The organism is Azohydromonas lata (assembly GCF_034427735.1).
Taxonomy (GTDB): domain Bacteria; phylum Pseudomonadota; class Gammaproteobacteria; order Burkholderiales; family Burkholderiaceae_C; genus Azohydromonas; species Azohydromonas lata.
The window spans coordinates 114088-228334 of sequence record NZ_JAXOJX010000001.1 but is presented as its reverse complement, the minus strand read 5'-3'; the positions used below and the strand labels follow the sequence as shown (position 1 = coordinate 228334).

Here is a 114247-nt window from a genome sequence, read left to right as displayed (position 1 = left end):
GGCGAAGGTGGCGACCTCGTGATCGTCGAGCTTGTGGCCCTCGTACTCGGCGTTGATGAGCCGGCTGATGAGGTCGTCACCCTTGGCGCCCTCGGCGCGGCGTTGCTTGACCTGCACCATCAGTGCGTCGTACAGGCTCTTGACCGACTGGGCGGCGATCTTGCGGCCTTCCTCGGCCTTGGCCTTGTCAAGCTGGTTGGCAGCCAGCATCGACAGCGCCCAGGCGGCGTACTGGTTGTACTCGTCGGCGTCGTTCTCGGGGAAGCCGACGAGCGCATACATCACCCGCACCGGAAAGTGCAGGCCCATGTCCATGAGGTCGGCCTTCTTCTTCGGCAGCATCGGCAGCACGAAATCCTCGCGCACCACGCGATCGATCTTGGGACGCCACTTGTTCACGTTGTCCGGCATGAAGGCCGGCTGCAGCAGCGCACGCACGTGGCGGTGCGCCTCGCCGTCCATGCCCAGGATCATCAGCCCGTCCCAGACCTTGCCCATGCCCTCGAGGATGAAGCTGCTGGTGAAGCGCTTGGCGTCCTTGAGCACGTTCATCACGTCCTGGTACTTGAACACCGCGTAGGTCGGCCTGGTGCCGGCCTGCAACCCGGCGTTGGTCGGCACGCCAAGGAACTTGGCGATGTAGTCGCCTTCGTAGACGGGCGTTGTCTCGCGCATCTGGCGGCACGCGCCGTAGAGGTCTTCGGTCAAGCCGCGGTAGGTGTCGGACACGCTGGCGTAGGCCTGCTCCAGCTTTTCAGCGTTCGATACGTTGCTCATGATGGTCTCCAGTGGTTGTCTCAGGGTAAGAACTCAAGTGGCCCGCACGGGCGTGCCGGCGGCGCAAGGCTCGTCCACGGCGGTGTCGAACCGCGGGTAGCGGCCCAGTGCCAGCAGCAGCAAGGGACCGAAGAGGAAGCAGGCGATGCACACCAGCAGCAACGGTCCGTAGCCGCCGCCCGAGCGCAGCAGCGCCGCAAACAGGAACGGCGCCGCAGCCGAGCCGACCGTGGCCACGCCCAGGTGCACGCCGAAGACCTTGCCGTAGTCGCGCATCCCGAAGTAGCGCGCCACCAGGTAGGCCGCGATGTCGAACTCCGCACCCGAGCCTGCGCCTACCAAGGCGGTGCCCAGCATGAGCAGCGCCAGAGGTGTGCTGGCGTCGGCGTGCAGGAAAATGGCACAGCCCAGTGCCGGCAGGCTCAGCGTGACGGCCGCCACGCCCGGCGCCCACAGGCGGTCCAACAGCACGCCCACCAGCAGCCGCCCGGCGATGAGCGCCGCGCCGAAGACACTGAAGACGGCACCGGCCGCAGTCGCCGACAGACCCAGGTCACGCAGCAGCGGCACGGTGTTGGCCACCATGCCCACCACGCCTGCCACCACCAGCGCCAGCGCGACGTTGCACAACCAGAACCGATGGCTGCGCACCGCCTGCGCAAAGCGCATCCCCGCCAGGGGCAACGCAGCCGCGGCGCCTGCCTGTGCCTGGGACCGGGTTGGCAGCGCACGCAGGGCCCAGGGCAGCGTCAGCAGCAAGGGCAGCAGGGCCAGCACCACGTAGCCGGCGCGCCAGTCCCACCGACCCACGGCCCAGGTCATGGCCGGGGGCAGCACAGCCGCAGCCACGCCGGTGCCGCACAGCGCCAATGACAGCGCAAACCCGCGGTGGCGTTCGAACCAAAGGTTGACCCACTGGGTCCAGGTCACCGGCGTGGTCCCCAGGCCCAGGAAGGGCAGGAGAAAGTAGCCCAGGTAGAGCCAGCCAATGGAGCCTTGCAGCTGCGTCATGGCCAGCAGCCCCAGCGACAGCGCCAGCAGCGACACGGCGCTGATGCGGCGCATCCCATGGTGTGCATTGAGCCAGCCCACGGCGTTGACGGACAACGCCCCTCCTGCGGCAATGAAGCTGGAGGTGAGCTGCAGCTCGGCGCGTGTCCAGCCAAAGGCTTCCTGCAGTGGGACCACCAGCGCACCGAAGCTGTAGAGCAGCAGCGCGCTGACGCTGGTGCTCACACCGGCGAGGGCCATGAACAGCACGGGCCAGCCGCGCCGGATCTCGCCGTGCGGGCCGGCCGGCAGACCAGCTTGGCTGTGAGACGAGGCCACGGGCTTCAAAGCTGGTCCTCGATGCCCGCGATGGGCGCCATCGTCGCGCCGCCGTCCACCAACAGCGACGTGCCGGTGATGTAGGCCGCATCACTGGAGGCCAGGAACAGTACCGCCGCCGCGATCTCCGAGGGCAGGCCCGGGCGGGGCACGGGGAAGGGCCGGGCAATGCGGGCGCTGAAGTCGTCGCTCAGGTGCTCGCGCATGCGGTCGGAGGCAATCAACCCGGGCTCCACCACGTTGACCAGCACCCCTTGGTGGCCCACCTCGTTGGCCAGGCCGCGCGCGAAGGCGTTCATGTAGGCCTTGCTGGCCATGTAGGGGATCAGCCCCGGCGTGAAGCTGCGGTTGGCCGCGCCCGAGGAGATGTAGATCAGCCGCCCCTTGTCGCTTGCGCGCGAGAGCGCCGGCAGCGCATCACGGGCCAACCAGAACAGCGAGTGGATGTTGGCGTGCACCTGGCGGTCGAACGCAGACTCGTCCATGTCGGCCATCCGCCCCATCGCTGCATCGGCCGCACAGTGCACGGCGATGTCCAGGCCGCCAAAGGCCTCCACGGCTGCAGCCACCGTGGCACGCATGTCCTCGCGCACGCCGATGTCGCCCACCGCAAGCACGGCCTCGCCACCGCGCTCCTGGATGGCCGCAACCACGGCCTCGCCATGAGCGCGGGTACGCGCCGACACCAGCACACGCGCTCCTTCGGCGGCCAGCGCCTGTGCAATGGCGCGGCCGATGCCACGGCCGGCACCAGTGACCAGCGCCGACTTGCCTTCGAATCGTTTCACGTTCGCTGCCTCCATGGAATCAATGAAAGAACCGCGCGTGCGGCGCGCCGGCACGCAAGCTGTGGAGCTCGATGCCAATGGAAAAGGTTTGCGGCCCTGGCCAGCGGCTGCGCAGGCAGCGTGCGGCCTCGGAGCCATTGACCAGACACTCCACCATCTGCAGTTGCGGCTGCCGGTTGCAGGTGTCCGACCGCGGCTCCACGGCAGCCCAGGCCCCATCGCCGCTGGCCTGGTGCTTGCCGACGGACTCCAGCGTCCTCCCCGCGTGGGCCATGCGGCGATACAGGCCCATGAACGCCTGCCTGCGGCCCGTTTTCCAGTGCAAGACCTGGTCGAAAAGGGGGCTGCGGATACGCGATGCCTCGGGCATGGGCTGGCTTGGTGGCTGGGTCACCTCGGTCACCTCGGAATGGACGGCTCAGTAGGAGGAGCGCGCCTGCGGCGCACCGTCGCGCGCAGCGTCCTGCACGGTCCTGGAAGCGACAGCCTTGGGCGCCTTGGCCAGGTAGCGCTGGACGCGGCCGGCGGCGATGCGGCCCGGCAGCCCGTTGATGCCCCCACCCGGGTGGATACCGGCCCCACCGAGGAAAAGCCCCGCCACCGGCAGCGTATCGCCGCCCAGTCCTGCGGCCGGGCGCATCAGCGACGAGCGGGTGGTGGCGGTGTCGATGTGCACCACGCAGCCGTTGTGTACGTTGAGCCGGTGGGCCAGGTCAGGCGCCGCCTCCACACGGCGGCCGATCTCAAGCGTCTTGATGCCGTGCATGTACGCGTCGGCCTGGTCGATGACCATCTGGCCCACGCGCTGGCGAATCGCGTCCCAGCCTTCGTTGGGGTTCACGGGCATCGCCACCGGGTACAGGTACACCACGTCCTGGCCCTCGGGTGCCTGCGACGGATCCACCGCGCTGGGCGCCGTGACCCACAGGTACGGCAGCTTGGGGACCTCGCCGCGAGCGCTGGAGCGGAAGTTCTCGAGCACGGCCTCCACCGTGCCAACGAGCAGCACGCACTTGCGCAGGTCCACGCCGTCGGTGCGCATCGCCTGGTGCTTGCCCACCTGCACTTGGCCGCGCAGAGCCACATCCACCTTCAGCGGCGAGGCACCATGCGCGTTGGCCGGCGCCAGTGCCATGCGGGTGAGCAGCCTGCGCTCGATGGCCCCGGGCGTGACGAGCTCGAAGGCAACCTTCGGGTGGATGGAAGCGATCACGGCGCTGGCATGCACCATGCTGCCATCGACCAGGCGCACGCCCTGCGCGCGCCCGTTGCGCGCGACGATCTCCGCCACCGGCGAGGACACACGGATCTCGCCGCCGAGTTCCCGCAAGCGCGAGGCCAGGGCGTCGGAGATGCTTTGCATGCCGCCGATGACACGGCCCACGCCGAAACGCTGGATGAAGCCCAGCAGCGCGAAGTAGATGCCCGTGGCTTCGTTGGTGATCGGACCGGCCGCGCCCAGCAGGCTGCACAGCGCCGACTGGGTCACAGGATGCTCGAAGCGCTCCATGATCGACGTGTAGGCCGGGGAGCCTACCAGCGCCATGATCTCGGGCTTCAGGTGCCTGTTGCGCAGCACGGCCTTGAGCGCCTCCCACTTGGCTCCCAGGTTGCGCTGCGACGGGTCCACCCGCATCATCGGAATCGCCATGTCGATGAAGGCGTTGACCAGTTGCATCAGTGCCAGGAACTCCTTGGCGTCGGACTCGGAGAAGCGGCGGAATTCGGCCGCCGTCTTCTCGATGTCGCGCCAGAACACCAGCGAGCTGCCGTCCGGATGCAGGTAGGCGTAGGCGGGCGTCATCTCCACGTGGCGGAAACCATGGCGGTCGAGTTCAAGCTCCTGCGGCATCATGGGATGCACTCGCAACGACATCAGGTCCAGGGCGCAGGGATGCACCAGGTGCTGCGGTGCCTCCGGTATCAAGTAGCCCGAGGACGCCATGCCGCCGACCTTGTGGAAGGCCTCGATGACGACGACCTTGCGGCCTTCCGCGGCGAGGTAGCAGGCTGCGGCCAGCCCGTTGTGGCCACCGCCGACAATGGCGGTGTCGTAGATCGTGCTTGAAGGCATACGTTTCCTTGCGAGGATGCGCCGAGTTGAAATTCAGGCCGGGCTCACCGGCTTCCACCAGGACAGCGTGGCCGACTCGTCAACCAGCCGCTGCCACGCCTGGCTCACAGCACGGTCTGCGGCCAGCGGTGAGACACCCAGGCCGCGCAGCACCATGCCTGCAAGTTCCCGGATGTAGCCACCGTCGAGCGTGCGCGTGCGCACGATGCGTCGTGCACCTTCGACAGTGGTGCCCACGACCAGGTCCATGGCGGCCTGTATCGAGTCGAAGGTCACCGCACCATGCAAGCGCCCCTCGTGCAGGCTCATCGCGACCAGGCTGGCACGAGGCTCATCACTGGCCAGGAACTCGATGAAGTCCACGCGCGCGATGAAGGCGCCGTGGCGGGGCTCCATCGCGGCGCGCACCAGCGCCATGAGCGGGCCCAGGGCCATGCGTGCGGCGCCGTCCTGCAAGGACGCGGTCAGGCGTCCATAGGTCTGCAGCATCTCGCGGGCCATGCGCCGGCCGATCTCGGCAAAGACCTCGTCGATGGCCTCGAAATGCTTGTAGAAGCTCCCGCGAGAGACCTCGGCGATGCGGATCACGTCGTCGACCACCGGGTGGTGGCCGGGCTCGCACTCGAGATACGCCGCCATGGTGGCCTCGATCAGGCGCTCGCGCATGCGCTCGCGCTTGATCTCGGCGACGCGCACGCGGTGGTCCTGAGGAGGCGATGCATCGGCGTTGGTGTGCTCCTGTGGCAGCGGCTCGCCTGCGGCCGCGACGGCGTGCTTTTTCATGCCGGTGCCCCGATGTCGGCCAGCAGTGCCAGATTCGACGGCTGCCCCAGCAGCGCGCGGCCATAGAGCTCGCAGCCCAGCATCGCGTTGAGCGCGGTGTGGCGGCTGCCCAGGCTCAAGTCACGCCACAGGCGCTGCAGCGCGCTGGAGGTGGCAAAGGCCCCCGGGCCGGCGATGTCCATGAGCCGATCAGCCGCTCGGCGCAGCTGCCGCATCGCGTAGCCGCAGTCGGCCTGGATGCGTGCCTTTTCCCGGCCGGACAGCGGACGCAGCTGCGCGGTGTCGTCAATCATCGTCACTGCGCGACGGATGTGCAGCCAGGCGGAGTCAACTTCCAGCGCCGCCTCGCCAAGCTGCCCCACCAGCGTCTGGGAATCGGCCTGGGTCGGGTAGTTCCAGCCCACCGTCGTGCGCCGCGCCAGGTTGGCCTTGACCTGCTCGAGCAACTCCTCGGCCGCTCCGAGCATGGGCGCAAGAACACCCAGCGGGAACAACGGCTCGACCGGCCAGCGGTCACGCGGCTCCAGCGCCGAGGCTGGTGCGCCGGCCGCTGCTGCGCGCAGCTGCGAGAAGCGCAGCACCATCACGTTCGGCACAAAAGTGTCCCTGGCCTGTACCGTGTGGCTGCCCGAAGCTGCCAGCCCGGCGACATGCCAGGTGTCCAGCACGGACACGGTGGCATCGGCATGCGGCCCGTGCGGCAGGGGCAGGAAAGCGAAACCGGAATCCACCACGCTGCCCGCGTCGTCAAGGATGCGCACGCCATTGAGTGCCCACGCCGCGTGCATGCAACCGGAGGCGTAGCCCCAGGTGCCGTTGATGATGTAACCGTCTTTGGCAGGCCGGGCGGTACCGGCTTGACCCGCCACGCTGCACACCAGTTCGTCTCCACGGCTGAACACGCGCTGGCCCACTGCCGGCGGCATGGACGCGGCCGAGGCGGTGACCCCCGAAAGCAGCCCGAACGCCCACGCCGTGCCCGGGCAGCCACGGGCCAGCGCGGCCACCGTCTCCACATGTGTGATGAGCTTGTGGCCAGTGCCCCCTGCGCGACGCGGGAACATCATCCCCAACAGGCCCGCCTCGCGCAGCGCCGCAATGGCCCCATCCGTGGGGCGGCGCAACGCCTGGGCCTCCTCGGCGTGCCGTGCCAGCAACGGTGCCAGGGACTTGGCCACCGCCACGGGATCGGCAGGCACTTCAGGGGCGGCAGGAAGAGTGCGGCTCATGACGGACTTGAAAATGAACAGATGTGTGCAGTATGTTCATCTTTAGTCATGGTGACACTGGTGTTTACTCTGAGATCTGCAATGCGTTCCCAAGGTCACTGAAACGCAGCAGGCTCGTGCCAAAGCGCGAATGGCAGGGTCGATTGCAAGCGGGGTGGCCAGTCCGGGCTGGCCTGTCGAGCACAGCGGCGCCAGAGCAGGGATGAGGAGGAAGTTCGTCGCCCGCACACGCTGCAAACTGCAACTTGCACGCCGCGCTGCCGCGCAGCGTGATGCCGCGCATGGCGCAGGACCTTGGGATATGCGGGCTGGGGCCGTGGGCCGGGAAGCGGGGCCCGACAAAGCGTGTGCCGGAACCCGTGAAGCGCCAATCAGGCCTGCGCGGCGGGCAGGCGCACGACGATACCGTCAAGTTCCGCGCTCATCGTAAGGCAGCACGAAAGACGGCTGCCCGGCTGGCGCGGCTCCGCGGTGCAGTCAAGCAAGGCGTCTTCCATGTCTTCCATCGGGGGCAACTTGGATGTCCAGGCTGCGTCCACGTAGACATGGCAGGTGGCGCACTGGCAGGCGCCGCCGCAGTCGGCGTTGATGCCGGGCAGGCCACGCATGAGGGCGGCCTGCATGATGCTCACACCGGCATCGGCCTGGAGTTCGGTGCGGCTGCCATCGGCAGTGACATAGTGGATGTGGGGCATGGCGTTTCCTTGCTAGCAGCTCAAAGTCGGGTTGGATCGGCGCACGGGCCTTGTGACGAGAGATGCCACGGCCGCGGTCACGGAAGCGCGCTACGCGCAGGGCCACGGCGGGTACGCATGGACATGCGGCGAAGTCGCTGTGCGTATCGATGATAGAACAATATGTGAACAGATTCCAAGAATCTGTTTATTTACACAGGAAGTCGTCGGAGTAGACCGGACCCGCCTGATGGGGCTGTTGCCAACTGGCACCTGACCTCACTCTGCAGCACAACGCCAAGGCTCTTGCCGACCTGCAGGAGTGGCGCCCTCACCAGAATCCGGCACTAGCCTGCTGTGCGCCGTACTGCATCGCTGGCTCAGAGAGCCTGCCGAGCAGTTCCGTGCCTGCACGTTCGCTTGCAACAGGCTTGCCTGCCTGGGACAAACCCGGGTTGCATTGCTAAGTGAATGGATTCCTTCCTGGTGGCAGCAGCCAGGCAAGCGCAAGGTTGCAGAGCAGACGTTGCGGAGTTGTATAGGTACAAACTCTGAGCATCTGTTCAAATTCTATTCTTAGAATTCCCATCGCAATGCAGAATTGCGGCAGTCGCCGGGCCCAGGGGCCTTGATCCTGCGCACATGCATCGCAGCCCTTCCTGGCCTCAGAGGGCCGGGCTGTCGTACCCGACAAAGTTAACCAGGCGATGGAGACAAGGCACATGAAAAAGTTCACGCGGACCAAGAGGGATGAGCGCCGGCTGCGTGCCGTGGCCGCAGTGCTGGCGGTCTGGGGCACCCACGCCTCGGCAATGGAGCTGGACTTCGGCAATCCGGACCTGAAGGCCCGATGGGACAACACCTTGCGCTACAACCTTGGCACCCGCATGGAGAAGCAGGATCCGCGGATCCTGGCCAGCGCGCCCTACGACGAGTCGGACGCCAAGTTCGGCAAGCACGACATCGTCACCAACCGCCTTGACCTGCTCAGCGAATTCGACCTCAACTACAAAGGGCAGTTCGGCGCACGCATCAGCGCCACCGCTTGGTACGACGATGCCTATTCCGACCGCACGGTGACGTCGCCCGCCGGTGGCGTGACCAGCTACTTCAACAACACCTACAACAACCACGTCAAGCGCTACATCAACGGACCGTCGGGCGAGTTGCTGGATGCCTTCGTCTGGACCAACTTCAACGTGGGCGAGGTGCCCGTCAACGTGAGGCTGGGGCGGCACTCCCTCGTGTGGGGCGAGGGCCTGCTCATCGGTGCCCATGCGATCTCTTATTCCCAGGCGCCGCTGGATGGCCAGAAGGCAGTGGCGAGCCCCGGCATCGAGACCAAGGAACTGTTCCTGCCGCTGAACCAGGTCTCGTTCAAGGTGCAGGCCACCAGCGACTTGACGCTGGCAGGCCAGTACTTCTTCGAGTGGGAGGAAACCCGTGCTCCCAACGGGGGCACCTACCTGTCGGGCTCCGATACCTCGCCCAACGTCGACCGCCTGAGCATCGTGGGGCCGAACGCGGCCTTCCCCAACGGCATCGCTGCCACCAACGTCGAGGCGCGCAAGCCCCGGCAACGTGGCAACTGGGGCCTGAGCGCGCGCATGAACGTCGAGCCCATCAATTCGACGATCGGCCTGTACTACCGGGAGTTCGACGACTACAACCCGGAGAACGGTATCCAGTTCCGAAGCTTCGCCGGACCGTTGCCGACGACCTTCCGCTTCGTCTACCCGCAGAACACCAAGCTGATTGGCCTGAGCCTGGCGCGTCCGATCGGCCCGGTGAGCTTCGGCGCGGATCTCTCGTACCGCAAGAACGCTGCGCTCAACACCGTCGGCAGCTACGCGGCCCCGACCCTGGACACTGGCGCGCGCGGCAACACCTGGCATGCCGTGGCCAACGGCACGTACCTGCTGCCCAAGACCGCGTTGTTCGAAACCGGCAGCGTGGCGGCCGAGATTGCCTACAGCCGCCTGGACAAGGTCACTACCAACGAGCAGCTGTACAAGGGCGTGGGCTATGCCGGCTGCGTGCGCACGGGCACCGGCTCGGGCGGCGTGCCGGCAGTGCCCGGCGACGAGTCCGACGCGTGCTCGAGCCGCAATTTCTGGCAGGTCGCGTTCAACTTCACGCCGCAGTACCTGGGCATCCTGCCGTCGTGGGACCTGTCGGTGCCCATTACCGTCAACTACGGTATCAAGGGCGTGGCGCCCTCGGGCAGCGGCGGCTTCGAGAAGCTGTTGACCTGGTCGATCGGCGCCAACATGACGTATCAGTCCAAGCACGAATTCTCACTGCGGTACGCCGACATCAGCGCGCCGCGCAAATACAACGCCGCAGGGACCGCGCTCATCGGCGGGGGCGCATCGGGAGGCAGCATCGGCGCAACCGACCGCGGCTGGCTCGTCTTTACCTATCGCACCGCGTTCTGAACACACATTACGGAGACCGACACATGAACTTGCACAAAACCCTGGGCGCCGTGGCGCTCGTCGCCCTGGCGGCACCCGCGCTGGCCGCAGTCTCGGCGGACGAGGCCAAACAGCTGGGCAACACGCTGACCGAGTTTGGCGCGACCAAGGCCGGCAACGCCGACGGCTCCATCCCTGCCTACACCGGTGGCGTCACCACGGCGCCGGCGGGCTTCAAGCCCGGCACCGGCAAGTGGGTTGACCCGTTCAAGGACGACAAGCCCCTGTTCCGGATCGACTCGAAGAACTGGGAAAAGTACGCCGACAAGCTCAGCGACGGCCAGAAGCACCTGCTCAAGAACAATCCCGAGTACTACCTCGACATCTATCCGAGCCGCCGCTCTGCGGCCTATCCGGAAAAGATGCTCAAGGCCACGGTGCGCAATGCGACCAGCTGCAAGACGCTGCGCGACGGCATCGCCGTCGATACGGCCTGCCGCGGCGGCCTGCCGTTCCCCATCCCCAAGAACGGCCTGGAGGCAATGTGGAACCAGATCCTGCACTACCAGGGCGACACCGCGATCACGACCTCGGCGTCGCGCTCCTGGGTCGTTGACACGTCGGGCAAGCCGACCATGACGTCCGAGCAGAGCACGTACACCGACCCGGTGTGGTACCAGGCCGACCTGACCGACCGCGATCCCAACATGGCGTGGCGCGTGTTCTCGGTGACCAAGCAACCGGCCCGCCTGGCCGGCGCGGCCACCGGCCTCACGGACTTCATCGACCCGGTGGCCACGCCGCGCAAGGCCTGGAGCTACACGCCGGGGCAACGCCGCGTGCGCCAGTCACCCGAGTTCTCCTACGACACCCCGGTGGCCAGTCAGGGTGGCCTCACGCTGTTCGATGAGCTGTTCATCGTTTCGGGCAAGCTCGACCGCTTCGACTACAAGCTCGTGGGCAAGAAGGAGATGTACATCCCCTACAACGAGTACAAGGGCTCGTTCGAATGCCCCACGGTCGAGATGGCGCTCAAGCCGAAGTACGTCAATCCGGACTGCCACCGCTGGGAACTGCACCGCGTCTGGGTCGTCGAGGCGACCCTCAAGTCCGGCATGCGCCACGCGTACTCCAAGCGCAACTACTACCTGGACGAGGACATGACCGGCGCCGGCCTGTACGACGCATTCGACCAGAACGGCCAGCTCTACCGCTCCATCTTCAACGGCATGGTCCAGCTGTACGACCACAAGTTGCCCTGGGCGGTGCGCAACGTCATCTTCGACTTCAACAAGAACATGTACGGCTACTTCAACGACGTGAACGTGGGCGGACACACGATCGCGGCGAAGGCAGCGCCCGAGCGTGAGCTCAACCCCGAGTCGATCGTGACGCGCGAGACGGCGCGCTGACAGAAAACAGTCTCAGCACAATGCCTTCCTTGCATCGTCTCGTCTCGGCAGCGGGGCTGGTTGTGGCCATGGCGGCGGTCATGGCCGCCGGCCCTGCAACCCCGCCGGCGCCCCTACAGGATGTGCTCGACACGCCGTCGGCGCCGTCGGCGCGCGCACAACGCACCATGGTCAGCAGCCTTGCCCGGCGCGGTGACCGCCTGGTCGGTGTCGGTCCCCGGGGCCTGGTGCTGCTGTCCGTCGACGGCGGTGGCAGCTGGAAGCAGGTGCCCGCGCCCGTCAGCGCCGACCTCGTGTCGGTGAAGTTCGCCGCCGGCGATACCGTCTGGGCCGTTGGTCACGATGCCGTGGCGCTGCGCTCGGTGGACGCCGGTGCGACTTGGGAGCGCGTGCTCGACGGCCGCTCGGTGCTCAAGCTGCTGCGGTCCACCTATGGCTCCGCCGCTCAGGCGGGAGATGCCCGGGCCAAGGGCATGCTGGACGAGTTTGATCGGGCGATGGAGCAGTCGGCCACGCCCGGCGTGCTGCCTGCGCCCTTCCTCGACGTCTGGTTCGGGGCCAACGGCGAGGGCTACCTCGTGGGCGCGTTCGGCCTGATCCTGCGCACGGCCGACCACGGCAAGACCTGGGCGCCGTGGATCGAGCATGTGGACAACGACAGCCGCTTCCACCTCTACGGTGTGTCGGGTACGGCCGAGCGCCTGTACGTCGCCGGCGAGCAGGGGCTGCTGCTGCGGCTGGACCGTCAGCAGGGCCGCTTCGTCAAGGTGGACACGCCGTACAAGGGCACGTATTTCGGCATCGACGTGCAGCCCGGCCGCCTGCTGGCCTACGGACTGCGCGGCAATGTCTACCTCAGCCGCAACGACGGCCAGCAGTGGGACAAGGTCGACACCGGCATCGATGCCCATATCGTCGCCGCCGTGAATGCCGGCGACGACCGCGTGCTGCTGGTGTCGCAAGCCGGACATGTGCTCGCCCTCAAGCCCGGGAGCCTGAAGGTACAGCCGCTGCAGGTGCCCTTCACGAGCGAGGTTCTCTCTGCTGTGGCTGCCGGCAGCAAGAGCTTGGTCTTCGGGCAGATCAACGGCATCCGCGTCGTCGAATTGATGGGCTACTCCCTGCAATGACCTGGCGCGCGCGCACCACGATTCAAGGACTCACGCCATGAGCGGCCATACCGAAAACACCGGCGGCATGCCGGTGATCGCCGACCCGCGGGACTTCGACGTCCATTCCGGCAACCGGGCCGAACGCCTGATCTTCAACCACCGTGCCCTGGTGCTGGCGCTGTGCCTGCTGGCCACGGTCGTCTTCGGTTTCTTTGCGCTGAAGCTCGACGTCAATGCGAGCTTCGACCGGATGATTCCGACGTCGAGCCCGTACATCAAGAACTACCTCGACAACCGCAAGGAGCTGCCCGGTCTGGGCAACACCATCCGCATCGTCGTCGAGAACAAGACCGGCAACATCTACGATCCCGAGTACCTCGAGACGCTGCGCAAGGTCAACGACACGCTCTACCTCATCCCGGGCGTCGACCGCTCGTGGATGAAGTCGCTGTGGATGCCCATCGTGCGCTGGCGTCAGGTGACGGAGGAGGGCATCAGCGGCGGGCCGGTGATGCCGCAGGACTACAGCGGATCGCCCGAGTCGATCGAGCAGCTCAAGCTCAACATCACGCGTGCGGGCATCGTGGGAAGCCTGGTCGCCAACGACCTGAAGTCCACGATGATCGTCGCGCCGCTGCTGGAGCTCGATCCCAACACCCGCAAGCCGCTGAACTACGGTGCCTTCTCGCGTGCGCTGGAACAGAAGATCCGCTCCTTTGAAAGCGACAAGGTCGGCGTCCACATCGTGGGCTTCGGCAAGATCGTGGGTGACCTGATCGCCGGCCTGCACGAGGTCATGCTGTTCTTCGGCGCGTCGGTGCTGGTGGCGGCGGTATTCGTGCTGGCCTACACGCGCTGTGTGCGCTCCACCGTGCTGCTGGTGACGGTGGCCACGGCCGGCGTGATCTGGCTGCTGGGGCTGATGCAGCTGCTCGGCTACGAGCTCGACCCGTACTCCATCCTAGTGCCGTTCCTGATCTTCGCCATCGGGCTGTCGCATGGCGCACAGAAGATGAATGGCATCCTGCAGGACGTGGGCCGGGGCACGCACAAGTACGTGGCAGCGCGCTACACGTTCCGTCGGCTGTTCATGGCCGGTCTCACGGCGCTGCTGACCAACATCGTCGGCTTCGCGGTGCTGATGATCATCGACATCCCCGTCATCCGTGACCTTGCGTTGACCACCAGCGTTGGCGTTTCGGTGCTGGTCTTCACCAAGCTCGTGCTGATTCCGGTTTCGCTGTCGTACATCGGTGTGAGCCCCGCGGCGGCTAAGCGCGCGCTGGCCGAGGACCACGACACAAGCAAGGGCAAAGGATTGATGGCCCGGCTGTGGCTGGGACTGGACCGCCTCACCGAGCGCCGTTACGCATCGCTGACCATTGGCGCCGCCTTCGTGGTCACCGCCATCAGCTCGGTGGTGATGATGCAACTGCGCATCGGCGACCTCGATCCCGGCGCACCCGAGTTGCGCGCCGACTCCCGCTACAACCTCGACAACGCCTACGTCACGGAGCACTACGGCCTGTCCAGTGACCAGTTCGTCGTCATCATGAAGACGGGCGCCGACGGCTGCCGCCTGTACGAGTCGCTGCAGCTCATGGACAACCTGGCGCAGTCGCTGCGCTCGACCGCGGGTGTGCAGACCACGGCCTCGGTCGCCGAGACGACCCGCTTCTTCACCGCCGGCCTGTCCGAAGGCAGTGGAAAGTGGCTCACCATCAGCCGCGACCAGGCCATCACGAACGCCGCGGTCGGTGCCGCGATGATCGCCACGCCCGACATCACCAACCAGGACTGCTCGGTTTCCCCGCTGGTGGCGTACCTGAGCGACCACAAGGCCGACACGCTCGCACGCGTGCTGAAGGTAAGCGAGGACTTCGCGCAGCGCCACAACACCGCGCCCGACGCCAGGACCCCCACGCAGTTCCTGCTGGCCGCGGGTAGCGCAGGCATCGAGGCCGCCACCAACATCGAGGTCGAGCGCGGCATCGTCAAGATGTACCTGGCGGTCTACGGTGCCACCGCGCTGCTGTGCCTGCTGACCTTCCGCAGCATCGCCGCCACGGTGGTCGCGATGATCCCGCTGATCATCACCTCCATCCTGTGCAAGGCGCTGATGGTGTGGCTGGGCATCGGGCTGAAGGTGGCCACGCTGCCCGTTATCGCGGTGGGCGTGGGCGTCGGCGTGGACTATGCGCTGTACCTGCTGAGCGTGCAGATCGCCATGCAGCGCCGCGGCGCCACGCTGGCACAGGCCTACCGTCGCTCGCTGGACTTCACCGGGCGCGTGGTGGCTCTGGTCGGCCTGACGATGGCCGCCGGCGTGATCACCTGGGCTTGGTCACCCATCAAGTTCCAGGCCGACATGGGCATCCTGCTGACCTTCATGTTCCTGTGGAACATGCTCGGCGCGCTCGTGCTGATTCCTGCGCTGTCCCACTTCCTGCTCAATCCCAGGCGTCGTGAGCCCGTGGCCCACGTGCAGCCGCGTCCGGCCGCCTGAACCAACTCTTCGACAACAAGGAGTCGCAAATGTTCGACCTGCTGCTGAGCGCTGACATGATGGTGTCGGATCCCGATGCCATGGCCGACCTGCTGGCCGCCAAGCTGGGCATCCACAAGCACGAGCGGTGGCGCCAAGCCTTCGATGACCACCCGTACATCGCGCATTTCCTGCGCGTGCACAAGTCGCTGGCCGTCTCGCCCACGCGCGTGGAGCCGCAGGGACACCTGGACAAGCCCAATCTGGGCGACCCGATGTTCCACGAGTTCCTGGAAAGCCTCAAGGACTACCAGGGCCGCCATCGCCCGATGCTGACCCACTCCATCGTGCTGGCGCTGCAGGGTGCGCGGTTCGATGCGCTGGTGGAAAAGCTCATGCGGCGACGGCTGCGCTTCCGCATGGCACAACGCACCCCCGACATGCCCTTCGACCGGTTGTGGCTCGGTGCCACGCCTGAGGATCCCCGCTACGACCCCTCGGTCGACGGTGGCCTGTGCATCGAGATCATGCCCACCGAGCCGCTGCAACTGCCGGCCGACACCTTCGCCACGCCCGCACCCAAGCCCCGCAGCCCGGAGCCTGGCGAGATGGTGCGCGTATCGGCGCGCGGCTTCCTCGTGCGCAACCTCGACGAGACGCTGCGCCGCTGCTCCGCGAACCTGGACTGGGAACCCCACGGGGCGGTCGAGTTGCTGGAGCGCGAGGGCTACCGTCGCGCGACCATGGAGTTCGCGCTGCCCAACAGTGCCTCCTTGGACGTGATCGAGGCCACGCGCTGGAACGGCGAGGCGGGCCTGTACCTCAACAGTTGGGGGCCGGGTCCGTACTACATCCGCATTGCCGTCAACGGCCTGGCGGCCAAGGCCGAGGACTTGCGCCGGCGCGGCACGCGCTTCACCTGGATTGACGAGTGCGAGGCCGTCGGTGGCAAGCCGCTGATCCGTGTCGAACCGGCTGACCTGAAGGGCCAGCTCGTCGAGTTCGAGGAGGTCTGAGATGGCCATGACGATGGTTTCCAAGGAGGCCGCCATGGCCGGCGATGCGGCGGTGGAGAACGCCGTGCGCGTGCAGCGCGAAGCCGGTGTGGGCTGGATCGTGCTCAACCGCCCGGGCCAGATCAACGCCATCAACGACGACATCCGCCGCGGCGTGCCCGCGGCGCTGGCCGAGATCGAGGCCGACCCAGCGATCCGTGTGATCGTGATCCGCGGCGAGGGCCCGCGCGGCTTCTGCGCCGGCGCTGACATCAAGGAGCAGCGCCAGGCCGAGAACTCCCTGCAGGTGCGCCGCCGCATGGAAAAGGCACGCTGGATCGAGGCGCTGGACCGCGTCGAGAAGCCCGTCATCGCTGCTATCCACGGCTTTTGCATGGGCGGCGGGCTGGAGCTCGCGCTGGCCTGCGACATCCGCTTCGCAGCACCGGACGCCGTGCTGGCGCTGCCGGAGACGGGGCTGGGCCTCATCCCGGGCGGTGGTGGCACGCAGCGGCTGCCGCGCGTTGTGGGCCCGGGCCGTGCCCTGGACATCCTGCTCACCGGCGCACGCATGAGCGCGCAGGAGGCCAGCGCCATCGGGTTGGTCACGCGCGTGGCATCCAGCAAGGAAGCATTGCTGGCCGAGGTGACCGCACTGGCGCAGTCAATCGCCGCCAAGCCACCGATGGCCACCGCCTATGTCAAGCAGGCTGCGCGCGCGGCACAACAGCTTGACCTCAAGAGCGGACTTGATCTGGAGCTCGACCTCTTTGCGATGCTGGCGCCGATGCAGGATGTCAAGGAAGCGGCGCTGGCGTTCCGCGAGAAGCGCGCGCCACAGTTCACCGGCCATTGAGGAGAAGCGATGACAGCAAGACTGGAAGGCAAGGTGGCGATCGTCACCGGCTCGGGCCACGGTATCGGCGCGGAGACCGCTCGCGTGCTGGCGGCGCAGGGCGCGCGCGTGGCCGTGGTGGACATCGAACTGGCCGCCGCGCAAGGCGTGGCAGCGCAGATCGATGCTGCGGGCGGACAGGCGCTGGCAGTGCAGGTCGATGTCACCTCGGAAGAATCGATCCGCGCCATGGTGAGCGCCGTCGTCGAGCGCTTCGGGCGCATCGACGTGCTGCACAACAACGCCGCGGCGCTGGACACTGCCCAACGGCAGTCCGACCGCGACGTGTGCAATGTCGACGTCGCTGCCTGGGACAAGGCGCTCGATGTCAACGCGCGCGGCGCGATGCTGTGTTGCAAGCATGTCGTGCCGCACATGCTGGAGGCGGGCGGCGGATCCATCATCTTCGCCACCTCCGGCTTCGGCCAGCTCGGCGACGTGACGCTCACCGCCTACGCCGCGTCCAAGGCGGCCTTGATGGCGCTGGCGCGCTCGGTAGCGGCGCAGTATGGCAAGCAGGGCATCCGCTCCAATGCCATCATGATCGGTTTTGTCATCAACGATCATGCCCAGAAAACAGTGCCTGAGGAGATCAAGCAGATCCTGCTCGAGCAGCACCTCACGCCTGAGCTGGGCCGTCCGCGCCAGATCGCCGACGTGGTGGCCTTCCTCGCCAGCGAGGAATCCTCGTTCATCACCGGCGCCGTGATCCCCGTGGACGGCGGCTTCACCAGCCACTCGCCGGCCATGGTGCCGCTGCGCCAGTACTTCGAGCGGCAAGGCTCCAACAAGCTCTGAGGGAGAGAACGCACCATGACGATGTCCATGTACGGGGCCAGCGTGCCCGTGTTCGAGCGCATGCTGGACAACCTGCTGACCTGGCTTGCCAAGGCCCAGGCCCATGCCGAGTCCCGGCGCTTTGACAGCGCCAACTACCTCGGACTGCGGCTGGCGCCAGACATGCTCACCTTTGCCTCGCAGGTGCGCATCGCCGCCGACGTGGCCAAGCTCGCCGTGGCACGCCTGGCGGGTGTGGACGCACCGAGGTTCCCCGATGACGAGACGACGCTGGAGGCGCTGGCGCAACGCGTGCGCAACACGCTGGCGTTCGTGCGCTCTATCGATCCCCGGAGCATCGACGGTTCCGATGCGCGCGAGATCGTGCTGCCTCAGCGCAGCGGAGAGTCGCTGCACTTCACTGGCGAGACTTTCCTGCAGCGCTGGGCACTGCCCAACTTCTTCTTCCACGCCACCACCACTTACGCGCTGCTGCGCCACGCCGGCGTGGACCTGGGCAAGGCCGACTTCCTCGGCCTGTGACCTTGGCTACACCACGCCGGGCTCGCCACCAGGCGGCCCGGCGTGCCATGGGCTCCTTTGGAGCCTGCACGCGCCTTGGATAGGGGGCAGTGCTTGCCGCTTCACTGGTGCACCAGCCGTGGCTCTCCTGCAGGCCGCTGAGCCTGTTCCCGGTACGGAACTCCTTGTCCCAGGTTGGCCTTGTCGCTGCGTTGCCATGCATGCCGCCAAAGCGGCACGCCGCCTTGCTCGGCTTTTGAACGACGCCTCGACCCAGGCGTGCCGCCGTCAGGGGTGCTCGCGCGTGGCCAGTTCGTAGGCCTTGAGGTCGAACCCCGGCTCGGCAGCCTGCGCCGGCGTGAGGGTCACGGCGCGCCCGAGAATCTTGCGCGAGCTCATGTGGTCCACCGGACGGTTGACCGACTCGACAGCGATCAGGCGTCCCTGGCGGAAGCACAGCACGCTCATCTGCCGGCTTTCGGGCGAGCCCAGCAGCACGGTCTCGTCGTGGCCGTCGGACAGACCGGCGATCTGCAGCTTGAGCTCGCCCTGGTCGGTCCAGAACCAGGGCAGGGCGGCATAGGGCACGGGTTTGCCCATCAGCCTTGCGGCCACCGAGCGGGCCTGGTCTACCGCGTTCTGCACCGACTCCAGTCGTATAGGGGTGTTCGCGTACGGGCTGGTGAAACTGGCCACGTCGCCGATGGCCGAGATGGCCGGGTCGCTTGTCTGAAGCAGCTCGTTGACACGAATGCCATTGGCGACGTCCAGACCTGCTGCCACGGCCAGCTCGGCGTTGGGCAGGACGCCGATGCCATAGACCACCAGGTCAGCCTGCAGGTGACGCCCATCGGACGTCTCCACGCCCGTGACCTTGCCGCTCTTGCCGACGATGCGCACCAGGCCCTGCTGCAGGTCCAGTGTCACGCCCCAGCCGCGGTGGGCCTGCGCGAACAGCTCGGACATCGGCCGCGAGAGCGCGCGCGCCATCGGCCGGTCAGCAATCTCCAGCACGTGCACCTTGATGCCCTTGGCCGCAGCCACCGCCGCGAACTCCAGCCCAATGAAGCCGGCACCGACCACCACAGCGTTTTCGATGCTCCCCAGGCGCGGCGACAGCGCATCGGTGTCGGCCAATGTACGCAGCCCGAACACGCCGTCGAGCTCCACCCCGGGCACGGCTGGCACGCGGTTGCGCGCTCCCATGGCCAGTACCAGATGGTCATACTCGACACTCGTTCCCGAGGTCAAACGCACGCAGCGATGGGCGCGGTCGATGGCAATGACGCTGTCGTGGAGACGGTCGATGCGGTGCTCGTCGAAGTACTCCGGCGGCCTGAAACGCAGCGCGTGCGCGCCGATCTTGCCCAGCAGGTAGGCCTTGGACAGGGGCGGACGCTGGTAGGGCACGCCCGGCTCATCACCGACGATGGTAATGCGCCCGGCGTAGCCGTCCTGGCGCAGCGAGCTCGCCACCTGGAAGCCGGCCTGGCCAGCGCCGACGATCACCACGGAGTTTAAAGACATGGAGGCATCCTTTTTCAATGCGGGCGCGGGTGGCGCCCTCGCAAGTCAATCCTTCACGAGCAGCAGGCTGCCGCCCAACGGCCCGCCGCCGGCCGCCGCTACCGCCACCTGGTGCGGTGCAATCTGACGCTCCCCGGCGCGGCCCCACAGTTGTGTGCAGGCCTCGTGGACGTAGCCCAACCCGTGGGTGCGTCCGCCCGAGAGCTGGCCACCGTTGGTGTTGATGGGCAGCATGCCGTCGCGCGCAATGCGGCTGCCGCCCTCGACGAAGCGCCCGCTCTCGCCGCGAGGGCACAGCCCCAGGCCCTCGAGCCAGATCATGGTCAGGATGGAGAAACCGTCGTAGAGCTGTGCACTGCGCACGTCCGAGGGCTTGTAGTCCGTGCGCGACCACATCATGCGGCCGACGTCGAAGGCAGCCATCTCGGTGAACGAGATCTGGTCCCATGACCACGGCTGGTGCAGCGCGGCGCCGATGGCCTCAATGCGAATGGGCGTGTTGCGGCCATCAAGCGCAGCGTCGGCGCGCGAGAGCACGATGGCCGTGGAGGCGTCGCAATGCACGTCGCAGTCGAACATGCGCAGCGGCGTGGAGATCATCTTCGAAGCGAAGTAATCCTCCATCGTCATGGGCGTGCGGAACAGCGCCTTGGGATTGAGCGCGGCGTTACGGCGGCAGGTCAGGGCGATCTGTGCCAGCTGCTCGGGCGTGGTGCCGTACTCGTGGAAGTGGCGCTGCGCGTACATCGCCATGAGGTTGATGGCCGAGAGCACGTTGAAGGGCGTGTACCACTGCCAGAAGTAGCTGCTGTCGCGCCCGACGGTCTTGTTGGTCAGCGCGGCCTCTGCCTTGTTCACACGCCGCGCGCTGGCTTCGGTGATGGTCCGGAAGACGAGCACATGCCGGCACAATCCCGCGGCAATGGCCATCGCGCCGTTGATCACGCCCGCCAGGGGACCCGGACCCTCGTAGCCGGCGCCGTACCAGTTCACCTTCAGGCCCAGCACGCTCATGAGCGCGTTGGGGCCCACCGGCGAGAAGCTGCTGCCGTTGTTGTTGTCACCGGGCCAGCAGGCGACACCATCGATGTCCTCGCGCCTGAGGCCTGCGTCGGCGATGGCCTCCAGGCAGGCGTCAAGCGTCAGCCGCATGGCTGACTTGGAGGAGGGGCGGCCGACCTCGGACTGGCCGATGCCGGTGATCGCGACATTCTTTTCGTACAGCGGTACGGCCATCACGCGGCCCTCTCGAATAGCGGAATCCACACATCTTCCTGCGGCTCGAAGGTCACGCGCACCGGCATGCCGATGGCCACCTGTGCCGGGTTGCAGCCAACGATGTTGGTGAGCAGGCGCAGGTCATCCTGCTCATCCAGGCCGACGATAGCCACCACGTAGGGCTGCGTCAGCTCGCTCGACCACGCCTGGTGGTTGACGGTGAAGGTGAGCACCCGCGCCCGCCCGGACACCGCGCGCGGGGCCACATCGAGGCTGCCGCAGCGTGGGCATACCGGTGCCGGTGGATGAAAGAAGCGCTGGCAGCCAGTGCAGTGGTGGATCAGCAGTTCGCCCTGCGCGCCACCCTGCCAGAACGGCGCGGTGTCTGGCGTGAGGGCCGGGAGCTTGCGTGGCATGGCCTGCTCCCGCTCTCAAGCTGCCGCGCCCGGCAGCCCGGACGCATGACGCTCATCGGCCGGCGAGTTGCACACGCCAGGCGCTGTCGCGGTAGTGCCGCCAGCGCTGCAGTCGAGTTGCCCTCCTGAGGCCAGGAAAAGCCAAGTCCCGGCAGGGCCATCGAGCAGGCGGCGGGGAGGACAGTGGGAGCGGACTTCGGATCGCAAGGGGCTTCCTGGTTGACGTCGTTCGGCACAGGAAGTTTAATTGCTGAACACATTCAGTCAATATGTACAAATCCAAGGGTTTACACCACGCGGCCACCCGGTGGCCGGGCCGGTTGGGCGGGGGCAGGAAGCCCCAGGGCGTGTGCTGCTGCGCCGAGGGCACCCGTGTCCCCGGTGAGCATGACTGCACCGCGCGAGGCCTTGCGGTCCGACGCGTCGGCGTGGCCTGCACTGGGCACTGAACACGACATGGATCTTGGTATTGCAGGACGGCGCGCACTGGTGTGCGCGTCCTCACGTGGTCTGGGGCTGGCCTGCGCGACCGCGCTGGCTCGCGAGGGATGCGACGTCACGCTCAACGGCCGAGACGCAGGGCGCCTGGCCGAGGCGGCCGATGGCATCGAGCGCCTCACGGGGCGAAGGCCAGCCGCCGTGGCCGCCGATCTGGACACTGCAGCCGGACGCAATGCGTTGCTGGCTGCCTGTGCAGAGCCGGACATCCTGGTGACCAACAACGCCGGCCCTGCGCCGGGTACCCTCGCCGACTGGGACCACGACGCATGGCTGGCGGCGCTGGAGGCCAACCTGCTGGCACCGGTGCACCTGATCTCGGCCGTGGTGGAGGGCATGCGCCGCAGGCGCTTCGGCCGCATCGTGAACATCACCTCGGCGGTGGTGAAGACGCCGCGCTTCGGCTTGAGTCTGTCCACCACGGCGCGCACCGGCCTCACGGCGTTTGCCAAGGGCCTGCAGCGCGAGACCGTGGCTGACAACGTGACCATCAACAACCTGCTGCCACAGCACATCGACACCGGCCGGCAGCAGGAAATGGCCCGGCGCATGATGCATGACCGGGGCATCAGCTTCGAAGAGGCCCGCACATTGCAGACGCGCATGGTGCGTGCGCGCAGGCTTGGCACGCCGCATGAGTTTGGCGATGCCTGTGCCTACCTGTGTTCGGCGCAGGCATCCTTCATCTCGGGTCAGAACCTGCAGGTCGACGGGGGTTCCTACGACGCGCTGCTCTGAGCGACCGAGCCGTCCTTGAGATGCGGCGGCACCTTCTGCGCCGCATCGAAATCGATCTCCACTTCGGCCCCGTTGGGGTCCTCGAAGAAGACCTGCCACGTGCTCCACGGGCGCGGTAGGCGCAACAGTCGGTAGGCAACGCCTTCGCGCTTGAGCATCTCCAGCGTGGCGACGATGTCGTCGCCATGGAACGCCATGTGGTCGAGCGCACCACGGCGCAGCGCGGGCATGTGCTGCACCTCGACCACATGCAACACCGCCTGCTCCCCGGCATACAGCCACACGCCGCCGATCCCGAAGTCAGGCCGTGCGCCGACCTGCAGGCCCAGCCGCTCATAGAACGCCTGGGTCTGCGCCAACCGGTCCGTGACGACCGTGAAATGGTCCATGCGTCGAATGCAGTTCATCGAGTTCTCCTGTCCCAGGACCCCATCGTCCTGGCGAAAACCATAAGTTGAACAGAATTGCGAAAAATGACCAACAACGGCATGATGCGGTTTACCCGATCCCTGCGACGACGCTCATTGGCCGCCGTCGCACTTTCACAACGAGGCTTGAGCACCATGCTGATCGACCTGCATGCACATGCGCCCCATCCGGGCTACTACAACCAGCACCCGCACTGGGGGCCGTTCTTCGAGCAGCACAGCGACGGCGACGTCAAGCTGCGCGTGGGGCACTGGATCCTTGGGCTGGGCTCGCCCGAGCGCAAGGCCGCGGTGCGCTCGGGCCAGGGCCTGCAGCTCGAGGAGTACCTCGCGCGCTGGGCCGACCCCAAGAACCGCCTGGCGGGCATGGACGCCGCAGGCCAGAACGCGCAGGTCGTCTCGGTGCCCTCGCACTGCTACATGTACTGGGCCGACCCGGAGTTCAGCGTGCGCTTCGCGCGCAAGGTCAACGACACGCTGGCCGAGTACTGCTCGGGCGCACCCGATCGGCTGATGTTCTGGGCGCACGCGCCGCTGAACGCGCCGCACGAGGCGGCCAAGGAGCTGCGCCGCGCGTGCACGCAGCTCGGCGCCAAGGGGCTGGTGGCCGGCGGGGCCAACTTCGGCGGGCTGGAGTACGACTCGCCGCAGCTGGACGTGGTGTGGGCCACGCTGTGCGACCTGGACCTGCCGATCTTCGTGCACGGCTACAACCAGTCGGTGACGTGGGGGCTGCAGGCCAACCACGACAAGTACGAGACCACGGCCATCGTGGGCATGAACTACGACGAGACGCGCTGCTTCTGGTACCTCGTCAACGGCGGGGTGCTCGACCGCTTCCCCAAGCTGAAGGTCTACATCACGCACGGCGGGGGCTTCGTGCCCTACCAGCTCGGGCGCCTGGCGCAGACCAACCGCAACCTGGACGTCACGCACAACAAGCGCCCGGTGCTGGAGTACATGAAGAACTTCTACTTCGACGTGGAGCTGCACGAGCTGCCCATGCGCCAGGCGCTGGTGGACATCATCGGGGCGGACCAGGTGGTGTATGGCAGCAACTTCGGCGGCTCCGATGCCGTGCGCCACGACCTCACCGAGGGCCTGCGGCTGTCGCAGCCGGACCTGGACAAGATCCGCTGGAAGAACGCCTGCGAGCTGCTGCACCTGGACCCGGCCAAGCTGGGCCGGCCCGCAACGCAACCGGCGGCGACGCCTGCGTGATGTTCCTGCATGGCACTTGCGACGTGGTCCCTGCCTGGCCCCAGGCATTGCCGGCTTGTCGGGCCCGGCAAGCGCATGGTGCCGTGCCTGAGCTCCTGGCTCGCGCGCGGGCGGGCTGGCCTGGCGAGCCGGTGCAGGCGCCCTGCGTCGGGCGGACGGTGCCCTGAGTCATGGTTCGGCTCACCCGGAACCAGGCCTTCGCGCTGGTGCTGCTCACGCTCTTCTGGGGCCTGAACTGGCCCGTGATGAAGGCCGCCGTGACGACGTATCCGCCGATGAGCTTTCGTGCGCTGTCGATGCTGCTGGGGCTGCCGTGCCTGGCACTGGGCCTGCGGCTGCTCCAGGTGCCTTTCGCCGTGCCGCGCCGGCACTGGGGCGAGCTGGCGCTGCTGGCAGTGACGAACATGGTGGTGTGGCACGTGGGGCTCATGCTGGCGCTGCCGCACCTGAGCTCCGGTCGGGCCGCCATCCTGGGCTATACCATGCCGGTGTTCTCGGCGCTGTGGGGCATGGCCCTGTGGCGCCAGCGTCTGGGCGCGCGTCAGGCACTGGGGGTCGCGGCGGCAGGTGCGGGCGTGCTGCTGCTCCTGTGGCACGAGGTGGCACGCCTGAGCGGTGCCGTGGGCGCAGCGGCGACGCTGCTGGCTTCGACGGCGGTATGGGCGCTGGGCACCCAGCAGCTGCGCCGCTCGCGGCTGCCCGCACCGACGCTGGCCATCGCCTTCTGGATGACGACGCTGACCACGCTCGTCGTGTGCGTCATCGCGGCGCTGACCGAGGCGCCGCGATGGCGAGTGCCCTTGGCGCTGGAATGGTGGGCCATCATCTACAACGCGGTGTTGATCTTTGGCTTCTGCCACGCGGCGTGGTTCCAGCTCGCACGCGCGCTGCCGCCCACGGCCTCCAGCGTGAGCATCTGCATGATCCCGGTGCTCGGGCTGTTGTCCGGGGCCGGTCTGCTGGGTGAGCGGCTGCACTGGCAGGACGGTGTGGCCGTGGGACTCATCGTGCTCGCCATCGGGACCGTGCTGTGGCCCCCGCGCGTGCACGTGGCGGCAAAGCCCTGCGAGGCCTGAATGGAGCGAACCGAAGCTGCAAAGCCAGGGCGCACGGCGCGCGAGAGCTTCAGCGCAGCGCTGCTGGCGCTCATCACCTGCCAGGTCGGCCTGCACGCCTGCACGCAGGGCGTGCGCATGGCCGCGCCACTGCAGGCCTTGGGTGCGGGGCAGGGTGAGTGGTCCGTCGGCGTGCTGCTGGCGCTGTTCGCCGTCTTCCCGGCCCTGTTGGCCGTGGCCGCAGGACGCATGGCCGACCGGCACGGTTACCACCGGCCCGTGCACCTGGCAGGCACGCTGTCGCTGCTCGGCGCGCTTGCGGCCGCGGTCTCCGGCCACTATCTCGTGCTGTGCCTGGCCGCTGCGATGTGCGGCGCGGGATCGGGCTTCGGCATGGTGGCGATCCAGCGCACAGGCGGGCGCCTGGCGCACGACCGCACCGAACGCATGCGCATCTTCAGCTGGATCGCGCTGGCCCCGGCTGTCGCCGGACTGATAGGACCACTGCTGGCCGGCACGCTGATCGACGCGCTGGGCTTCCGGGCGGCCTTCGCCGCGCTGGCAGTCCTGCCCGCTGCCACGCTGGTGGTGGCGCAGGCAGTGCCGCGTGAAACAGGCCGGGTGGCCGACGCGGCCGACACGCGCCCGCGCCCAGCGTGGGAGTTGCTGCGCGACGCGCGTTTCAGGCGGCTGCTGTTCATCAACTGGCTGGTGTCGGCAAGCTGGGACGTCTTTGGCTTCGCGCTGCCCATCGTCGGCCATGCCCACGGTCTGAGCGCCTCGGCCATCGGCGGCGTGCTGGCGGCCTACGCGCTGGCCTCCATGGGCGTGCGGCTGCTGATTCCGCTGCTGGCGCACCGCCTCTCGCGGCGGTTGATGATGGTTGGCGCCCTGTCGGCCGTGGCGTTCGTGTACGCCGTGTTCCCGCTGCTGCAGGGCGCCTGGGCCATGGGCGTGGCTGCCGCGGTGCTGGGCCTGGCACTGGGCACCATTCAGCCTGCCATCCTGGCCAGCGTGCATGACATCGCGCCGCCTGAGCGCCAAGGAGAGGCCATGGCGGTGCGCTCGATGAGCGTGCATCTGTCCATGGCGCTCACGCCGCTGCTGTTCGGCGTCGCCGGCAGCGCCATCGGCGCGGCCACGCTGTTCTGGCTGATGGCAGCAGCACTGGGTGCCGGCGGCTGGCAAGCCCGTGCCATGGGCACCGCAGACGAATCCACCAGAGGAGAGAACCGATGAGCAACGTGAAGATCACCGCGCTGAAGAATGGCCCATTGAAGGTCGAGGGCGTGATCGAGCTGTTCAACGTCGACGTGCCCGTGCCCACCTCGGGCGCCGCAGTGTTCCTGTGTCGCTGTGGCGCGTCGAGCAAGAAGCCGTTCTGCGACGGCACGCACTCGAAAGTCGGCTTCCAGGCTGCCGCCGCGGCGGTGCCCGAGAGCAAAGAGTAAGGCAGGAGACACCATGAAAGCAGCCATCATCACCGAGCGCGGCGCAGCGCCGCAGGTCGGAGAGTTTCGTGAGCCCACGGCGCAGGACGGTGCCGTGCTCATCGACGTCGACACCGCCGGCCTGGGCGGCTGGGACACGCTGGGCGCGTACCGCCTGGGCGTGAGCTTTCCCTGCGTGATCCGGGGCGAGGGTGTGGGCCGGCGCGTGGCGGACGGCCAGCGCGTGTACTTCGGCGAGCGCTCGGTGCAGCCCTTTGGCGCCTGGGCCGAGCGTACGCTGGTACCTGCCGAGGAGGTGTGGGAGGTGCCCGACGACGTGGACGATCGCACGGCCATTTCCATGGGCATTGCCGCCACGGGGGCCATCGTGCCGCTGGAGCAGGCGCACATTCAGAAGGGCGAGAACGTGCTGGTGCTGGGTGCCACCGGCACGCTTGGACAGATTGCGCTGCAGCTGGCACGCCACTTCGGTGCCGGGCGCGTCGTTGGCGCCGCACGCTCGCAACCGGCCCTGGCCCGGCTGCAGGAGCGCGGCATCGCGGACGCCGTGGTCCAGCTCGGCGGCCCAGACGATGTCGCCGCGCTGAAGGAAGCGTCCAATGGCGGCTTCGACGTGGTGCTCGACCTGGTGTGCGGCCAGCCATTGCTGTCCTCGCTCAAGGCCACGCGCTGGGGCGCTCGCATCATGACCGTCGGTACCGGGGCAGGACGCCAGATCCAGCTGGACATGGCCGACTTGCTGTTCCGCACTCTGTCCACCGTGGGCACCGGCCAGCGCCCTCCGGCCGACCGGCGCGCCATCTGGGAGCGGCTGCTCGAGCTGGCGCGCAGCCCCGGCATCGTGCTGGAATACGCCGACTACACGCTGGACCAGGCGGCCCAGGCGTGGGCCGCACAGCTCAGTGGTCCGCACGCCAAGATCGTGGCAACTGTCTCCCCGCACGGGCGCCGTTTCGCATAAGGCGCGTCCGAGATGAGCACCCCGGCCGCGGTCGTGCAGCACCGCGGGATGATCACGCTGTCGCTGATGCTCGCGACGGTCATGCAGGCGCTGGACACCACCATTGCCAACGTGGCCTTGCCGCACATGCAGGGCAGCCTGCAGAGCTCGCTGGACCAGATCAGCTGGGTGCTCACCTCCTACATCGTCGCCACGGCCATCGCCACGCCGCTCACGGGCTGGTTGTGCATGCGCTACGGACGCCGCCAGGTTTTCCTTGTCTCGGTGGTGGGGTTCACGCTGGCGTCGCTGCTTTGTGGCTTGTCCAGTACCCTGTGGCAGGTGGTCGCCGCGCGAGTGCTCCAGGGCCTTTTCGGCGCGGCACTCGTGCCGCTGTCGCAAGCGGTGCTGCTGGACATCAACCCCAAGGAAAAGGTCAGCCAGGCAATGGCGCTGTGGGGCGCCGGTACCATGGTCGGCCCGATTCTCGGACCGCTGCTGGGGGGCTGGCTGACCGAGCAGGCCAACTGGCGCTGGGTGTTCTTCATCAATCTTCCGGTGGGCGCGCTGGCCTTTTACGGCATCGCACGCTACCTGCCCGAAAGCCGTCCCTCGCAAGAGCGGCTGGACCTCTTCGGCTTCGTGAGCTTGAGCTTTGCGGTGGCGCTGCTACAGCTCTTTCTTGACCGGGGCGAGCACCTGGACTGGTTCGATGCCACGGAAATCCGCCTGGAGGCCGCTGGCGCGGCCGTCGCCCTGGCCTGCTTTGTCGTCCATACCTGGACCACCCCCAGCGAGTCGTTTCTCAACCGCGCGCTGCTGCGGGACCGCAACTTCGTCATCGGCAACGTGCTGATGTTCGTCGTCGGAATCCTGCTGTACGCGACGCTGGCGCTGCTACCTTCCCTGTTTCAGGGGCTCATGGGCTACCCGGTGCAATTCACCGGGCAAGTGATTGCGCCGCGTGGCTTGGCCACGATGGCGACGATGATGCTGGTGGGCCGCCTACTGCACTACTTCGATGCACGCGCCATCATGGCGGTCGGGATCTCGCTTATGGTGCTGTCGCTGTACCAGATGACGCGCATCACGCTGGACATGGACAGCTCGCTGTTCATCATCTCCGGCGTGCTGCAGGGCATCGGCCTGGGCCTGACGTTCGTGCCGCTGAGCGCGGTCACCTTCGCCACGTTGGGAGCAAACTTGGCCGTGGAGGGCACGCCGATCTTCGCCCTGTTGCGCAACATCGGAGGCAGCATCGGCATTGCCATGGTGCAGGTGTTGCTGACGCGGGGATCTGCCCAGGCGCATCATGACCTGTCCTCTCATGTGACGTTATCCAATCCGGCCGTGCACGAGCTGCCTGCGGCCCTGAGCCCGTCCACCGCCGAAGGCCTTGCGGCGCTCAATGCCGTGGTGAGCCGCGAAGCGATGATGATGTCCTACGTCGGCGATTTCCAGGTACTGCTGGTCATGGCGCTGCTGCTGTTGCCAATGCTGCTGCTGTTGCGCCGCTCGTCGACCGGCACGGCCCGCGTCGACGCGGTGCTGGACTGATACCGGCGCGCTGATGCTGCCAGGGCTTGGGCCGCCGAGCTGGCATGCTGCTCTAGCGGCGGGTTGGCGGGCCACGCGCAGCCTGTGCGGGCTCCGGGGCGCCAACACGGGTAGTCCCGAAGTTGAACTAAAACACTTTTAGTGTCTAAATCTCGCCAAGCCGGAACGGATCCGGCGGCAGGGAACACACGCGCATGCAGACGGCGGAACTCAAGCCTTTGATGGACCGGCTGGCGCCGATCAAGGTGATCGGCGCGCACCTTGCGGAGGGCGCGTACGAGGTGGCGGTGCAGGACATCCACTGGCAGCAGCCGGGCTCGATCCGGGTGCTGTCCAAGGCGCACTGCCTGGTCGAACTCAACGAGCCGGCACCCTGTCCCGAAGACGAGCGCACCCGCTACGTGGTGTGCGGCGTGGACGGGGCGGAGCGCTCCACGGGCACGCTGAACTTCATGCCGCCTGACACCGAGGTGTCGGTCCGCTGGACGGCGGGGCGCCGTCGCTCAGTGGTGTGTGTCATGGAACCGCGACGCCTGGGATTGCTCGCGGGCATCGACTGGTGCTGGGATGCGGCCGACCCAACGCTGCTGATCGACATGCACAACGAGCGGGTGCACGCGTGCATGCGCTGGCTGGTGCAGGAGATGACGGCGCCGTCGTTCGCCAGTCCGCTGCAGACCAGTGCCCTCCTGACCATGCTGGCGATCGAGCTGCACCGGCATTGTGTGCCGGGCAGCGGCGTGCCGGCGGCGCCACGCGGTCGGCTGAGCAGCCAGCAGCTCAACCTCATCCAGGAGACGATCGAGGCCTGTGGCGAACCGTCGGGCCCCTCGCTGTCGACGCTGGCCGATGCCTGCGGGTTGTCAGCACGCGAGCTCTCGTCGGTGTTCAAGAAGACCACCGGGCACACCCTGCGCAGCTATGTGGCGACGGTGCATATTGCGCGTGCCAAGGTGCTGCTCGGCGACGAGGCACTGCTCATCAAGCAGGTGGCTTATCGCAGCGGCTTTCGCAGTGCCGCCGCCTTCAGTGACGCGTTTCGCCGTGCCACCGGGCTCACGCCGGTGCAGTACCGTCAGCGGTTGGGCCTGCCGCCGCAGCGAGACGACGCGCTTGCGCATTGATCTGCGCGCGCGGGGCCCGGCCTGGCGAGGCCTGCGTCGATGACGCCGCCTATGGGCAGCCCCGTGCGGCCAGCAGCTCGGACATGTCGCGCAGGGGCCGCTGGCCGTCGAAGCGCTGGTGCTCACGGTACTGCGCCAGGGTGAACTGCCATAGGCGTTCCCCGACGTCCAGCAGCTCGATGAAGCAGCCCATGCTGGCAAGCGCATCGAAGAAGGCATGGCGGCCGATGCCTTCGACCTCGCCGGTCAACACGACTTCCAGCCCGGCCGCGCGGTGCGCAGCGAAGCGGCGGTCGTACTCGCCCGGCGGCATCAGGCGAATGTCTGGAAACACGTGGTGTACCGTTTCCCCCTTCACGTCCAGGATCTCGCGCCAGATCGAGGGCGTGTCGTCCAGCGGCTCGATGAACTCGACCACCGTGGTGCCCAGGCTGCCGAGTGCCACGCGATGCGGATCGCGGCACGGCTGACCGCGGTAGAGCCGCGCCCGGTCGTGCGGTTCGATGAGGTAGAACGGGCCCGCACCGACGTTGCGTGCCCACTCTCGGGCCGCACGCTCGACGTCGTGCACCACGTAGCAGATTTCCGTGAACGAGGGAGGATCTATAACAGACATCGAAACCTTTGTTGTCGGTCAGTGGGATGAACCAGGAGGCGGCCTCCACGCCAACCCGGGCGGCCGCACCGCGTGCCGGGCACGGGCGCATGGCTAGCCCACCGGCTCCGCGCCGGGTTGTTCCAGGGCGGCGGCCGAACGGCTCTGCAGCAAGGGCTGCCGCCCTAGCGTCAGCAGCAGCGCCGGACCGGCCAGGCATGCGCCGATGCAGTACGCCAGCATCGGGCCATAGCTGCCAGTGCTCTTGTACGCGGCGCCGAACGCCAGTGGCGCCAGCATGCTGCCTGCGGTGATCAGGCCCAGATGGATGCCGAAGAGTCGGCCGTAGTCAAGCAATCCGAAGTAGCGGGCCACGAGATAGGCGGACAGATCGAACTCCGCGCCAGCGCCGATGCCGACAAGGCACACGGCGACCGTGAGCTGCGTGGTCGTCCAGCTCGCGTCCGCGCTCCACAGCATCAGGCAGCCGATGGCTGGCATGACCAAGGCCGTGGCTGCCACGCCGGGGGCCCACAGGCGGTCGATCAGCCAGCCCGCAGCCAGCCGACCGGCGATGAGCGCGATGCCAAAGCCGCTGAACACGCTGCCGGCTTGCGCCGCTGTGAGCCCGATGTCGCGCAACAGCGGCACCGTGTTGGTCACCATGCCGACCACGGCCGTCACGACCAGCGTGAGACCGAGGTTCAGGGTCCAGAACTTGCGCGAGCGCACGTGCACCCGGAACGTTGCGGACGCCCGCCGTGGCGCCCGGGCTGCTGCCGCGGCGGTAGCCGTCGAGGCGCCGGGCGGGGTGGGAACAAAGAGCTTCCAGGCCAGCGGCAGGGTGATGAGCAGCGGCAGGGCGCCCAGCACGATGAACCCGGCACGCCAATCCCAGCGGTCGATGGCCCAGGTCAGCGCTGGCGGCAACAGCGCCGCCGACAGGCCCGAGCCGCACAGCACCAGCGCCAGCGCCAGGCCGCGCCGGACCTCGAACCACTGGCTCACCAACTGTGTCCAGGTCACGAAGGTGATACCCACGCCGGCGATCGGCACGACGAAGAAGGCCAGGTAGAGCCACCCGATCGAGCCTTGCACCAGCGTGGTCGCCAACAGCGCCAGCGGCATGGCCAACAGCGACAGCAATGCCACCGGCCGCATGCCCCAGCGCAGGTTCAGCCAGCCGGCGAGCTGGCTGGCCACGACCACGCCCCCTGAGAGGCAACTGATGGCGAACTGCAGGTTGCCGCGGTTCCAGCCAAAAGCCTTCTCCAGCGGCACCACCAACGTGCCGAAGCCATAGAGCAACGTCACGCTGGCCGTGGTTGCGGCGCCTGCCAGTGCCAGCAGTACGATGCGCCAGCCGCGCAGGAATTCATTGGGCATGCCGGCGTGGGCGGATCTTGCTACGGAGTTCATCGTATGGAGGGCGTGGTGGCTCGCTGTACCGGGCGTGCTGTCAAGCGGCCAGCGACTCGCGGAAGGCCTCCATGGACATGCCGTGCAGCTTGGCCACATGGCCGGGATCGAGGTATTCGCGCCACGCAGTGATCTGGCCGGCATCGTTGAGCTCGAACACCGCTACCAGCGGCACCGGCACCCAGCGCCCGTTACGGAAGGACCAGTCGCAGCGCTCGGTGAAGACGGTATTGCCACTGGCTGCCACAGCCTTCATGTCGTGCCTCTGGTCGGTGACGCTCTGGCGCATCAGCTCCAGCTCCGCCTTGATCGCATCGCGGCCGCGCACCGGTGCGAAGGCCGGCACCGCGATCTGGTAGTAGGCGTCGTCGGCCAGCGGTGCCAGCGCCGCGTCCAGGTCCTGCGGCCAGCTTTCGCGGAAGGCATCGATGAAGCGGCGCACGATGGCCTCGGGCGTCCTGGTGTCGCTCATGGTGTTGCTCCGTCAGGGGGAGGTCCGAACGCGGCCGCGGCAGCGGCCGTGTCGAAGTACTCACGTCCGCTGGCGATGAGGCCGTCGCGGACGATGAACAGGTAGTGGTACGTGTTGCGGTAGACGAGACCCGGCCGCTCGAAGTGGCCCTGTGCCTCGACCGCGACGCGGTCCGCCTCGGCGGTGACGCCCGTGGGCGTCACCCGGCGCTCGTCGAAGGCTCGCATGGTGCGCGACACGGCGTCGAGGAAGGCCTTGCGGCTGCGTTCGCCCCAGCCTGCCACCCACCAGCTGAAGCCCGGGGCCAGCAGCGCCTGCAGGCCCGGCGCGTCACCACGCTCGATGGCGTGCAGGAACGCTGCGGCGACGCGCTTGTTGTCCTGTGTCGTCGTGTCGGTCACGGCACGGCTCAGGATTGCGGCGTGAAGAAGTAGCGGATCTGCACATCGTCGCCATCGAAGCGGTAGAGCTCGATGCTGGGCCGCGGCGGGGTGCCGGCGCCGATGGTGGTGTTGTGGTGGTAGCACGCGGCTTCGTTGCCCGTCACCATCACCTCCTTGACGTCGATGTGCACCTTGCCGGCGAAGCGCTGCCACATGTCCTCCAGCGCCTGCCAGCCCTCCATCACCGGCAGCCCGATGTACTCGATCGTCATGCGGCCAGGCACCATGCGGCGATACAGGTCGAACATCTCGTGCTTCCTGCCTGCGTTCCAAAGCTCGACTTGCTGGTGCAGGAACGAGCGGATCTCCTGGGGGTCGCGGACCTTCATCGTCACTCCTTGGTTGTGCGCTGGATGCATGATCACCAGGGCGCTGGCCAGCCAAGCGGGGAACGCTATCGATGAAACGCCCCATGCCATAGCCGAAGTGCACGCTACACGCCTGCCCGAACCGGGCTGCCTAGACTGGGCCGCATGAGCAGCACCCATGACCCTGTCCAGGTCCATCGACGCACCTGTCCGCTGTGCGAGGGCATGTGCGGGCTGAAGGTCGCGACGCAGGACGAGCGCGTCATCGCCATCCGGCCGGATCCGGACAACGTCTTCAGCCGGGGTCACATCTGTCCCAAGGGCACGACACTGGGCGCGGTGCATCATGATCCCGACCGGCTGCGGCACCCTGTCGTGCGCGACGGAACCACATGGCGTGAGGTGTCCTGGGACGCCGCGTTCCAGCGCATCGACGAACTCGCGCAGGGTGTGCGCCACCGCCACGGTCCCAAGGCCTTTGCCTTTTACGGCGGCAACATGAACAAGGGCGGCTTCGACACCAGCCGCTACATGATGCTCATGGTTCGCCAGGCCGGCTTCGCGCAACGCTTCTCGTCGTCCAGCGTCGACCAGCTTCCCAAGAACGTGTCGACCTTCCTGATGTACGGGGACATGTGGAAGATGCCCATTCCGGACATCGATCACACGGACCTGTTCGTCATCGTGGGCGGCAACCCGGCAGCGTCCAAGGGCAGCATCTTTTCGCACCGGGACGTGATGGGCGCCATCAAGGCGCTGCGCTCGCGTGGCGGACGCGTCGTGGTCATCGACCCGGTGTGCACTGGGACGGCCCGGGCCGCCGACCAGTGGATCGGCATCCGCCCGGGCACTGACGCAGCGCTGCTGCTGGGCGTCGTCCATGTGCTGTTCCAGGAGGGACTGGTTCGCCTCGGGCACCTGGAAGGCCTCGTCAACGGCCTGGAGGAGGTCCGGGTCCTGGCCAGGGCCTGGCCTCCCGAGCGCGTCGCGTCCTTCTGTGGCGTGGAGGCAGCCACGATCCGGGCCCTGGCGCAGGAGATCGGCCAGGCACCGCGTGCCGCAGTGTATGGCCGCATCGGGACCTGCACCCAGGAGTTCGGCACGCTGGCCTCCTGGCTGATCGACGTGGTGGCAGTGCTCACCGGCAACATGGACCAAGAGGGTGGCGTGATGTGGAGCACCTGCGTCGCTCCGCATCTGAAGCTCACGCCGCCGTATCCGACCGATGCGCCGCTGCTCGGGCCGCCCATGCGCGTGCGCGGCGTGCCGGGCGTGCTCGGTCAGTACCCGGCGTCGTGCCTCGCCGAGGAAATCGACACTCCCGGAGCCGGGCGCATTCGCGGCCTGGTCACCTCAGGCTGCAATCCGGTGCTGTCTGCGCCCGGGTCGGCCCGGCTGGCAGCAGCGCTGCCGCAGCTTGAATGCATGGTCAGCGTCGACCTGTACATCAACGAGACGACGCGCCATGCCCATGTGATCCTGCCGGCGCTCTCTCCGCTGGAGCAGCCGCATTGGGACATCTGGGCCTGGCCCTTCAGCCTGACCAGCGGCGGGCACTACTCGCCGGCGCTGTTCCCGCGGCGGGACCGGCCACCGGAATGGCAGGTGCTCGCGCGCCTGGGCTCGATCATCGGTGGCAATCCGCACGCGGACCTCGATCGGCTCGACGACGAGTACTTCGGCGCGATGTGCGACCAGCTCGGCGTGCCGCGCGCGGTGGCATTCGCAGCGCTGCCCTCGCATGGCGCGGAGCGCATCCTCGACCTGTGCATCCGCACGGGGCCGTTCGGAGACAGGTTCGGAGAGCGGCCTGAAGGCCTGAATCTTCAGGCGTTCAAGGACCAGCCCGACGGCATCGTGCTCGGACACGCACCGTCGCAGGGTGCCGCCGCCTTCACCACCCCGTCCGGCAGGCTCGAGCTGGCGCCTGCACACATGCTGGGTGACCTGCCACGCCTGGAGCAGGCGATGGTGGCACCTGCGCCCTGCCTCGTCCTCGTCAGCCGGCGACAGTTGCGCTCGCTGAATTCGTGGATGCATAACGTGGAGGTGCTCGTGAAGGGGCGCGACCGCTGCACGCTGCAGATCCACGTCGACGATGCCCGGCGCCTGGGCATCGCCGACGCAGACTTGGTGCGGGTGCAAAGCGAGAGTGGCGCGCTCGAGGTGCCCGCCGAGCCGACCACCGATATTCGTCCCGGCGTGGTGTCGCTGCCGCACGGCTGGGGACATGGGCAGCCCGGCACGCGACAGCACACGGCCGCCGAGCATGCGGGTGTCAACATCAACCTGCTGAGCCCGGCTCGCCTGGTCGATGCCGCGTCGGGCAACGCGGTGCTCAACGGCATTCCCGTCCAGGTGGTGCGCATCGGCGATGGCTTGCGTGCCTCATCGATATCGCACGAACCCCTGCCGGAATCGACGCTGCCTGGACTGCGCCAGGCGCCTGGGATCGCAAGCGCTTGACAGGGGGGATCGGAATGGCGCGACTGCGAGGCAAGGTGGCCTGCATCACTGGCGCAGGCAGCGGCATCGGCCGCGCCAGCGCGCTGCGCTTTGCTGCCGAGGGCGCGCGCGTCATGGTCACCGACCTGCGTGGCGACGCGGCACAGACGGTCGCGGAGGAGATATCCGCCGCTGGTGGCCAGGCCCTGGCGCTGGCCGTGGATGTGGGGGTGGAAGAACAGCTCGTCGCGATGGTCGAGCAAGCGGTGACCCGGCTGGGCCGCATCGACGTGTTGTTCAACAACGCGGTGAACACCGCGGGCGCCGGCAAGGCGGACAAGGATTTCCTGTCGTTCAGCAGCGAACGCTTCTTCGATGTGGTGCGGGTCAACGTGCTGGGTGGCGTGCTGGCCAGCAAGCTGGCCATCCCGCACATGCTCAGACAAGGCGGGGGCTCGATCCTGTTCACCTCGTCCACGAGCTCTCTGGGTGGCGACGTGGCCCAGTTCAGCTATGGCGGCTCCAAGGCCATGGTCAACTGGTACGTGCAGACGATCGCTGCGACCTTCGGCAAGCAGGGCATTCGCTGCAACGCGATCCTGCCCGGCGTGATCCAGACACCGGCCATGCAGGCTTGGGCAAATGGCGCCATGCAGGAAGCCTTCCTGGAACTGCACAACGTGCCGCGCCTGGGGCGCAGCGACGACATCGCCGCGCTGGCGACCTTCCTGGCCTCTGACGAGGCCGCCTACATCAACGGTGCGCTCATGCGTGCGGACGGTGGCATGAGCTGCACCGTGCCGCACGTGCAGGTGGTGCGCCACCTTCTGCGCTGATCGAGACAGACGGAGACCGAGCATGGGACACAAGCAGGAGCAGGCGGTACGCGAGTTCCTCGACGCCTGGGGCGACGAGACCCGGCGGCCCGACGTGGAAAAGATCGTTTCCATGTTCGCGCCCGATGGGTACTGGGAACTGTACGTGCCTCATGGCCCGGTCATCCGCGGTCGCGAGTCGTTGCGCAGGGAGATCCAGCGGCAGCTTGGCTACACCGAGTGGGCACGCTGTGGCATCGTGCGCATGTGGTCCGATGAGCGCTCCGTGGTCACCGAGCGGCTGGACCACTTCGGCCGCAACGGCCGCACAGTCCGGCACGCGCTGATGGCAGTGTTCGATCTCGACGACCAGACCCTGATCACGGCCTGGCGAGAGTACTTCGACCTGCACGACCTCTCGCGGCAGACCGGCACCGATCCGGCCCGGCTCTGCGGACTCGAGCAGCCGGTGGAGGCCTGAGCGATGGCCTGCACCGATACCACGACGGATTACGGCGCCGACGGTCAGGCCCGGCTGCGCGCCTTCGTCGAGCACGCCACGGGGGGCAAGGTCGTGCGCATGGAGCGCCAGGTGCGTTGGCGTCCCGCATGGTTTGTCGATGTCGAGCGCGGTGGCGAGCTGATGAAGCTGCACCTGCGCGGAGACCGCGGCGGCGACGTCGCAATCTTTCCGGAGCTCAAGCGCGAGGCTGACGTCATCAGCGTGCTGGGCGAACATGGCATCGCCGTGCCCCGCATCCATGGCTACTGCAGCGAGCCGCCGTGCATCCTGATGGACGCGCTGCCCGGCACGCGCCGGGTCGCTGACGCGGCCAGTGATGCCGAGCGACGAACCGTCGCACGCCAGTACATCGCCGAGGTCGCGGCCATGCACCGCGTGCCGGTGGAGTCCTTCGTGGCCCGGGGGCTGCACCTGCCGCAGGGCGCGCGCGAGATTGCGCTCGTCGGCCTGGGCGCCTACATGCCGCACTATCTGCGCACCAGGAGCCGCCCCGAACCGATGCTCGAGTTCGTGATCGGTTGGCTGAAGCGCAACGTGCCCACGCACCGCACCCGGGCCAGCTTCATACAGTTCGACTCGGGCCAGTTCCTGTTCCAGGATGGCCGCATGACCGGGCTGTACGACTTCGAGTTCAGCATGATTGGCGACCCCATGGTCGACCTCGCGACGATGCGCATGCGCGACAACTACGAGCCGTTGGGCGAGTCGTTCCCGGTGCTGCTCCAGCTCTACGAGGAGTTCAGCGGCGAGCCCGTTGACCACGAGGTGATCGACTTCCACACGCTGCAGTTCGCCACGCTGGGCACCATGCAGTTCACCGGCACGGTCGGTGCCGGGCGGCCCGGTGACGAACACGCGGTGTACCTGGAGTTCGACCTCGCCCTGCGCCAGGTCATCCTGCAGGCGATGAGCGGCCTCACGGGCATCAGGCTGCCGCTGGAGCCACCCCTGTCCGAGCACACGGGCAACCATGCTGCGCTGTTGGCCAAGCTCGCTGACACGGTGTCGCGCATCGAGACGCCGGACAAGCTGCAGCAGTCGCGCCAGGAGGCCGCGGACAAGCTCATCGAGTGGCTCCAGCGTGCCGACGCCATGGGCACGGAGCTTGAGGCGCGCAACCTCCATGACATCAGCACGCTGCTGGGCCGACGCTTCGACAACTGCTGCGCGGCGGAAGCTGCGCTTGAGCGCCATGTGCAAGAGGCCGGGCCCGAGCACGACGAAACGCTGCTGCGGCTGTTCGCCACGATGGAGGCCCGCCGCATGCATGTCTTCGGCCCGACCCGCATCGGCCGCTCGGCCACGCAGGTACACCTGCCTCCCACCCGCTGAACCCTTGTCCACCACGACGGAGCACTCACCCGTGACCCAGACCACTTCATCCGACCGCGATTTTCTCGACCGCTACGGCCCCTGGGCCCTGGTGGCCGGCGCGTCCGAAGGCACCGGCGCGGAGTTCTCGCTGCAGGCCGCGGCCAAGGGCCTCAACGTGATCCTGGTCGCCCGCCGTCCGGACAAGCTCGGGGAACTGGCCTCGCGCATCCGGCAGACGTACGCCGTGCAGGTGCGCACCCTGGCGCTGGACCTGTCGACGCCCGGCGCCGCAGCCGCGCTGCAGCACGTCGCTGACGGCCTGGATCTTGGCCTGGTGGTGTTCAACGCCGGCGGCGACAGCGTCGGCGGCCGCTTCCTTGAGAGTTCCTACGAGGCCTGGCGCACGCTGCTGCAACGCAACATCGACTTGCTCACCGAGGCTTGCCACCGCTTTGCGACGGCCCTTGTCGCGCGTGGGCGCGGCGGCATCGTCCTGGTGGGTTCCGAGGCGGCGTTGGGCGGCACGGGGCGGCTGGCCATCTACACGGCCACCAAGGGCTATGCGCTGAACTTTGGCGAAAGCCTGTGGAAGGAGCTCAAGCCGCATGGCGTGGATGTGCTCAACGTGCTGCTGGGGGCGACCGACACGCCCAAGCTGCGCACCGTGTTTGCCAAGCACGGGCTGTCGCCCGACGCCGTGCACTTGACGCCCTCGCAGGAGGTGGCACGTGTCGGACTGGCGCGCCTGGGTCAAGGGCCCACCGTCGTGCTCAGCGCACCCGAGGGCTCGACGGACTCGCTGGTCTCAGCACGCGTGCGCCGCGAACGCGTGGAAGCGCAGAGCCGCTTCCTCGACAACTTCTACGGTCCCGCCGCGTGAACTGCTGAGGGCGCGTGCGGCTTGTCGCGCTGCAGCGCCCGGCGCCGAGCCGGACGATCGGCCAGGGCGAGGTAGGCATCGATCGACGGGCTGGCGCCTAGCAGCGGGCGAGCCTGTTCGAACAGGCTCATCATCAGGATGTCCGCCGCCGTGAAGCGCTCGCCCAGCAGGTAGGGGCCGGACTCCGCAAGCGTTGCCTCGATGTGCTGCATCATCGCCGCGTCCAGCCGGGCCATCGCGGCATCCCGGGACAAGGCCTGAGTGCCCTTCATGTACACCAGCGGTTCGGTGAGCCCCACCTGGTAGAACAGCCAGGTGAGGTATCGCCCACGCAGCGCGTCGCCCGCAGGCACGCCGACCTGCGCATTTGGGAACAGGTCCGTGAGGTACAACGCGATCGCCCCGGTCTCTGTGACGATCCGGCCGTCGTGATCGAGTGCCGGTGTGAAGCCGTGCGGATGGGGATTGCGTGCATCGGCCCGGCCGCCCGTGCTGTACGGATCGGCAACGTTCACGAGTTCATACATCGCACCGAGTTCTTCGAGCAACCATGCGATGCGCGACGATACGGAACCGGGGGCGTGGTACAGGGTCAGCATGGCTGGCTTCCTTGGTGCGCCTGACGGCGCGGACAGTGGAACGGATCGGCACGGCCGGCATGCGCATGCGCATGCGCATGCGTGCGTGCCAAGGCTGCACTCGATAGTGGCGCCAAAGATGGAAAATAGTTGATGGCTCAACTCTATGGCGGCCTGCTCTATTCCCTCTACTGATGGTTTTCCCTGATCTGCCGGGAGATTGCCGCCGAGCGTTGACGCAGCGCAAGACGCCGGGTGGAAGCGGCGTCGCAGGCGCTTGTGTGGCGGGCGTCAAAAGATCAGAATTTGAAAATGTGTTCAATATAAGGGCGCGACCGGTGACCGGCAAGGTCCGGGCCGCCCCTGACTGAAAGGAGACGATCGTGACCGCAGCAACCAAGGACCAGTCGCTGGAGCGCGCTTTTTCCGGCGTGGCCGACAACTACCGGGGAGCCGATGTCGATCTGAATGCCCTTTACCGTGAAATGCGACGCGACTCGCCGGTACTGGAAGAAAACTTCATGGGGCGTCTGGGTGTGCCCAACATCGCGGGCCTCGACCCCGACCGCCCCACGTTCACGCTTTTCAAGTACGCCGACGTGATGGCCGTGCTGCGCGACGCAGCCAACTTCACCAGCGGCTTCATTGCCGAGGGGCTGGGCTCGTTCTTCGACGGGCTCATCCTCACCGGCATGGACGGCGAGGCGCACCGTCGCGCCCGCGCCCTGCTGCAGCCCATTTTCATGCCCGAGGTGGTCAACCGCTGGAGGCCCAGGATGGACCGCATCGTGCGCGAGGAGTACCTGCAGCCCCTGGTGCCCCAGGGACGCGCGGACCTGATGGACTTCGGCCTGCATTTCCCGATCCGGCTGATCTACGCGCTCATCGGCTTTCCCGACGACAAGCCCGAGCAGGTCAAGCAGTACGCCGCCTGGGCGCTGGCCATCCTCGCCGGACCGCAAGTGGACGCCGAACGCGCGCGCGTTGCCCGCAAGGCGGCCATGGAGGCAGCGCAGGCGCTGTACGACGCCGTGAAGGTCCAGGTGGCACAGGTACGCGCCAACGGTGCCACCGGCGAGGACCTCATCAGCCGACTCATCCGTGCGGAGTACGAGGGCCGCTCGCTGGACGACCACGAGGTCACCACGTTCGTGCGCTCCCTGCTGCCTGCGGCCGGCGAAACCACCACCCGCACCTTTGGCTCGTTGATGGTGCTGCTGCTGGAGCGCCCCGAACTGCTGGAGCGCGTGAGGCGCGACCGCAGCCTGGTGTCCAAGGCCATCGACGAAGCCGTGCGCTTCGAGCCCGTGGCCACCTTCAAGGTGCGTCAGGCCGCAAAGGACCTGGAGATCCGGGGCGTGAAGATCCCCAAGGGCGCCATGGTGCAGTGCATCGTGGCCTCGGCCAACCGCGACGAGGAAGCGTTCGAGAACAGCGAGACCTTCGACATCGATCGCAAACCCAAGCCGTCCTTCGGATTCGGGTTCGGGCCGCACATGTGCATTGGCCAGTTCATCGCCAAGACCGAGCTGCAGGTAGCCCTCAACGCGGTGCTGGATCTGCTGCCCGACGTTCGACTGGATCCGGCGCAGCCGGCCCCGCAGATCACCGGAGCACAGCTGCGCGGGCCGCACGCCGTGCCCGTTGTCTGGGGCTGAGGCCATCCTCGGCATGGGGCCCATGATCGAGAAGGACGTGGTCGTCGTAGGGTCCGGCGGTGCCGGTCTCACGGCCGCTACCGTTGCCGCCCGGCACGGGCTGGACGTGTTGCTGGCAGAAAAGACAGCGTGGTTTGGCGGCACGACGGCGCTGTCAGGCGGAGGCGTCTGGGTGCCGGGCAGCACGCTCGCAACGCAGGCCGGCCTGGGCGAGGCTGCCGGTACAGCCGCGCGCTATGTTCACGAGGTAGTGGGCCCGACCCTGCGTGCCGACCTGCTTGAGGCATTCCTCGACGCCGCGCCACGCATGGTGGACTTCCTGCATGCACACACCGCCGTGCGCTTTGCGGTGCAGCGTGGCTTCGCCGACTGGCATCCGGCTGCCAGCGGGTTCTCGCGCGAAGGCCGCCTGCTGGTCCCGCTGGAGTACGACGCGCGCGAGCTGGGTCCACATTTTGCACAGCTGCGCCCGCCACTGACGGAATTCAATGCACCCGGGGGCATGATGATCGGACTGGCCGACATGGGGCATGCAGCCAACGCGACGCGCTCCTTCGCGGCGTTCAGGCACATGGCGCGGCTCGCCTTGCGCTTCGGGCTGGACAGGCTCGCGCGGCATCCGCGTGGCACGCGTCTGACCATGGGCAATGCGCTGGCGGCCCGGTTGCTGCGCTCGGCGCTGGACGCCGGCGTGACGCTGTGGCGCCAGGCGCCCATGCAGCGGCTGCTTGTCGAGCAGGGCAGGGTCACCGGTGTGGTGCTGCAGCGCGGTGGGGAGCAACTGGAGGTGCGGGCCCGGCGCGGCGTGGTGCTGGCCACGGGTGGATTCTCGGCCAATAGCGAGATGCGACGTCAGTTCATCCCCTATGCCGAGCACCACGTCTCGCTCGTACCCGAGGGAAACACCGGCGACGGCCTGGCGGCGGCGCGTGCGGCTGGTGGACGCTTCGACGGTGAGAACCTCAGCAATGCCGGCTGGGTGGTGGTGTCGGTGCTGCAGCGAGCGGACGGCTCGGTGCGCAAGTTCCCGCACCTGTTCCTCGACCGTGGCAAGCCCGGCTGCATTGCAGTCAACGCCCAGGGCAAGCGCTTTGGCAACGAGTCCGCCACCAACCTCGTCGAGCCCATGCACCGCAGCGGCTCGGTACCTGCGTACCTCGTGTGCGACGAGGCATTCATCCACCGCTATGGCCTGGGACTTGTGCGCCCCGGTGGTTGGGGTCTGCGACGCATGATTGCTGAAGGCTACATTGTCACGGCACCGACGCTGCAGGCGCTGGCCGCGGCCATCGGTGTACCGCCTCACGCACTGGAAGCGACCGTCAATCGCTTCAATGGACAGGCCGAGCGTGGTGTCGACGAGGACTTCGAACGAGGCAACGCGCGCGCCGACCATGTCATGGGCGATCCGTCCCACGGTCCCAACCCCTGCCTGGGCCCGGTGCACAAGGCGCCTTTCTACGCGCTGAAGGTATTTCCTGGCGACTCGACCACCACCGTGGGCTTGCGCGTGGACGCCCGGGCTCGCGTGCTCGACATGCAGGACGCGCCTGTGCCGGGGCTGTACGCCATCGGGCTGGACATGAATTCATTGTGGCGAGGGCGTGCGCCGGGAAACGGCGCGAACAACACGCTGTCGTTGACCTTTGGCTTCATTGCGGGACACGCGCTGGCTGGTGCTGCCTGACTGCTGTTGGCCGTAACCTGCGCGACAGTGCGCAGTCGCGTTCCTGCCGCGAGATGTCTTGATGAGGGCCGCGCGCCTGACGCCAGGAGTTCCCAAGCTGCCAGTGGAGCCTTCTCCGGCACGGTGGTGCCGTTGCCGCACGCGCTGCTCGCCACGGACAGTGTAAGAAGCGGTTGGAGCCGTTTCAGGGCAGGTGCGGCGTTGCAGTACGCGCCGCGTCATTCCCACGCCCGCACCGCGCGGAAAACCGATGGCGGCATGCATACGGTGCGTCCCGGACGTATGCCGGATCAAGCCCTGGGCGCGCGTAAAGCCCGCAACCGGCATGCACCTGGCACAGGCCGGTACGGGCCTGTGCCAGGTGCTGTCCCGTCAGGCCTGGCCCAGGAATGTTGTTCCCACGTCGGCACCGGCCCCATGGCTGCCGGTCACGGAAGAATCCGCCGGCGCCTGGGCCATCGGGTTGCGTTCGACGGCGTAGCGATGCCGCACAGCGTTGCTGTGGATGCTGACTGCCCTGGGGCGATCGCTTACCTCGATTGAAGCGTACTCAGCATCATCGCCGGCATGGAGCTTGAATGTCGCCACCATCTGCGACAGCCGCTGTGCCTGTGCCTGCAGCGAAGCTGCCGCTGCCGCGCTTTGCTCCACCATCGCGGCGTTCTGCTGGGTCATCTGCTCAAGATCCGTCATTGCGGCGTGTACCTCGCCGATGCCCGAACTCTGGGCCCCAGCGGCATCGGTGATCTGGGAAATCATGTGGCTGACCTGCTGCACCGAGCCGACCAGCGTCGTCATCGTCTGTCCCGCCTTCTGTACCAGTTGGCTGCTCGAGTTCACCTGGTCCACGGAGCTGCCGATCAGCTGCTTGATGTCCTTGGCGGCCAGCGCGCTGCGCTGAGCCAGGTTGCGCACCTCGGCAGCCACGACGGCAAAGCCACGCCCTTGCTCGCCTGCGCGCGCGGCCTCCACCGCGGCGTTGAGCGCCAGGATGTTGGTCTGGAACGCAATACCGTCGATCACGCCGATGATCTCGCTGATGCGGCGCGACTGGAGCGCAATCTGCTCCATGCTGGCAACGACGTCGGCAACCACCCGGCCACCGTGCTGCGCAGTGGCAGCGGCGCTGCCAGCGACGTCGTTGGCCATGTGGGCCGAAGTCGCTGTCTGCTGCACGGCACCGGCGAGCTGGCTCATCGAGCCTGCGGTGCGCTGAAGATTGGCGGCGGCGTTCTCGGTGCGCGCGGAAAGGTCCTGGCTGCTGCTGGCCACCTCGGTAGATGCAACCTCGATCGTATGGGCGGTATCGCGAACCGCGCCCACTACCTCCCGCAGGCTGGCCTGCATCCGACCCAGCGCCGCCAGCAACGCACCGGTCTCGTCGCGCAGGGACGTTTCAATGGGCTGCGACAGGTTACCTTGGGCCACTTCCTCGGCGACTGCGACGGCACGGCGCAGCGGGACACTGACGCTGCGCGCAATCAGCCAAGCCGCCAGCACGCTGATGGCCAGCCCCGCGCCCGCGGCAAGCAACTGGATCCGGCGCGACAACGCCACGGCGGCTTCGGTCCGAGCCTGCGCCTCTTCGCCGGCCTGTCGCACCGCGGCGACCACGCCATCCACCGACTTGGCCCAGAAATCGACTTCGTTCTTCACGCTGAACGCCATCGTGGCCACCTGGGCCTCGTCGAGCGGCACGTCGGCGTCACCTGCGCGCGCGCCATCGGAGATGCGAGCACTCAGCGCCTGCCTCATCAGCCCCATCGCACCCTCTGATTCGGTCAGCGGCTTGAGCGCCTCGAGCATGCCCGCAATGTCGTTGCCCTCATGGGTCAGTTCCATCAAGCGACCTTTGGCCGCCGCATAAGCAGCAATCTGCTTCTCGATTCGGCCGGCGTGGAAACTGATTTCCTCGGACTGCGTCGAGAGCATGACAAGCAGGCCGCTCATGTAGCTCTCGTTGATCTGCGCGCGCATTTGCTCGGCTGCTGCAATGAGCTCGGTACTCGAACGCATGGTGGCACCCATGTCCTGCTGCAGCCGACCGGTCTGGAACACGGAGAATCCCGTCGTCCCGGCAAAAAGTGCCAGAACGGTCCCGAACGCCAGGGCCAGGCGCCGTCCAATTGTCATGTTGCCAAGCAAGTTCTGCAGGGACGATCGGCGGCCAGGAGAGCGCACGAAGGAGGAGGAGTAGGGCATCAAGGCGACCTCGGCACGCCGCGACTAGCGGCACGGTTTGTGGAACTTCTGAATCGACCCCTTGTTCACCGACATGAGGCACGAACTCCGCAACATTGGTTGCGAAAGCTGCCGATCTTTGGATTCGACAGTGCACAAGGTCTTATGTGATTCGCAATTGTTGATCTAGTTGATACAGCAACTACATGATTCTTGCCCATATGCGTTGTTCGAACGCATGGAACTCAAGCTGGCGCAGCTCATGCGTGCCCTGCAGGAAGCGCCGTTGCTGCAGCACGGCATTCCAGGCGCGCAGCGCGGGGCATGCACCGCTGACGCCGGGATGGCATTCGCGCGTGAGCAGTGCGTGCTTCGCGGCAAGTCCCCATGCAAAGAGCACTGCCTAGTTGCGTGCTGCCTGTACGAAACGGCGCGAGGACGTCTTGCGCAAGACCGCTGCAGCACTGCAAGGCGGAAGAGCGTTTTTTGGCTTGCGGTTCAGGCCAGGAGCACGCCTGTACAGCGCGCCTCCGCTGGAGGCCATGCGATGCCGCTGCGCTGGCGGCATGGTGGATAGCGAGCCGGCGTGTCAGGCCGGCGTGGTGTGCTTGCGCACCGGTATACGTGGCCGAGCCGCACCCGCGGACTGCTCGAGCCGCTGTGGTGCTGGCGTTGCAGCACCGCCATGCGCGGTGCGGAAGATGCGAACCGACTCCACCACGACTTCGGCCCGGTGGTGCAGCGAGCGGGCTGCCGTGGAGAGCTGCTCCACCATCGCGGCGTTTTGCTGCGTGACGCTGTCGAGCTGGCTCACGGACTTGTTGACGAGTTCCACGCCCTGCGCCTGCTCCTGCGCGGCGCGGCTCATGTCGGCGATCAGGCCGAACACCCGGTCCACCGCCTGCGCGCTCTGGCGCACGGTGCGGCCCGTGGCCTCGGCCAGCGCGTTGCCGGCTTCCACGCGGGAGGTGGCGTCGCCGATGAGGTTCTTGATCTCGCGCGCCGCGTCGGTGGTCTTGCCCGCCAGGGCGCGCACCTCGCCGGCCACGACCGCGAAGCCGCGCCCGGCCTCGCCGGCGCGCGCCGCCTCCACCGCGGCGTTGAGCGCCAGGATGTTGGTCTGGAACGAGATGCTGTCGATGACCTGGATGATCTCGCCGATGCGCTGCGAGGCCTCGCGGATCTCGCCCATGCGCTGAACCATCTCCTGCATCGACTGCCCGCCCTGGCGCGCCGCGTCGGCGGCCTCCTGCGCCAGGCCGCGCGCGGTCTCGGCATGCTCGGCGCCGTGGCGCAGCGTGACGGCGATTTCCTCCACCGACGAGGCCGTGTGCTGCAGGCTGCCGGCCTGCAGCTCGGTGCGAGCACCCAGGTCGGCATTGCCCGCGGCGATCTGCTGGGAGGCCGTGCGGATGCCGTCCACCTCGCTGCGTACGTCGCCGACAATGGCCTGCAGGCTCACGTCGAGCTGTGTCAGGGCGCGCATGAGCTGCTCGGTCTCGTCGTCGCCGCCAGTCGCCTTCGCAAGCCCGAGTTGGCCGGCGGCCAGGCGGTTGGCCGTGACAATGGCCGATTGCAGCGGCGCCACGGCCATGCGTCGCAGCAGCAGTGCTGTCGTGGCGGCCAGGGCAAGTGTTGCACCCAGGGTCAGGCCCGCGTTCAACCCGGTTGCGGCCAGGACGCTACAGGCCAGCGAGCTGGCGATGCTCAACCCCGCAATGCGGGCTCCCAGGCCCCAGCGCAGCGCCGAATGCAGCCGGCCCAGCACAGTGCGAACATGCAACTCGCCGTGTTGCAGCACATAGCGCCCGGGCTGCTCGCGCATGTGTGCGTACAGCGCTTCGGCCTCGGCCACCTGCTCGCGCGAAGGCTTGCTTCGCACCGACAGGTAGCCTGCCACGCAGCCGTCCTCGATCACGGGCGTCACGTTGGCCAGTACCCAGTAGTGGTCCCCGTTCTTGCGGCGGTTCTTCACCACCCCGGACCAGGGCCGCCCATCCCGGATGGTGGCCCAGAGGTCGCGAAACGCCTCGGACGGCATGTCCGGATGGCGGATCAAGTTGTGTGGCTGGCCCAACAGCTCCTCGCGCGTGTAGCCGCTGGCCCGTATAAAGGCCGGATTGCCGTAGGTAATGCGGCTCTTGAGGTCAGTGGTCGACACCAGCGTCGTGCCCTCTTCCAGCACGTACTCGCAGCCGGTCACGGGGCCGGTATGGCGCATGGTCGTTTTCGTCGGGAGTCGGAGCTGCAGACACAGGCGTGTTCAGGCCGCGGCACAGGCCGCCGCGGTGAAGTGGCCTCGCGGGTCGTACGTCGGCGGGCCGTTGGCGCGACCCGCCTGGCTCACAGGGAGCGGCTGATGATTTCCTTCATGATCTCGGAAGTGCCGCCGTAGATGCGCGCCACCCGGGCATCGACCCAGGCACGGCCGACCTTGTACTCACTCATGAAGCCGTAGCCGCCGTGCAGTTGCAGCAGCTCGTCGAGCACCTTGCCCTGCATTTCCGAGCCCACGAGCTTGCACATTGCACCCACCTCGGGAGTGAGCTCGCCGCGCATGGCCTTGGCCAGGCAGTCGTCAACAAACACGCGCAGCATCGTGGCCTGGGCCTTGCACTCGGCGAGCTTGAACTTGGTGTTCTGGAAGTCGAACACGGTCTTGCCAAAGACGCGGCGGTCGCGCGTGTAGTCGATGGTTTCCTGCAGCAGCGCCTCGATCGAGGCCGCTGCGCGCAGCCCGATAATGGTGCGCTCCCAGGCCAGTTGGTGCGTGAGGTAGCCGAAACCCTTGTTTTCCTCTCCGAGCCGGTTGGCCACGGGCACGCGTACGTTGTCGAAGAACAGCTCCGACGTGTCCTGGCCCTTGAGACCGATCTTCTCCAGCAGTCGGCCCTTGGAGAAGCCAGGCCGGTCAGCCTCCACGCACACCAGCGTGAGGTCCTTGGCAGCGGGATCGAGCTTGGTGGCCGTGACCATCAGGTCGGCGTTGCCACCGTTGGTGATGAAGGTCTTCTGGCCATTGACGATGTAGTCGTCGCCGTCGCGGCGTGCGGTGGTGCGCATGCTGCGCAAGTCGCTGCCGATGCCGGGCTCGCTCATCGCGATGACGCCCACCGTCTCGCCGCTGACCATCCCGGGCAGCCAGCGCTGTTTCTGCTCCTCCGTGCCGTAGGCCACGATGTACGGCGCGACGATCTCGGAGTGGGTCGTGAAGCCCACGGCCGTGGCGTTCACGCGCGCGAGCTCCTCGATCATCACGGCCGAGTGCCCGAAGTCGCCGCCGGCGCCACCGTACTCCTCGGGCACCGTCACGCACAGCAAGCCGGCGTCACCGGCCTTGCGCCACAGCGACTTGGGCACGATGCCGGCCTTTTCCCATTCGTGCAGGTTCGGGGCGATCTCGCGCTCGATGAAGCGCCGGGCCTGCTCGCGGAACTGTTCGTGGTCTTCGCGGAATACGGGTCGCATGGTGAGTCTGTCTGGCTGTGTATCGGGGGTAGGGCGCTCAGCGGCCCGTGAACTGCGCAGGGCGCCGCTGCAGCATGGCGTTGACCGCTTCGAGGTGATCCTCGGTGTGGTGCGCCAGTGCCTGGTAGGCTGCCGAGAGCTCCAGCAGCGAGTCCAGGCGCATGTGCTGGCCCTCGCGCAGCAGCCGCTTGGTCAGGCGTAGCGCGTGAGCCGGGTTGGCCGCAATGCGTTGCGCCAGCGCCTGTGCGTGCTCCGCCAATGCCTCGCACGGCACCACTTCGGCCACCAGGCCCCACTCCAGCGCTCGGGCGGCGTTGATCGTGTCGCCGGTGAAGGCCATGAGGCTCGCCCTTGGCATGCCCACGATGCGGGGCAGCAGCCATGCCCCGCCATCGCCCGGCACGATGCCGACCTTCACGAAGCTCTCGGCGAACAGGGCGCTGTCGGCCGCGATGCGGATGTCGCACATGCACGCCAGGTCCAGCCCGGCGCCGATGGCTGGCCCGTTGATGGCAGCGATCACCGGCACGTCCAGCTCGTACAGGGCCAGCGGGATGCGCTGGATCGTGTTGCGATAGCTTTCGCGCACCTCGAAGGGGCTGCCGGCGAAGATGCCGCCGCGGTCGCGCATGTCCTTGACGTTGCCGCCGGCGCAAAAGGCGCTGCCTTCGCCGGTCAGCACCATCACCTTGACGGCAGGGTCACGTCGGATGCTGCGGCACAGCTCCTCGAGCTCGTGCATCTGGGCGGGCTCGGTGAGCGCATTGCGCGTCTCGGGGCTGTTGAGCCGGGCGGTCAGCACCGCACCCTGGCGCTCGACGGCCAGGAACGGGGTCGTGGTCATGCGATCTCTCCGAGGGTCAGATCCAGGCGGTTGGCGGTGACGGCCGGCCACAGCGACGTACTGCCGCCAGCGCATACCGCGCGGCCCAGGCGCTGTGCCCAGTGGCTAAGGTTGCCGAACTCGCTGCGCCAGCCCCACAGCCGACGGGTGGCCTGCTGCAGCGCGTGCTCATGGGTGAAGCCGATGGCACCGTGCACGGCGTGCGCCATGCCAGCCGCGACACCGGTGCCTTCGGCAGCACAGACCTTGGCCGCGGCGATGGCCCAGGCGTTGAGCTCGGTTGAGTTGCCGGCTTCGGCAAAGGCCGCCTCGGCAGCCACGGCCACGCAGCCGGTGTGCTGTGCCATCACCGCGAGCTGGTGCTGAATGGCCTGGAACGAGGCCAGAGGCTTGCCGAATTGCACGCGCTCGCCGGCGTAGGTGGTGCTCATCTGGAGAATGGCTTCCAGTGCGCCCGCGGCCTGGGCGCTGCGCAGCATGGCGCCGCCCAGCCACAGAGCCTCGCCACTGAGGCCTTGCGGCAGCCCGGCACTGGCCACCGGTGCAACGGCGTCGAAGTGCAGTTCGTCGCGAGGCTCACCGGCAACGTTGGCACGTTCGGTGCACGTGGCACGGCTGCGCGGGAGCACGACCAGCACGGGATTGGCGTCGCCGACAATGGCCACGGCATGGTGGACGTTGCGTCCCCACGGCACGTCATGCAGCGTTCCGCTCACGCGCGAGCCTTCGAGCTTCAGCGTCGAGCGCGCGGCGATACCCAAAGGCTCGTTGCGTGCCTCCAGGCCGCAGTGTCCGAGCAGGGCGTTGGCCAGCAACGTCTCGGGCAGCGGCAAGGGCAGGGTGTGACGCCCGCAGGCGCGCACGACGGGATACAGGTCCTCCCACGATGCGCCCGCGCCACCGAGCGCCTCCGGCGCCGCGGCGACTGCAAAGCCGGACTCCTCCAGCAGCGACCACAGGGCCTGCGGCCACTGGCCGGCCTCGCACGAGTTGACCAGTTCCGGCGTGACATGGTCGGCCAGCAGCCGTTCCATGGTGGATTCGAAGAGTTCACGCATGCTGCTACCTCAGTCCCAGGCCGCGGGCGATGATGCCGCGCAGGATCTCGCGGGTGCCCCCGCGCAGCGAAAACGATGGCGCCATCTGCATCAACGCCGCCAGCACCTGGGCATGGTCGCTGCCGCCGCCGACGACTGGCGGCTCGTCAAGGACGGCCTGGGCCAGTTCCGGAATCTCCTGCTCGAAGGCTGTGCCCAGGTCCTTGACGCAGGAGGCTGCCAATGCCGGGTTGGCGCCTGCGGCGAGTTCGGCCGTGACGGACAGAGACATCTGGCGCAGGCCTACCAGCCGCGCCACCAGGCGACCGATTTCCTTGGCCTGCAGGGCGTCGGGACGGCGGCCGCAGGCGTCGATGAGCGTGTGCAGCAGCGCGATGCTGCTGAGGAAGCGCTCCGGCCCGCTGCGCTCGAAGGCGAGCTCGGCCGTGACCTGCTCCCAACCCTGGCCCTCGGCCCCCACCAGGGTGTCCTGGTCCAGGTGCACATTGTCGAAGAACACCTCGTTGAAGTGCTCGCCGCCGGCCAGGTCGCGTATGGGCCGCACAGTGACGCCGGGCGCCTGCAAGTCGATGATGAACTGCGACATGCCTTCGTGGCGGGCGGCTGTCTTGTCGCCCGTGCGCACGAGTGCAATCATGTACTGCGAGTAATGGGCGTTGGTGGTCCAGATCTTCTGGCCGTTGAGCACCCACCCGCCCTTGGCATCGGTCGAACGCACGGCACGGGTGCGGATCGATGCCAGATCGGAGCCCGAGTTGGGCTCGCTCATGCCGATGCAGAAGTACGTCTCGCCGCGGCAGATGCCGGGCAGGTACTTCTCGCGCTGGGCCTCGCTGCCGTAGCGAAGGATCAGCGGGCCGCTCTGGCGGTCGGCGATCCAGTGCGCCGACACTGGCGCGCCGGCGGCAAGCAGCTCCTCGATCACCACGTAGCGGGCCCAGGGGCCGGCCTCGTGGCCGCCATAGCGGCGGGGCAGCGCCATGCCGAGCCAGCCGCGCCGGCCGAGCTCGCGACTGAAGGCCGGGTCGGCGCCCATCCAGGAGTCGGCGCTGCGCAAGGGCGGACGCTCTTTGAGCGCCTCGGCCAGGAAAGTACGGACCTGCTCGCGCAGCGCCTGGGCCTCGGCAGGAATGTGGTGATGTCGGAATGCGATGGCCGTCATGTTCTTGCCTGGTGGGGCGCGGTGCCGGGCTGCTGGGGCCCGGCACCGCGCCGCGACAGCGTCAGTGCTTCAGAGCGCGGTCCCGGCGTCCGCGGAGGCGAACATGCGGTTGATGTCGCCGGAGGTCACGGGCTTGTTCGGATCGCGCACCGGCGCGGCGCCGCCCAGGCCCAGTGCGGGCTCGATGCTCACATGCGTGGCCTGTGCGCGCAGCGCGCCAACCGTGCAGTTCTCGCGCCCGAGGATGGCAAACGGGTCGTACGAGAACTCGCGCATGGCGTTGAGGTGGCTGATCTTGTCGATGATCTCGGGCGACAGATGCTTGGCCTGGGCCCAGAACACGTCCGCGGAGTGCGGCCAGGTGCAATCCGAGTGCGGGTAGTCGCACTCCCAGGTGACCTTGTCGACGTTGATCGAGTCCAGGTTCTTCAGGCCGAAGGCGTCCTCGATGAAGCAGGTGATGACGTGCTCGTTGAAGATGTCGCTGGGCTTCTTGTCGCCGAAGTTGGACATCGTCCAGGCATGGTGGTGGCTGTGCGTGAAGTCCGCACGCTCGAGCAGGTACGGGATCCAGCCGATGCCGCCCTCGGACAGCGCCATGCGCAGCTTGGGGTACTTCTTCCACATCGGCGCCCAGATCCAGTCGGCCGCCGAATTGGCGATCGAGATCGGCATCGACGTGATCCAGGCGTCGATCGGAGACTCGTCGGAGGCGTGCGCTGCCTTGGCACCCGTGCCGATGTGGCAGCAGATCACCACGTCGTTGTCGGCGCAGGCCTTCCACAGCGGGTCCCAGTGGTCGTTGTGGATGGAGGGGTAGCCGTGCACGGTGGGGTTATCCGACAGCGTCAACGCATGCACGCCCTGCTTGGCCATGCGCTCGACTTCAGCGGCAGCGGCCTGCATGTCCCACCAGGGCACCATCAGCAGCGGGATGAAGCGGCCGGGCGCGGCGTTGCACCAGTCGTGCAGGTGCCAGTCGTTGTAGGCCTGGATGGCCGCCAGCGAGACGCCGCGGTCCTCGTAGCTCTGGAAGCGCTGGCCGGCAAAGCCGGGGAAAGTGGGGAAGCACAGCGAGCCCAGCACGCCGTTGGCGTTCATGTCGTCCACGCGTGCCTTGATGTCCCAGGTGCCGCGGCGCATGTGCTCGTAGCCCAGGGGCTCCATGCCGTACTCCTCCTTGGGACGGCCCACCACGGAGTTCAGGCCCATGTAGCCCGTGGCGCGCTCCTCGAACACCCAGACGTCGCGCCCGTTCCTCTGCACCACTTGCGGCTCGCGGCCCTTGTACTTGGCCGGCATGTGGCGGGTGAACGCATTGGGCGGTTCGATCACGTGGTCGTCGACGCTGACGAGGATGACATCTTCAAACTTCATCGGGTACTCCCGTGCGGACAAGGCCGGCGCAGGGGCGCCGACTGGGTTGATCGGAAACGATGCCGAATGCTAGATCAATAATTGGACACTTTCAATGATTGTGTTCATATGCAAACCCTAGCATTGCGTTTGCGGGAAGGGACTGCGACCCGGCCGCGCAACGATCAGTGCGGCCATGGGCAATCCAGCCAAGGCCCGCAAGGGGACTCCGGCTATGGACGGGCAAGCTGGGAAAAAGGCAAGCCAAGCGCCGCAGGGGCGCTCGGCTCAGTAGAGAACGGATTCGAGGCGGTGGCCGAGGTCGCGCAGCGCGTCACCCAGGGCGTCGATCTCGGCCTCGTCGCGCTGGCCGCGGATCGACACGGCAGAGATGGTGTACGCCATGTTGGCGCTGGGGTCGCACACGGGCGCGGCGATCGCCACCACGCCGGCGGCGAAGTAACCGTCATCGATGGCCCAGCCGCGCCGGCGCGCGCGGTTGACCTCGCGCAAGTAGGTCTCGAAGGACAGCGGGCGCGCCCAGCGCATCTCTTCGAAGGCCCGGCGCAATGCCTCCTCGCTCAGCCCCATGCGGCTTGCGAACAGGCGGCCGCTGGCGCCCATGAGAATGGGCAAGCGCTGGCCCGCAGGCATGTCGATGCGCAGGTCCGTCGGGCTGGACTCGGAACTCACCAGGACGATGCGGTCCTCACCCATGCGGCGCCACAGCGTTACCGTGACGCTGTGGCGCGCCGCCAGTTCGTGCATGAGGGGCTGTGCCATCTGCACGCGCTGCCCCTGCGTGACGAGCTGCTCCACCAGGCGCGCCAGCCCCAGCCCCGCCGAGTAGGTCTTGGACAGCGCGTTGAAATCCACCACGTCCTCGGCCACCAGCGTGCGCAGGATGTTGAAGCAAGTGCTGGGGTTGATGGAGAGATGCCGGGCGATATCGCTCGCGCGCTCGGGTGAGCCCTTCTGCGCCAGGTAGCGCAGGATGCGCACGGCGTTGACCACCGGCTTGACGATCACGCCGGCACCAGCTCCTTTGCCCGTGGACGACGAGGACATCGAGGAGTCGGCCGCCTCGGCGGGATCGGAAGAGGAAGATGAGGTTTCGAGCTTCATGATCGGGACAGTGCGTTCAAATTCTAAGGCTAGGATGAGTTTCTCCAATGCGAAAAAACCCGTCCGCGCCTGGAAGGCGCCGTCCTCTATCGGGAAGAGCACACGCCCTGCGACTTCTTGCACTGGACGGACGTGCCGAATCAGGGAGAACCCTGGTTTAAAAATGCACACTTTATGGAAAGATGTGCATATCAATGGACGCCGTCAACGTGGGCGGCCCGAACGAAGGAGACAACATGAGCACCACCGGCAAGGCTATCCAGTTGCGAGTCACGGCCGATCGCAGCCGCTGCTGCGGCTACGGCCTGTGCGCGCAGATGTGCCCGCAGTTGTACAAGCTCGACGAGAACGGCCTTGTCGTGCTGGAGACCGACATGGTGCCGGCCGGCATGGAAGAAGAGGCCCGCGAGGGCGCCGCGGCCTGCCCGGCGGAGGCCATCCTCATCGAGGAAGTGCAGGGCTGAGCCCGCACCCCGTTCCCAACAGGAGACACAGCAGCGTGGACATCATCGGCATCGGCTACCTGGGCTTCGAGAGCGCCCGGATCGAGGAGTGGCGGACCTATGGTCCGCAGGTGCTGGGCTTTCAGGTCGGTGCCTCGCCCGAGGCCGATCCCGAGTCGCTGTACTTCCGGATCGACGACCGGCGCCATCGCTTTGCCTTCCATCCCGGCCAGAGGGAGCGCTTGGCCTACATCGGTTGGGAAGCGCGCGGCAAGCTGGAATTCGAAGCCGCAGTGCGGCGGCTGCGCGAGGCGGGCGTGGACGTCACCGAAGGTGATGTCGCGCTGTGCGAGCTGCGCGGCGTCAAGGCCGTTGTTCGCTTCCGCGACCCCGTGGGCTACCAGCACGAGCTGTTCTACGCCCAGAAATGGATGCCGCGCTCGTTCCAGAGCGGTCGGCCCCACGGGGGCTTCGTGGCCGATGGACGTGGCCTGGGACACGTGGTGCTGATCACGCCAGAGTTCACGCCAGAGCTGGAGCACTTCCTCACCGAGGTCATGGGCTTCCACTACTACGGCGCCGGCGCGGGCAAGGGCAAGACGGCTTTCTACCGCACCAAGCTCAACAACTACACCAGCCACGACATTGCCTATGGGCACGGGCCCGGCAAGATGGGCATCCAGCACATCGGGCTGTTCGTCAAGTCGCTGCGCGACGTGGGCGAGACCTATGACATCGTCAAGCAGCGCAATCTGCCGATGATGATGACGCTGGGCCAGCACACACAGGACCCGCACGTCTCCTTCTACCACTTCTCCCCGAGCGGCTTTGCCTTCGAAGTGATCACGGAGCTCGAACCGTGGCATCACGATGGTTTCGAGCTCAACCCCGAGAAGCTCAGTACCTGGGGCCACGAAGTCGTGGGTCCCATCCTCGGCCCGAGCGTGCGCTCGCCGCAGGAGGTGCTCGATGCCGAGGGCTTGGCGATCCTGGAGCGTAACAAGCACCGGCATGCCTGAAGCGGCGGCGCTGACCGGACGCTGAATTGCAGTCTGTCTCCTTCCCGGCCTTCTGCGGGATTTGGCCCGGCACAGGACCTGAAGTCCTGGCCGGGCTCTTTTTGCTCCGGATGCCGTAAGTGCGGCCTCGCCAGGCAGGTAGACAGCGACAGTCGGTGTCCCGGGAAAAGACCATTCCGGGATGGATGGGTGGTCAGTTGCGCAAGGCTCGGTGGAGCGCCGGCGACATTGACGCCGCCGCGCCTGATGTGTCTCGCCGTTGGTGTGAAGCGCGGTGGATCGTTGGTATGGGCCTCGTGGCCGGACCTGCCACTGGACCGGCCGCGACCCTCACGCTGATTCGGATGCCGACACCAGCAGCATGCGCGCAACATTGGCGTGCGCAGGTTGCTCCAACATGAAGCGCACTGCGCGTGCGACGTCCTGCGGCGCCAGCGGTGGCGTCTGATCGGCACGCACGCCCATGCCTTGCGAGCGCATGCGCTCGAAGATCTCGGTTTCCGTGGTGCCCGGCGCAATGGTGCCCACGCGCACGCCCGTGCCCTTGAGCTCCAGGCGCAGCGAGGTCGTGAAAATTTCCAGTGCCTGCTTCAAGCCGCTGTACGCGCCCATCGACGACGAGCTCAGGTAGGCGCCGACGCTCGAGACGTTGATGATCGCGCCGCTACCCTGGGCCTTGAGCGCGCGCGCGAACACGTACGAGGCGCGTACTACCGCGTCGAAGTTCACGCGGGTCATCTGTGCCAGCTCGTCAAGATCGATCCGGTCCACCGGGCCGGAGACCACCATGCCGGCGTTGTTGATCAGGATGTCAACCCGCCCAAAGCGCTCCCGCGCCAAGTCCAGCAGGGCCTGGGGCGTGGCCGGGTCCTCGACCGCAGCAGCCAGGCAAGCACAGGGCCCGCCAAGGCTGTCCTGGAGTTCCACCAGGCGCTGCGCGCGTCGGGCCGTCACCACCAGCCGGACCCCGGCCGCGCTGAGCTCACGCGCAATGGCTTGGCCAATGCCCGACGATGCGCCGGTGACGACGGCTACGTTGTCATGCAGTTCCATGCCGCTTGGCCTGCTTCAGCTGGTGGCCTTGGCAGCCAAGCGGGCTTTCATCTCGTCCTGAAAGTCGCGCTTGAGCGTGGGGTAGTAGGCAATCTGGCCCCCCATGCCGCCGGCAATGTCGATCGACGCGGCACTGATGAAGGAGGCGTGCTCGCTGGAGAGAAAAAGTGCCATGCCGGCCACGTCCTCCGGCTTGCCGAAGCGCCCCAGCGGCACGACCTTGAGCACCATGGCCTCGAACTCCTCGCGCGGCGTGCCTTCGGGCATCTCGCGGTAGTGACGGTCCCACTGGCCGGTATCGATCCAGCCCATGTTGAGCGTGTTGACGAGGATGTTGTCCTTGGCCAGCGACATGCCCAGCGACTTCGACATCGCAATGCAGGCAGCACGGTTGACCACCGAGGGGATGCCGTCCGGCGTAATCTGCACACCCGCCAGTGCGTTGATCTCGACGATGCGACCCCAACGCTGGCGCCGCATGTGTGGCACCACCGCCTGCACGAAACGGAAGTGTCCCATCTGCAGCACGTTGGCGTGTTCCAGGATCTGCTCGGGCGTGAGCGTGTCGAGATTGCCACCACGTCCCTGACCGGCGTTGTTCACAAGCACGTCGACGCCGCCCCATTGGCTCGCCACCTCGTCCACGAAGCGCCGCACGCCCTCGGTGTCGGTGACGTCCACCGCACGGGCGATGACGGCCTGTGCCTGGTGTCCCAGCTCTTCACCCGCGGCCGCCACGTCGGCCTCGGTTCGCGCGCATATCGCCACGCGTGCCCCTTCTGCCGCAAACGCGCGCGCGATCGCGCGTCCTATGCCGCGCGAGGCGCCTGTGACGATCACCCGCTTGTTGCTCAGGTCGATATGCATGGTTGTCTCCGTGTACGGCCGCCGCATCCGGGCGCCCTCTCTGGAATTCTAGACACAAATCAAGAAATCGTTCAGTAATACTCACTCGCCGCTGGCCGGCGTGCTGCTCGACATCGCCAGGAACTCGCGAAACGCCTGCGCTGCCGGGCTCAGTGGCCGTTCACGGTTCCACGCGAGACCGACCTCCATCACGGGCAGGTGTCCTTCCACTGCGACCGCCTGAATGCGCCGCCCTTCCAGAGACCAGGGGCGAAACACCAGGTCCGACAGGATCGTCACGCCCAATCCCAGCGCCACCATCTCGCGCAGCGCCTCCATCGACGACGTCCGGATCACCGAGGCGGGCTCGATGCCCGCGCTCTTCCAGTAGCGCATGGCGTTGCGATGCGCATCGTCCACCGTCGGCACGATGTAGGGATAGCGCGCGATATCGCTCCACTGCACCGTGCTGCGCTCGGCCAGCTCGTGCGTGGCCGACACCCATAGCCGGCGACGCGAATAGGCCAGCGGCTGCAGCTGCAACTGCTGCGGAGCGTCCAGGTTCGACAGCAGCAGCGCCGCGAGCTCGATGCGGCCGTCGTGCAGCTGCCGCTCGATCTGCAACCGTGGCAGCTCCAGCGGGACCAGTTCGACGAGCGGAAACAGCTTCATGAACTTGGCCACGGCGGGCAGCAGGAAGTAGCCCTGCACGGTGTACGTGGCCGCGAGCTCCAGGCGCCCGCTGACGTCGGTGCGGTGATGGAAGGGAAAGCGCGCGGCCTCGCTGGCGAGCTCCAGGACGGCCTGCGCATGTTGCAGGAACGCATGTCCCTCGTACGTGAGCTTGACGCCACCTCGATTGCGTTCGAACAGCAGCGTGCCCAGCAGCCGCTCCAGCTCCGCAATGGCCAGCGTCATCGCCGACTGCGAGATGTTGATTTCTGCCGCGGCCACGGAGAGCTGTCCTGCTCGGGCAGCCGTCACGAAGTAGTGCAGCTGGCGAAGCGTGAAGCGTGGCGGTATGGAGGGACTCTTGGCCATGAGCAAAACCAATGTGAAACCACAGGAATTCACTAATGACTATGCCACGGAAATTGAACACAATTGCACCGAGTGTCTTGAAACGCGACGACGCGCACCCGACACCCCAGACTGTGCCGAAGGCAACTGCGGCACGTATCCCGCCCACGCACCCAATGGAGCAGCGACATGGCATTTCTGCGGCAGTGCCTTCTGGAGGCAAGGAGGCGCTCAGGCGACCTCGAGGGTTGGATCGAGTCGATGGAGTCGACGCTCGGTCGCGACAGGACGACGGCTGACGCAACGCTGCAGCAGTCCGCGTATCCCATGTCGCTGGCCGCCGCCCAGGCATCGCGCTCGGGCCCTGTGGCCTCGGCGCGGCCGCAGAGCGGCTGATTGATATCTGCAGGCAAGACGCAAAAACGAAGGAGCACAACCGATGAAGCTGCTGGTGCCCGTGAAACGGGTGGTGGACTACAACGTGAAGGTCCGGGTCAAGAGCGATGGCACAGGTGTGGACATCGCCGGCGTGAAGATGAGCATGAACCCTTTCGACGAGATCGCCGTCGAGGAGGCCGTGCGGCTCAAGGAGCAGGGCGTGGCAAGCGAGATCATCGCCGTCTCCTGTGGCGCAAGCGCTTGCCAGGAGACGCTGCGCACGGCGCTGGCCATCGGCGCGGATCGCGCCATCCTGGTCGAGACACCCAACGATCCGTCGTTCGAGCTGCAGCCGTTGGCCGTGGCCAAGATCCTCAAGGCGCTCATCGACAAGGAACAACCGGGCCTGGTGATCCTGGGCAAGCAGGCCATCGATGACGACTGCAACCAGACCGGCCAGATGCTCGCAGCACTCGCCGACCTGCCGCAGGCCACCTTCGCCTCCAAGGTGGAAGTTCTGGAGGGCAAGGCCAGGGTCACGCGAGAGGTGGACGGCGGCCTGGAGACGGTGGAAGTCACGCTGCCGGCGGTGGTGACCACCGACCTGCGCCTGAACGAGCCGCGCTACGTGACGCTGCCCAACATCATGAAGGCCAAGAAGAAGCCGCTGGAGAACATCAAGCCGGCCGACCTGGGCGTCGATGTCACGCCGCGCATCAAGACCCTCAAGGTCAGCGAGCCGCCCAAGCGCGGCGCCGGCGTGAAGGTACCCGACGTCGCCACGCTGGTGGACAAGCTCAAGAACGAAGCCAAGGTGATCTGACATGGCCGCCCTCGTCATTGCCGAACACGACAACGCGCAGCTCAAGGGCGCGACCCTCAACACCGTCACCGCGGCGCTCGCCTGCGGCGGCGAAGTGCATGTGCTGGTGGCCGGTAAGAACGCCGCCGCCGTGGCCCAGGCCGCTGCCCAGGTGCAGGGCGTGTCCATGGTGCTGCACGCTGATTCACCGGCGCTGGGCACCCAGCTGGCCGAGAACTTGGCAGCACAAGTGCTGGCGCTGGCCGGTGGCTACAGCCATATCCTGTTTCCCGCTACGTCCAGCGGGCGCAACGTCGCGCCGCGCGTGGCCGCGAGGCTGGACGTGGCGCAGCTCAGCGACGTCACCAAGGTGCTGGGCGCTGATACCTTCGAGCGCCCGATCTACGCCGGCAACGCCATCGCCACGGTGCAGAGCGCCGATGCAGTCAAGGTCATCACCGTGCGCACCACCGGCTTCGACGCCGCGCCGGCCGTCGGCGGCAGCGCTGCCATCGAGACGATGGCCGCGGTGGCCGACAGCGGCAAGAGTGCCTTCGTCGGCCGTGAGCTGACCAAGAGCGACCGCCCCGAACTGACGGCGGCCAGGATCATCGTGTCGGGCGGCCGGGCCCTGGGCTCCGCCGAGAAGTTCACGGAAGTGCTCACGCCGCTGGCCGACAAGCTTGGCGCGGCGCTGGGTGCAAGCCGTGCCGCGGTGGACGCGGGCTACGCCCCGAACGACTGGCAGGTGGGTCAGACCGGCAAGATCGTGGCGCCAGCGCTCTACATCGCCTGCGGCATCTCGGGCGCGATCCAGCACTTGGCGGGCATGAAGGACTCCAAGGTGATCGTGGCCATCAACAAGGATCCGGAAGCGCCGATCTTCAGCGTTGCGGACTACGCGTTGGAGGCTGATCTGTTTGGTGTGATACCAGAGCTGGTCGCTCAGCTTTGACGTATCGGGAGCAAGTGATGGGCACTGACGCGCACGTTGCGAAGTCCTGTACCGGGGAGCAGGACTTCTACGGGCTGATCCTGGAGCGCATCGATGGCAGGCCAATGCGTCTTGCACGCTACTGGGGGCAGGTGCTGCTGGTGGTCAACGTCGCATCCCGCAGTCCGCTGGCAACGACTCACCTGCGGGAGCTCCAATCTCTGCATGAACGCTACAACGAGGTCGGACTGAAGGTCATGGGCTTTCCGTGCAACGACTTCGGCGGCATGGAGCCTTGGGACGACGGGCGCATCCAAGACCATTACGAGCGGACATTGGGCTTGAGCTTTACGCTCTTCTCCAAGGTGTCCATTGCCCGCGAGCCGCGTCATCCGCTCTTTGCCATGCTTGCTCGTGCAGCGGAAGTGCCGCGGGACGTTGGCGGCATGCCACCGCATGCCCGGTTGGCCAGGGAGCCAGCGACGACAGCGGGCTCACAGGGTCCCGTGCATGACAACTTCGAGAAGTTCCTGGTCGGTCGCGACGGACGGTTGCTGCATCGGTTCGGCCCCGAGATACCGCCGCAGGCGCCGCAGGTGCTGACCGCCTTGGAGCAGGCGCTCGGTGTCGCGCGCAATGGCTTGTCCGCAGCGGCGGCGTCGGTCGGTCGGTCCTTCCAGCTTGCTTCCCATTCCAGCCTGACCTGACCAAGGTCTGATCGCAGGACCGTCCACGTGCCTGGCGGCCCCGCGTACTCGCTCCAAATGCCTTGTCGACCTGTCCATGAACACCCAAGACTTCCTTCTGCAGCAGTACGGTCCGCGCGAATCCATGGAGTACGACGTCGTGATCGTGGGCGCCGGCCCTGCAGGCTTGGCGACTGCCATCCGGCTCAAGCAGCTTGCCTCGGCAGCGGGCTCTGAAGTTTCCGTCGTCGTGTTGGAGAAGGGCGCCGAGCCGGGCGCCCACATCCTCTCCGGTGCCATCATGGACCCGCGCGCGCTGACGGAGCTTATTCCCGACTGGAAGGAAAAGGGGGCACCGCTCAAGCAAGCCGTCACGGCTGACGAGTTCCTGTTTCTCTCCGAAACCGGTGCGCGAGCCACTCCGCACGGCCTGCTGCCCGATTGCTTCAAGAACGAAGGCAACTACATCGTGAGCCTGGGCGAGGTGGTGCAGTGGCTGGCCGCACAGGCGGAAGAGCTGGGTGTGGAGATCTTCCCCGGTTTTGCTGCTGCGGAAGTCCTGTACGCCGAGGACGGCACGGTGCGCGGCGTGGCCACCGGCAACATGGGGCTCGGCAAGGACGGCGATCCGACCGACCACTTCCAGCTCGGCATGGAACTCCGCGGCAAGTACACCATCTTTGCCGAAGGCTCGCGCGGTCACTTGGGCAAGCAGCTCATCGAACGCTTCGCACTTGACGCGGGCAAGGATCCGCAGAGCTATGGGCTGGGCTTGAAGGAACTGTGGGAAGTCCCCGCAGCCAACCACCGTGCCGGCCTGGTGGTCCATACGGCCGGTTGGCCCCTGGATGCGGACACCTACGGAGGCAGCTTTCTTTACCACGCCGCGGACAATCGCATCGCCATTGGCTTCGTCGTGGGTCTGGACTATGCCAATCCCTGGCTGTCGCCGTTCGAGGAGTTCCAGCGCTTCAAGACCCATCCTGCCGTCGCCAAGCACCTCGCTGACGGCCGACGCATCTCCTACGGCGCGCGCGCCATCACGGCCGGCGGTCTCCTGAGCCTGCCCAAGACCGTGTTCCCGGGCGGCGCACTGGTGGGCTGCGACGCGGGCTACCTCAATGCCAGCCGCATCAAGGGCAGCCACGCCGCAATCAAGAGCGGCATGCTGTGCGCGGAAAGCCTGTTCGAGGCGCTGGCCGCGGGACGCAGCGGCGACGTACTCTCTGCCTACCCGCAAGCCTTCGAGAAAAGCTGGCTGCACGCCGAACTGCTACAGGCCAAGAACTTCAAGCAGTGGTTCAAGAAGGGCCGCGCGACGGCGACCTTGATGACAGGCATCGAACAGTGGCTGCTGCCGCGCCTTGGCGTGAAGTGCCCGCCATGGACGCTGCGGCGCACCGCGGCTGACCACACCTTCCTCAAGCCAGCGGATCAATGCGAGCGCATTGCCTATCCCAAGCCGGACGGCAAGCTCAGCTTCGATCGCCTCTCGTCAGTGTTTGTCAGCAACACCAACCACGAGGAAAACCAGCCTGCGCATCTAAGGTTGCGTGACGAGCAGGCGGCACTGGACATCAACCTGATGACCTTTGCCGGCCCCGAAGCGCGCTTCTGTCCGGCGGGCGTGTATGAATACGTGGGGCAAGCCGACGGTCGGCAGAGACTGCAGATCAATGCACAGAACTGCCTGCATTGCAAGACCTGCGACATCAAGGACCCCACGCAGAACATCACCTGGGTCGTGCCCGAAGGCGGCGGTGGCCCGGCCTATGCCGGCATGTGATCCCGTGGGCATCCGGCGGGACGGTGCGCTGGTCAAGGGACAGCAGCCTGCACAGGCAGGTTGCATGTGCAAGGGCTGCATCGTGATGGACAACAGAGGGAGTGTGATCAATGCGCATCGGCGTTCCGCTCGAAACCGCAACCGGTGAGACACGTGTCGCGGTCACGCCCGAGACCGCGAAGAAGCTCATAAGCCAGGGCCACCGGCTCCTCGTGCAATCCGGCGCCGGCGTGGCTGCAGCGGCGTCTGATGCCGCCTACGCCGCGGTAGGCGCTGAAGTAGTGGACGCCCGCGCCGCGCTCGGCTGCGATCTGGTGCTCAAGGTCCGCTCGCCCTCGGCGCAGGAACTGGAGCACATGCAGCGCGGCGCCACGCTGGTCGGAATGCTCAACCCCTTCGACGCCGAAGGCCTGCAGCGCCTGGCTGCTGCGGGTATCACCGCCTTCGCGCTGGAGGCCGCCCCGCGCACCACGCGCGCGCAGAGCATGGACGTGCTCTCCAGCCAGGCCAACATCGCCGGCTACAAGGCCGTGATCATCGCGGCCGACCGGTATCAGAAGTTCTTTCCCATGCTCATGACCGCTGCGGGCACCGTGAAGGCCGCGCGCGTGGTGATCCTGGGCGTGGGCGTGGCGGGGCTGCAGGCCATTGCCACGGCCAAGCGGCTGGGCGCGGTGATCGAGGCCTCCGACGTGCGCCCCTCGGTGAAGGAGCAGGTGGAGTCGCTGGGCGCCAAGTTCATCGACGTGCCCTACGAGACGGCCGACGAGAAGGACGCCGCGGAAGGAGTGGGCGGCTACGCGCGCCCGATGCCCGAGAGCTGGCTCACGCGCCAGCGTGCGGAAGTCGCCAAGCGCGTGGCGCTGGCCGACGTGGTGATCTCCACGGCGCTGATCCCGGGCCGCCCGGCCCCGAAGCTCGTGTCCGCAGAGATGGTGCAGTCCATGAGGCCGGGCTCGGTGATCGTGGACCTCGCCGCGGCCAACGGCGGCAACTGCGCGCTGACGGTGCCCGGGCAGACGGCGGTGCAGCACGGCGTGACGATCGTGGGCGAGACCAACCTGCCCGCGCTCGTGGCGGCGGACGCCTCTGCACTCTACGCGCGCAACGTGCTCGACTTCCTGAAGCTCATTTGCCCCAAGGAGGCCGCGGCCGTGAACGTGCCGCTGGACGACGACATCGTGGCCGCATGCCTGATGAGCCGAAATGGACAGATAACCAGGAGATCTACATGAACCGCCTGATGCTGCGTGCCAAGCTGCACCGCGCCACCGTCACTGAAGCTGATCTGCACTACGAGGGCAGTTGTGCGATTGACGCGACCCTGCTCGAGGCAGCCGACATGCGTGAGTTCGAGAAGATCGAGCTCTACAACGTCAACAACGGCGAGCGCTTTTCCACGTACATCATTCCGGCTCCACCGGGCTCGGGCATCGTGTCCCTCAACGGTGCTGCTGCGCGCAAGGCGCATGTCGGTGACCTGCTCATCATCTGCACGTACGCACCCATGAGCGAAGAGGCTGCTCGTGCCTACAAGCCGCGCTTGGTGCTGCTGGGCGAGGGTAATCGCATCCAGCAGATCAAGGCGGTCTGAGTACGCGCCTCTTCCTACCGCCAAAGGAGCTGCCATGGATGCCGTTACACCGACCGTCGTCAACCTGATCGTCTTCGTGCTGGCGATCTACGTGGGCTACCACGTGGTGTGGACGGTGACGCCCGCGCTGCACACGCCGCTGATGGCCGTGACCAACGCCATCTCCGCCATCGTCATCGTGGGCGCGATGCTGGCTGCGGCGCTGACCGAGACGAATCTCGGCAAGACCATGGGCGTGCTGGCCGTAGCGCTGGCGGCGGTGAATGTCTTCGGCGGCTTCCTGGTGACGCGGCGCATGCTGGAGATGTTCCGCAAGAAGGAGAAGAAGGCCCCGGCCGCCGAAGGCGCCAAGCAACTGCCCCAGGAGGCCGCGCGATGAGCATGAACATCGTGACGCTGCTGTACCTGGTGGCCAGCGTCTGTTTCATCCAGGCCCTCAAGGGCCTCTCCCACCCCACCACGTCCATCCGCGGCAACGTCTTCGGCATGACGGGCATGGGCATCGCGGTGGTGACCACCGCGGCGCTGATCCTGAAGCTGGCCGAAGACCTCGGCACCGCCGGCGCTTCCTCTCTGGTGTGGGTGCTCGTTGGCCTGCTGGCAGGTGGCAGTGTGGGCACCTTCATGGCCCAGCGGGTGCAGATGACGAAGATGCCCGAGCTGGTGGCCTTCATGCACTCGATGATCGGCATGGCGGCGGTGTTCATCGCCGTCGCGGCGGTGGCCGAGCCCTGGGCCTTCGGCATCACGACCAGGGGCGGCGAGATCCCCATCGGCAACCGGCTGGAGCTTTTCCTGGGGGCCGCGATCGGCGCCATCACCTTCTCCGGGTCGGTGATCGCCTTCGGCAAGCTCTCGGGCAAGTACAAGTTCCGGCTGTTCAAGGGCGCGCCGGTGGTGTTCCCGGGGCAGCACATGCTCAACCTGGTGCTGGGCCTCTCGACCATCGCGCTGGGGCTGGTGTTCATGTTCACCGAGAGCTGGACGGCCTTCTTCGTGATGCTGGCGCTGTCCTTCATGCTGGGCGTGCTGATCATCATCCCCATCGGCGGCGCCGACATGCCGGTGGTGGTGTCGATGCTCAACAGCTACTCGGGCTGGGCCGCGGCCGGCATCGGCTTCAGCCTCAACAACTCGATGCTGATCATTGCCGGCTCGCTGGTGGGCTCCTCGGGCGCGATCCTGAGCTACATCATGTGCAAGGCCATGAACCGCTCGTTCTTCAACGTGATCCTGGGTGGCTTCGGCGGCGACACGGCCGCCGCGGCCCAGGGCGAACAGGAGCAGCGCAGCGTCAAGAGCGGCAGCGCCGACGACGCGGCCTTCATCCTGGGCAACGCGGAAACCGTGGTGATCGTCCCGGGCTACGGCCTGGCCGTGGCGCGCGCGCAGCACGCGGTCAAGGAGCTGGCGGAAAAGCTCACGCACAAGGGCATCACGGTGAAGTACGCCATCCACCCGGTGGCGGGCCGCATGCCCGGGCACATGAACGTGCTGCTCGCGGATGCCGAGGTGCCTTACGACCAGGTCTTCGAGATGGAGGACATCAACGGCGAGTTCGGCCAGGCCGACGTGGCCATCATCCTCGGAGCCAACGACGTGGTGAACCCGGCCGCGCTGCAAAAGGGCAGCCCCATCTACGGCATGCCGATCCTGGAGGCCTACAAGGCCAATACCGTGATCGTGAACAAGCGCTCGATGGCCGCCGGTTATGCCGGCCTGGACAACGAGCTGTTCTACATGGACAAGACCATGATGGTCTTCGGCGACGCCAAGAAGGTCGTGGAGGACATGGTCAAGGCCGTGGAGTGACCGGTAAGCAGTGCCGCTACAGCAGACGCAAATCCTTCTCCCCAGACGTACACCGGGCATCCCGGCACTTACCGCTTGACGGCGTCGACGCCGGTTCGCCCGCAAGCCGCAGGCAACCCAAGCAGTTCACATCAGCCACTTCAGCACAGGGAATTTCATGATGAACAAGGATATCTTCGTTGTCGGCGCGGCTCGTACCGCGATCGGCACATTTGGCGGCTCGCTCAAGGACGTGCCGCTGAGCCTACTGGCCACCACGGTCGTGCGTGAGGCCTTGCGGCGCAGCGGTGTCGAGCCAGACCGCGTGGGGCATGTCGCCATGGGCAACGTGATCCCGACCGAGCCGCGCGACGCCTACCTCTCCCGGGTGGCCGCTCTCGATGCTGGGCTTCCTCAGGAAGTGCCTGCCTTCAATGTCAACCGCCTGTGCGGCTCCGGCCTGCAAGCCATCGTGTCGGCGGCGCAGACCCTCCTGCTGGGCGATGCGCAGGTTGCCATCGGTGCTGGCGCGGAGTCGATGAGCCGGGGAGCGTATCTGTTGCCCGCCGCCCGCTGGGGCGCCCGCATGGGTGACACCCAGATCCAGGACTACATGCTGGGGGTGCTACAGGACCCCTTCCACAAGATTCACATGGGCATTACGGCCGAAAACGTTGCCGTGCGTGAAGGCATCTCACGCGAGGCTCAGGACACTCTGGCCGTGCAGAGCCATCAGCGGGCCGTTCAGGCGCTTGCAGAGGGGCGCTTCAAGGAGCAAATCGTTCCGGTGGAGATCGCCACGCGCAAGGGCACCGTGGTGTTCGACACTGACGAGCACGTGCGTGCCGACACGTCGCTCGAACAGCTGGCCAAGATGAAACCAGCTTTCGCCAAGGACGGCACGGTGACCGCCGGCAATGCCTCTGGGTTGAACGACGGCGCCGCCGCCGTGGTGCTCGCCACGGCGGACGCCGTGAAGTCTGCCGGTCTGCAGCCGATGGCACGACTGGTGGCCTATGCACATGCAGGTGTCGACCCCAAGCTGATGGGCCTGGGGCCCGTTCCGGCAACCCGTCTGGCGCTGGAGCGAGCAGGCTTGGCCCTCCAGGATATGGACGTTATCGAAGCCAACGAGGCCTTTGCAGCGCAGGCCTGTGCCGTGGCACAGGCCCTCGGCTTCGATCCGGCCAAGGTCAACCCAAACGGTTCGGGTATCTCGCTGGGTCACCCCATCGGAGCCACCGGGGCCATCATCACCATCAAGGCCCTTCATGAACTGCAACGCCGTGGCGGGCGCTACGCACTGGTGACGATGTGCATCGGTGGCGGCCAGGGCATTGCGGCCATTTTTGAAAGAGTCTGACATGCAGCAGCAGCCGTCTCTATTTGCCCAGAGGGCGACCCTTGAACTGCAATGAAGCAGCCACCGGTCCATGAATAGAGGCACGTTGCGCTTTTGCATCAATGCGCCGCCGGCCTCCTTGTGGACATGTCCCACACGCTGCACGCCGGAGTTGTAGAGCAGTTCACGAGGGTGGTCGGTAACCCGCCGGTACCGCGTGGCAAGAGAAGAGCCGATCATGCGCATGACAGACATGTGCTGGCACAACTGGCACACCACACCAGAAAATCCGTGGCAGATACCATGATTTCTTTGACCACAGCAGCTGATGAAGCCACCCGCCTGGCGGGAAACGGCCAAACGCGTGAGAAGGCGTCCGGGCCCAGCCATACTGACGAGGCCGTCACAAAGCGCATCGGGCATCCAGGGCGCCAGGTGCCCTTCGATCAAGGCATCCCGATGTCGGTCAGGATCCGAGAACGGATCCGGGCCGCGGGTAAGCGTTATCACGCCAATGACAACATTGCGGCGTTCATCGAACCTGGCGAGCTCGAGCAGTTGCTCGACGAAGTCCAGGAAAAGATGAGTGGTGTGCTTGAAAGCCTCGTCATCGATACCGAGAGCGATCACAACACCAGGGAGACGGCACGGCGGGTCGCCAAGATGTACGTGCACGAGATTTTCCGGGGCCGCTATGCCGCGCAACCGCCGGTCACCGAGTTCCCGAACGCGGAGGGGCTCAATGAATTGATGATCGTCGGGCCCATCACAGTGCGCAGCGCGTGCTCGCATCACCTGTGCCCGATCATCGGCAAGCTGTGGATCGGGCTGATGCCGAACCAGGACTCGAACCTGATTGGCCTGTCCAAGTATGTTCGACTTGCCGACTGGATCATGAGCCGGCCCCAGATCCAGGAGGAGGCCGTTACCCAGGTGGCCAACCTGCTACAGGAGAAGACCCGTCCAGACGGGCTGGCCATCGTCATGGAGGCGGATCATTTCTGCATGCACTGGCGTGGCGTGAAGGATATGGACTCCACCATGATCAACAGCGTCATGCGCGGCGCCTTTCTGACCGATCCGACATTGCGGCGTGAATTCCTGTCCCTGCTTGAAAAAAGACGTTGACCGAACAACCGATATGACCAGTTGGTGGCTCAAACCCAGAAAATGAGAGGGACCGTATCTCGCGCTGCAGGCGGCGCCTACCATAGAGCTGCGACCCAGGAACTCGGTAGCCGCTTCTAACGCGCTTCCCGGCCCATGACGTCAGCCGCGTGACCGTCCGTTGCCCAATCGATGCGCGACTGCAGCAGGAAGTCTGACAGCCGCTCCAGCAGCGAGCGACGCAGCGGCACCGCCGCTCGGTATCCTGCTGGGCGAGAGACCTCGAGCCAGGACAACTTGCTGCGCCGGCCAAAACTCTGAGACGGCAGGGACGGGGGCAGGGCGATCGAAGACATGAGGTTCTTCCGACACACGACGTCCTGTACGGCATCGCGTCATTAGTGGAAACCCATGATAGGGTTTCCACCTATCGAATGCAATGCCGTCCTGCCCGTGTTGTCGGACCGGTGCCTGAGGGCAGCGACTTCATCCCGTGGGCGCAATTACTTTTGCCTACACCTGACGGATGTCGCCACAAAACAAGTCCATGTTTCAGAAGGCGGGCGAACCCGATCCGAGACGCATGCGGCGTGGGCTGCAACGCTGCCAGGGAAGCGTTGACCGATGTCCTGAGGATGTAGGGACCGTTGCGGGCGGGCAGTGCATTCGGGGAGTGCGCAAGCAGCCGACTGCTCATCGCGTACGCCGGTCCCCCGCTCAGGCTTGTGCACGCTCCGCGATAGATGTAGGCCTACAGATAGCCCCACCCATTCGAAGACATGCAAGGAAAGGCTGGGCGTCGAGCAAAGCGGTCTGAACGCCTTGCCGGACCATGGGTGATGTCCTGGCGCCCAGCCAGGGCAAGCTGTGCACGACCCGCCATGGCTTAGGCCGCACGACGACTCGGTTGCGCGCTGGCATTGGCCCCGTGGCATAGGGTTTTTGCGTCCTCTTTCTCCTGGCGCGAGAGGACGATTGTGCGTTGACACCGACCGTGTGCGGTGTAGTTCCCGGTCTGCCCGGGCATCCCGGACACCGAGCACAACGACCGATGTGCGACCGCTGCAAGTCCGGCATAGCGACATCGCTGACGTGTGTCGCACGAGCAGCCGTCCGGAGTTGGAGTCACACCCCACAGCGGCCGGCTGCTTTCAGCCTGCAACTCGACAGGCATGGCGTCTGGTTGCTGCCGAGGCGCGCTTGCTGCCTACGACACCCACGCTTTCTCTGGCCGTCACTCGCGGATGCACCGATGTGGCAGCGATGCAGAACGGCGTGGAACGAGTTGATGTGAGCCGGCAGCCAACCATGAGCAAAACCAATGTGACGCCACAGGAATCTACTGATGACTATGGCTGTTGAATTGAACACAATCGACGTAAATGTCACGAAACGCCGGTGCGCCAGTTGACATGCGGAAGGGCCTGCCGAAATCGACTCCGGCAGGCGACATGACTCACAGCCTCCATGGAGCAGCGACATGGCCTCTCGGCGCCAGTGCCTTCAATTGGCATACAGGTACTGCGGCAGACGCCGCTGTGACTTCATCGAATCGATGCTGTCGAGAGTCGACATGCATGGAGCCGCGCACATGCGCAGGCTGGCACTGCGTTGAATTCCCTGCCTGTCGTGCCGTGTCTGATTGCCATGCCAGGCACCGCTGTGCAGGCCAGTGGATCTACTGCGGACGCGGCCGAACCAGGTCCTCTCTGATGCCCCAGGCATCGACAACGATCGACAAAAATTGATGGACAAGCCCGAGCTCCTAGCCCCTGTCACGCTCGAAGACAAGTACACCCTGCCCAGGGGCCGCGTCTACATGACCGGCACCCAGGCCCTGGTGCGGCTGCTGATGGCGCAAAAGGCCCGCGATGCCGCAGCCGGCCTGACCACCGCTGGCTTCGTCTCGGGCTATCGTGGCTCACCGCTGGGTGCGGTGGACCAGGAGCTGTGGAAGGCCAAGAAACACCTTGCCCAGCACGACATCAAGTTCGTCCCCGGCCTCAACGAGGAACTGGCTGCCACTGCCGTGTGGGGCACGCAGATGGTCAACCTCGACCCCAACGCCAAGGTCGATGGCGTGTTCTCGCTGTGGTACGGCAAGGGCCCCGGGGTGGACCGCAGCGGCGACGTCTTCAAGCACGGCAACATCGCCGGCTGCTCCCAACACGGCGGCGTGCTGCTCGTTGCGGGTGACGACCATTCCTGCAAGTCGTCGAGCCTGCCGCACCAGAGCGAGCACGCCTTCATCGCCGCCATGATCCCTGTGCTCAACCCGTCGGGCGTGCGCGAGTTCATCGAGTTCGGCCTGCACGGCTGGGCCATGTCGCGCTACTCGGGCTGCTGGGTGGGCTTCAAGTCCATCAGCGACACCATCGAGTCGTCCTCCTCCTTTGAGATCGATCCGATGGCCGTGGAGATCAAGGTGCCCGACACCTACCCGATCCCCAGCGACGGCTTCCACATCCGCTGGCCCGATCCGCCGCTGGAGCAGGAGAACCGGCTGCAGCGCGAGCGCCTCTATGCGCTGCTGGAGTACGTGCGCCTGAACCGGCTTAACCGCCAGGACTGGGCGGCGCCCAACGCGAAGCTGGGCATCGTCACCACCGGCAAGAGCTACCTCGACGTGCGCGAGGCGCTGGCCATGATGGGCATCGACGAAGGCAGCGCGCAGCGGCTTGGCATCCGGCTGCTCAAGATCGGCGTGTCCTGGCCGCTGGAGCCCGAGTGCATCCGCGAGTTCGCCGAAGGGCTGGACGAGATCCTGGTGGTCGAGGAGAAGCGCCAAATCATCGAGTACCAGCTCAAGGAGCAGCTCTACAACGCCCCGATCGCCTCGCGTCCCCGCGTGGTCGGCAAGTACGACGAGACGGGCGAATGGGTCAAGGTGCCGCACGACGGCATCCTGCTGTCGCCCAACGGCGAACTCACGCCGGCGGCAATCGCCAACGTGATCGCCGCGCGCATCGCCAAGGTATTCGGCAGCGACTCGCTGCCCGGGAAGGCGCGTGGCTACCTGGTTCCCTGTCTGGCTGCGGACGGATTTACCCGCCAGGAGCCAGGGTCGCAGCAGCGTCTGCCGTACTTCTGCTCGGGCTGTCCGCACAACACCAGTACCAAGGTGCCGGAAGGTTCGCGCGCCGTGGCCGGCATCGGCTGCCACTACATGGCGCAATGGATGGACCGCCGCACCGAGACCTTCACGCAGATGGGCGGCGAGGGCGTGAGCTGGATCGGCCAGGCGCCGTTCACCTCTACGCCCCACATCTTCGCCAACCTGGGTGATGGCACCTACATGCACTCGGGGTCGCTCGCGATCCGCGCGGCCAAGGCCGCGGGCGTGAACATCACCTACAAGATCCTGGTCAACGACGCAGTGGCCATGACCGGCGGCCAGCCGGTGGAAGGCTCGCCCACCGTGCCGCAGATCCTGCAGCAGCTCGCCGCCGAGGGCGTGGAGCACCTGCACCTCGTCTCTGACGAGCCCGAGCTCTACCAGCGCATGGGCGGACTGCCCGCGGGCGTGGCCGTCAGCCACCGCGACGGCATGGACGAGCTGCAGCGAGACTTGCGCGAGAAGCAGGGCGTCTCCGTGATCGTCTACGCCCAGACCTGCGCGGCCGAGAAGCGGCGCCGGCGCAAGAAGAAGCAGCTCGTCGATCCGCCCAAGCGTGTCGTGATCAACGAGGAGGTGTGCGAGGGCTGCGGCGACTGCGGCGTGCAGTCCAACTGCGTCTCCATCCTGCCGCTGGAAACCCCGCTGGGCCGCAAGCGTCAGATCGACCAGAGCTCTTGCAACAAGGACTACTCTTGCGTGAAGGGCTTCTGCCCGAGCTTCGTTACGGTCGAGGGCGGCGCGCTGCGCAAGCCTGCCAAGTCCAAGGCAACGCCGCCGGAGAACCTGCCGGCACCCGTGCTGCCCGCGCTCGAAGCGCCGTGCAACGTGGTGGTGACAGGCGTGGGCGGGACGGGCGTGGTGACCATCGGCGCGCTCATGGGCATGGCCGCGCACCTGGAAGGCAAGGGCGTGCTGGTGCTGGACATGGCAGGCCTGGCACAAAAAGGGGGTGCCGTGATGTCCCATGTGCGTCTGGCCGCCACGCCTGCCGGGCTGCATGCCGCGCGGGTCGCCGCGAAGCAGGCCGACGTGGTGCTGGGCTGCGACCTGATGGTGGGCGCAGGCAAGGATGCGATCAGCACCATGGATGCCACGCGCACGCGTGCCGTGATGAATACCGACGTGGCGCCCACCGGTGCCTTCACGCAGGATCCAGACTGGCAAACCTCGCCCGACGCGATGCTGCAGCGCGTGCGTGATGCAGCACAGTCGGTCGAAGCCCTCAACGCCACGGCGATGGCCACCGCGCTGATGGGCGACGCCGTGGCGACCAACGTGTTCGTTCTGGGCTATGCCTGGCAGAAGGGCTGGATTCCGCTGCAGGAGGCGTCCCTCATGCGTGCCATCGAGCTCAACGGCGCTGCGGTGCCGATGAACAAGGCAGCGTTCGCTTGGGGCAGGCAGGCTGCACTGGATTTGGGACTCGTGCAGCAGGCCGCCGGGCTGGACAGGCCCACCGCGGTGGTGACGATGCCCACGCGCACCCCCGGGCTGGAAGCACTGATCGAGGACCGCACGAGGCGCCTTGTCGCCTACCAGAGCGCAGCCTATGCCAGGCGCTATGAGAGCTTCGTGCGCCAGATCGCGGCGGCCGAGAAACAGCGCACCGGCACGGACCGCCTGGCGCGCGAGGTGGCGGTGAGCCTGTACAAGCTCATGGCGTACAAGGACGAGTACGAGGTAGCGCGGCTGTACGTCGAGACCGGGTTCTTCGATCGTGTCGCTTCCCAGTTCGAGGGGAATTACAAGCTGCGCTTTCACCTGGCACCGCCGCTGTTCTCCAAGCGGGATGCACAGGGCCACCTGATCAAGCAAGCCTATGGGCCGTGGATCGCTACCGCCTACAAGGTCCTTGCCAAGGCCAGGCGCCTGCGTGGCACGCCGCTGGACGTTTTCGGCTACACCGCCGAGCGCCGTGGCGAGCGCTCAGCCATCGGCAAGTTCGAGCTGCTGATGTGCCAGGTCGTCGGCATGCTCACGAAGGAACGCTTGCCTACGGCGCTGGCATTGGCTCGTCTGCCCCAAGGGGTTCGCGGCTATGGCCATGTGAAGGAGCACAACGCCGAGGCAGCCCACGCACAGCAGCGCAAGCTGCTGGCCGAGTTCTACGCCACTGTTCCGGCGCCCACATCGACCCCTGCGCAGGCAGCGCGCGCGGCTGCCTGACCGCCATGCGCATGACTTTTACAAGGATTTCCCATGACGCATCTTTCCACCCTTGGCCCAGGCGTCACGCAACCGTGTGAGGCACCGATGTGCAGCCTCGACGCCATCTTTGCCAACAACCGGGCCTGGGCGCGCCAGTGCGTGCAGGCCGACCCGGACTTCTTCACGCGGCTGGCTCGCCAGCAAACACCACGCTACCTGTGGATCGGCTGTTCTGACAGCCGGGTACCGGCCAACGAAATCGTGGGTCTTGCACCCGGCGAGGTTTTCGTGCATCGCAACATTGCCAACGTGGTGGTGCATTCGGACCTGAACTGCCTATCGGTACTGCAGTACGCGGTGGAAACCCTCAAGGTCGAACACGTCATGGTGGTAGGCCATTACGGTTGCGGTGGCGTGCAGGCTGTGGCCGAGAAGCGCTCCGCGGGCTTGGCCGACAACTGGCTGCGCCATATCGAGGACGTCGCCTTCAAGCACGAGTTGCGCCTGGGAGCAGCGTTGGATGACGAAACACGCAGCAAGCGCTTGGTCGAGCTCAACGTCATCGAGCAAGTGGCCAACGTGTGCCGCACCACCATCTTGCGCCGGGCTTGGTACCGCGGTCAGCGCATTGAGGTCCACGGCCTCGTCTATGGCTTGGCCGACGGGCTGCTGCGTCGCGTGGGTGTCAGCGTTGGCAGTGGACAAGCATGGGACGAGTGCTATCACGCATCACTGCAGAGCCTGGGCTGAAAGGGGCAAGGCACCAGGCCGCTTCAGAAGTTGTGCTGCACCCCTACGTCAAATCCGTTGCGGTCTGCCGTAGCATCGCGGTCCCGCGCGATGTTCAGGTAGACGAAGGTGCGCTTGGAGAAGTTGTAGTTGTAGCCTAGTGCCATCTTGCGGCTGATCGGGAGGCTGGCGCTGGTGTTTCTCAGGTCACCGTAAACGACCTTCAGGCGTCCCCCACCGACGGGCATGTGAGCACCCACAACCCAGCTGCGGCGCTCCTCCTGGGTGTTCGTCTCACCCTGACCGTAGCCGGCGGACAGCGTCACCGGACCGAGCACCGCGCGCATTGCAGCGAAGTGCCAAACGTCATGCACGCCGCCCGGGTTCTCGTAGCTGTAGCCCAGGAAAAGCGGTCCTGCTTGGTACCAGGCGCTGGCACCCACGGGATGCTCGGCGGTTAGCGGCCCTGGCAGGGTAGCCGAGTTCGGATTCGTGTCGCGTGCCCATTGCGCCACGAAACTCAAAGGTCCGGACTCGACCTTGTAGCTGATGGCGCCATCGTTGCGTACCGTGCCGATATTGCCATTGCCAAACGCAACCATTGACGAGACGCCGGTGTGGATGAACGGGTCGGGTGCCATCTGCACCTCGACGTAGCCAGCGATGTAGTCGCGCCCCATCGTTACGGTACCCCAGGGGCCCTTCAACCCGAGAATCGACTGTCCTTGGAAGAACCGTGCCGTGGTCAGCTCGCCAGTGTCAGACTTGAAGCGATTCTCCAGCCAGTAGAACGCGCTCAGGCCGTTGCCCAGGTTCTCCGAGCCCCGCAGTCCGAAGCGGCTTTGTGCGCCTTCGCCAAGCCCCTTGTCGCCCCTGGCCGTCTTCGTGCCGATCTTGTTGACATAGCCGGAATCGATCTTTCCGAACAGGACCACGGACGATTGCGCGGACGCCAGGCCCGCGCCTGCGGCCAACATGACAGCGGACAGGACGTGTTTGATACACATGTAACTCCCCGAAAAAATGAAGGTCTTCTCACCGGATGACGCCGGCGATGCTGAGCAGCCGCGGCATTGCGGATGGGACCGCAGTGCAGTTCATAGGCGAATGGCAACGGCGTAGGCGCATGTGGCCTCAATGCCCGGCCCAAGAACAGCGGGCACTGTGAAGCCGGTTGGCCGTCAGCGGCCGCGAGCGCGCGTCACTCGGGCTGGATGCCCGCGTCGCGGACGATCTGGCCCCACGAGGCGCTTTCGTCAGCTTGAAACTTCGCGAATCGGCCGGGCGGCAAGAAAAAAGGAACGGTGCCCAGCTTGGCATAGGCAGCCGTAGCCTCGGCGCTGCGGGAGGCCTTTTCCAGGAGCTCGCCAAGTCGTCGCACCACGTCGGCCGGTGCCTTCGCTGGCAGATACGCCCCCAGCCAGAAACTGATGTCCATGCGCTTGACGCCAGCTTCTTCGAAGGTCGGCAGGTCTGGAGCGAACGGGCTGCGCGCCGTATCGGTCACACCGATGGCCACCAGCTTGCCTGAACGCACGTGTGGCATCCCGGACAGGTCCGTGAATGCCATGTCGACCTGGCCGCTGATCAGATCCGGCATCGCCGCGTTGCCGCTGCGGTACGGTATGCCGACGATGTCCAGACCGGCCGACTTGCGCAACACCTCTGCCGGCAGTCGGCTGGTGATGCTCGTGTAGGCAAATGTGTACTTACCCGGCTGTTTCCGCAGCAGTTCAATGAAATCGCTGATGCGGCGCACCGGCAGCTTTTCCGGGTTGACGTACAGGATCATCGGGCCCTTGGCAACGGTATTGACCGGCGTGAAGTCCGCCACCGGGTCGTAGCTCAGTTTCTTGAATACATGCGGGTTGCCGGTGAAGGCAACGTTGCCCGTGACCAGGATCGTGTACCCGTCCGCGGACGCTTTCGCTACGGTCTGCGCTGCCAGCATCGAGCTGGCCCCAGGCTTGTTCTCCACGATTGCCTGGACACCTGAGGTCCTGGCAACCTCGGCGGCCAGTGCGCGCACCAACACATCAGGTGCTGCACCTGCAGTGAAGGGCGTGACGAACGTCAGCATCCGGTCAGGGTAGCCCGCAGCTGCCACGGACGTCGAGAGCGCTGCAGATGCCAGCCCTGCAACAAGCAGGGCCACGGGACGCAACTTTCTAAACATTTTCATTGTTGTTTTCTCAACTTTGTGGCGCTTTTATGATGAAAGCGTGTGGGAAAGGTCGAACTCGTGAAAACCCTCATGGCGATAGCTGTGCGCGTTTCATCGATACGTCGGGTGGCCTTGCAACACGAGCCTGGCTAACACGGCCTTTGGTCGCATGAGCATTCAAGTCACGCAGCGGGCCGGTTGGCTGTCTGCGCTGGTGGGAGGCTTCGTTCGTGCAGATGCCTGCGGTGCATCCGAAGCACGCAGATCAGGCCAAGCGATGACAACATGGCTGCAACCAGGAACACCGATGGAAAGCCAAGGCCGGTAGCTACCAATCCCATCAGTGGGCCTGCCATCCCGACTGCAAGATCGAAGAACAGGGAAAGCGTACTCAGCGCTGAAGTTCGACTGGCTTCCGGAGTGCGTGCCAATGTCTCTACGCCCAGTCCCGGATAGACCCAGGAGACACCAAGACCGGTCAGCATGGCTCCCAGAACCGCTACCGCGGGCACAGGAGCCAGCCAGATCAGCAGCAGGCCGACGGTCTGGATGGCCATGCAGGCAGACACCACCCGATAGCCTCCGAAGCGCGGGACCACGTTGGGCGTCGAGAGTCGGGCCACGATGAAAGCGATGCCGAAACCCGTAAGGCAGTAGGCTGCATTGGCCCAACCCAGGCGGTCGAAGTACAGGGCGACGAACGCCGTGAGACTGCCGAATCCCACTGAACTGCACGCCAAGGCAAGGCCGTTCGGAAGGACGGAGAAAAAGATATTGCCAAACGGCAGCCGCTTTCCCGGTACCAGCGGAGCAGCCTGCTTGGTCAGCGCGTAGCCCAGTGCGGTGAGGCCCAGCACGGCCAAGGAAAGGCCAATCCCCGCCATACCGAAGTGCTGGTGCACGAGCACACCGACGGGCGCACCGACGGCCGTACCTCCATAGGAGGCAATTCCGTTCCAGGACATTACACGCGTGGCCTGTGAGGTGCCATGCAGGCCGATGGCCCATGTGCAGCACGGCGTGGAAATCAGAGCTGCGGACGCACCCTGGACCGCCCGCGCAGCAAGCAGCAGGCAAAGGCTCAGTGCCGGAGCATTGCTCAGCAACACCGCCAAGCCGGTAAGCCCTCCGGTCACGACCAGCCCGGTCAGGCCGCACAGCACTGCAGTCTTCGCCCCGAACCGGTCCGCAACGTTTCCAGCCAGTGGCCTGGACAGCAACGACACGATGTACTGTGTGCCGATCACAACGCCAACAAGCACGGAGCTGAAGTCCAGCTCCTTGAGCACGTAGCCCGGCAGCACGGCAAGCGGGAGTCCGTTGCATACGTACGATGCAAAATTGAAGCAGACCAACGCAACGATGGCCACAGCGATTGGACGGGACGGACGCGGTGATTCGCTCATGCACTCTTCAAGGGCGCTGGAGAAAGAGCGGACCGAATCCTGCCGCGCTTCGCCATTCATTGGTGATCGTCAGTGTCAGTGGATGGCCGGCCAATGACGATGGTGTGCGCATTGCTGCTGGGTTCAAGTTGACTTCGCGCCCACCGTCGCCGTAGATGAGCCCGCAGCCGACATGTCAATGCGTGTCGAGACACATGCCGCTCAGCATGCCAAGCCCGCCTGCTCATCAGGAACGCCGCCAGCGTCCGCGATAATATAAGACAGTTTTAGAAAAACTGTCTACTAAAGTGAACCTGTTTCTTGCGTTCTCCATGGCTGAGCCGGCCCGCCTTCCACCTCGGGCAGCCAACCTGTAGCAGGCGGCCAGATGGCTTGGCGCCCGTCGCTGCCAGCACGTATTGTTCGCTAGTGGGCGGCCCCAAGAGGGCCCGCGTTCGCTGCCCAAGATCGAGCTTGGTAGCCATGTCGCTTGGCTTGCAGGCGGAGCCTGTACTGCAGTTGTTCCCAGGGCCGTTGGCATCATCCACGTCCGTGAAGCATCGCAGCGGTCAGTCCGGACACCGCGCGCGCAGGCCCTGTGGTCCCAAGCGGCTGCTTGCCGGTTCGGCCTGCACTGCTCGGGCGAGTCCGCATCGGCCTTCTCGACCAGCCGGGGTAACGCTCGCGAGCGTGTTTTCAGGCCTCTTCGTCAATGGCCCCACGCACAGGCCGTCGCACTGGGCGGAGAGAACTCGCGGCTTGTAGGCCGCGCGACGTGGCTGCCAGATCGATGGCAGTACGTTAGGTCAAGTGGTGCCGACGCTGGCTTGCTGCCATGATGAGGTAGCGCTGATTACCGCGTACGGGAACTGCCACAGCCTGCACACCGACGCCTGCAACGAGTGGTTTATCGAGGTCGGTCGATAGCGGCTGTGAGCGAGCCATGGCAAGGCGGGAAGCTTGAGCCAGGGCACCTTCGTGACCGTGGCGCACTGTGCACCTTACGCATGAAGTGCCGACCAAACATGCAGTTTTCAATTTTTAAAGTAGACGAAAGGAACAACATGAAGCTTGAACGCATCGGTGTCATTGGAGCGGGCACCATGGGCAACGGCATCGCGCAGGTGTGCGCCGTGGCCGGGCTGCAGGTGGTGATGGTGGACATCTCGGACGAGGCGGTGCAGCGCGGCGTGAAGACGCTCGCCGGCAGCCTGGAGCGCCTGGTCAAGAAGGAAAAGCTCACGGCCGCGCAGAAGGACGAGGCCCTGGCCCGCGTGCAGGGCAGCACCGACTACGCGGCGCTCAAGGACGCGCAGATCGTCATCGAGGCCGCCACCGAGAACCCCGACCTGAAGCTGCGCATCCTGCGCCAGGTCGAGGGCATCGTCGGAGACGAGGCCGTGATCGCGTCCAACACCTCGTCCATCTCCATCACGCAGCTTGCTGCGGTGCTGAACAAGCCCGAGCGCTGCATCGGCATGCACTTCTTCAACCCGGTGCCGCTGATGGGGCTGCTGGAGCTGATCCGCGGCCTGCAGACCTCCGACGAGACGCACGCGCTGGCGTCGGCCTTCGCGCAGGCGGTGGGCAAGACGCCGGTGACGGTGAAGAACAGCCCCGGTTTCGTGGTCAACCGCATCCTGTGCCCGATGATCAACGAGGCCATCTTCGTGCTGCAGGAGGGCCTGGCCACGGCCGAGGACATCGACGCGGGCATGAAGCTGGGCTGCAACCATCCCATCGGCCCGCTGGCGCTGGCGGACCTGATCGGGCTGGACACCATGCTCAGCATCATGGAGGTGTTCCACGAGGGCTTCGGCGACACGAAGTACCGCCCCGCGCCGTTGCTGCGCGAGATGGTCCAGGCCGGCCGCTTGGGTCGAAAGAGCGGACGCGGCTTCTATAGCTACGACTGAAGGCGTGGCCCGACCGCGCACGGGTGAAACGCGTGGTCATGCCATTTCCATGGCACTGCCGAGACAAGATGCCCGAGAGTGGTGCTCTACAGGCTCGCCGTGCCATGCTCGACGCCATCCTCCGGTGCCCGCAGCCGCCGTTGAAGCTGCTGCGGTACACGCCGTCAGTCAGGGAACGGAAATGACAATGCGTGCTGAAGGAAACCGATCACGACAACGCCCGCATACGTCTTGTACCGCCATTAGATTGATGTCTATGCATCCAATTTCACATAAATATCATTGTAGTGGTTGCGTTAGCAACTACATTGGCAGCCACTACTGCTGCTCGTTCAGTGCTGAAACGTCGCTCTGGTCAAGCAATTGGCCAGCGTCACGCAACAGCGCATGTCGACCGCCATAGTTGTCCTGGGACAGCAACTTTATGAGCCGGAGCAGCCAGCCGCCGGCAGGCGTCTCGCACCGCGATGCCGCGCGCAGCCACAGCCCACAGGCTGCCTCCATCGCTTGTCCGATGTCGCCGTAGGAGTCGTCGACACGCTCGAAGAAGTCGGCATCGGCCTCGATGAACGTTTCGGCCAGTCCCAGCGCCGCGCTCGGACCCTTGGCAGTCAACTCGCGCTCAACCTGCTCCAGGTCCTACTGAAGGTTCCATGCTTGGCACGCGACCGTTCCAAGCGCCCGGAGAGAACATGAAAAAGCCATGCATTGCATGGCTTCTTCTTCATTCCTGCTCGGTGAACGTTCGGTGAACGTTCGTGGAGCTTGGGTCAACTCAGGTGCTTGCCCACCAAGCCCGTCATCTCGAACATCGTCACCTGGTCTTTGCCCATGACGGCCTTCAAGAGACCGTCGCAAAGGATGTTGCGCTTGTTCGCCGGGTTCTGCAGGTTGTACTGCTTGATGTAGTCCCAGATGCGCTTGGTGACTTCGGTGCGGGGCAATGGTTCGGCTCCGAAGATGGCAGCCAACGCTGGGTTGGGCTTCAAGGTCTTCATGAAAGCGCTGCTCTTCTGGGTCTCAACTTTTGCCACAAACGAATCCGTCTGTGCTGTTGGCGGACCGCGACGGTGCCTCAAAAACGACTGGCGTCCTACGGCTCGCTGCGGCCCTCATCTGGGAGTCCCGGCTTGCCCACGCGCGCTGCGCTCAAGGGCACAGCCACGCGAGCACAATCCGCGGGCGGCAACGTCGTCACAAGCCCTAAGTCCGGCTCAGGTGCAATGGCGACAAATGCATTCGGTCGGGGGTTAAGCCGAAAGCCCTCAAATGGAATGTTTCAAGCGGCCATGGCCGAGTCACCTCACTCATTGTTCAATTATATTTGACTTAAAATTTGGTAAGCATTCAAATAAGGACTATGTCTCGTGCTCCGAAGTTGACTCGCGAAATGCCCCCGGCCATCACGAAGACGCTCGCGGCGTTGGGCGCCAATCTGCGCCTGGCCCGCGAACGTCGTGGGATGACGATCCGCGACTTGGCAGCTCAACTCAATGCCTCGGTGCCCACCATCATCAGCCTTGAACGGGGCGAGGCCTCTGTGTCTATGGCCGTTTATGCTGCGGCCCTGCTCTTTTACGAACGGCTGGAGTGGCTGCCCGACCTCATGGATCCGCAGTTTGACCGGGAAGCGCTGCGCATTGAACTCGCCGGTATCCGCCCCAGAAGCCGTCGGTAAACACCCCAGAGCCTGAGCCATGCTGCCAAGCAGCCGCTTCTGGATGCACGAGTAAAGTAGTGGCGCAATACTCGCTCGACCACAAGCTGGGTTCTTGTTCACAGGGTCATCATGAATGGTTGGACCGTCTGCTTGGTTCAGGACTACGGGGGAATCACTTGGCAAAGCCTGACTGGCAAATGAAGCGTCGTGACAGCAGCCGTGACCGCGGCCGTGCGCAGTCCTCGCGCGCTCCGATGCGCGATGACGTCGTTTTGCAGATTGGGGCCAACGGCCGGTCGGAAGCGCCACGGCAAAGCAACTTCAAACCCCCTGTGCCCAAGCAAGGCGTCAACGGCGCTTTGCGTGCGGCCAATCTGAGGCTGTTGCTGGACAAGGCGCCGGTGCGCGAAGCCTTGGCGCTCGTGGCGGAAGTGCCCCTGGAGCGGCTGGAAGTCATGTCCAAAGGCGGCCTGTGTCCCGATGAGACCGCCTTCCATATCGAAAAGACCCTGAAGCTGCCGGGCAAGTGGCTCGATGGGCTTAACAGGGAGGTGCCCGAGCGCACCCTGGAGTTGTTGAAGCATCCGGAGAAAGCCGGTCTGAATGACGACGACGTTGATGACGAAGCAGCGTCCGTGCCGGCGGTCGCGGCCGCTGCTGCCCCATCTCGGTCCGCTAGCGCGACATCCGCCCTGCCTCAACCAATGCCGAGCACGACCAAGCCAGCTGTCAACGGTGCTTCGGCGCAGCACGGCCAAGTGGTCCCCATCGGCTCGGCAGCATCGGCCAAGGCGGCGCAGGGGACTCTTTCCCTCGTAGCGGACAACGCACCATCCATCGCTTCCGATGAAGACATGAAAGCCACCAGGACTCCAGCGGCCCAAGCAGCCAAGCCGACCACCGCTTCCGCGGCCGTGGAGCCGCGTCCGTCTGTGACTGCGGCCCGCTCGAAGTCCGCACCCAAAGCGGACCGCACTGCGCCAACGCCTGAACTGCGCCAGCGGAACTTGAGCCTTCTGCTCCAGGGCAAGGGCTCCAAGAGCGCCATGGCACGCGTCATCGGCATCAGTCAGCCGTACATGTCCACCATTGCCAATGGCGGAAAGGTCCTGGACCAGGACTTCTGCCGCAATATCGCGCAGGCGCTGGGCATGCCCGAGGACTGGTTCGAGGCGCCTCGCACGGTGGCAGACATCCCGGCCGTGGCCCTCCGGCGCCTGGCCCCCCTGCCGCGTGGCAAAGGGGCCGGCGCAGACACCACCTTGACCAGCGACACGGCGCCAGCCCAGGCCACTGAAGTGGATACGGCAGAAAGAGCGGCGCCCAAAGCCGGCTTGGCAGCGGCCCATCCCAGTGAGGCGGCCACCGCCGCGACCGGTACCACTGAAGAGAGGGCTGTGATCGCCAGCGTGCCCAGTGAGCAAACTGGGGTCCAGGAAAAGAACCCGGGCCGCCAATCTGCGCTCCAAGGCGACAACAAGCAGCGCGGCAACACCACTGGCCCGGCCTGGGACGCTGCCCGCATGGCTGCAGCGGCCCCGGTACAAGCTGACCTGCTCTCAACAGTGGAGCCAGAAGTTGGGCTATCGGCGCCAGCAGTTCCACCGGCGCCGCAAGCCGATGTCATCGCGGCTCCATCCAAAACCTCGAATCCTGAGCTACTGAAGGCTGCAGTCGCGGCCGCTGCTCCTCAGACCTTGCCTGCGGCGCGCGACATCGCGCTGGTATCTGCGCCGCCGTTGATCCTTGAAGGAGGGCTGGCGCCCATCACCGAGGCGCTCATCAAGATCCTGGCGTTGAAGGACCGGCAAGGCGCGCTCTCGGAAGACAAGGCCTTCGAATTGCTGGGAGCGGTGCGCGTGCTCTGAGTGGCTGCGGCCAATGCGCTGAGTACATCGCCCGCGCGCAGACCGCGTACGGCACCGGTGGAGCGTGAACAGGCGCCTCACCAAGACTCAAGATGGCGGACTGGTCCCCGGAGTACGCTTGGCACGACGCCGCCCTTCGCCGCTTCGACATTCGCGGCATGACTTGGCAGCAGCACCAGCACAGGAAAACCACCGAAGCATCAGCGCGATGCGGCGGCCCACTGCATCACGAGCGCGGGCTCAGCGCCGAAGCGCTCGCGCAGGGCAAAGATTTCGTGCCGGACTTGCCGCAGGCTCATTTCCCCACGGGAGGCACGACGTTCCAGATCAGCCATGGCTGAGAGGTATTCCGCGGGAGGCGCTTTGGCAGGCGGGCGAGAAAGCGAATTGCTATCCATGATCGGAGTCTGGTTGGAGAGGGTGACCGCGATGGCGCTCATCCAGCCAGATGGCCGATGAACGCTTCAACTACCGGTGTGAACCATGGTGACCATTCTCCTTGCCCAGACGCGGCCGTCCATCGCGGCAATCACGTAATCCCAAACCCTCGCCCGGTGTGGTGTGCGTCGCCCCAAGAAGTCGCAACGTTTTGGCCCGACATCTCAAGGTTTGCCTGCGAGCGGATCGACGATGTAGTCGATAGCGCCCGGCATCTCGGTGCAGCTGGTGCCGTCGCACGGCGGGTCGACCGCCGTGCGCACGCGGTCACCGCAGCCGCGGCAAGCAGCGTGCACCGCCCTGCTCACCTCATCACCGTGGGCATGGCACCACGGGCCGCAGCCGTGCCTGCAGTAAACCCTTCAGGGTTCTTGCACCAACCAGTGCGCGACGGTCTGCGCCAGCGCACGCTCTGCCTCGCTGCCATCGCAGCCAGCAGTTGGGGAAGCCAGATGCTGCTCAAGCGACCACCCCTCGGGGCGGCCGGCCTCCCACCAGGCCTTGGCAGCGGCGGCCAGCGCCAGCAACTGCGGCGACGCATCGCAAGCCTCATCACCACCGGCATTCGCGGCCGGGCCACGGGACGCCTTGGCGTTCGCAGGACCCGGGCCGAAGGCGAACTGCAACATCATCCCGACAGGGCTGGGTCGATTCACGGAAGCCCTTTCAAATCTCGTCCAACCCGGTCAATGTACCGCGCGCCTGCAACATCCGTAGAACGGGTCATGTTTTCCTGCGAGTGCAGCAGCGCAGCCGCCACAGACTGATGGATGCCACGTCGAGTCCCCTGCCCGCTGGGCCGTCCAAAAGAATCGAGCGCGTAAAAGGCAATAATCCTCGACTGTCACAACACCCGCGCACCCGTTGAGGGAGTAACACTGCCATGCCGACCAAGAAGATCGCCGCTGCCAAGAAGGCCGTCGCCACCAAGTCTGCTGCGAAGCAGGCAGCACCCGTTGCCAAGAAAGCGGCAGCGAAGAGCGCTGCGCAGCCGGTGGCTGCAGCCACGTTCCGCACCAAGATCGACGTGGCCAACCTCGCGGTCGGTGCCAAGACCGTCAAGCAACTTGCCCGCGCTTTTGCCAAGCTCGCGCAGACGCTGGCCAAGATGGACGAGAGCGGCGCCGTGAAGCTGGAGCAGCCGGTGACGGCCAAGGGCGCGCACCTGGCCACGACGGACGCCAAGGCCGCCAAGCGCTTTGGCATGGAAGAAGGCCGCGCGCCGCGGGGCGCCAAGACCGCCGCACCGGCGGTCAAGAAGGCCGCTGTGGCCGCAAAGGCTGCACAGACGCCGGCCCCGGCCCCGGCCCCGGCCCCGGCGAAGAAGGCTATCGCCAAGAAGGCGGCGGCCAAGAAGTCGCCCGCGCAGGCTACTGCCTCGGATGCGGGCCCGGTGACTGCTGCGGCTGACACCGCCACACCCGCTGCGAAGAAAGCCGCGGCCAAGAAAGCACCCGCCAAGAAGGCTGCTCGCAAGACCGCTGCTGCCAACGGATCGGCCAAGATCCAGCGCGCCGCTGGTGGTGAATCAGCCGCTGCGCCCGAGGCACCGCCGGCCACCGACACCCCGGGCGCTGAAGCGGCCGCATCCTGACGGCTACGACCATCCTGAGGGCGCACTACTCCACTGCCCTGCGGAACTCAGGTCACGGGGCAGGGAATCCCATGGGCGCACTGCTGAAGCCAGCACACAGGGGCGAATATCCCGGCATGGCAACGGCACAGGGAGAGCGGACATGAGACAGCTGCGCGTGACCGTCCCCGATGGCGTCGAGTTTGCGGACCTGCATCTGTCACGCGACGTGGAGCATGGCCGAGTGCGCTTCAGCATGGCGCCCATCGAGGCGATCTGCGAGGCCAGCGACCTGGATCTTGCAGAACTCGTGGAAGGACCACAGCCGCTCGTGGTGCTGCTGATTGCCGCCTGGTACCGCACGCACATCAACGAGGGCGGCGCACCGGACGCGGTGCAGGAAGATCTCATCGAGGAAGCGCGGCTGGAGATGGAAAGGGGTGGCGGCTTCGCTTACCCCCCAGGGCACGCCTGAGCCAGGCAGACGCGGTCAACTGCCGAGCCGCGGCGCCTCGGCCAAGCGCGCACGCACCGTCCACCTGGGTGTGACAAGGCCGCAACGAGGGCGCGGGCGCGGGCCGGACGGCTGGCAAAGTGCCACGCCATGTCTTCGACGTCCACGCCGAAGCCGCCAGCGCTGCTTCAGGCCTTCTATACCCGGCTGTCCTAGCGCTACGGTGCACCGGGCGTGCGCCTGCTGCGCATTCCCGGTCGCTGGATGGTGTTTCGCACGCTGAGCTGGCAGCGGGAATCGAGCGCGCGGTGATCTGCATCGAGCCGCCCCAGGACCACACCGTAGAGGACCTGATCGAGCTGGAATCCAGGGCGGCCCTCGTGGTCGGCGAGGACCACAATGCGACGCTGGCTGCGATGCACCTGGCTCAGAGGACGCCGCCCGGTGGGCGACGCGCAGGACGCGCCGTTGACGCCAGAGCTTGCCCTCTCGGTGTGGAACCTGGAACACCCGGTGGCGCTGACAGGCTTCATCGAGCTCGATCAAGCCGGCATACCCATGCGCATTGGCCTTCCTGACACCCTGCCCCGCTTCTGAAGCTCCAACGCAGCGAGGGCTGCTCGGGCGCGTGTTCACAGTGCACACCGTCTCACAAGGCATGGCCATTGCGAGGCCATTCCCGGGTGCTGGACAGACCCAGGGCGGCGCCGGATGGTAGTCGCTGCAACGCATTGCACTCCATGAATACCGCAGAGCCTTCGGCGCGCTCCTGCGTGTCGCCGGCGATGAGAGGCCGCCCAAAGCCGCTCGAACTCTTGCAATCTCAACGATCGACCCCATCTTGAAAGCCCGCTCTGACGCGAGATGACATGGCTGCACGTGAAACCGACACCAAAACGAAGATCTCCAATGACGGACTGCGCTACACGGCCAAGAAACCCGGTTCGATTTTTGGCTCCGTCACCATGGGCAGCGCCTCGGCCACCATGTCGTGTTTCAAGTGTGGTCAGCACCGCCCCGTGTCGGAACTGGTGACCAAGAAGATATTGGGGCGCAATCAAAAGGTCTGTGCCGGGAGCTGCCAGAGAAGAGCTTGAATCGCGGTGGCGGAGCCACGGCACGACAGCGGAGCCTCACCGCAAGCTGCGCGAGGTAGCCCATCTTTCATGCATTGACCGGCATCGCCCAAGAGCGCATCACGAACGGCGCTTCGAGCCTATCAGCTGCGCAGCGTGGCCGGCCAGCCGAGCACTGGCAGTTCGCCAAGGCACATGCGAAGTGCGGCTCCTGGCGGCCTGCGCGTGCGTGCCAGCGCTGCGACAACAAGCACCCGTGAAAATTGGCACCTTGCCTCGCCGCTTGCACGCTGATGACGATAACGATGACTGAAGAGGATGCCCGTTTACTGCGCGAAGCAGCGCCGCAGGCTGAAGCCCTGGGCAGCTTGACCCCCGCGCAGCTGGAGGTCATCGAACGCCGCAACTGGTTCCGGCTGCTGGCGCCGCGCTCGCTGGGTGGCATGGAGCTGGCGCTGCCGCAGGCCGTGCGGCTGGAAGAGGCCATTGCCGAGGCCGACGGCAGTTGCGGCTGGGTGGTGACGCTGTGCGCCGGCGCGGGCTGGTTTGCCGGCTTCGTGCCGCCGGCGCTGGCGCGCGAGGTGGTGGCCACGCCCGGCATGTGCCTGGCCGGCAGCGGCGCGCCTACCGGCGTGGCCGAGCGCACGGGCGAGGGCTGGCGCATCAGTGGCCGCTGGGGACACGCCACCGGCGCACCGCACGCCTCTCATTTCACTCTCAACGCCGTACTGCATGAAAACGGCCAGCCGCTGCCTGATGCATCCGGCACGCCGCGCGTGCGGGCTTTCATCGTGCCGGCCACTGGCGTGCAAGTGCGGCCGACCTGGCAATCCATCGGGCTGCGTGCCAGCGCCAGCCATGCCTTCGAGATCCGAGACCTGGTGGTGCCGCCTACGCACGCGTTCGACATCGCGCCCGCGGTGGCCACACACCCCGGCGCGCTCTACCGCTTCCCCTTCGACGCGCTGGCATACGTGACGCTGGCCGCGAACCTGGGCGGCATGGCGCGCGGCTTCCTGCGCAGGGCCACGCCGCTGGTGCTGGAACGCCGGGTCGGGCCCAACCAACAGCCCCTGGGCGCGCGACTGCAGGTGCGGGCCCAACTGCAGTCGTCCTTGCAGCAGCTTGATGGCGCACGCGGTGAGTGCCTGGAGTTGTTGGACGCAGCCTGGAGCCAGGTTGAGCGCGACGGCGGGCGCATCGACGAGAAGCCGCTGCGCGACGCGGCACTGGCCTGGGCGCGCACGGCGCGCGAGGCGGTGGATGGCGTTTACCCCTTGTGCGGCCTGTCCGCCGCCGATCCGCGCACGGAGCTCAACCGGGTCTGGCGCGACCTGCACACGGCCACGCAACACGCGATGCTGCTGTCGTAGCCCGGGGACGCATAGGCGGCCGATCGGCGACGCCATGAAGGCCAGTAAACCGCGTCCCACCCAGCTTTGGCCCTTTTCCTGCGCTGGCGGTGCCCTCACCGGCTACGCCAACTCCGCCAGCAAACCTACCTCGACGCAAGGTTCGTAAAGCTATTCTGTTGCGCCACCGTGGCCTTGTGCATCCGTTCCTTGCCGCGCGTCAATCAAGTTGAGAACCTCTCATCCACATCATCGCGCCACACATTGCCATCGCCTCTGATGCGTTGTCGCGCGATGCCAGGCGGCCACGCTCCGGTTTGACTTCCATCCTGGTCGTGGCAAACCGGTGCTCTGCCTGTTTCTTGTATGCCAATGCCGCTGGAGAGGAAATTTGAGCGGCTATTGCGCACGGCAAAGCTTCGGAACCCAATACAGAAGTCTTCGCGGTCGTTTCCGTTATGCGCCAGTTGCGCACGTTGGATCGGGCCCGATGCTTTCCCACAGGTAGCTGTCATACCTGGCGTCTCAAGGCGCGAAGTCAGCCATAGAGCACTGTGTCGCAACCGCGGCACGACGTAGTCCGCATCAAGCCGTGCCTGCCAAGGCACCCATGGCCAATGGAGCTGCCTCGACCGGGGCGCTTCTGAAGCTGCTGTCGTGAGGGTCGCACTTCACATGCCCAGACCGTGCTGTCAGGCGCGGTGCTGAGCGCCAGCATTTGCGGCATCACCTGCACGTGACGAGTTCACTGGCTGTCTTCGCAGACAGGCCAGTCGCCGCGCCTTCCCGCCTTGCGAGGAAGACGTCCAGCTCATGCGGCGGCACACCCAACCGACCGCATGCCTACGACGCCCCGCTGCGGGCGTCACCAACGAAGCGCACTTGATCCGCGTTGTGCTGCTCCCAGGAGCAGTTGCACGCGGCCGGCTCGCGCTTTTCATCCATCAAGCCTTACGGAGCCCGAGATGAGCAATCAAGATGATTTCGAAGCGCGAGTCCGTGAAGTGAAGGCGAGAGCCCACGGCCACTGGACGGGGATCTTGGTCGCCCTGGGGGTCGATCCGAAGATCCTGAACCGCAAGAACCAGCCGTGCCCCATGTGCGGCGGCACCGACAGGTTCCAGTACACGGACAAGTTCCAGGAAGGGAACTACTACTGCCGCTCCTGCGGCGCCGGCGGCGGGTTCAAGCTCGCTCAGCACATCCTTGGATTGAGGTTTGGCGAGGTGCTCGAACGCATCGAGCAGCAGGTCGGACGTCTGCCATCGAAGCCGGTCGGGCACAGCGGCCCGTCCGCGCAGCGGATGAAGCAGCTGTGCCAGCGGATTTGGCACGAGGCACGCCCCATCTCCGCCGGGGACGAGGTGGACCGGTATCTGCGCAATCGTGGCCTGATGCTGGAGCACTACCCGCGCACGCTGCGCTTCCATCCCGAATTGGGGTACTACAGGAAGGAAGGCAGCGGGAAGTCCGTGAAGGTCGCCACCTACCCGGCCATGCTGGGTTGTGTTCAAGGCCCTGACGGACACGGCATCACGCTGCACCGAACCTACCTCAGCGACGGTGCCAAAGCCTTGGGCGAAGAGTCCAAGAAGCTGCTGTCCAGCGGCATCGAGGGAGCAGCAGTACGGCTGCAGGAGCCAACCGACGAGCTCGGCATTACCGAAGGAGTCGAGAACGGCCTTGCCGTGCAGCTGGCCACCGGCAAGCCTGTCTGGGCCGCGCTCAACTGCGGGAACCTGGAGCGCATTTGGATTCCGGACACGGTTCGCCGGATCTGCATCTACGGCGACAACGACGCAGACGGCGGCTTCGAGGGACAGGCGAGCGCCTACGTGCTCGCACGACGGCTGACGCGCGAGTCGAAACGCCTGCACGACAAGGGCTTGTCCCGCGAAGTGCAAGTCTTCATCCCGCGGCGCAGTGGGACCGATTGGGCCAACGTCTGGTTCGCGAAGGTTGCGAGCCTGCGCCAGGCGGCATAAGCTTGGAGGGGTGGCGATAGCCGCCTCTTCTTCAGCGGGCCTGTCCATGCGGGCCCGGTGAAGAAGTGTCTCAACTGGTAGCTGCCATACCAGGCCGCTTCTGCGGCAAAGGTAGCCTCTACGCACAGGGCACACACGCCCTACACCCGCCAGGTGCGCCAATGCGCCTGGTCCAACCCCGCGGGGACGCGCTCCCCGAGGGGGATGCCGTCCCCGTTTTTCTTTGGAGTTCCAAATGAAGAACGGACGTACTCTTCTGCAGCTCGCCGAGGAACTGCAGCGCCAACTCGCCAGCAAGCGCGACATGATCGTCCCCACGGTATTGATGGATCATCAGACCCAGGGCGGTGAGACCAGCATCGCCATCACTGCTCCCGATGGCGTGCAGAGCTACAAAGCGACGGAGTTGTTCCGTCGGCAACTTGCAGACAAGCTGAAGATTCCCTTCGGTTACTTCGAGCGCATGCGCGCCACGCAGCCTGAGCTGCTGGACCGCAACGTGAACACGTGGCTCAAGAACGAGCCCGAACAGCGCATGGTGCGCACGCTCGACGGGCAGGCTCGCGCCTACTTGTCGGACCGGTATCGCCGGCTGGACAACTACGACTTGATGGAACACGTGCTGCCGATGCTCAGGGAACTGCCTGGCGCGCGCATCGAGTCCTGCGAGCTCACGCCGGTGCGGATGTACCTCAAGGTCATCACGCCCAATGTCGAGTACGAGATCCGGCGTGGCGACATCGTCCAGGCGGGCGTTGTCATCAGCAACAGCGAGGTCGGCCAGGGAACGCTCTCGGTCCAACCCTTGATCTACCGGCTCGTGTGCAGCAACGGGATGATCCTGCCCGATGCGGCGATGCGTAAGTCGCATGTCGGCCGTACTGCCGAAGCGTCCGAGAACGAGATCACTTTGTTCAAGGACGATACGCTGGAGGCCGAGGACAAGGCCTTCTTCCTGAAGGTCCGCGACGTGGTGCAGAGCGCCGTGTCGGAGGCCACGTTCACGCTGGCCGCGGAGAAGATGCGGCGCACGCTGGGCATCCAGCTCGGCGCCGATCCCGTCAAGACGGTGGAGAACCTGGGTGTTCGCTACCTGCTCAACGAGCAGGAGCGCACTGGCGTTCTGCGCCACCTCATCAGCGGCGGGGACCTCTCCGGCTACGGCCTGGTCAATGCTGTCACGGCGTTCGCCCAGGACGTCGACGACTACGACCGGTCGACCGAGCTGGAGGCGCTGGGCGGCAAGCTCATTGACCAGAAGGCCTCCGATTGGGAGGCATTGATGGCCAAGGTCCGGCCGCTCCCGCTGGCCGTTGCGGCCTGACCGGCCTGACCGGCCTAACCAAGTCAGTAGCTCGTAAGCCAACCAACAGGGCATCACCTCCACAGGGTGATGCCCTTTTCTTTTTACCGGATGAAAACACATTCATGCGTGTTGAACATCCGGATGCCGGAAGGCACAACACCGGCTTTGTGCACAGGTACGGCCCGCCTACACTCCGTGCCCGATTCGAGCACCTTCACCACTTTTCAATCAGAACCACTCATGGAACGCAGTACCAGGCCCGAGAATCTCAGCAGTTTTAAGACGGACGCCCTGGTAGCTTTGCTTGACAGGCACGGTATTCCAGAACGCCAGCGCGTCAACACGCTGGAAAAGGCGACAGGAATCTCGTATGGCGCTGCACGGCGCCGCATGACGGGAGAAACAGGGCTTGAAGTTGCCGAAGTGGTCAAGCTGGCAGCGTTCTTCAAGGAGCCTCTGTTCCCGCTCCTTGGAGCCCTGGTTGATGATGCCGGTCATCCTGCCACGGTGTGCATTGGCGGAATGCAAATACCATGTTGCATCTGGCCTGGTCCCTCATCTTCGGAGTCACCCCGACTGGGCCTCTTCGTTGCATATCGAGGCGAGTCTGACCACTGGATCGTCGTGCCGTCAACCGAGGCCGGCGACCGCGCTACTAACGAGGTTCGCCGTATCGTGTATGAGGCCAGTTCGCTGCCCCATATTGCCATCGTGTCGCGTGACGCGGCCTTCTGCTCTGCTGCCGTGCAAGCTCTGCGTGCGCGGGGTCTTGATCCAACCGTTCATCAAGGTGCGCAAGACCTTCACCATGCGATGCAAACGACGAATTTCGACGGGTTTGTGCTTGATGAAGCGGCCCTGCCAACAGAGTTGAGAGCCGTGCTTGATGAGGTACGCAGTCGCGGCGTTGCCACACCCATCATCGTACTCACGACTCCAAGCGAGGCAGACAGCGAACAAGAGCGAGCCCTTGCCGCTGTCGTTAGCAACTACCACGTCCAGCTCTACGACAAGCCGCCGCGCATGCTGCACCTGTGCAGCGCACTTGAATTAGGGTTGAGAACAGCAGCGCGTGGCCAAAGCTGAGGAACAAGGCGCGTTGGCCGTCAGCACTCCAATTTTGCCCCGTAAAACTGCTGTCTAGCTGACAAACTTTCGTCTAGCGAATTCTAGTTTTCGAAATTCGCAAATGTAAAGTTGCACCACTTGAATGAGTGGTGGCGTCTAATGTTGCTGGTCCCTACGCTTTGCTTCAGGTTGACGACGAACGGCGAAAGTCGACCCGATGTAGCAGTTCGACATCGAATCGGCCGCATCCCACCGCCCTGGCAGACCGGAAAGTCAACATGGATGTGATGACGGACATCAAGAGGCTGAATCTCTACAGCCTCATGTGCATGAGAGACATGGCACGTGCAGACATCGCCGAGGCCATTGTCCGGTTTGGAGTCCCCCGCGATGCTCTTCAGCGCATCGGAACCATGCCCCCGCAAAGTCTCCTGGACTTGGTTCACAAGGTCGGTGAGCAAAATCTTTTCAGACCGTGTGTCGATATAGCCGTGCTGCTCGACAAGACGGAGAACAGCTCAAACGCTATCGGTAGGCAGTTGACCCCTAGACAATCCTAAAAATTTGCAGGGAATGATCAAGCGACTTTAGGTCAGCGCTTGCACGTTTGTAGTTGGCTACAGAAGTTCAAGCACTGCCGCCCTCGACCGGTGACGTGCAGCGAAAGCCGGTCGACTTGGAACAACCCGTCCAGGTTGTTCTACCGCCTGTAAAGGCAGACCGGAGGTGCACCGTGACTGAACGAGTATTGAGTGATGTCGAGCAGGTCAATTTCACGATCCTGTGCCTTGTACGAGATGCCGCGCTTGCCAACATGGCGGATGCCATCACACGGTTCAAACTCAGTGCATCAGACTTGCAGCAGTTGTGCACCATGGGGCCTGAGGGCGTCCTCGCGCTTGTCCATGCAGCCGGCAATGAACTTCTTTTCCAACCGCGCCGCGATCTCACCGGATTGCTTGAAGTTCCTACAACTGTCCTCGGAATCATGTTGTCTGCGCAACGACAAGAGCCTGCTGTTGCTGCTGAACCTGCCTTGTAAGTCCCTCTCAAAGTCTTACGCTTCTGAGAGCAAGCGCCATGTGCAGGCTCACGACCTTGGAAACCGCAAAGGAGTGCCTGCAGCTTGGTGCTAGACCGCGTACCACACGATGGCTGACGGGATTGAGCAACAAGGCGGTCTTGCGTCTGACAGCCGAAGCAAACCTCGAAATCCCGCGTGGGAGGCCGCCATACAGCGAAGAGTTCTTCCACGGCGCCGCGCCGTCCGTCAAGGCGGAAATCTGCACGTTTGCCGGCAACTACGAATTCCTGGTCGAGCAGCAAGTCTTACCCGCGCTGGCGCTCATTGGTGCATACCGGCACTACTGCGCTGGCTGCCTCAAGCCCACGTTCACATTTGACCAGGCATTTTTCGTCGTTTCCTGCTTGAGTGGCTTGTGGGCAGCGCCAAGGCGCTCACTGTTCCTGCGTCCGTGCGGTGGTTGCGCAAGCCCGCACTTGGTAAGCAACCCCGACGTGCCGACCGCGTGGTGTCCTTTCTGCGAACCTCATGCGACCAAGACCCTGGCATTGCCGTTCCTTGAGCCGGTGGTCGCGGATCGCAGAAACCTCAGCATGCAGAGCGGTGTCGCCTCTGTCCTGGAGCAGCGCATACAGGCAATACGAATGCAGGATGAGTTGGAGCGCCTGGGCGCCAGCCAGCGGCACGTCCAGATCCTGACCGGCGCTTTGGCCGACAGCGACGGTGCTTGCTGCGACGCGCGAACGGGCCTTGGCAAGGAACTGCCTCTTGAGCGCTGGAGTCTGCAAGTCAAAACTTTAGACCGTGCCGTGTTTGCCGCCCTGGCTTGCACGTACCGCCGCGTCTCGGATGGCGGATGTGCCGTTGGGCAGGCGTTCGTGGCCGCATTTCGGCATATCTCTTCGTTGCCGGGCCCCACGCCTACGCGTCTTCGGTTTGACAAGGCTTTCAATGTCATAGCGGCCCTGGACGGCCTTTGGGGTGCGCAGCGCAGGTTGGAACTCGTGGAGTGCCCAAGTTGTCAATCGCGGCATCTGGTGAGCCTTCTGGAACCCGAGCCGGCTCACTGTCCGTTTTGCCAAGTCGCTCGCCGCCCAGAAGTCTTTGGCCTCAAGCGGCGCTGAGCAAGCAGCTTTCATCGGGATTACGGGTCCTAGAGACCTCGGCTCAAGTTGGGCAAAAACGGCGGGATTTTTCGTGGACCGTCACAGCCCTGCTGCCGATGATCGGTGCCGCAATTACCAGGCACCGACATGCCGATACGCGAGCTCCTTGCGCGAATGCCCTTTCCATGGCCCTCCGCCCGGGCGCCAGCACAGGCCGTCCGTGTAGAGCCACCTATCGAGCCTGCTTCTCCTGCAGCACCGCCCGGCGGTGGCAGTGCCTTGCATGTCCGTTCTGTGGACGAGTTGCTTGCTCCACACGCTGAACTGCTCGGGCGGCTGAAGCTCTGCTACGGCTGCGACCGCGCCACCTTCGTCGCCGACCTTCTCACCCCCGCACGGGCGTATGCGGCCTACGTCGGATCGCTCCCGGCGACTCCTGACAACTACTTCTGTGAGCCAGGCGGCCTGCTGCGCTTGGGGCTCGAAGTTGGATTCGTCGCGCTCCAAGCAACGGACGGCCACATCGTGTCCGGCCGTTCCACCATCTCGACCCGTCAGCAGCTCGAGCCGCGCTGGCGCCATGCCACGTTCCTCGCCGGCCTGTGCGCTGAAATGCATCGCACGTTGAGCCACGTCGTCGTCACCGACGAGCAAGGTGAGGAGTGGCCTGCCTATCTCAAACCGCTGTCGCAATGGTTGGCGGATCGAAGCCAGGCGCGGTACTTCGTGCGGTGGCCGGTCAATGCACAGGAATTTCCGGCGCTGGGACTTTGCGCGTTGTCTCAGGTCGTGCCGCCCGCGGTGCTGCAGCACCTCGCCTCAGGCAACAGCGTTGTCGTGCCGCAGCTGATCTCGACTCTGTCAGGCAGTCCCCTACTCAGGGAGCCCAACATGATGGCCGAGATAGTGCGGCGTTCCGCAGCCCTCGTCGTCGACCGGGATCTCATCGTCTGCGCCAGCCGCAGTGGCCGGCCTGTTCTGGGCACCCACGTTGAGCGCTATGTCCTGGACGTGATGCGACGGCTTGTGGTTTCCCATCAGGCATGGGTGCCCAACGGCGATCGATCGCGCGTCTGGCTCGGCCGTGAGGGGCTGTTCCTGGTGTGGCCCAACGCCGCCAATGAAATTCGCAAGGTCTTTGAAGACGACGAGACCCCCGGCATGCCAAAAACGGCGCAGGAGGTGCAGGAGGTCTTGCTGGCGTCATCCGTTGTAGAGCCGTTTGCCCTCGATCAGCCGCTATGGACCATCACACCTCCTACCGGTGGCCAGCCTCTACAGGCGCTCAAGCTCACCACGCCGGAAATCCTGCTGCCGGTGCACGCTCAGGGGCCGCGCGCCTTGACTTCGCCTTTGGTGCAACCCGCCCCAGCGCCGGTTGCTGCGGCCGCAGCTGCGGCTACTGCGCAACGGACGGCTACAGCAGCAGCCTCCCTTGCCACGAGCTCCACGCACGCATCGCCAGGCCAGCGCCCAAGCGTGAGCACCACTCAGGCACCCATCCCGCAGGGAAGCCGGCCCGCAAGCGTGCCCGTGGCCCAGCCGGCACCAGCAGTCCACCCTTCTGCACCGGCTGTTTCGGTCATGCAGTCCAAAGCTGCGTCGGCCTCGCCGCAGCAGTCGCAATCTGGGGCTGCCTGTCCTGTCACACTGGCCTCACCCGCTGCGCCGCCTGGCGCGTCGCCGGCGCAGAGTCCTTGCCAGACAGGTGCGGTGGCGCCGGAGGCTGTCCCCGCAATCGCACCGGACCCCCAGCTTTGGCTGCCGGGCATAGGGCCTGCACCAATGCAGGCGACAGCCTCCAACCCTGAGCCTCAGGCTGAACCTGCAGATACCGCGGCGCCAATGCCTGTTGGTGGACCTCTGCCGCAGATGCCTACCGCGGCCATGCCCGGCGTGCCCGCGGCCCAGCCGCCTGACGCCGAACCGGCCCCTGCGGGCGACAGCGCCTCGGCTGCGCCAGCGCCAGCACCGGGCCAGCCCGTAGCTCCCCCTGCACCACCGCCGCCAACTGCGTTTGCCCTGCAGGCCCCGATGCGCCTGAACCGCAAGGTCCGCGACGCGCTGGTGCTGGCTGTCGAGTCGCTCAACGGCGAACCCCGCGCGGCGTCCGCCATGACCATCCCAGCCGGTGTGTTCGTGCCGCTGAGCTTCCTTCGCTCGCAACGGGTGGAGGCGCCGGTGGCGCTTCGGGAGCTTGCCGAGAACGCCATGGTGGCGACCCGAACCGATGGGCGCGCTGTCACGGAGAAGCACGAGTTCGCCGGGGAGATGGAGCTTGGCGTCGTTCTCAAGCCGGCATTCATCAAGGGCTTGGACCCAGCCGATTTCACGGTCGAATGAGCGCAGGGAGCCGCAAAGATGTTCGCACGCAAGTTCGAGATGCCATGGCGGCCTGCCTACGAGATGTGGGCTGCGTGGGCGTGGTTTGCTGGCATGGCGGTCTTTACCTACATCGGCGTCAAAGGGAATCTGCGTGCCGACGCGGCGATGCCGCTGGCCATGGCCGCGATGGCCATGGCGATGCTCCGTGCCCACCAGAGCCTCGACATCCTGGTGAAGCGCGCGTCCTTGTCGGGTCGCGCAATGCAGGTGATCACCACCCGGCGGCTTGCGTCCTTCACCAGCGACCCGGAACAGGTGTTCCTCGGCTTCGGCTTTGAATGGCTGCCGGTGCATTCGCAGCGGCTCTACGAGCTGTCCAAAATCAACTACAAGGACTACTACGTTTCGCCGCTGCTGCTTCGCGCCCTCGGCTACACCGTCAAGCCTCAGCCCGACGGCGAGATTGGCGTGCCCTACATCCACGGTGTCGAGCTGCAGGAGCGGCCGTTGTACCGGCCGCTGCAAAACTTCATCGGCGGGCTGCTGCTGGTCGGTACAACACAGTCGGGCAAGGGTGTCGCGCTGTCTACGTTCCTGACGCAAGCCATCCGCCGCGGCGACATCGTCGTCTTCATCGATCCGAAGAATTCGGAGCGACTCAAACGCGTGGTGCGCCGCGCGTGCGCCGATTACCGGGAACCCGACACCTACATCGAGTGCCATCCCGCCTTTCCGGAGCGTGGCGTACGGCTCGACTTCCTCTTCAACTGGCAAAAGCCTACCGAGGTGGCTTCGCGGCTGCAGTCCATCATGCCGGTGGATACCGGTGGCGCCTTCGCAGCGTTTTCGTGGGACGCCGTCAACGTCGTGGTCCAGGGCGTCGTCTACATCGAGGACCGTCCCAACCTGATGAAGCTCACCCGCTACATCGAGGGCGGCATCGAGTCCCTGCTGGAGGCAGCCCTCGCTCGGTTCTACGACGAACACCTTGCCGCCAACTGGCGAGAGGCGCAGGACATGCGCGAGCTCGTGGGCGCAGCGAGCAAGGGTCAGATCAAGCGGCCCTCCGACGTCACGACGCCGCAGCTGCTGGCCTACGTCATCTACTACGAGCAGCGCATCCCGGAGCCCCAGCGCGAGAAGGTTATCGACTCCATGATCCGCGTGTTCCGGCACAACAGGGAGCACTACCAGAAGATCACCGCGAACCTGCTGCCGGTGCTGTCGATGCTCACGTCAGGCGACCTCGGTCGAACGCTGTCCCCCGACCCGTTCGACCTGGACGACAAGCGTCCCATCATGAACTTCGAGAAGATCGAGCGCGGCGGCCACGTCCTGGTGCTCTGCACCGATTCCCTTCCCGACCCGGCCGTGGCGTCCGCGATCGCCGCACTGGCGATAGCCGATCTGGCGGCACGCGCAGGCATGCGCTACAACCTCGGCATCAAGGCCAGGCTCACCCTGGTGGTCGACGAGATGGCCAACGTCATCAACCGGCCGCTCATCGAGATCTTGAACAAGGGCGCTGAGGGTGGCATCAACACCATCTGCGCCATGCAGACCCTCGGTGACCTGGCGGCGCGGCTGGGCTCTGTCGACGCGGCCCGCATGGCTCTCGGCAACCTCAACAACCTCATTGCACTGCGTTCCAAGGACCGGCCGACTCAGGACTTCGTGGCCGAGACGTTCGGCAAGACAGGTATCCACATGGTGCGCGTCGGCCTCAACGAAGGCGCCGACGCGCACGTTGGTGATTGGAGCTCCGGCCGCAGCGTCCAGCTTAGCGAGTCGATGGAGGACCGGGTACCGGTCGACATGCTGGGCAAGCTGCCTGACCTGCAGTACTTCGGCATGGTGGGAGCACGTCTGGTCAAAGGCCGCTTCACCATCCTCGACCCCGAAACTGAAGAGCTGGCCCAGGCTGCATAGCTGAAGTTCACCATGAACATCGTCCGGGCCGTGCTCATCGCGGGTTTGGTGGCGCTGGTCATCGCCGTGCTGGCCATCCCGGCCATGGTCCCTCCGGCGCGCTTCCTGCAGGTCGTCAAGGCGGAACATCAGATCAACCGCAGCTTCATCACGCAGCAGGCTTCTGACAGGGTCATGCTTCGCATGCTCGACATGCAAGACGCCGCTTCTGAAAAGGCCACACCAATTGCGCCGCCCGTGCGCCCGGCCGCAGCCAATGCCAGCAGCGTTCACATCGACACCGCGGTGGTCGGCCGCCTCGGCCAAGTCGGTGACCAGTTGCTGCGCAACGACTACATGAGGTCCCTCGACGGCATGCTGCTCCTCGTGATCTATCGGCTCAGCCTGGCCTTGGAATTCGTGCCTGTCGTCTTCGTCTTCATGCTGGTTGTATTCGTCGACGGGTCGGTGCTGCGCATGGTGCGCACACGACAGTTCGTGGCGCACTCGTCCGAAGCGGCGGGCATCAGCGCCGCAGGCGGCGTCGCGCTCGGCTGTGGGGCTGCGGTCATGCTGGTCATGCCGGTGGAGGTGCACCCCATGGTGTTCCTGGCAAGCAGTTTGTTGAGCCTGTTCGCGTTCAGCAGGTTCGTCGCCAACTACCACGTCATCAAATAGCCCGGCATGCCAGGTCACGGGCAATTTCGAGCCCTCTGATCTTTCGATTTTTCGGCGGGATTTTTTGTCGACACGGCGCACGCCGCTGCCTACCCTGACGTCTTGAACCGGCGACTCAGGGCGCTGAAAACCTCTAGGCAGGTGGTGATGCAACTGGCCCAAACAGCAACGCGAGGTAGGTCGATGCCTAAACAGATCGACGGTGCCGACCGTGCAGCCGACATTGTGCAAACCAGTCTGTGGCTGCGCGAGCACGAGTGGCTGTACTCGGTGATGAAGTCGCCGCGTAACACCTGCCCCAAGTTCCGGATACCAGATTTGCTCGCGGCATGCGTGACGTTGGCCTTCTCCTCTGACGTCTCGCAGCATCAACTCATCACCTATCTGCGCTCCGAGCTGCTGCTGCGGCAGCCGGAGAAGACGCGCCGATCCTGCGATATATGGAAGTCGCAATTTGACCTGTTGATGACCGCGCATCGGGATGACTGGAACCGCTTTCCGCACCCAATGTTCAACCTCGACCAGATCTGCACCGGCTGCGTTGCCGTCGTGATGACCATGGGCGACGCGCAGACGCAGGTGTTGAGCCAAGCCCGCCGCAACGTCGTCGCCCGCACCAGCAGCGCGGCCATCATCAGGAACTGAGAACCGTGAAGCGCGCTAACTTGCTCAAGCACCTGGGCTTCGCGGTGGCTCTTCTGCCTGTTGCGTGCCAAGCATGCTGGAACGAGGCCGCACAGCGCCACGGTGTGCCCGCGTCGCTGCTGTACGCGGTCGCCAGCGCTGAGTCCGACCTGCGGCCTGACGCGGTCAACAATGGGCATCGCAATCGCACCGGGACCTATGACATCGGTCTCATGCAGATCAACAGCGGCAACCTGTCCCGCCTCGCCGCGAAGGGCATCACCGAGAAGTCGCTCTACGACCCCTGCGTGAGCATCGACGTGGGCGCGTCCATCCTCGCCGAGAAGATCAAGGCTTATGGCCCGACGTGGGAAGCCGTGGGCGCCTACAACGCGGCATGCACGCAGCTGAAAGGGGCTGATTGCACCGCGGCCCGCAGCCGCTACGCATGGCGCGTGTACCGTCGGATGCCCGGCGTGAATGCGGCCAGCCAGCTCCAGCCGGGCTCTCGCAAGGGCACTCCGGCGTCCATGGCTGCCACCTCGCCTTCTGCCGGCCCTGCCGCGGCGACCAGGTTCATCATGTCCGTGAAGGTGTCGCAGTGAGCGCCGCGCCCACTTTCACAGTGGCCACCACCTGCCTCGCCGCCGGCGCGCTGCTGTTTACTGCCGGATGTGCGAGCGTTCATCCCGCGGCACACGCTCTCACGATGCCGCAACTCTCGACGGTACCGGTCAAGAGAGTGGTTCAAGTCGCATACGGTGCAGACGCAACGTTTGTCGTCTGCGTTGAACCAGCATGTCCCAAGGTCACGCCAAAGACGATTGCCCAGGAAGGCGCGGTCTCGGTTGGCGAAGGCGCGTCGAGCGCAATGGCAGCGCGCGGCCCGACCGGTGTGTCGGCGGCCGTGCCCCCTGCGCAGGTCGTCGTCACCTTTGCCTTGGGATCGTCCGGTCTGACGCCCGACGCCAAAGCTCGGCTCAAGGCGGCCCTTTCTCGATATGGGTCCGCCGGTCGAATCACGGTCGCTGGGCGGACAGACAACTCCGGCAGCGCAGCCGTGAACAAGGCTCTGGCACTTGCGCGCGCCGCCGCCGTTCGGGACTTTCTCTTGAAGCTACAGCCAGCGCTGCAAGGTGTCGTCCAAGTGGACGCGCAGGGCAACTGCTGCTTCACCGCGTCCAACGACAGCCAAAGTGGCCGTTCTCTGAACAGGCGCGTTGAAGTCAGTTTCTGGGGTGAAGGTGCGTGATGGATCACCCGGTCCTCAAGCCGCCTTCGCTCCTTCCTGGGGAATCGGAGCCGCGCGCGCAGCAATGCGCTCTGGCGCCCGAATCCCCTGCATCTCCGGGCAGGCGCCGGCCGCGGCCGGGGTGGAAACCCACCCTTGTGCGGCGGGGAACCTTCGCCTTGCTGCGGAAGCTTCAGAAATCCACGTCGGACCCCGCCATAGACCTCAGCTACTTGTCGGATGCCTGCATCCGCATAGCGCTGGAGCTTGGGCCAGAGGCCGTCGTGCAGCGCGCGCTGGCGGACATGTCCCCGGTGCGTAAGCCCTGACCACCTGTTGACTGGAGTTCACTCATGCACAGCGTCGCCCCGGTTTCCATCTCGGCATCCATCCTGCAGAGGAACAAGAAGGCCGCCGCCACCAGCTTTCTTCTGCTGCTTCTGCTGGCGCTGGCGGCCATGCCCAGCCATGCGCTGGACCTGATCGCGTTCACGGGCATCGCCGGACCGATGGTCAGCGCGCTCACCCAACTCGCGACGCTGGCGCCAGGCGTGAAGGCGCTTGTCGGCTTCGTCGGCTTCGTGGTCGCGCTGATCTCGCTTGCTGCACTCCGCAACTTTGCACCGGTGCTCTTCTATCTGGGACTGGCGATCTTCGGCGCGGTGGGATTGACCATCGCGGGAGCCATCATGGGAGCCACCATCTGACCGCGGCACCGGGCAGGCAACTTCAACGAGGAGATGGCGATGCAGTCTGATGCCTACATCCCGCGCCGGCTCGACGACGCGTGGAAGATTGGTCTTTGGGATGTCGACGTCGCCGTCCCTGCCCTCTTCGGCTTTTTCCTCGGCTGGATGTCAGGCACCAAGCTCGGCTTCGTGATCGCGGCCGGGCTGGGCCTGTACGTGAGCCGCTGGATCTCTCGCGTCAAGAGCGACAAGCACCCTGCTTACTTCCTGCACTGGGCGTATTGGTCTTTGCCGTCGAATCCGCTGACGGCACTGCGAGCCACGCCTCCATCTCACATTCGCCGCATGGTCGGCTGATCGCGCGCGAGGCCCGCCATGGACCCCAATGCCCGTACTGACGACGTTCGCATGCTGAAGAAGGACAAGCGCATGCTGGGCACAGCGCTTGTCGTCTGCGGTTTCGCGCTCATCCTGAGCCTGCTCATCATCCTGAAGTTGATTGGCAGCGAGCGGACCATCGTGGAGCCCCCTGACAACAACCGTACCTTCTGGGTCACCAGCTCGTCAGCTAGCCAGGAGTATCTGGAGCAGATGGCCGGGTACGTCGCGTGGCTCGTGCTCGACGTGTCGCCCAGCAGCATCGACTGGAAGAAGGAGACGCTGCTGAAGTATGTCGAGCCCGACATGCATGGCGAGTTCAAGACCGCCATGGAACTCGAAGCTCAGCGGCTGAGGAAAAACAACGCCGCAACGTCGTTCGAGATCAAGCAGTTCAACACGGATGAAGCGCAGCAGCTTGTGCTCGTGACGGGCCGGCTTCGTCGCCTGGTCAACGGCGTGGACGTCAGCGAACCGCGGATGGCCACCTTTCGCGCGCAGTTCCGTCTCAAGGGCGGGCGGGTTCACCTTCGTGTTTTCAAAGAGGTCGCAAATGTCCAATCGCAGCCTGCTCTCGGCGCTGTTGTTTCTGGTGCCGCTGCTCGGTAGCGCCGGCAGCGCGCTGGCGCTGCAAGAGAAGGACGTCTCGGATGGTGCCCGGGTCGAGGCGATCGTTTCGACGAAGGATCCGACCCGTATCCGCGTTGACGGTGCGCAGATCACTGTCGTGTTCGGGAACATTTACTCCAGCACGTGCGGCCCTGCCACACCGACGGCGACGCAGGGGGCGCCTGCCGCTGCGCCTGCAGTGAATCCCGCCGGCGAGGTGGTTCTGGAGTGCGATACCGACAAGGGCGAGGTGTACGTCCGGCCGGTTCCCGTCTTTTCCGGGCCTCCTGGCAAGGGAAGCGATCCGGCAGCTGGCAAGCCCATCAGTCTTTTCATTTCGACCAAGTACAGCACGTACACGTTGCTGCTGCACCGCTCCGACGTCCCCGCCGAAACCATCGTGCTGCGGGACAAGGGGGCCCAGGCCGCGGCGACCGAACGGGCAGAAGGTGGTTCAACTGGCAGACAGGCGCCACACGTAATGGGACTCAAGGCGATGCTGGTCGCCATGACGGCGCCACGGCTGCCCAACGACGTGCAGATGCAGTCCGTCAACCGTGAAGTTCCGTTGTGGGTCGAAGCGCGGTTCGTCCTCGAGAGGACGTACTCCCGCCGCGGCTATGTCGGCGAGCGTTACCGCCTCACCAACGTCAGCGGCAATGACATGGTGCTCGCTGAGCAGGAGTTTGATCGCGAGGGCGATGACGTCCTCGCGGTATCGGTCGAGAACCACAACCTGCGTCCAGGCGACAGCACGGCCGTCTACGTCATTCGTCGCGGGAGCTGAGCATGGCCAAATTCAAGGACTGGGCCAGACGTCGCTTCGATGCGCTGTCTCCGAAGGCCAGGCAGTGGCTGACCCTGGGCGGTCTCGCGGGCGTTTGCTTCGGGTGCTTGTGGCTGGTCTTCGCGAGCAGCTCCTCCACACGGCCCGCGCCGGCGCCCGACGCGGTCGCGGCCAACAGCAAGCCCACGAACCTCGATGTGATGACGCCGGGGTCGCAGGTCACCGATGCTGAGGCCTGGGCCGGCGGTGCTGGCCGGCGGGTCGCGGCGCTCGAAGCAGAAAATGACCGGCTCAAGGAGAAGGACCGGCGCAGGGATGAGGCCGAGGAACGGCTGACCAAGCGGCTGGCTGAACTCGAAACCAAGTTCGGCAATTCGCCGTCAATTTCTCCAGCGCCAGCGCCAGCGCCAGCGCCCGTGCCCCCAGCGCCAGCACCTGCTGCTCAGCCTGCGCCTGCTGCGCCTGCGCAGACATCCCCCGGCGTTTATCCGCCTGGCTCCCCAGGCGCGCCCGTGGGCGGCCCTGGGGGTGCGTTGCCGACGGCGTCCGCGCCGCCCGAGCCTCTTGTCCCGCCGGTCGTCAAGGTTTCGGTTGGGCGAGGTCTGGACGCTGCAGATAGCGCCGCGGCAGCGGCAAGCGCGGCGCCGGCGGCATCCGCACCGCAGAACAACCTGAGCAACTTCCTTCCGGTCAGCTTCACGCGTGGGCACTTGCTGAGCGGACTGGATGCACCCACGGGCGGCCAGGCGCAGAGCAATCCGCACCCGATCCTCATTCGCCTCTCCGACAACTCCGTGCTTCCCAACCGCTTCCGGGGCGAGTACCGGGAGTGCTTCGTCATCGCAGGTGGGTATGGGGAGATCAGTTCGGAGCGCGCGATGGTGAGGACGGCGTCCCTGTCCTGCGTCCGCGACGACGGCGGCGTGCTCGAAGTCAAGATCGAAGGGAACGTGATGGGGGAGGATGGCAAGTACGGAATCCGCGGCCGACTCGTGACGAAGCAAGGGCAGATGCTGGCCAACGCGCTGCGTGCGGGGATCGTCGGCGGCATCGGCCAGGGATTCGCGTCCGCCAACACCACCTACAGCACCTCCGCTTTGGGCGCGGTGGGAACGACGTCCGGATCTCAGGCCCTTCGAGCGGGTGTCGGCTCAGGCATCGGCCGCGCCATGGAAAGGCTCGCCGACTACTACATCCGACTCGCTGAGAACACTTTTCCCGTTATTGAAGTCGACGCGGGCCGGGAGGTCGATGTCGTCATCACCAAGGGCGTGCGCATTGACGCGCCACCTGTCAGGGCCAAGCCAACGTCGACAAGAGCAACAGCGAACGAGGAGCCGATTGACCGCTACACGAGGATGGCAAGCGATGAAGAGGAATGAGCATTTCGTCGTGCTGCTGGCCGCTGCGCTTTGCGCGCCTGCGGCATGGTCAGCACCGACCCCCGCTGAAACGCGGTTCATGGCCAAGCTCCAGCAGGCGCACCCTGGCACCAAGTTCACCGAGGTGAAGCAGAGCGTCGTTCCAGGCCTGTACGAGGTGTGGATGGGCGCCAACGTGGCGTTCGTGAACGAGAGAGATCCGCGGTACTTCATCTTCGGCCGGGTCATCGACACCGTGACGCTGACCGACCTGACCGGGCCGAAGCTCGCCGCAGCACAGCCGGTCGGCTCGCCCTCAGATGCGGTCCAGCCTGCAGCGGCGGCCGTTGCGATCGACAAGCTGCCACTTGGTGACGCCATCAAGACGGTGAAGGGCAACGGCAAGCGCTCGCTGTTCGTCTTCAGCGACCCCGCATGCCAGTTCTGCCGCCGCTTGGAGCCCGAGCTGGCCCAAATGAAGGACGTCACCATCTACACGTTTGTGGTTCCGTTCCTCGGTCGCGAGTTGCCCCAGGCGGTCCTGTGTGCCCAGGACCGCAGCCGTGCGTGGCAAGACTGGATGACCAAGGGCGACCGCAGCAGCCTGGCCTCCGCGGCGGCCCAGTGCGAGTCGCCTCTGGACCGCAACGCGAGTCTGGCACGCAGCCTTGGCGTGGCTGGTACCCCGACCGTGATCTACGCGGACGGTTCTCGTACCGAAGGCTACGCGCCCCAGGAGGAAATCGAGACCCGCGTTGCGTCAGCCAGTGGCCGCCAGGCCGTGGCGGCAACCGCATCACCAAGGGCTGCCAGGCCCGCTGCAACCGTGGAGGCCCGTCCATGAGCGCGCCGCGGCTGTTTCGTTCTCTTCTCTGGATCGGCGCCGCTGGTGTGGCTGCCAGCGGCTGCGGCAGCATCACCGGGCTTGACGGCACGTCGGAGTACGCCTGCAAGGCGCCCCCCGGTGTCCGGTGCGACTCCGTCTCGGGTACCTACTACAACGCCGTCAACGACAACCTGCCGGCGCAGCGCAAGCAGTCGGCTCCGGCCGGACAGGCTCCCGCTGACACGCAGCGCCGCAGCGCTCCTGCCCAGACGTTGCCAGCGACGGCGCCTTCCAGGACGGCCGCAATGATGCCGACCGTGGCGCCTGCAGTTCCCCCGACTGGATCACGTCCGGGCGAAATCACGCCCCTGCGCTCTGCCCCGCGCCAGCTGCGCCTGTGGATCAAGCCGTGGGAAGACGGTGAGCGGGATCTCAATGGCGAAAGCGTCGTGTACGTGCAGGTCGACAACGGTCGATGGCTGCTCGATGCGGCCCAGCGCTCGGCACGGGAGCCGTTCGCGCCAGCCCGTGCCCCTACAGCGACCGCTTCAGCTGCCGGCGCGCGCAATCGGTCCGCCCAGGCGGCTGGCGCTGTCAATCCCGCCTCGCAAGTCGCCCAGCCGAATGCCGGTGGCGCGAACGCTTCGCCGGTGTCCTCGGCGGGGCTGCCCGCAGCCCGGCTACTGCCTCCCGAAGAAGACGCGCGTCGCCTGCAGGACGCATTGCGCGCGCTGCGGCCGCAGCAGGCCCCTGGCCCGTCCGACTGAGCCTTCGCTGTACCTGGTCCTCTGTCCTGCAACTGGAGCTTCCGGCAATGCTTTCCCCGAACCGTCTTGGCTTCCTGACCCAAATCCTTCGCGGCAGTCCGAGCCTGGGGACCCTGCTCGGCCTCGAAACCGAAAACGACTCTCCTGCCGACAGGTTTGCGAGCTGGCTCCCTTACTACAGCTACTTCCCTCACGAGCAGCTGTTCGAGAACAAGAACGGGATCGGCTTCCTGCTGGAGGTCATGCCCCAGTCGGGCGCGGATGAACGCATGGTCGACGTGCTTCGCTCGTTCTATGCCGCGCTTCCGGCCGGCACGGGCGTGCAGTTCAGCCTGTTCGGCTCGCCCCATGTCCGCCCGATCCTGCGCGACTACGCGGCGATGCGCATGGAGGACCACGACCAATCCGAGAACGCGCGCGCGCGGGGCCGGCCGGTCCGCAACGAGAACCTGTTTCGCACGATGGCGCGGCGGCGCTTCCAGTTCCTCGCCGATGGAGCGCACCATTCGCTCACGAACGGGTTCCACTACTGCCTGCGCAATTTCCGGCTCATGGCGAGCGTCACCATGCAAGGCGACGCGCACAACTCCGCACGCCGCGAGGAGATCGTCTCGGTTCGCGAGGGGCTGGCGACTACTTTGCGCGCAGCGTCGCTGCCCAACCGCGTCTGTGATGCCAGGGACTTGATCAACTGGTGCCGGCCGTTCGTGAACCCAGACCTCATCACGAGCGCCGAGGTACCCGAGGTGAACTACGACCCTGGGCGGGAGATTCGTGATCAGATAGTTGATCACGACACCATTCAGGACCCGGAGGTGAGCGGCCTGAAGCTCTGGAAGCCTGATGGAAGCGATCCCTTGGAAGTTCGCTTCCTGTCTATCAAGAGCTTCCCGGAACGCTACTTCCTTTGGCAGATGGGCGCTCTCGCCGGCGATCTAATGCAGCCAGCGCTGCAGTACAACTGCCCGTTCCTGCTCACGATGGGTGTCCACATCCTCGACACCAACGGCACGCGGACGGCCGTGACCGCCAACAACATGCGCGCCACCCAGAATGCAGGCAGCAAGCTTGCGAACGTCATGCCCGACGTCGACAAGAAGGCGCGTGACTGGTCCGCTGCGGCAGAGGTCATCGACATGGGCGGGACCCTCGTCAGCCTCTACCACGAGCTGGCCCTTTTCGTTCACCCGTCAAAGGCCGTCCAGGCCCAGGAGGCAGCCAAGTCCATCTGGCGCGCCCGCGGGTTCGAGCTCAATCCGGACTCGTTTCAACATCGCCAGGCGTTGATAGCGAGCCTTCCGATGACGCTGTCGCCGAAGTTCCATGCCGACATGCGCAAGATGAAGCGCGTGTCACGCAAGACGGATGCGAACGCTGTTCACCTGGCACCGCTGCTCGCCGAGTGGAGGGGCACAAGGACACCGACTCTTATTCTTGGCGGACGGCGCGGCCAGCTCACGCCGTTTGACCTGTACGACAACGACTTGGGTAACCCAAGTGCGGGCGTCATCGGCGCTCCAGGCTCGGGAAAGTCAACGCTGCTCAACGAGTTCGCATGGTCCTATCGCGCCATAGGCGCCAAGGTGTGGATGTGTGACCTGGGCCGCAGTTTCGAGAAGCTGTGCCACAAGGCCGGAGGGCGCCACATCGAGTTCCGCCCTGATTCCCGCATCAACCTCAATCCGTTCAGCGTCGTCTCCGAGCCAGGCATCGGCGACGATGGCCAGCCCGAAGGCGGCATCGAGGAAGACATCGACATGCTCAAGCCGGCGCTGGCCAAGATGTGCTCGATGAGCAGCCCGCTGAGCGAGGTGCAGATCAAGGCACTCGGAACTCTGACCTTGCGGCTCTACCGAGAGTACGGCCGCGAGCTGACCATCACCGGCCTTCGCGATGCCTGCAAGAGCGGCACGATCGCCGACCTCGAGCTCAAGGATGACCAGCGCATCAGGGACTTGGCCATCATGCTGACGCCCTACTGCAAGGACGGCGAGTACGCACGGTTCTTCGAAGGGAAGAACAACGTCGACTTCGAAAACGATTTCATCGTCATCGAGAACGAGGAGCTCAAGCGCCGCCCTGAACTGCATGCGGTCGTCAACATCCTGCTGCTCTATCAGATCACCGGGATGATGTATCTCACTCGGGATCGCAAGAAGCTGCTCGTCATCGACGAGTTGAAGCAACAGCTTGGCGAGATCGGCGCGGACGATCCGATCAAGGCTGCTGTCGTCGAGGAGGCGGCACGCAGGGCACGCAAGTACGGCGGCGCGCTTGTCACGGCGACGCACTCGGCCGAGGACTATTTCGGCAGTAAGCAGATGGAGGCCGCCTTGGCCTGCTGCGACTGGATGTTCCTGCTGCGGCAGAAGGTCGAGTCGGTGGAGCTCCTGGCCCGGTCTGGGAAGGTCGCCATGGACGAGGCGAAGAAGCGCCTTGTCCAGTCGCTGCGCACAGAGCCTGGCGTGTTCGCCGAGTGCTATGTCTCGTCTCCAGTAGGAGAAGGTGTGGGGCGGATCATCCTCGATCCGTATAGCCATCTGCTGTTTTCCAACCGAATTGAGGACAACGCTCCCCTGGACGAACTCCGGCGTGCCGGCTACTCGATCGACGAGGCCATTACCGAACTGCTGCGTCGTCGAGGACACCGGGTATGAGGGCGCCTGTCATCCACGTGGCCATTTCGGTGGCTGTGATGTCCCTGGGCCTGCTGGCTTACGACCGTTTCGTGGTCAGGCCGTCCCGGCTCATCGGTGTTGTGGACGTGGGCGCCGTCTACCGGAGCAAGGAGTCGCAGTTCGCGCAGATGCTCAGCCGCAGCACCACGGACCAGGAACGTGATCAGGCCATGCAGCAAGCCACGCGGTTCTCGCGCCAGCTGCCAGAGGCGCTTGACGAGTTGCCGCAGGCCTGCGGGTGCCTGGTTGTCGTCAAGAGTGCGGTGGCTGGCCTGGCTCCCAACATGATTGACCTCACGCCGATGCTGGTGCGAAAGCTGGAGTCGGCAAAGTGAGAGCACGCGCCCCGGCGCTTCGCAGTCCCGTCGGCTTCGTCGCCTGGTGGCGTCGCGGCTTCGTCCTGTTGGCGTATGAGTTCCGCAGGCATCGCGTGGTGTGCGGGCTTGTCGCGCTGGTCTGGACCATGGCGCTTGTGCGGCTCTTCGTCGACAGCACGCCATGGCTGCCTGTGCTGTTCAATTGGACTGGCAGCCTCCCCTACCGGGTGGCGTACGTCGAATACGGGTCGCGTTCAATCAGCCGTGGCGACCTGGTCGTCTACTCGTTCACCGGCGAGGCGGGCAAGTCCGACTACCCGGGTCTGCGCAACCAACCCTTCTTCAAGATGGTTGCCGGGATGCCGGGGGACCGCGTTTCGGTCCGTGGCCGGGACGTGTTTGTCAATGGCGCCTTCGTGGGCACGGCCAAGACCCATGCGTTCGACCGACGGCCACTGGAGCCGATAGCGCCCACCGTCATTCCGCCTGGCTATTTCTACGTCATGGGCACCACGGCGGACAGCTTCGACAGCCGATACCGCAGCAGCGGGTTGGTGGACGCCCGATCCGTCATCGCCAAGGTGCGGCCGATTTTCTAGGAGGTGACGCCGTGATGCTCCGTGCCATTGTTCGCAGCCGAGCCCCTGCCTTCGCGCGCACGGCCACTGCAGGCCTGCTCTGCGCCTTTGCGGCATGCGCAGGCGCCCAAAGCGCTGCACCGATCGGCGGTGACGTTCCCATGAGCGAGTACCTGGCTCTCCTGAGCCAGGTCGCTCCGCCGGCGCGCGAGGGCGCCGAAGCGTACCTGTCGGCGTTCCAAGCCCGATGCGGCCGGCAGCTCAGCACGCTGGAGCTGCGGCGTGCGATGGCCGCGGGCACTGGGGATCCAACCTTGATGTCGATGATCCGCGCGGCGGCGACGCGTGATCAGTTGGCCATGCTGCGGTTGCGCTCTGCAGTGGCCTGCACTGGAGGCTGAACCGTGGCCACGCTTCGCACTGCCTGTGTCCTGGCCGCGGCCATCGGCTGCTCATCCGCCTTTGCGGTCACGCTGGGCACCATCGGGCCGGTCTACCCGATCTCCGAGCCGCACTTCCTGGAGCAGCTGCTTGCCAAGCTGCGTGACAAGGAGAAGACCGGGGAGCTGCGCCGCCTGGAGCAGGAAGCGCGCGAGAGGGCAACAGCGTCGGTCATGAATCCGCAGGCCGTCGAGGGCATCAAGGTAGTCCGCTTCCCGCGCACCTTCTATGTCGATCCGACGTTCACGCTGGACCACAACATCACCGACCAAAACGGGCGTGTTCTGTTTCCGGCTGGCACCCGCAAGAATCCGTTGGAGGTGGTGCCGCTGTCCAAGCAGCTTCTCTTTTTCGACGGGCGCGACAAGGCGCAGCAGGCGATCGCGCGAGACCTCATCACAAGGAACCGCGGGCGGATCAAACCCATCCTGGTCGGCGGCAGCTACATCGAGCTCATGCGCGCCTGGAAGATGCCCTTGTATTTCGACCAGCGCGGCACGTTGACGAGGCGTTTGGGCATCACCGGCGTGCCTGCTGTCGTTTCCCAGGAAGGCATGCGCCTTCGCATTGACGAAGTGGCGGTGACGCAGTGACCAGCATCCGCGTGCTCATCAGATCGCTGCTCCTGGTCGTGTTCTGGCTGGGGAGCCTGCCTTCACATGGTCAGTCGGCGCCTGCGCCGGCGCCCAGTGCCACGTGCCCTGGAAAGTTTCCGAACCCCATCACTGACATCTGCTGGTCCTGCATCCTACCGATCACGCTGGGCTCGATGACGCTCATGAACATCGGCAGCCAGGAGGACAACGGCGACAACCCGGCCAGTCCAGTCTGCAGCTGCGGCGTGAACCCAACGGTGGGGCTCTCGATCGGCTATTGGGAACCTGCACGCCTCGTCGAAGTGACCCGCAAGCCGTTCTGCATGCCGACGCTCGGCGGCGTGACCTTGGACCCGGGCATCTATGCGCCTCACGGGACCGTATTCACACCCAACGAAAGTGACGGTTCCGGTTCGACGTTCGCCCAAGCGCACTTCTACCTGAACCCGGTCCTGTACTGGCTCCAAGTGGTTGCGGACTTTCCTTGCTTGGAGCGGGGTTCTTTGGATCTCGTGTACCTGACCGAGGTTGACCCTCTCTGGAATGACGACGAGCTCACGCTGCTCCTGAACCCGGATGCGCTGCTGTTTGCGAATCCGATTGCGGTGGCTGCTTGTGCTGCCGATTGCGTTTCCGCGACGGCAGGCTTCGGACTGAAGTCACTTTTCTGGTGCGGTGGCTGTCAGGGGGGCATCTACCCGTTCGATGGCAACGTGCCGTATGCCATGGGAGGCCTGCGCAATGCCGAGCTGCTGGCTCACCGCTTGACGGCCAAGATGCACCGCGAACTCATCGCATGGGGATGGCACGGGCAGAGAGGCATGTGCGGACCGTACTTCGAGCCAGTGATGGACAAGACGGCATACAAGACGCAGCTCGTCTACCCGATTCCAACCACCGCATCGAACGGGCTGTCGTGCAACGGCGGCGACGCGCTGCAATCTACTTCAGGCATGTGCCGCAAGCCGGACGGCACGCTGTACAGCCCCATGGCTGTCGCCGGCGAAGGACGATGCTGCCGCCCGTTCGGCCGTACCACGGTGCTTTGGGGTGCCGGCAAGCAGTATCCAGTCCGCGGCGAAGACTTCTCCTTCATGTTGTTCCGCAAGCGCAATTGCTGCGTCGGGTTTTGAGGTGCACCATGCGCGTCTCCAAAATTGGCTCAACAGTGCTGGTGGGCGCCAGCCTCACCGCAGCGCTGGCACAGAGTGCAGCGCAGGTAACCCCTGCCGACATCGAGCGCGCCAGGCGTAGCCAGCCGACCATCACGCAACAGGACATCAACCGCGCCGTGCGACAGCACGGCATGCCCAATGCGGCGGACCTGGCAAAGATTCCACCGGCCGGCGTGCCCAACATCGGAGCCCTTCCAAGCCCAACGCCGTCGCAGGCTCGCCAACAGGTGGATCTGGGTGCCGTAGCCAAAGGCTTCGATGCCAGTGCCACTGCGCCGGCCACGCTCCTCCCAGGAGGAGGTTCGGCGCTGCTGGTGTTCATCAGCTTCTCGATG

107 protein-coding genes (2 of these 107 running past the window's edge) are annotated in these 114247 nt (G+C 65.8%); 71 read left to right on the top strand and 36 right to left on the bottom strand.

The window, feature by feature from the left end; all coding sequences use genetic code 11:
• From SM757_RS01055 to SM757_RS01020, 8 genes are all read right to left on the bottom strand, one after another.
• A protein-coding gene (locus tag SM757_RS01055) for a cytochrome P450 (RefSeq protein ID WP_322464202.1) crosses the window boundary here: on the bottom strand, positions 1-777 show its 5' portion. 504 nt of this gene lie to the left of the window's left edge; the window shows 777 of its 1281 coding nt (coding positions 1-777); it begins with the start codon at positions 775-777; the stop codon falls past the left edge of the window.
• A 33-nt stretch (positions 778-810) separates the two neighbouring features.
• On the bottom strand, positions 811-2106 hold the full coding sequence (locus SM757_RS01050; RefSeq protein WP_051242529.1) for an MFS transporter: 1296 nt from the start codon (positions 2104-2106) through the stop codon (positions 811-813).
• 5 nt (positions 2107-2111) lie between these two features.
• Entirely contained in the window at positions 2112-2894 is a 783-nt protein-coding gene (locus SM757_RS01045) for an SDR family NAD(P)-dependent oxidoreductase (protein WP_322464201.1), read from the bottom strand.
• 19 nt (positions 2895-2913) lie between these two features.
• On the bottom strand, positions 2914-3297 hold the full coding sequence (locus SM757_RS01040; protein WP_322464200.1) for a hypothetical protein: 384 nt from the start codon (positions 3295-3297) through the stop codon (positions 2914-2916).
• 15 nt (positions 3298-3312) lie between these two features.
• Positions 3313-4968, bottom strand: coding sequence for a phytoene desaturase family protein (locus SM757_RS01035; protein ID WP_322464199.1), 1656 nt, complete (start codon positions 4966-4968; stop codon positions 3313-3315).
• Positions 4969-5001: 33 nt separating this feature from the next.
• On the bottom strand, positions 5002-5751 hold the full coding sequence (locus SM757_RS01030; protein WP_322464198.1) for a TetR/AcrR family transcriptional regulator: 750 nt from the start codon (positions 5749-5751) through the stop codon (positions 5002-5004).
• Positions 5748-6980: an acyl-CoA dehydrogenase family protein gene (locus SM757_RS01025; RefSeq protein WP_322464197.1), complete on the bottom strand. Its 1233-nt coding sequence runs from the start codon at positions 6978-6980 to the stop codon at positions 5748-5750. Before SM757_RS01025 ends, SM757_RS01030 begins: the two co-directional genes overlap by 4 nt.
• Before the next feature lie 371 nt (positions 6981-7351).
• A complete protein-coding gene (locus tag SM757_RS01020) occupies positions 7352-7675 on the bottom strand; it encodes a 2Fe-2S iron-sulfur cluster-binding protein (protein WP_322464196.1) in 324 nt (107 codons plus the stop codon).
• A 701-nt stretch (positions 7676-8376) separates the two neighbouring features.
• Here SM757_RS01020 and SM757_RS01015 point away from each other — a divergent pair.
• The 8 genes from SM757_RS01015 (at position 8377) to SM757_RS00980 (ending at position 18290) form a co-directional block, all read left to right on the top strand.
• Positions 8377-10092, top strand: coding sequence for a DUF1302 domain-containing protein (locus SM757_RS01015; protein ID WP_322464195.1), 1716 nt, complete (start codon positions 8377-8379; stop codon positions 10090-10092).
• Between the two features lie 23 nt (positions 10093-10115).
• Positions 10116-11483 (top strand): DUF1329 domain-containing protein, encoded by a 1368-nt coding sequence (locus tag SM757_RS01010; protein ID WP_322464194.1) that lies wholly within the window; start codon positions 10116-10118, stop codon positions 11481-11483.
• A 167-nt stretch (positions 11484-11650) separates the two neighbouring features.
• Entirely contained in the window at positions 11651-12613 is a 963-nt protein-coding gene (locus tag SM757_RS01005) for a WD40/YVTN/BNR-like repeat-containing protein (protein WP_322464193.1), read from the top strand.
• Positions 12614-12650: 37 nt separating this feature from the next.
• The gene (locus SM757_RS01000) at positions 12651-15101 is read left to right on the top strand and encodes an efflux RND transporter permease subunit (protein ID WP_322464192.1); all 2451 of its coding nucleotides are present in this window, start codon (positions 12651-12653) and stop codon (positions 15099-15101) included.
• A 29-nt stretch (positions 15102-15130) separates the two neighbouring features.
• On the top strand, positions 15131-16096 hold the full coding sequence (locus tag SM757_RS00995; protein WP_028998275.1) for a VOC family protein: 966 nt from the start codon (positions 15131-15133) through the stop codon (positions 16094-16096).
• Between the two features lie 7 nt (positions 16097-16103).
• Positions 16104-16931, top strand: coding sequence for an enoyl-CoA hydratase/isomerase family protein (locus SM757_RS00990; protein ID WP_051242527.1), 828 nt, complete (start codon positions 16104-16106; stop codon positions 16929-16931).
• A 9-nt stretch (positions 16932-16940) separates the two neighbouring features.
• Positions 16941-17768 carry an SDR family NAD(P)-dependent oxidoreductase gene (locus SM757_RS00985; RefSeq protein WP_028998273.1) on the top strand — a complete coding sequence of 276 codons (828 nt, stop codon included), beginning with the start codon at positions 16941-16943 and terminating at the stop codon, positions 17766-17768.
• A 15-nt stretch (positions 17769-17783) separates the two neighbouring features.
• Positions 17784-18290 (top strand): DUF1993 domain-containing protein, encoded by a 507-nt coding sequence (locus tag SM757_RS00980; RefSeq protein ID WP_028998272.1) that lies wholly within the window; start codon positions 17784-17786, stop codon positions 18288-18290.
• A gap of 267 nt (positions 18291-18557) precedes the next feature.
• Here SM757_RS00980 and SM757_RS00975 read toward each other — a convergent pair whose 3' ends face one another.
• Genes SM757_RS00975 through SM757_RS00965 form a run of 3 tightly spaced genes read right to left on the bottom strand, consistent with a single transcriptional unit; the run spans position 18558 to position 21430 of the window.
• Positions 18558-19796 (bottom strand): NAD(P)/FAD-dependent oxidoreductase, encoded by a 1239-nt coding sequence (locus tag SM757_RS00975; RefSeq protein ID WP_028998271.1) that lies wholly within the window; start codon positions 19794-19796, stop codon positions 18558-18560.
• A gap of 45 nt (positions 19797-19841) precedes the next feature.
• Positions 19842-21032 (bottom strand): thiolase family protein, encoded by a 1191-nt coding sequence (locus SM757_RS00970; RefSeq protein ID WP_028998270.1) that lies wholly within the window; start codon positions 21030-21032, stop codon positions 19842-19844.
• Entirely contained in the window at positions 21032-21430 is a 399-nt protein-coding gene (locus SM757_RS00965) for a Zn-ribbon domain-containing OB-fold protein (protein ID WP_322464191.1), read from the bottom strand. Before SM757_RS00965 ends, SM757_RS00970 begins: the two co-directional genes overlap by 1 nt.
• Before the next feature lie 456 nt (positions 21431-21886).
• On the opposite strand from SM757_RS00965, the gene SM757_RS00960 reads away from it, so the two are divergent.
• Positions 21887-22666, top strand: coding sequence for an SDR family oxidoreductase (locus SM757_RS00960; protein WP_028998268.1), 780 nt, complete (start codon positions 21887-21889; stop codon positions 22664-22666).
• Here SM757_RS00960 and SM757_RS00955 read toward each other — a convergent pair.
• Entirely contained in the window at positions 22648-23073 is a 426-nt protein-coding gene (locus SM757_RS00955; RefSeq protein WP_028998267.1) for a VOC family protein, read from the bottom strand. The genes SM757_RS00960 and SM757_RS00955 overlap by 19 nt on opposite strands.
• Before the next feature lie 156 nt (positions 23074-23229).
• Here SM757_RS00955 and SM757_RS00950 point away from each other — a divergent pair, with 156 nt between their 5' ends.
• The 7 genes from SM757_RS00950 to SM757_RS00920 all read left to right on the top strand — a co-directional run bounded on the left by SM757_RS00950 (position 23230) and on the right by SM757_RS00920 (position 30442).
• Positions 23230-24315 (top strand): amidohydrolase family protein, encoded by a 1086-nt coding sequence (locus tag SM757_RS00950; RefSeq protein WP_028997024.1) that lies wholly within the window; start codon positions 23230-23232, stop codon positions 24313-24315.
• A gap of 170 nt (positions 24316-24485) precedes the next feature.
• Positions 24486-25391, top strand: coding sequence for a DMT family transporter (locus SM757_RS00945; RefSeq protein ID WP_028997023.1), 906 nt, complete (start codon positions 24486-24488; stop codon positions 25389-25391).
• Positions 25392-26609 (top strand): MFS transporter, encoded by a 1218-nt coding sequence (locus SM757_RS00940; RefSeq protein ID WP_051241915.1) that lies wholly within the window; start codon positions 25392-25394, stop codon positions 26607-26609.
• Positions 26606-26821, top strand: coding sequence for a CDGSH iron-sulfur domain-containing protein (locus SM757_RS00935; RefSeq protein WP_028997022.1), 216 nt, complete (start codon positions 26606-26608; stop codon positions 26819-26821). Before SM757_RS00940 ends, SM757_RS00935 begins: the two co-directional genes overlap by 4 nt.
• A 13-nt stretch (positions 26822-26834) precedes the next feature.
• A complete protein-coding gene (locus SM757_RS00930) occupies positions 26835-27782 on the top strand; it encodes a quinone oxidoreductase family protein (protein ID WP_028997021.1) in 948 nt (315 codons plus the stop codon).
• Positions 27783-27794: 12 nt separating this feature from the next.
• Complete coding sequence (locus tag SM757_RS00925) at positions 27795-29318, top strand: MDR family MFS transporter (RefSeq protein ID WP_028997020.1); 1524 nt, start codon at positions 27795-27797, stop codon at positions 29316-29318.
• Between the two features lie 194 nt (positions 29319-29512).
• Positions 29513-30442, top strand: coding sequence for a helix-turn-helix transcriptional regulator (locus tag SM757_RS00920; RefSeq protein WP_084150442.1), 930 nt, complete (start codon positions 29513-29515; stop codon positions 30440-30442).
• 49 nt (positions 30443-30491) lie between these two features.
• On the opposite strand, the gene SM757_RS00915 is transcribed toward SM757_RS00920, so the two are convergent.
• The 5 genes from SM757_RS00915 to SM757_RS00895 all read right to left on the bottom strand — a co-directional run bounded on the left by SM757_RS00915 (position 30492) and on the right by SM757_RS00895 (position 33700).
• Positions 30492-31058, bottom strand: coding sequence for a VOC family protein (locus SM757_RS00915; protein ID WP_084150441.1), 567 nt, complete (start codon positions 31056-31058; stop codon positions 30492-30494).
• A gap of 93 nt (positions 31059-31151) precedes the next feature.
• Positions 31152-32423 carry an MFS transporter gene (locus SM757_RS00910; RefSeq protein WP_043458231.1) on the bottom strand — a complete coding sequence of 424 codons (1272 nt, stop codon included), beginning with the start codon at positions 32421-32423 and terminating at the stop codon, positions 31152-31154.
• Positions 32424-32496: 73 nt separating this feature from the next.
• Complete coding sequence (locus SM757_RS00905) at positions 32497-32928, bottom strand: nuclear transport factor 2 family protein (protein WP_051241906.1); 432 nt, start codon at positions 32926-32928, stop codon at positions 32497-32499.
• Complete coding sequence (locus SM757_RS00900) at positions 32925-33329, bottom strand: nuclear transport factor 2 family protein (RefSeq protein ID WP_043458230.1); 405 nt, start codon at positions 33327-33329, stop codon at positions 32925-32927. Before SM757_RS00900 ends, SM757_RS00905 begins: the two co-directional genes overlap by 4 nt.
• Before the next feature lie 8 nt (positions 33330-33337).
• Positions 33338-33700: a Cif family virulence factor gene (locus tag SM757_RS00895; RefSeq protein ID WP_028997018.1), complete on the bottom strand. Its 363-nt coding sequence runs from the start codon at positions 33698-33700 to the stop codon at positions 33338-33340.
• 144 nt (positions 33701-33844) lie between these two features.
• Here SM757_RS00895 and SM757_RS00890 point away from each other — a divergent pair, with 144 nt between their 5' ends.
• The 5 genes from SM757_RS00890 to SM757_RS00870 are packed head-to-tail and all read left to right on the top strand — an operon-like array spanning position 33845 to position 39656.
• The gene (locus SM757_RS00890; RefSeq protein ID WP_084150440.1) at positions 33845-36145 is read left to right on the top strand and encodes a molybdopterin-dependent oxidoreductase; all 2301 of its coding nucleotides are present in this window, start codon (positions 33845-33847) and stop codon (positions 36143-36145) included.
• 14 nt (positions 36146-36159) lie between these two features.
• On the top strand, positions 36160-36960 hold the full coding sequence (locus SM757_RS00885; protein WP_028997017.1) for an SDR family NAD(P)-dependent oxidoreductase: 801 nt from the start codon (positions 36160-36162) through the stop codon (positions 36958-36960).
• Positions 36961-36982: 22 nt separating this feature from the next.
• Complete coding sequence (locus SM757_RS00880; RefSeq protein WP_322464190.1) at positions 36983-37420, top strand: nuclear transport factor 2 family protein; 438 nt, start codon at positions 36983-36985, stop codon at positions 37418-37420.
• A 3-nt stretch (positions 37421-37423) separates the two neighbouring features.
• Positions 37424-38794 (top strand): phosphotransferase, encoded by a 1371-nt coding sequence (locus SM757_RS00875; protein WP_028997015.1) that lies wholly within the window; start codon positions 37424-37426, stop codon positions 38792-38794.
• Positions 38795-38825: 31 nt separating this feature from the next.
• Positions 38826-39656 (top strand): SDR family NAD(P)-dependent oxidoreductase, encoded by an 831-nt coding sequence (locus SM757_RS00870; protein WP_051241903.1) that lies wholly within the window; start codon positions 38826-38828, stop codon positions 39654-39656.
• Here the strand turns inward: SM757_RS00870 and SM757_RS00865 are convergent.
• Positions 39638-40255 (bottom strand): glutathione S-transferase family protein, encoded by a 618-nt coding sequence (locus SM757_RS00865; RefSeq protein WP_051241901.1) that lies wholly within the window; start codon positions 40253-40255, stop codon positions 39638-39640. The two genes, SM757_RS00870 and SM757_RS00865, sit on opposite strands and share 19 nt — an antisense overlap.
• Before the next feature lie 362 nt (positions 40256-40617).
• On the opposite strand from SM757_RS00865, the gene SM757_RS00860 reads away from it, so the two are divergent.
• Both SM757_RS00860 and SM757_RS00855 read left to right on the top strand, forming a co-directional pair.
• On the top strand, positions 40618-41892 hold the full coding sequence (locus tag SM757_RS00860) for a cytochrome P450 (RefSeq protein WP_028997014.1): 1275 nt from the start codon (positions 40618-40620) through the stop codon (positions 41890-41892).
• A gap of 22 nt (positions 41893-41914) precedes the next feature.
• Positions 41915-43579 carry an FAD-dependent oxidoreductase gene (locus tag SM757_RS00855; protein WP_322464189.1) on the top strand — a complete coding sequence of 555 codons (1665 nt, stop codon included), beginning with the start codon at positions 41915-41917 and terminating at the stop codon, positions 43577-43579.
• Positions 43580-43951: 372 nt separating this feature from the next.
• Here the strand turns inward: SM757_RS00855 and SM757_RS00850 are convergent, their stop codons facing one another.
• The 8 genes from SM757_RS00850 to SM757_RS00815 form a co-directional block, all read right to left on the bottom strand.
• Entirely contained in the window at positions 43952-45781 is a 1830-nt protein-coding gene (locus SM757_RS00850; protein ID WP_084150438.1) for a methyl-accepting chemotaxis protein, read from the bottom strand.
• Between the two features lie 568 nt (positions 45782-46349).
• On the bottom strand, positions 46350-47981 hold the full coding sequence (locus SM757_RS00845; RefSeq protein ID WP_322464188.1) for a methyl-accepting chemotaxis protein: 1632 nt from the start codon (positions 47979-47981) through the stop codon (positions 46350-46352).
• A gap of 122 nt (positions 47982-48103) precedes the next feature.
• Positions 48104-49228, bottom strand: coding sequence for an acyl-CoA dehydrogenase family protein (locus tag SM757_RS00840; RefSeq protein WP_029000739.1), 1125 nt, complete (start codon positions 49226-49228; stop codon positions 48104-48106).
• A gap of 37 nt (positions 49229-49265) precedes the next feature.
• Positions 49266-50072 carry a crotonase/enoyl-CoA hydratase family protein gene (locus SM757_RS00835; protein WP_029000740.1) on the bottom strand — a complete coding sequence of 269 codons (807 nt, stop codon included), beginning with the start codon at positions 50070-50072 and terminating at the stop codon, positions 49266-49268.
• Complete coding sequence (locus SM757_RS00830; protein ID WP_322464187.1) at positions 50069-51130, bottom strand: acyl-CoA dehydrogenase family protein; 1062 nt, start codon at positions 51128-51130, stop codon at positions 50069-50071. Before SM757_RS00830 ends, SM757_RS00835 begins: the two co-directional genes overlap by 4 nt.
• Positions 51131-51134: 4 nt before the next feature.
• Positions 51135-52292 (bottom strand): acyl-CoA dehydrogenase family protein, encoded by a 1158-nt coding sequence (locus SM757_RS00825; RefSeq protein WP_322464186.1) that lies wholly within the window; start codon positions 52290-52292, stop codon positions 51135-51137.
• Positions 52293-52361: 69 nt separating this feature from the next.
• Positions 52362-53669, bottom strand: a complete 1308-nt coding sequence (locus tag SM757_RS00820) for an amidohydrolase family protein (protein ID WP_322464185.1) — start codon at positions 53667-53669, stop codon at positions 52362-52364.
• A gap of 267 nt (positions 53670-53936) precedes the next feature.
• Positions 53937-54716 (bottom strand): IclR family transcriptional regulator, encoded by a 780-nt coding sequence (locus SM757_RS00815; RefSeq protein WP_029000744.1) that lies wholly within the window; start codon positions 54714-54716, stop codon positions 53937-53939.
• Positions 54717-55009: 293 nt separating this feature from the next.
• Here SM757_RS00815 and SM757_RS00810 point away from each other — a divergent pair, with 293 nt between their 5' ends.
• Both SM757_RS00810 and SM757_RS00805 read left to right on the top strand, forming a co-directional pair.
• On the top strand, positions 55010-55237 hold the full coding sequence (locus tag SM757_RS00810) for a ferredoxin (RefSeq protein ID WP_043460676.1): 228 nt from the start codon (positions 55010-55012) through the stop codon (positions 55235-55237).
• Positions 55238-55272: 35 nt separating this feature from the next.
• The gene (locus tag SM757_RS00805) at positions 55273-56235 is read left to right on the top strand and encodes a VOC family protein (RefSeq protein ID WP_029000746.1); all 963 of its coding nucleotides are present in this window, start codon (positions 55273-55275) and stop codon (positions 56233-56235) included.
• A gap of 330 nt (positions 56236-56565) precedes the next feature.
• Here the strand turns inward: SM757_RS00805 and SM757_RS00800 are convergent, their stop codons facing one another.
• From SM757_RS00800 to SM757_RS00790, 3 genes are all read right to left on the bottom strand, one after another.
• Entirely contained in the window at positions 56566-57288 is a 723-nt protein-coding gene (locus SM757_RS00800) for an SDR family oxidoreductase (RefSeq protein ID WP_066342896.1), read from the bottom strand.
• A 15-nt stretch (positions 57289-57303) separates the two neighbouring features.
• Entirely contained in the window at positions 57304-58155 is an 852-nt protein-coding gene (locus tag SM757_RS00795) for an SDR family oxidoreductase (RefSeq protein WP_029000748.1), read from the bottom strand.
• Between the two features lie 81 nt (positions 58156-58236).
• Positions 58237-59175: a LysR family transcriptional regulator gene (locus tag SM757_RS00790; protein WP_322464184.1), complete on the bottom strand. Its 939-nt coding sequence runs from the start codon at positions 59173-59175 to the stop codon at positions 58237-58239.
• Between the two features lie 418 nt (positions 59176-59593).
• Between SM757_RS00790 and SM757_RS00785 the strand changes: the two genes are divergently transcribed.
• From SM757_RS00785 to can, 12 genes are all read left to right on the top strand, one after another.
• The gene (locus tag SM757_RS00785; RefSeq protein WP_029000751.1) at positions 59594-60355 is read left to right on the top strand and encodes an electron transfer flavoprotein subunit beta/FixA family protein; all 762 of its coding nucleotides are present in this window, start codon (positions 59594-59596) and stop codon (positions 60353-60355) included.
• Between the two features lies 1 nt (position 60356).
• Entirely contained in the window at positions 60357-61289 is a 933-nt protein-coding gene (locus tag SM757_RS00780) for an electron transfer flavoprotein subunit alpha/FixB family protein (protein ID WP_322464183.1), read from the top strand.
• Positions 61290-61306: 17 nt separating this feature from the next.
• Entirely contained in the window at positions 61307-61975 is a 669-nt protein-coding gene (locus SM757_RS00775; protein WP_051243566.1) for a glutathione peroxidase, read from the top strand.
• Positions 61976-62051: 76 nt separating this feature from the next.
• Complete coding sequence (locus tag SM757_RS00770; RefSeq protein WP_029000753.1) at positions 62052-63740, top strand: electron transfer flavoprotein-ubiquinone oxidoreductase; 1689 nt, start codon at positions 62052-62054, stop codon at positions 63738-63740.
• Positions 63741-63850: 110 nt separating this feature from the next.
• The gene (locus SM757_RS00765) at positions 63851-64975 is read left to right on the top strand and encodes a Re/Si-specific NAD(P)(+) transhydrogenase subunit alpha (RefSeq protein ID WP_322464182.1); all 1125 of its coding nucleotides are present in this window, start codon (positions 63851-63853) and stop codon (positions 64973-64975) included.
• A complete protein-coding gene (panD, locus tag SM757_RS00760; RefSeq protein WP_029000755.1) occupies positions 64972-65334 on the top strand; it encodes an aspartate 1-decarboxylase in 363 nt (120 codons plus the stop codon). The genes SM757_RS00765 and panD overlap by 4 nt, the downstream gene beginning before the upstream one ends.
• A gap of 34 nt (positions 65335-65368) precedes the next feature.
• The gene (locus SM757_RS00755) at positions 65369-65713 is read left to right on the top strand and encodes an NAD(P) transhydrogenase subunit alpha (RefSeq protein WP_322464181.1); all 345 of its coding nucleotides are present in this window, start codon (positions 65369-65371) and stop codon (positions 65711-65713) included.
• Positions 65710-67146: an NAD(P)(+) transhydrogenase (Re/Si-specific) subunit beta gene (locus tag SM757_RS00750; protein ID WP_322464180.1), complete on the top strand. Its 1437-nt coding sequence runs from the start codon at positions 65710-65712 to the stop codon at positions 67144-67146. Before SM757_RS00755 ends, SM757_RS00750 begins: the two co-directional genes overlap by 4 nt.
• Before the next feature lie 157 nt (positions 67147-67303).
• Positions 67304-68488: an acetyl-CoA C-acyltransferase family protein gene (locus SM757_RS00745; RefSeq protein ID WP_322464179.1), complete on the top strand. Its 1185-nt coding sequence runs from the start codon at positions 67304-67306 to the stop codon at positions 68486-68488.
• A 438-nt stretch (positions 68489-68926) separates the two neighbouring features.
• Complete coding sequence (gene folE, locus SM757_RS00740; protein ID WP_322464205.1) at positions 68927-69595, top strand: GTP cyclohydrolase I; 669 nt, start codon at positions 68927-68929, stop codon at positions 69593-69595.
• A 1726-nt stretch (positions 69596-71321) separates the two neighbouring features.
• Positions 71322-74858, top strand: coding sequence for an indolepyruvate ferredoxin oxidoreductase family protein (locus tag SM757_RS00735; protein ID WP_322464178.1), 3537 nt, complete (start codon positions 71322-71324; stop codon positions 74856-74858).
• An 87-nt stretch (positions 74859-74945) separates the two neighbouring features.
• The gene (gene can, locus SM757_RS00730) at positions 74946-75590 is read left to right on the top strand and encodes a carbonate dehydratase (protein ID WP_029000760.1); all 645 of its coding nucleotides are present in this window, start codon (positions 74946-74948) and stop codon (positions 75588-75590) included.
• A gap of 23 nt (positions 75591-75613) precedes the next feature.
• On the opposite strand, the gene SM757_RS00725 is transcribed toward can, so the two are convergent.
• From SM757_RS00725 to SM757_RS00715, 3 genes are all read right to left on the bottom strand, one after another.
• A complete protein-coding gene (locus tag SM757_RS00725; RefSeq protein ID WP_084151030.1) occupies positions 75614-76576 on the bottom strand; it encodes a porin in 963 nt (320 codons plus the stop codon).
• Positions 76577-76770: 194 nt separating this feature from the next.
• Positions 76771-77724 (bottom strand): Bug family tripartite tricarboxylate transporter substrate binding protein, encoded by a 954-nt coding sequence (locus tag SM757_RS00720; protein ID WP_169517114.1) that lies wholly within the window; start codon positions 77722-77724, stop codon positions 76771-76773.
• 191 nt (positions 77725-77915) lie between these two features.
• Entirely contained in the window at positions 77916-79139 is a 1224-nt protein-coding gene (locus SM757_RS00715) for an MFS transporter (protein WP_029000763.1), read from the bottom strand.
• 1043 nt (positions 79140-80182) lie between these two features.
• Here SM757_RS00715 and SM757_RS00710 point away from each other — a divergent pair.
• Complete coding sequence (locus tag SM757_RS00710; protein WP_322464177.1) at positions 80183-81034, top strand: 3-hydroxybutyryl-CoA dehydrogenase; 852 nt, start codon at positions 80183-80185, stop codon at positions 81032-81034.
• A 318-nt stretch (positions 81035-81352) separates the two neighbouring features.
• Here SM757_RS00710 and SM757_RS00705 read toward each other — a convergent pair whose 3' ends face one another.
• Positions 81353-81649: a DUF6880 family protein gene (locus tag SM757_RS00705; RefSeq protein WP_322464176.1), complete on the bottom strand. Its 297-nt coding sequence runs from the start codon at positions 81647-81649 to the stop codon at positions 81353-81355.
• Between the two features lie 155 nt (positions 81650-81804).
• Positions 81805-82032, bottom strand: a complete 228-nt coding sequence (locus SM757_RS00700; protein ID WP_322464175.1) for an SWIB/MDM2 domain-containing protein — start codon at positions 82030-82032, stop codon at positions 81805-81807.
• A 392-nt stretch (positions 82033-82424) separates the two neighbouring features.
• Between SM757_RS00700 and SM757_RS00695 the strand changes: the two genes are divergently transcribed.
• Both SM757_RS00695 and SM757_RS00690 read left to right on the top strand, forming a co-directional pair.
• Positions 82425-82712, top strand: coding sequence for a helix-turn-helix domain-containing protein (locus SM757_RS00695; RefSeq protein WP_322464174.1), 288 nt, complete (start codon positions 82425-82427; stop codon positions 82710-82712).
• Between the two features lie 179 nt (positions 82713-82891).
• Positions 82892-84562, top strand: coding sequence for a helix-turn-helix domain-containing protein (locus SM757_RS00690; protein WP_322464173.1), 1671 nt, complete (start codon positions 82892-82894; stop codon positions 84560-84562).
• A gap of 200 nt (positions 84563-84762) precedes the next feature.
• Here SM757_RS00690 and SM757_RS00685 read toward each other — a convergent pair whose 3' ends face one another.
• Positions 84763-85002 carry a hypothetical protein gene (locus tag SM757_RS00685; protein WP_322464172.1) on the bottom strand — a complete coding sequence of 80 codons (240 nt, stop codon included), beginning with the start codon at positions 85000-85002 and terminating at the stop codon, positions 84763-84765.
• Between the two features lie 360 nt (positions 85003-85362).
• Positions 85363-85656, bottom strand: a complete 294-nt coding sequence (locus tag SM757_RS00680) for a hypothetical protein (RefSeq protein ID WP_322464171.1) — start codon at positions 85654-85656, stop codon at positions 85363-85365.
• 227 nt (positions 85657-85883) lie between these two features.
• Here SM757_RS00680 and SM757_RS00675 point away from each other — a divergent pair, with 227 nt between their 5' ends.
• From SM757_RS00675 to trbC, 31 genes are all read left to right on the top strand, one after another.
• The gene (locus SM757_RS00675) at positions 85884-86594 is read left to right on the top strand and encodes a histone (RefSeq protein ID WP_322464170.1); all 711 of its coding nucleotides are present in this window, start codon (positions 85884-85886) and stop codon (positions 86592-86594) included.
• Between the two features lie 142 nt (positions 86595-86736).
• The gene (locus tag SM757_RS00670) at positions 86737-87048 is read left to right on the top strand and encodes a hypothetical protein (RefSeq protein ID WP_322464169.1); all 312 of its coding nucleotides are present in this window, start codon (positions 86737-86739) and stop codon (positions 87046-87048) included.
• A gap of 423 nt (positions 87049-87471) precedes the next feature.
• Complete coding sequence (locus SM757_RS00665; RefSeq protein ID WP_322464168.1) at positions 87472-87624, top strand: hypothetical protein; 153 nt, start codon at positions 87472-87474, stop codon at positions 87622-87624.
• A 272-nt stretch (positions 87625-87896) separates the two neighbouring features.
• Positions 87897-88124, top strand: a complete 228-nt coding sequence (locus SM757_RS00660) for a hypothetical protein (RefSeq protein WP_322464167.1) — start codon at positions 87897-87899, stop codon at positions 88122-88124.
• 284 nt (positions 88125-88408) lie between these two features.
• Positions 88409-89476, top strand: coding sequence for an acyl-CoA dehydrogenase family protein (locus SM757_RS00655; protein WP_322464166.1), 1068 nt, complete (start codon positions 88409-88411; stop codon positions 89474-89476).
• Positions 89477-90420: 944 nt separating this feature from the next.
• Entirely contained in the window at positions 90421-91440 is a 1020-nt protein-coding gene (locus tag SM757_RS00650; protein WP_322464165.1) for a DUF7146 domain-containing protein, read from the top strand.
• 235 nt (positions 91441-91675) lie between these two features.
• Positions 91676-92764 (top strand): DUF932 domain-containing protein, encoded by a 1089-nt coding sequence (locus SM757_RS00645; RefSeq protein WP_322464164.1) that lies wholly within the window; start codon positions 91676-91678, stop codon positions 92762-92764.
• Between the two features lie 222 nt (positions 92765-92986).
• On the top strand, positions 92987-93832 hold the full coding sequence (locus SM757_RS00640) for a helix-turn-helix domain-containing protein (protein WP_322464163.1): 846 nt from the start codon (positions 92987-92989) through the stop codon (positions 93830-93832).
• Between the two features lie 715 nt (positions 93833-94547).
• Positions 94548-94856, top strand: coding sequence for a hypothetical protein (locus SM757_RS00635; RefSeq protein ID WP_322464162.1), 309 nt, complete (start codon positions 94548-94550; stop codon positions 94854-94856).
• A gap of 38 nt (positions 94857-94894) precedes the next feature.
• Positions 94895-95962 (top strand): FlhC family transcriptional regulator, encoded by a 1068-nt coding sequence (locus SM757_RS00630; protein ID WP_322464161.1) that lies wholly within the window; start codon positions 94895-94897, stop codon positions 95960-95962.
• Positions 95963-96238: 276 nt separating this feature from the next.
• On the top strand, positions 96239-98287 hold the full coding sequence (gene mobH / locus SM757_RS00625; RefSeq protein ID WP_322464160.1) for a MobH family relaxase: 2049 nt from the start codon (positions 96239-96241) through the stop codon (positions 98285-98287).
• 18 nt (positions 98288-98305) lie between these two features.
• On the top strand, positions 98306-100198 hold the full coding sequence (gene traD / locus SM757_RS00620; protein ID WP_322464159.1) for a conjugative transfer system coupling protein TraD: 1893 nt from the start codon (positions 98306-98308) through the stop codon (positions 100196-100198).
• Between the two features lie 12 nt (positions 100199-100210).
• The gene (locus tag SM757_RS00615; protein WP_322464158.1) at positions 100211-100855 is read left to right on the top strand and encodes a DUF4400 domain-containing protein; all 645 of its coding nucleotides are present in this window, start codon (positions 100211-100213) and stop codon (positions 100853-100855) included.
• Between the two features lie 183 nt (positions 100856-101038).
• The gene (locus SM757_RS00610; RefSeq protein WP_322464157.1) at positions 101039-101500 is read left to right on the top strand and encodes a hypothetical protein; all 462 of its coding nucleotides are present in this window, start codon (positions 101039-101041) and stop codon (positions 101498-101500) included.
• Between the two features lie 20 nt (positions 101501-101520).
• A complete protein-coding gene (locus SM757_RS00605; protein ID WP_322464156.1) occupies positions 101521-102084 on the top strand; it encodes a lytic transglycosylase domain-containing protein in 564 nt (187 codons plus the stop codon).
• Positions 102081-102731 carry an OmpA family protein gene (locus SM757_RS00600; RefSeq protein WP_322464155.1) on the top strand — a complete coding sequence of 217 codons (651 nt, stop codon included), beginning with the start codon at positions 102081-102083 and terminating at the stop codon, positions 102729-102731. The genes SM757_RS00605 and SM757_RS00600 overlap by 4 nt, the downstream gene beginning before the upstream one ends.
• A 158-nt stretch (positions 102732-102889) precedes the next feature.
• Positions 102890-103039, top strand: a complete 150-nt coding sequence (locus SM757_RS00595; protein ID WP_322464154.1) for a hypothetical protein — start codon at positions 102890-102892, stop codon at positions 103037-103039.
• A gap of 24 nt (positions 103040-103063) precedes the next feature.
• A complete protein-coding gene (locus tag SM757_RS00590; protein ID WP_232539857.1) occupies positions 103064-103417 on the top strand; it encodes a hypothetical protein in 354 nt (117 codons plus the stop codon).
• Between the two features lie 39 nt (positions 103418-103456).
• Positions 103457-103756 (top strand): type IV conjugative transfer system protein TraL, encoded by a 300-nt coding sequence (gene traL, locus SM757_RS00585; protein WP_157263913.1) that lies wholly within the window; start codon positions 103457-103459, stop codon positions 103754-103756.
• An 18-nt stretch (positions 103757-103774) separates the two neighbouring features.
• Positions 103775-104386, top strand: coding sequence for a type IV conjugative transfer system protein TraE (traE, locus tag SM757_RS00580; RefSeq protein ID WP_322464153.1), 612 nt, complete (start codon positions 103775-103777; stop codon positions 104384-104386).
• Positions 104331-105173 carry a type-F conjugative transfer system secretin TraK gene (locus tag SM757_RS00575; RefSeq protein WP_322464152.1) on the top strand — a complete coding sequence of 281 codons (843 nt, stop codon included), beginning with the start codon at positions 104331-104333 and terminating at the stop codon, positions 105171-105173. The genes traE and SM757_RS00575 overlap by 56 nt, the downstream gene beginning before the upstream one ends.
• 2 nt (positions 105174-105175) lie before the next feature.
• A complete protein-coding gene (locus SM757_RS00570) occupies positions 105176-106555 on the top strand; it encodes a TraB/VirB10 family protein (protein WP_322464151.1) in 1380 nt (459 codons plus the stop codon).
• A complete protein-coding gene (locus SM757_RS00565) occupies positions 106542-107378 on the top strand; it encodes a DsbC family protein (protein WP_322464150.1) in 837 nt (278 codons plus the stop codon). Before SM757_RS00570 ends, SM757_RS00565 begins: the two co-directional genes overlap by 14 nt.
• Positions 107375-108127, top strand: a complete 753-nt coding sequence (locus SM757_RS00560) for a TraV family lipoprotein (RefSeq protein ID WP_322464149.1) — start codon at positions 107375-107377, stop codon at positions 108125-108127. Before SM757_RS00565 ends, SM757_RS00560 begins: the two co-directional genes overlap by 4 nt.
• Before the next feature lie 47 nt (positions 108128-108174).
• Entirely contained in the window at positions 108175-110784 is a 2610-nt protein-coding gene (gene traC, locus SM757_RS00555) for a type IV secretion system protein TraC (RefSeq protein WP_322464148.1), read from the top strand.
• Positions 110781-111140, top strand: coding sequence for a hypothetical protein (locus SM757_RS00550; protein WP_157263899.1), 360 nt, complete (start codon positions 110781-110783; stop codon positions 111138-111140). Before traC ends, SM757_RS00550 begins: the two co-directional genes overlap by 4 nt.
• Positions 111137-111721 (top strand): conjugative transfer signal peptidase TraF, encoded by a 585-nt coding sequence (gene traF / locus SM757_RS00545; RefSeq protein ID WP_322464147.1) that lies wholly within the window; start codon positions 111137-111139, stop codon positions 111719-111721. The genes SM757_RS00550 and traF overlap by 4 nt, the downstream gene beginning before the upstream one ends.
• 140 nt (positions 111722-111861) lie before the next feature.
• Entirely contained in the window at positions 111862-112101 is a 240-nt protein-coding gene (locus SM757_RS00540) for a hypothetical protein (protein ID WP_157263897.1), read from the top strand.
• A gap of 3 nt (positions 112102-112104) precedes the next feature.
• Positions 112105-112734 carry a type-F conjugative transfer system protein TraW gene (gene traW / locus SM757_RS00535; protein ID WP_322464146.1) on the top strand — a complete coding sequence of 210 codons (630 nt, stop codon included), beginning with the start codon at positions 112105-112107 and terminating at the stop codon, positions 112732-112734.
• Positions 112735-112772: 38 nt separating this feature from the next.
• Positions 112773-113870, top strand: a complete 1098-nt coding sequence (locus SM757_RS00530) for a TraU family protein (RefSeq protein ID WP_407655728.1) — start codon at positions 112773-112775, stop codon at positions 113868-113870.
• A gap of 8 nt (positions 113871-113878) precedes the next feature.
• Positions 113879-114247 carry the beginning of a type-F conjugative transfer system pilin assembly protein TrbC gene (trbC, locus tag SM757_RS00525; protein WP_322464145.1) on the top strand. The gene runs 381 nt beyond the window's last position, so 369 of the gene's 750 nt are visible here — the first part of the coding sequence; it begins with the start codon at positions 113879-113881; the stop codon falls past the right edge of the window.

What these genes read in the sequence shown, in the direction of transcription:
- SM757_RS01035 (WP_322464199.1), bottom strand. Translation starts at nt 4,968, where the DNA reads ATGCCTTCAAGCACGATCTACGACACCGCCATTGTCGGCGGTGGCCAC.
- SM757_RS01030 (WP_322464198.1), bottom strand. Translation starts at nt 5,751, where the DNA reads ATGAAAAAGCACGCCGTCGCGGCCGCAGGCGAGCCGCTGCCACAGGAG.
- SM757_RS01025 (WP_322464197.1), bottom strand. Translation starts at nt 6,980, where the DNA reads ATGAGCCGCACTCTTCCTGCCGCCCCTGAAGTGCCTGCCGATCCCGTG.
- SM757_RS01020 (WP_322464196.1), bottom strand. Translation starts at nt 7,675, where the DNA reads ATGCCCCACATCCACTATGTCACTGCCGATGGCAGCCGCACCGAACTC.
- SM757_RS01015 (WP_322464195.1), top strand. Translation starts at nt 8,377, where the DNA reads ATGAAAAAGTTCACGCGGACCAAGAGGGATGAGCGCCGGCTGCGTGCC.
- SM757_RS01010 (WP_322464194.1), top strand. Translation starts at nt 10,116, where the DNA reads ATGAACTTGCACAAAACCCTGGGCGCCGTGGCGCTCGTCGCCCTGGCG.
- SM757_RS01005 (WP_322464193.1), top strand. Translation starts at nt 11,651, where the DNA reads ATGGTCAGCAGCCTTGCCCGGCGCGGTGACCGCCTGGTCGGTGTCGGT.
- SM757_RS01000 (WP_322464192.1), top strand. Translation starts at nt 12,651, where the DNA reads ATGAGCGGCCATACCGAAAACACCGGCGGCATGCCGGTGATCGCCGAC.
- SM757_RS00995 (WP_028998275.1), top strand. Translation starts at nt 15,131, where the DNA reads ATGTTCGACCTGCTGCTGAGCGCTGACATGATGGTGTCGGATCCCGAT.
- SM757_RS00990 (WP_051242527.1), top strand. Translation starts at nt 16,104, where the DNA reads ATGACGATGGTTTCCAAGGAGGCCGCCATGGCCGGCGATGCGGCGGTG.
- SM757_RS00985 (WP_028998273.1), top strand. Translation starts at nt 16,941, where the DNA reads ATGACAGCAAGACTGGAAGGCAAGGTGGCGATCGTCACCGGCTCGGGC.
- SM757_RS00980 (WP_028998272.1), top strand. Translation starts at nt 17,784, where the DNA reads ATGACGATGTCCATGTACGGGGCCAGCGTGCCCGTGTTCGAGCGCATG.
- SM757_RS00975 (WP_028998271.1), bottom strand. Translation starts at nt 19,796, where the DNA reads ATGTCTTTAAACTCCGTGGTGATCGTCGGCGCTGGCCAGGCCGGCTTC.
- SM757_RS00970 (WP_028998270.1), bottom strand. Translation starts at nt 21,032, where the DNA reads ATGGCCGTACCGCTGTACGAAAAGAATGTCGCGATCACCGGCATCGGC.
- SM757_RS00965 (WP_322464191.1), bottom strand. Translation starts at nt 21,430, where the DNA reads ATGCCACGCAAGCTCCCGGCCCTCACGCCAGACACCGCGCCGTTCTGG.
- SM757_RS00960 (WP_028998268.1), top strand. Translation starts at nt 21,887, where the DNA reads ATGGATCTTGGTATTGCAGGACGGCGCGCACTGGTGTGCGCGTCCTCA.
- SM757_RS00955 (WP_028998267.1), bottom strand. Translation starts at nt 23,073, where the DNA reads ATGAACTGCATTCGACGCATGGACCATTTCACGGTCGTCACGGACCGG.
- SM757_RS00950 (WP_028997024.1), top strand. Translation starts at nt 23,230, where the DNA reads ATGCTGATCGACCTGCATGCACATGCGCCCCATCCGGGCTACTACAAC.
- SM757_RS00945 (WP_028997023.1), top strand. Translation starts at nt 24,486, where the DNA reads ATGGTTCGGCTCACCCGGAACCAGGCCTTCGCGCTGGTGCTGCTCACG.
- SM757_RS00940 (WP_051241915.1), top strand. Translation starts at nt 25,392, where the DNA reads ATGGAGCGAACCGAAGCTGCAAAGCCAGGGCGCACGGCGCGCGAGAGC.
- SM757_RS00935 (WP_028997022.1), top strand. Translation starts at nt 26,606, where the DNA reads ATGAGCAACGTGAAGATCACCGCGCTGAAGAATGGCCCATTGAAGGTC.
- SM757_RS00930 (WP_028997021.1), top strand. Translation starts at nt 26,835, where the DNA reads ATGAAAGCAGCCATCATCACCGAGCGCGGCGCAGCGCCGCAGGTCGGA.
- SM757_RS00925 (WP_028997020.1), top strand. Translation starts at nt 27,795, where the DNA reads ATGAGCACCCCGGCCGCGGTCGTGCAGCACCGCGGGATGATCACGCTG.
- SM757_RS00920 (WP_084150442.1), top strand. Translation starts at nt 29,513, where the DNA reads ATGCAGACGGCGGAACTCAAGCCTTTGATGGACCGGCTGGCGCCGATC.
- SM757_RS00915 (WP_084150441.1), bottom strand. Translation starts at nt 31,058, where the DNA reads ATGTCTGTTATAGATCCTCCCTCGTTCACGGAAATCTGCTACGTGGTG.
- SM757_RS00910 (WP_043458231.1), bottom strand. Translation starts at nt 32,423, where the DNA reads ATGCCCAATGAATTCCTGCGCGGCTGGCGCATCGTACTGCTGGCACTG.
- SM757_RS00905 (WP_051241906.1), bottom strand. Translation starts at nt 32,928, where the DNA reads ATGAGCGACACCAGGACGCCCGAGGCCATCGTGCGCCGCTTCATCGAT.
- SM757_RS00895 (WP_028997018.1), bottom strand. Translation starts at nt 33,700, where the DNA reads ATGAAGGTCCGCGACCCCCAGGAGATCCGCTCGTTCCTGCACCAGCAA.
- SM757_RS00890 (WP_084150440.1), top strand. Translation starts at nt 33,845, where the DNA reads ATGAGCAGCACCCATGACCCTGTCCAGGTCCATCGACGCACCTGTCCG.
- SM757_RS00885 (WP_028997017.1), top strand. Translation starts at nt 36,160, where the DNA reads ATGGCGCGACTGCGAGGCAAGGTGGCCTGCATCACTGGCGCAGGCAGC.
- SM757_RS00880 (WP_322464190.1), top strand. Translation starts at nt 36,983, where the DNA reads ATGGGACACAAGCAGGAGCAGGCGGTACGCGAGTTCCTCGACGCCTGG.
- SM757_RS00875 (WP_028997015.1), top strand. Translation starts at nt 37,424, where the DNA reads ATGGCCTGCACCGATACCACGACGGATTACGGCGCCGACGGTCAGGCC.
- SM757_RS00865 (WP_051241901.1), bottom strand. Translation starts at nt 40,255, where the DNA reads ATGCTGACCCTGTACCACGCCCCCGGTTCCGTATCGTCGCGCATCGCA.
- SM757_RS00855 (WP_322464189.1), top strand. Translation starts at nt 41,915, where the DNA reads ATGATCGAGAAGGACGTGGTCGTCGTAGGGTCCGGCGGTGCCGGTCTC.
- SM757_RS00850 (WP_084150438.1), bottom strand. Translation starts at nt 45,781, where the DNA reads ATGCCCTACTCCTCCTCCTTCGTGCGCTCTCCTGGCCGCCGATCGTCC.
- SM757_RS00845 (WP_322464188.1), bottom strand. Translation starts at nt 47,981, where the DNA reads ATGCGCCATACCGGCCCCGTGACCGGCTGCGAGTACGTGCTGGAAGAG.
- SM757_RS00840 (WP_029000739.1), bottom strand. Translation starts at nt 49,228, where the DNA reads ATGCGACCCGTATTCCGCGAAGACCACGAACAGTTCCGCGAGCAGGCC.
- SM757_RS00835 (WP_029000740.1), bottom strand. Translation starts at nt 50,072, where the DNA reads ATGACCACGACCCCGTTCCTGGCCGTCGAGCGCCAGGGTGCGGTGCTG.
- SM757_RS00830 (WP_322464187.1), bottom strand. Translation starts at nt 51,130, where the DNA reads ATGCGTGAACTCTTCGAATCCACCATGGAACGGCTGCTGGCCGACCAT.
- SM757_RS00825 (WP_322464186.1), bottom strand. Translation starts at nt 52,292, where the DNA reads ATGACGGCCATCGCATTCCGACATCACCACATTCCTGCCGAGGCCCAG.
- SM757_RS00820 (WP_322464185.1), bottom strand. Translation starts at nt 53,669, where the DNA reads ATGAAGTTTGAAGATGTCATCCTCGTCAGCGTCGACGACCACGTGATC.
- SM757_RS00815 (WP_029000744.1), bottom strand. Translation starts at nt 54,716, where the DNA reads ATGTCCTCGTCGTCCACGGGCAAAGGAGCTGGTGCCGGCGTGATCGTC.
- SM757_RS00810 (WP_043460676.1), top strand. Translation starts at nt 55,010, where the DNA reads ATGAGCACCACCGGCAAGGCTATCCAGTTGCGAGTCACGGCCGATCGC.
- SM757_RS00800 (WP_066342896.1), bottom strand. Translation starts at nt 57,288, where the DNA reads ATGGAACTGCATGACAACGTAGCCGTCGTCACCGGCGCATCGTCGGGC.
- SM757_RS00795 (WP_029000748.1), bottom strand. Translation starts at nt 58,155, where the DNA reads ATGCATATCGACCTGAGCAACAAGCGGGTGATCGTCACAGGCGCCTCG.
- SM757_RS00790 (WP_322464184.1), bottom strand. Translation starts at nt 59,175, where the DNA reads ATGGCCAAGAGTCCCTCCATACCGCCACGCTTCACGCTTCGCCAGCTG.
- SM757_RS00785 (WP_029000751.1), top strand. Translation starts at nt 59,594, where the DNA reads ATGAAGCTGCTGGTGCCCGTGAAACGGGTGGTGGACTACAACGTGAAG.
- SM757_RS00780 (WP_322464183.1), top strand. Translation starts at nt 60,357, where the DNA reads ATGGCCGCCCTCGTCATTGCCGAACACGACAACGCGCAGCTCAAGGGC.
- SM757_RS00775 (WP_051243566.1), top strand. Translation starts at nt 61,307, where the DNA reads ATGGGCACTGACGCGCACGTTGCGAAGTCCTGTACCGGGGAGCAGGAC.
- SM757_RS00770 (WP_029000753.1), top strand. Translation starts at nt 62,052, where the DNA reads ATGAACACCCAAGACTTCCTTCTGCAGCAGTACGGTCCGCGCGAATCC.
- SM757_RS00765 (WP_322464182.1), top strand. Translation starts at nt 63,851, where the DNA reads ATGCGCATCGGCGTTCCGCTCGAAACCGCAACCGGTGAGACACGTGTC.
- panD (WP_029000755.1), top strand. Translation starts at nt 64,972, where the DNA reads ATGAACCGCCTGATGCTGCGTGCCAAGCTGCACCGCGCCACCGTCACT.
- SM757_RS00755 (WP_322464181.1), top strand. Translation starts at nt 65,369, where the DNA reads ATGGATGCCGTTACACCGACCGTCGTCAACCTGATCGTCTTCGTGCTG.
- SM757_RS00750 (WP_322464180.1), top strand. Translation starts at nt 65,710, where the DNA reads ATGAGCATGAACATCGTGACGCTGCTGTACCTGGTGGCCAGCGTCTGT.
- SM757_RS00745 (WP_322464179.1), top strand. Translation starts at nt 67,304, where the DNA reads ATGATGAACAAGGATATCTTCGTTGTCGGCGCGGCTCGTACCGCGATC.
- folE (WP_322464205.1), top strand. Translation starts at nt 68,927, where the DNA reads ATGTCGGTCAGGATCCGAGAACGGATCCGGGCCGCGGGTAAGCGTTAT.
- SM757_RS00735 (WP_322464178.1), top strand. Translation starts at nt 71,322, where the DNA reads ATGGACAAGCCCGAGCTCCTAGCCCCTGTCACGCTCGAAGACAAGTAC.
- can (WP_029000760.1), top strand. Translation starts at nt 74,946, where the DNA reads ATGTGCAGCCTCGACGCCATCTTTGCCAACAACCGGGCCTGGGCGCGC.
- SM757_RS00725 (WP_084151030.1), bottom strand. Translation starts at nt 76,576, where the DNA reads ATGTGTATCAAACACGTCCTGTCCGCTGTCATGTTGGCCGCAGGCGCG.
- SM757_RS00715 (WP_029000763.1), bottom strand. Translation starts at nt 79,139, where the DNA reads ATGAGCGAATCACCGCGTCCGTCCCGTCCAATCGCTGTGGCCATCGTT.
- SM757_RS00710 (WP_322464177.1), top strand. Translation starts at nt 80,183, where the DNA reads ATGAAGCTTGAACGCATCGGTGTCATTGGAGCGGGCACCATGGGCAAC.
- SM757_RS00700 (WP_322464175.1), bottom strand. Translation starts at nt 82,032, where the DNA reads ATGAAGACCTTGAAGCCCAACCCAGCGTTGGCTGCCATCTTCGGAGCC.
- SM757_RS00695 (WP_322464174.1), top strand. Translation starts at nt 82,425, where the DNA reads ATGCCCCCGGCCATCACGAAGACGCTCGCGGCGTTGGGCGCCAATCTG.
- SM757_RS00690 (WP_322464173.1), top strand. Translation starts at nt 82,892, where the DNA reads ATGAAGCGTCGTGACAGCAGCCGTGACCGCGGCCGTGCGCAGTCCTCG.
- SM757_RS00685 (WP_322464172.1), bottom strand. Translation starts at nt 85,002, where the DNA reads ATGAGCGCCATCGCGGTCACCCTCTCCAACCAGACTCCGATCATGGAT.
- SM757_RS00675 (WP_322464170.1), top strand. Translation starts at nt 85,884, where the DNA reads ATGCCGACCAAGAAGATCGCCGCTGCCAAGAAGGCCGTCGCCACCAAG.
- SM757_RS00670 (WP_322464169.1), top strand. Translation starts at nt 86,737, where the DNA reads ATGAGACAGCTGCGCGTGACCGTCCCCGATGGCGTCGAGTTTGCGGAC.
- SM757_RS00660 (WP_322464167.1), top strand. Translation starts at nt 87,897, where the DNA reads ATGGCTGCACGTGAAACCGACACCAAAACGAAGATCTCCAATGACGGA.
- SM757_RS00655 (WP_322464166.1), top strand. Translation starts at nt 88,409, where the DNA reads ATGACTGAAGAGGATGCCCGTTTACTGCGCGAAGCAGCGCCGCAGGCT.
- SM757_RS00650 (WP_322464165.1), top strand. Translation starts at nt 90,421, where the DNA reads ATGAGCAATCAAGATGATTTCGAAGCGCGAGTCCGTGAAGTGAAGGCG.
- SM757_RS00645 (WP_322464164.1), top strand. Translation starts at nt 91,676, where the DNA reads ATGAAGAACGGACGTACTCTTCTGCAGCTCGCCGAGGAACTGCAGCGC.
- SM757_RS00640 (WP_322464163.1), top strand. Translation starts at nt 92,987, where the DNA reads ATGGAACGCAGTACCAGGCCCGAGAATCTCAGCAGTTTTAAGACGGAC.
- SM757_RS00630 (WP_322464161.1), top strand. Translation starts at nt 94,895, where the DNA reads ATGTGCAGGCTCACGACCTTGGAAACCGCAAAGGAGTGCCTGCAGCTT.
- traD (WP_322464159.1), top strand. Translation starts at nt 98,306, where the DNA reads ATGTTCGCACGCAAGTTCGAGATGCCATGGCGGCCTGCCTACGAGATG.
- SM757_RS00615 (WP_322464158.1), top strand. Translation starts at nt 100,211, where the DNA reads ATGAACATCGTCCGGGCCGTGCTCATCGCGGGTTTGGTGGCGCTGGTC.
- SM757_RS00610 (WP_322464157.1), top strand. Translation starts at nt 101,039, where the DNA reads ATGCCTAAACAGATCGACGGTGCCGACCGTGCAGCCGACATTGTGCAA.
- SM757_RS00590 (WP_232539857.1), top strand. Translation starts at nt 103,064, where the DNA reads ATGCACAGCGTCGCCCCGGTTTCCATCTCGGCATCCATCCTGCAGAGG.
- traL (WP_157263913.1), top strand. Translation starts at nt 103,457, where the DNA reads ATGCAGTCTGATGCCTACATCCCGCGCCGGCTCGACGACGCGTGGAAG.
- traE (WP_322464153.1), top strand. Translation starts at nt 103,775, where the DNA reads ATGGACCCCAATGCCCGTACTGACGACGTTCGCATGCTGAAGAAGGAC.
- SM757_RS00575 (WP_322464152.1), top strand. Translation starts at nt 104,331, where the DNA reads ATGTCCAATCGCAGCCTGCTCTCGGCGCTGTTGTTTCTGGTGCCGCTG.
- SM757_RS00570 (WP_322464151.1), top strand. Translation starts at nt 105,176, where the DNA reads ATGGCCAAATTCAAGGACTGGGCCAGACGTCGCTTCGATGCGCTGTCT.
- SM757_RS00565 (WP_322464150.1), top strand. Translation starts at nt 106,542, where the DNA reads ATGAAGAGGAATGAGCATTTCGTCGTGCTGCTGGCCGCTGCGCTTTGC.
- SM757_RS00560 (WP_322464149.1), top strand. Translation starts at nt 107,375, where the DNA reads ATGAGCGCGCCGCGGCTGTTTCGTTCTCTTCTCTGGATCGGCGCCGCT.
- traC (WP_322464148.1), top strand. Translation starts at nt 108,175, where the DNA reads ATGCTTTCCCCGAACCGTCTTGGCTTCCTGACCCAAATCCTTCGCGGC.
- SM757_RS00550 (WP_157263899.1), top strand. Translation starts at nt 110,781, where the DNA reads ATGAGGGCGCCTGTCATCCACGTGGCCATTTCGGTGGCTGTGATGTCC.
- SM757_RS00540 (WP_157263897.1), top strand. Translation starts at nt 111,862, where the DNA reads ATGAGCGAGTACCTGGCTCTCCTGAGCCAGGTCGCTCCGCCGGCGCGC.